Origin of the sequence: Acetobacterium paludosum (assembly GCF_008086595.1) — a bacterium.
Lineage (GTDB): Bacteria > Bacillota > Clostridia > Eubacteriales > Eubacteriaceae > Acetobacterium > Acetobacterium paludosum.
In genome coordinates this window covers 230,686-320,182 of record NZ_RXYA01000003.1, presented here as the reverse complement: position 1 = coordinate 320,182, position 89,497 = coordinate 230,686, and the positions used below count along the sequence as shown (strand labels likewise).

The window sequence follows — 89,497 nt, the reverse complement described above, 5'->3', positions numbered from 1 at the left end:
CGCGAAGTCCAAGAAAGGAAGACGACATACCGATTGCTCTCTACATTCTAACAGCTTAAGCAACAAGATGGATAAGGTCCTAACTGGTTGTTAGGTACTATAACCATAAATATATTGTAGTAGAAAGAAGGAAAGAAAAGAGCATGATTACTAAAATTAAAAAAAGAGATGGAAGAGAAGCACCTTTTAATATTGAAAAAATTGCAAATGCTATTTTTAAGGCATCAAGTGCCCTGGGGGGCGAAAACTATAATACCGCCATGTCTTTGGCTGAAAGTGTAACTCTCTATATTGAAGAGGAATTGGACAATAAGAAGCCGACCGTTGAGGAAATTCAGGATGCCGTGGAAATGATTCTCATTGAAACCGGCCATGCCCGGACAGCTAAGGAATATATTCTTTATCGGGCTGAACGGACGCGGATTCGCGAAATGGATACCCGGCTGATGAAAATATATGAAGGGCTCACTTTTAAAGAGGCAAAAGACAATGATATAAAACGTGAAAATGCCAATATTGATGGTGATACCGCGATGGGAACGATGTTGAGATACGGTTCCGAGGGAGCGAAGCAGTTTAATGAAATGTTTGTGTTGCAACCAGAACATTCAAAAGCCCATAAGGATGGTGATATTCACATCCATGATATGGATTTTCTGACGCTGACAACTACCTGCTGTCAAATTGATTTGGAAAAATTATTCAGAAATGGATTCAGTACGGGACACGGGCATTTGAGGGAACCGAATGATATTCAGAGTTATGCCTCGCTCGCTTGTATTGCCATCCAATCCAATCAGAATGATCAGCACGGCGGACAGAGCATTCCCAACTTTGAATATGCAATGGCTCATGGGGTAAAAAAAACCTATGCCCGTCTTTATCGGGAAAACTTAGCTAAGGCATTAAGTCTGCTGACAGAAATGGAAGACGTTTCGGCCAGAGTCAAAAATATTTGTGGTGAGATTAAAGAAGAAACTGGGTTGATTCCGGCCTTGGATGATTCAAAAAACTATCAGAAATATGAAGCTAAAAAGTTATCACAGTGGATTGATGACGCGGATGTTATGATAAAGGTCCAGGATTTTGCAGTTAAAAATGCTGAAAAAGAAATTGACCGAAGTGTTTACCAGGCGATGGAGGCTTTTGTGCATAACCTCAATACTATGCACAGCCGGGCAGGGGCTCAAATCCCCTTTAGTTCGATCAACTATGGAATGGATACATCCACAGAAGGCAGACTGGTGATTAAAAATATTTTATTAGCCACCGAAGAAGGACTGGGAAATGGAGAAACCCCAATTTTTCCCATTCATATTTTCAAGGTGAAAGAAGGCGTGAATTATAATCCCGGGGATAGAAACTATGATTTGTTTAAACTGGCATGCAGAGTCAGTGCCAAAAGACTGTTTCCCAATTTCTCCTTTCAGGATGCCCCCTACAACTTACAGTATTATCGAGAAGGCCATCCAGAAACCGAAATTGCCTATATGGGATGTCGAACCCGGGTGATCGGAAATATTCATGATAAATCCAGGGAGATCACCTATGGAAGAGGAAACTTAAGTTTTACGACAATTAATTTGCCAAGAATCGCCATCGAAAGCAATCATGATATCGCATTATTTTTTGAAAAGCTGGCAGGCAAAGTCGATCTGGTCATTGACCAGCTGATGGAACGGTTTGAAATTCAGGCACGAAAGAAAGTAAAAAACTATCCATTTTTAATGGGCCAAGGGATATGGATAGACTCGGATGAGCTTACTGAAGAGATGGAAGTACGGGAAGTCCTGAAGCACGGCACATTGAGCGTGGGATTCATTGGTTTGGCAGAATGTTTGAAGGCGCTAACCGGAAAACATCATGGCGAGTCGCAAACAGCCCAATTGCTGGGCCTTAAAATAATTGGCTACATGAGAAAAAGAATGGATGAAGAAAGCGAGCAGCGCCAACTGAACTTCAGCCTGCTGGGAACCCCGGCGGAAGGAACCGCAGGGCGATTTGTTAAAATGGACCAAACCAGATACGGCAGCATCCCGGGGGTGACCGACAGAGAATATTACACCAACAGTTTTCATCTGCCGGTTTATTATCAGACCAGCGCATACGAAAAAATCAGGCTGGAAGCGCCTTATCACGAATTAACCAATGCCGGGCATATTACCTACATTGAAATGGATGGAGACCCCCTTCATAATCTGGAAGCTTTTGAAAAAATTGTTCGGGCCATGAAAGAGGCCGGAATTGGCTATGGATCGATCAATCATCCAGTGGACAGAGATCCGGTTTGCGGCTACACCGGCATTATCGGAGATGAATGCCCGCAATGTGGCCGACCGGAAGACGACATAAGATTTGAACGAATCAGAAGAATTACCGGATATCTGGTCGGAACCCTGGATCGCTTCAATGACGCGAAAAAAGCAGAAGAGAAGGATCGGATCAAACATTTCAATTGTGAAGGTCGCACCGAAAATTTCATCGAACAGCTATGAATAAACAAATAAAAATTGCCGGCGTTGTCAAAGAATCGATCGTCGACGGTCCGGGTATCCGGCTTGTCGTCTTTGCCCAGGGTTGCCCTCATCATTGTTCTGGTTGTCATAACCCGGGAACCCATGATTTTAAAGACGGACAATGGGTGGCTATTGATGCCATCATCAATGAAATGAAAAAGAATCCTCTTCTGGATGGGATAACCTTAAGTGGGGGAGAACCGTTTGAACAGGCCGAGGCTTTTGGCGAACTGGCTGAAAGAGCCGGGGTTTTGGGCTATCATGTGATGACATACACCGGCTATACATACGAAACACTTTTGGAAAACAGCGATAAAGCCTGGCATGATCTATTAGAAAGAACTGAGCTATTGGTCGATGGAAAATTTCAGATAGAGAAAAAGAGCATGATGTTAAAATTCAGAGGATCGAAAAATCAAAGAATTATTGATGTAAAAAAATCACTTTTATTAAAAGAAACCGTGTTGAGTGAGATATAAGAGCGGAAAATTGGGTAATTAGTAATATAGGATAAAATGAGAGATGGAATCAGATTGACACGATTTCACCGAAATCGTACCAAGTATAATGTGATAAAAAGATAAAATAATTATCATTGAAAAAGAGATGAAAAATCATGAAACAAGCATTTTGTTATGAAACAGAGCTCGGAAAAGTTGTCATTGTTGAAAACGGGATGGCTGTTACCCAATTGTATTTTGGAGAAGAAATTTCAGAAGGAGTGACAATAAACGAAACACCGCTGCTGAAAAAAGCGTATCAGGAGCTTGAAGAGTATTTAGAAGGCAAACGAAAAAGTTTTGATTTGCCGCTTTCACCGGAAGGGACGGTCTTTCAGAAAAAGGTTTGGCAAGCCCTGCAAAGTATTCCTTATGGGGCGGTTTGCTGTTACAAAGATATTGCCATTGCCATTGGTAATGAAAAAGCATCCCGGGCGGTTGGCGGCGCAAATCATCATAATCCCATTGCCATCGTTATTCCCTGTCATCGCGTGATTGGTTCAAATGGGGCCATGGTTGGCTATGCCGGCGGAGTGGATTTAAAAGAAAAGCTGCTCGAGTTGGAAAAAAATGCAATTAGAAATGATTAATCAAAAGAAGGAGGGGAACGGGTTAACCGTTGATCGGTATAACAGTTGGTTGACAGCCTAAATTAATTTGAATTGATTTAGGCTTAAAAGATGCTATAATATTGATGCGTAGATAAAAACACAGTTCTGGCCGGTAGTCCAGACGCAGAAAGTTTCTGTCAGTAACCTGCCTCCTATGGTTGTCCCTTCTTCGCTAGTAGTTTTTAGGAGGAAGAATATGGATAAAATTGTTGGTTCTTTGACGGTGTTTTTTGAGGAACCCTTTTGGGTGGGCGTTTTTGAACAAATTGATCAGGGCGAACTCAGTGTTGCCAAGGTAGTTTTTGGCGCTGAGCCAAAGGATTATGAAATTTATGATTTCTTGTTGAAAAAATATGATACCCTTACTTTTAGTACGTCAAAAATTCAAGTTGAAGCTCAAAAGGCAAATGTCAATCCCAAAAGAATGCAAAGGGAAATCAGTCGCCAGATGGAAAAAAAGGGAATTGGAACGAAAGCACAGCAGGCTCTGAAATTAGAGCATGAGCAGAATATAATCGGCAGAAAAAAAATGAATCGCTTGAGGACGGAAGAAGAAAAACTGCGACAATTCGATTTAAGACAAGAAAAGAAAAAGCAAAAGCACAAAGGACGATAAAATTATAAAAAATAGTTATGTGATTAAGTTACGGTTTAAATTAAACAATATGGTTATAATTGGCTCATAAAACAAATTCAAGAGATGAAGGAGATAAATAAAATGAGTGTAGTAACGATTACAAAAGATAATTATGAAATGGAAGTCGTACAGTCAGACAAACCGGTATTGCTGGATTTTTGGGCACCATGGTGCGGACCCTGTAAAATGGTTTCTCCGATTGTAGATGAAATAGCAGAAGAGGTGGGTCTGGTAATAAAGGTTGGTAAGATCAATGTGGATGAACAACCAGAATTGGCAGCAGAGTTCAAGGTAATGAGCATTCCAACGCTAGCTGTGGTCAGAGGCGGTGTGGTGGTTAAAAAATCAGTCGGAGCAAAGCCCAAAAAAGATATTTTAGAAATGCTGGAAGCATAAAGCAAAATAAGCAATATTGAAAATTGACAATTTTAAAGCCAATTATTTATCACTCTGATAAAATAATTGGCTTTAGTTATTATTAAATTATTTCTTTTAACAGAACCGCGTCGATGACTTCGATTTTACCTCGTGTAAGTTTTACCAAGCCTTCTCTTTCAAAATATTTTAACATCCGGGAGACAACTTCACGGGCAGAACCAATATATTTGGCAATTTGTTCATGAGTCATGATGATGGTGTTTGATCCGGTTCGGGATATTTCATCCAGCAAAAAAATTGTCAGTCGTTTATCAAAGCTCAGAAAGAGAATTTGCTGTATTGCCCACATCACATCTGAAAAGCGATCAATGGTGGATTTATAAGAAAAATTCTCGGCATAGATATTTTCATTGCAAAGCTGTTGGAAAACAGCGGAGTTGATTGAAATCAACTCACTGTCTTTTTCAGCATCAATATGGACATCGAAAGTAATATTCTTTAAAATGCAGGATGCTCCCGACAGGATACAGACATCGCCAGCCCCTAATCGGTACAGGGTAATATCCCGGCCATCTTCGGATAATATATAGGTACGCAGTTCACCACTTTTAATCAGCAATACACCAACACAGTCGTTATCGCCGCGATGAATATTTTCACCGCGTTTATAGTTCGCATTTATTGAATTTCCCAGAATCAGCGATGCTTGCTGGGGAGTTAGCTTATCCCAAAAGCTGAAAATTGATTCAACCAATCCGATATCTTTTTCATTTATCATTTTTACTGACCTCACTTAAATATTATTTTTTAGTATATCATATTTATAACCCTAATGATGCGGGTATCAATAACAAAAGCTCGATGGAATTGTGCTTTTAAATGTAATAGGAAAGAAAGATTAGCAGATTGTAGTTAATAAAGGGGGATTTCAGATGCGCAAGGATATAAAAACAGATCTTGAATTAAGAAAATTGGCGTCAAAAGATTTAACGCAATTCAACGATATTTTAAGATATGCATTTCAGGTTACAGATGAACAATTATTAAAAATAGGATGGAAACAGGATGAAATTAAGCGTTCGAAATTTCCCATATTAGAAAAGGCAGCGGTCGTCGGCTGGTTTGAAGGAGAAAAGTTGGCGGCTCAAATTGCAGTATATCCACTCGAAGTGAACATCAGAGGGAATATTTACGATATGGGTTACATCACCGGTGTTGCCACCTATCCTGAATATATGGGCTTGGGTTTAATGTCAAGATTAATGAAAGAAAGTCTTGAAACCATGCGAAAACAAAAGCAAAGTATTTCTTTTCTATATCCTTATTCAATTCCGTTATATCGGCACAAGGGTTGGGAGGTTGTATCGGACAAGATGACCTATCGCATCCGGGATAATCAGTTGCCCAGAGATATTGATGTCCCCGGCAGGGTAAGACGGGTATTGCTAGACAGTGAAGATCTTATCGATTTACATGATACCTATGCAAGACAAACCCATGGATGCCTGATCAGATCGGATCTGGTTTGGGAAGAATACTGGCGTTGGGATGTCGAAGATGTAACGGTTGCTATCTATTATAACGAGAATAACAAACCATTTGGTTATTTAGTTTACCTTATCGAAAATGATGCTTTTCATGTCAAGGAAATGGTTTACTTAAACGAAGAGGCAAGGAAAGGTCTGTGGGGCTATATCGCGGCTCATGAATCCATGATTAATGAAGTGGTTGGCAATAATTATAATAATCATACCGTGTCTTTTCTATTTGGGGACAGTGATATGAAAGAGAATATCAGACCCTATATTATGGCACGAATTGTAGATTTTGAGGAGTTTATTAAACAGTACAATTTTGTTAATGTTGACATTGATGATACGATCACCTTTAATATTAGAGATTCGGTGCTGGATTGGAATAATCAAAGCTTTACACTCCGGTTTAATAAGGGCTCAAAACCGGTATTGATTGACGGCCGATCTGAAAACTGTGTGGAATTGAATATCGGAATTCTAACAACGATGTTGTTGGGCTATAAGCGACCAACCTATTTAAGAAAAATAGAACGATTAGCTGCTAACGATAAAACAATCACATTGCTTGAAAATATTATTCCAAATGATAAGATTTACTTTTCTGATTACATATAACATCTGAAATTTTATATAAAATTAAGTGGAAAGGGGCTTTGGCTATAGCCTCTTTTTTTAGTGCTTTATTTTTTCAGACAGGCAACTTAAAAAAAGAATAACTCAAATAAAATCAATGGTTATAAATGTGAACCGATATTCTGTTGTTTATAGCAGATATATTATACGTGCTTCGTGTATTCTTTTAAAGATTAACGTTTTAAGTTAACCGGGTAACAATAGAAGCGAAACGCGAGTATAGGAAAAAATTACCCTCTGGAATTAATCTCGCAATTTTGATAGGAAAATAAGTAAAATTTAGTAAAAGAACAGTCTGTTAAAAAAGATACAATCACAAGTGATAAAAATTGATTTAAAGAATGATAGAATTAAAAAAAAGTATATTAAAAGCTTGTTCTGTGCTTCAAAAACCGCTGATTTGATAGAATTTCATAAAAAGACGAGCTAAATAGAGAAGATGGAGGGAGAAAAATCGTAAAAAAAAATAGTTCCTTAAATAGCGAGAAAAACAGGCTAATTTTTACTTAAAAGAGTTCTAAATTCAAGCGATGGTAATTTCAAAAAAACTGTTGCAAATAAATTTTTTACATATATAATTAGAAACAGACGATGTATATACAAGTTTCAAACATGTAATTTTTTGTACTTGATGCAGCGATTAATAATATAGGCGTTTTATAATTCCGGAAAAATTGTTTGAGTATACAATTTTCCCGGAATTAAGTATGGGCTAATTAGTAGTTAAACGATAAGCAACGCAACTTATGATCGCGATTTTTTTAAGGAGGTTAATAGTTTGAAACAAGAAGAAATTGGTATTGTTGTTGGAGTAGAGGGTGAACTGGCAAAAGTAAGCGCCGCCAGACATGCAGATTGTAAAGACTGTGGAGCATGTCCAGGTGAGGATGCCATCATAATGGATGTTCGAAATCCAATCGGAGCTAAACCGGGACAAAAGGTTGCATTTGAAATACAGGAAGCTAATATGATTATTGCTGCATTTATGGTTTATGTTATGCCTCTTTTAGCAGCAGCAGTTGGAGCAGTTATGGGATGGTTTGTTGCAAATAAATTGGGACAACCATTGGTTCCGTTTCAAATAGGTGGCGGAATAATAGTGTTTTGTCTATCATTAATTTTTGTGAAATTATATGATAAGGCCGTAAAAAAAGACGTAAAATCATTACCGGTGATTACAAAAATATTGAGTTAAATAAGTTCCGATTTGACTTTGTATTTTTGCTTATCTATAGAGATTCATTATAATATACTAAAAAGGGAGGTTTTAAATATGATGAAGAGTTTTCGCGGTGGAGTGCATCCAAACGATCGCAAGAGTTATACAGCAAATAAGCCGATAGAAACAGCACCTTTGCCAAACAAAGCAATCATTCCCGTGAGACAGCATATCGGTGCACCTTGTTCACCTATAGTAGCCAAAGGCGACTTAGTGAAAAAAGGGCAATTAATTGCGACAACCGATGCATTTGTTTCAGGAAATGTACATGCATCAATTTCGGGAAAAGTGATCGATGTAGGAGAATATCCTCATCCAGGGTTGGGAACATGTCTGGCAATTGTTATTGAAAACGATGGCCAGGACGAATGGGCTGAAGGTATCCCGCTAAAACGGGACTGGCAGAGTCTGGATGCTGATAGCATCAACAAGATAATAAGAGAAGCTGGTATTGTTGGTATGGGTGGTGCAACTTTTCCAACACATGTAAAAATGACTGTACCTAAAGAAAAAACAGCTGAGGCATTTATTTTGAATGCTGCTGAATGTGAACCATATTTAACCGCTGACCATCGGCTTATGCTTGAAGAATCAGCGCGAATAGTAACCGGTGTAAAAATAGCGATGAAAGCACTTGGCGTTACAAAAGGGTATGTTGGAATAGAAGATAATAAACCAGATGCTATTGAAGTAATGAAGAAAGCTTTTGAAGGAACTGGAGTAGAAGTTATGGGGCTCCCAACAAAATATCCTCAAGGTGCTGAAAAAATGCTGATTAAGGTAATTACTGGCAAAGAGGTTCCATCTGGCGGACTTCCTCTGGATGTTGGCGTTGTTGTTCAAAACGTCGGTACGGCAGTTGCAATATCGGATGCTGTAACTCAGGGAATCCCACTCATTCAGAGAGTGACAACAATCAGCGGCAAGGCGATAAAAGAGCCTAAAAATATTTTAGTTCGAGTAGGAACAACATTTAGAGAAGCAATCGATTTTTGTGGGGGATTTGCAAGTACACCCGAAAAAATCCTTAGTGGTGGACCAATGATGGGAATGGCAGAACCACATATAGATCTCCCAATCATAAAAGGTGTATCTGGAATACTTGCTTTGGCCGAAGGGGAAGCAAACACTGGGAAACAATCACCATGCATCAGATGCGGAAGATGTATTAACGCATGTCCGATGGGATTAAATCCTAGTATGTTTAGTCTTTTAGGAGAGAAAAATCTTTTCGAAGAAGCAGTTGAGGATTTTAGTCTTCTTGATTGTGTTGAGTGCGGAAGCTGCGTTTACGCATGCCCGGCAAAACGAAATATCGTTCAATATGTTAAATACAGTAAAGCACAGAATGCTGCTAAAAAAGCTGCAAAGAAATAGGGGGGTGAGTTTTTCATGGCGGAAGTAAAATCAAACAAGGAATTATTTAATGTATCTGTATCTCCACATATTCGCTCAGAAGAGTCAGTTTCAAAAATAATGTGGACAGTGAACCTAACATTAGCTCCAGCGGCATTGTTCGGAGTATATCATTTCGGTTTAAATGCGCTTATGATTATATTATTAGGTATTGTATCAGCTGTGTTTTTTGAATGGGCAGTCGAAATAATAAGAAAAAAACCGATTACCGTAAAAGACGGAAGTGCTTTTTTAACCGGCCTGTTGCTGGCAATGTGTTTACCACCAACGCTTCCAGCGTGGATGGCCATCGTTGGTTCGTTTATCGCCATCGTCGTGGCAAAACATGCCATGGGCGGAATTGGTTCAAACATTTTCAATCCAGCACATATTGGTAGAGCGGCATTAATGGTATCATGGCCAGTTGCGATGACAACCTGGAGTAAAATGACAACAAGTGTTCCAGATGTTGTAAGTTCTGCAACACCACTTAACATCTTAAAACAACAAGGTTACGATGCATTAATTAGTACCTTTGGCAGTGCATCAAATATGTATCAGGCAATGTTTTTAGGAAACCGCAGTGGTAGTATCGGTGAAACATGTACGGTACTATTAGTTCTCGGCGGATTGTTTTTAATCTATAAAAAATATATAAACTGGCAAGTTCCTGTTGTTATGATCGGTACTGTCGGAATTTTAACTTGGATATTTGGACCAGCCGGCTTCCTTACTGGAGACCCACTTTTTCATATGATGGCTGGTGGTTTAATCATTGGAGCATTCTTCATGGCTACCGATATGGTTACCATTCCAATAACGATAAAAGGTCAAATAATTTTTGCCTTTGGTGCAGGGGTATTGACAACCTTAATCAGACTTAAAGGCGGCTATCCTGAAGGCGTTTGTTATGCAATATTATTAATGAACTGTCTGACACCTCTAATTGACCGCTTTTGTCAACCAAAAAAATTCGGAGTAAGGGGGTAAATGAATATGTCGACTGAACATACTACAAAAGAATATTCTATTTTTCAGATTGCGATAAACTTAATGATCGCTTGTTTTGTAGCTGGATTAATTATTGGTGTTACTAATTTTGTAACGTCACCGATTGCGATAAAGAATGCAGCGGATAAAGAGATGAAAACAATGCAAGCCTTAGTTCCAGATGCAGATACCTTTACGCCTATTGAAGGCAAAACCGATTGGTATGCTGCAACAAAGGGGGGCGAAAAAATTGCCTATGTTGTTCCCGGTGAGACAAAAGGTTATGGCGGAGCGATAACAATGCTGGTTGCTGTTAAAACGACTGGCGAGGTTATTAATTTTTCAATATTGAAGGCAAATGAAACCCCTGGTCTTGGGGACAATGCTGGAAAAGAACCGTTTAAATCCCAGTTTGCAGGAAAAACATCTGAAAACTTGGTAGTGACAAAAGATCCTTCAAACAAAGAAAATATTCAAGCAATGACTGGAGCTACAATTTCTTCTAAAGCCGTAACAAAAGGCGTTAAAGAAGCAGTAGATGAAGTCGTAGCGTTTGCAGGAGGTAATAAATAATTATGAAAAATTATTGGCAAATATTTAAAAAAGGTATTATCGCAGAAAATCCTATATTTGTTTTGGCGCTTAGCCTTTGTCCAGCTTTGGCGGTAACGTCTTCAGCAACGACGGCGTTAACAATGGGTCTTTCGGTTATGTTTGTTATTTCGATGAACAACATGGTGGTCTCACTTACCAGAAAAGTCGTTAACCCTAAGGTTCGGGTACCGGTTTATATTACATCCATTGCAACGATTGTTACCGTGGTGCAATTAGTTCTTCAGGCATATGCCCCGGATCTTTATGATGCATTAGGAATATATCTGGCCTTGATTGTTGTTTTTGCAATCATATTGGCAAGAGCAGAGTCATTTGCATCAAAAAATAAGGTTATCCCATCTTTCTTCGATGGTTTTGGGATGGGCTCAGGTTTTTGTGTGGCGTTGGTAATTATTGGAATTATTCGCGAACTGCTTGGAGCGGGTTCGATTTTCGGAGTAAAAATTCTTGGTGACTGGTATAATGCTCCATTGATTATGATCTTACCAGCAGGGGGATTCATTTTAATTGGATACCTGGTTGCTGCATGGAAAATCTTAACCAATCATATGGAAAAAAAGCAAGCGGAAAGGGGTGAAGCATAATGGAATATTTAACCCTGTTTTTAGGCGCAGTAGTAGTAAACAACTTCGTACTGACAAAATTTTTAGGTCTGTGTATTTTCTTTGGTGTTTCAAAAAACCTGAGCGCTTCCGTTGGTATGGGTATGGCTGTTACGGCTGTAATGGTCATGAGTTCGGCGTTGGCATGGCTTGTCTATCATTTTATCTTATTCCCATTCGGACTAACATTCATGACGACAGCAGTATTTGTTTTATTGATAGCAAGTTTTGTTCAATTGCTGGAAATGGTTATAAAAAAACATGCCCCGGCACTTTATAATATGTGGGGAATTTATCTACTGTTAATCGCTACAAACTGTATCGTTTTATCAGTACCACTTTTAAATATCGAATCTAATTATGGATTCTTATTAAGTTTGGTAAATGCAGTAGGTTCTGGTTTGGGATTTGCACTGGCAATAATCCTGATGGCTAGTTGTCGAGAAAAACTGAGATTGGCGGATGTACCCAAATCATTAGAAGGTATTGGGATTGCATTTATACTGGCAGGTATGTTGGCGTTGGCGTTCCTTGGCTTTTCAGGAATGATTTAATAATCGAAAGGAGATAAGGAATCATGAATACTGCAATAATGGTTGTACTGGTAATGACAGGCATTGGTTTGGTTTTTGGCTTGATCTTAGCATTTGCTAACAAAGCCTTTGCCATCGAAACAAATCCACTTATTGAGATAGTCGAAGACGTACTTCCTAAGGGACAGTGCGGAGCTTGCGGCTACGCTGGTTGCGCAGCTTATGCTGAAGCAGTTGTTTTGGAGCCGGACGTAGCGCCTAATTTATGTGTGCCTGGTAAAAAGATTGTAGCAGATCAGGTAGCAGAAATAACTGGAAAAGTTTCAGCTGAAATTGAACCAAGAGTTGCTCAAATAAAATGCAACAATCCGATATCAGATGCAATTAAAAAATATAATTATGTTGGACTGGAAGATTGTATTGCTGCAAGTCTCGTTCAGGGTGGACCCAAAGGATGTCAGTATGGATGTATGGGCTTTGGTACCTGTGCAGCTAATTGCCCATTTGATGCACTTACAATGGGAGAAAATGGTTTGCCAATTGTTGATGAGAAAAAATGTACAGGATGTGGAAAATGTAGTTTGATCTGTCCTAAACATGTAATCACGATGGCGCCAATTGGTGCACCGGTAGCAGTTCTTTGTAATTCAAAAGATAAAGGTGCTGCAGCTAAAAAAGTTTGTTCGGTCGCTTGTATCGGTTGTGGAGCTTGTAAAAAAAGCTGTCCGTACGATGCAATAACAGTTGAAAACAATTTAGCTACCGTAAATGGAACGATTTGCTTAGAAAAATGCAACAATCCAATTTGTCTGGAAAAATGCCCAACAGGAGCGATTGTTCCTTTGACTGAAGATGCCAAAAAAGCATCAGTAATTTTGAAGGAAGCTGTTGCAAAAGCAAAGGCAGAAAAAGCTGCTCAAGCAGCGCAAGCAAAAAAAGAAGAAAAATAAAGTTATTAGAATAATCAACAGAAATTTAAGTCTGCAAAAGATGATCAATCATTATCTTTTGCAGACTTTTATCTTTGTTCGTTGATTGTAAAAATAAGGATAAACAAAAAAACAGCAGGTCCGGATGACCTGCTGTTTTTATATTAGGAATGAAAAGAAAAAGGGGAGATGTTTATCTCTTGAAACCATAATAAGGCGCGAACCTTTATTAAATCTTGAAATAGGTTCTAATTAAGCTAAATTAAGAAATGTCTTATCCATGAAGATGATGAGCGCCTCACTGTCTTCATGGATAAGACAATAATTAAAGAATGAGAAAGTCGGAATAAGCGAGTTAAGAAATTGAATGATAAAAGGTAATTTTTCAATATTGACAAAAAAGAAGGGGTATGATAATCTTTTAAACAATATAATAGTTGGGGAGCTTGAGCATTTAGGCTGAGAGGAAGTAGCGTGTTACTTCGACCCATACACCTGATACGGATAATGCCGACGTAGGGAAAGTGTGAAAATTTGCTGTGCATTGATGCGCGGCTTTTTTTATTTATACGAAAGGAAAAATGCAAGTTAAGTCGGAAAGGAATTATATGCAAAATGAAAACAAACTTTCAAATCGAAGTCTGACCCTTTTGTGGTTAGGCGCGGCCATCTCCATTGCAGAAGTGATGACTGGGACGCTGATTGCGCCGCTGGGATTAAAAAACGGAGTGATTGCCATTATAATTGGTCATGTCATCGGAATATCCGTTTTGTTTCTGGCTGGCGTTATTGGTTCCCAAAGCAAATTACCGGCCATTGAATCATCACGGATATCCTTTGGCAAATACGGATCATATATTTTTTCAATACTGAACATCCTGCAATTGATCGGGTGGACAGCGGTGATGGTGATTACCGCGGCAAAAGCAATTGATGGTGTCACCGCCAGTACTTTTAATTATCAAAACACGACACTGGGGTGTATAATAATTGGGGTCTTTATTTTTTTATGGGTGCTCGTGGGTTTTAAAAATATGGAGAAGCTAAACTATATTGCTGTAGGGCTGCTATTTATCGGTTCTGTTATTTTAAGCTTGCAGATCTTCAGCGGATCATCTGTAAACTCAGCCGTTGAAGGTACGATGACCTTTGGCGGAGCTGTGGAATTGAGTGCGATCATGCCAATTTCATGGCTTCCACTCATTGCGGATTACACGCGGTTTTCGGAAAAGAAAAAATCAGGGTCATTGGTCAGTTCGATCAGTTATTTTATGGGAAGCTGCTGGATGTACATCATTGGATTAGGTGCCGCTCTTTATGCGGGTACCTCGGATATTTTTGTGATACTGACCAGTGTGGGCCTGGGGATGGTGGCATTGATCATTATCCTTTTTTCCACCGTTACAACGGCATTCTTAGATGTTTATTCGGCAGGAGTGAGTTTTGTTAATATCGATACAAAGGTTAAAGAAAGAACTGCTGTACTGATAACCGGTGTGATCGGTGTTTTGTTGGCCATCGTTGCACCCATTGATGCATATCAGGATTTTCTTTATTTAATCGGATCAGTCTTTGCTCCGCTTTTTGCGATATTAATTACCGATTATTTCGTTTTCAAGAATACCCAGATAGAAGAGAAAAAATTGCTTGATATCAAAAACATGATGATTTGGGTAGTTGGCGTGGTGATTTATCGGCAATTGATGACTTTAGATTTTCCTGTTGGGGTCACTCTGCCGGCAATGATAATAATTAGCCTAATATGTATATTAGTAAATGGAGGAATTAAATTATGTTTGAAAAGATCTTAGCAAACGTCAATAGAAAACACCCTTTGGTGCATGCAATCACAAATTATGTTACCGTCAATGACTGCGCAAATATGGCGTTGGCATGTGGAAGTTCGCCGATTATGGCGGACGATATCAATGAAGTTGAAGATATAGTTTCAATATGCAATGCATTAGTTATTAATATTGGCACCCTGAATGAACGAACCATCGCTGCCATGATCAAAGCAGGAAGAAAAGCCAATCAGTTGGGGCTGCCGGTGATACTGGATCCGGTTGGGGCGGGCGCTTCAACGTTTCGAACCGACACCGCGTTGGAACTGTTAAAGCAAGTGCGAATCAGCGTAATCAGAGGTAATATCTCGGAGATTAAAACGATTGATCAAGGCAGTGGAACCACAAAAGGTGTGGATGCCGATATTAATGATACGGTTGATGAAGACAATCTCGATCAGATGATTCAGTTTGCACAAGCTTTAAGTGAAAAAACCGGAGCAATGATTGCAATAACGGGAGCAATCGATATTGTTGCCGATAAAGAAAAGGCCTTTGTGATTAAAAACGGCCATCCAATGATGTCCCGAATAACGGGAACCGGATGTATGCTCACAACTCTCATTGGCGCTTATTGTGGGGCCAATCCGGAGGATTTGCTTCTGGCCACGGCAGCAGCTGTAAGTTGTATGGGATTATGCGGAGAATTGGCATTTGAAAAGGTTTGGGCTCAAAAAGAGGGAACGTCTTCCTTTAGAACCTATATCATCGACTTTATGAGCAATATGGATGCCGAGATTTTAGAAAGGGGAATGAAGGTTGAAATTCGATAAATCAGCAATGCTTTTATATGCCGTGACCGATCGAACCTGGTTGGGAAACCGAAGCTTATCTGAACAGGTTGAAGAGACCATTAAAGGCGGAGCGACTTTTATTCAGCTGCGGGAAAAAGAGCTGTCCTTTGAAGGTTTTGTCAAAGAGGCGGAAGAAATAAAAAAATTGACGGATCACTATCAAATTCCCTTTGTGATTAATGACAATCATGAAGTGGCGATGGCAGTCAATGCCGATGGTGTGCATGTTGGACAGGGAGATATGGATGCCAGGGAGCTGCGAAAGCGTATAGGAGATAAAATCCTTGGCGTATCGGCCCAGACGGTCGAACAGGCCATTAAGGCTGAAGAAGACGGAGCTGATTATATTGGAGTAGGGGCCGTGTACGCCACTTCAACAAAAACCGATGCCAATCTTGTTGCTCTTGAAACATTACAGAAAATTTGCAGTACTATTTCTATACCAGTTGTCGCCATCGGGGGATTAAATGAGAATAATATTCTTGGTTTAAAGGGGACTGGTGTTGATGGTGTGGCTTTGGTATCGGCAATCTTCTCAAAGCTGGATATTGCCAAAGCAACCAGAGAATTACACAGTCTTTCCTGGGAAATGATAACATCATGAATCAAAAAGGAATCATTTTTGATATGGATGGAACGCTCATTGATTCAATGCCGGTATGGAAGAACTTAGGCGGAAATTTTTTAAAAAATCATGGGATAAATCCTCCGGATAATTTAAATGAGATCACGACAACCATGAGCTTTGCGGAGTCTTCCCGTTATTTTGTTAATCAATTTGGGCTCGCCTTAACGGCAGCAGAGGTGAATGCTGAAATCAACGAAATGATACGAGACAGTTATGGGACTCACTTACCCTTAAAGCCTTTTGTAAAGGAAGTCCTGGATCAATATGTCAGGCAGGGAATAAAAATGAGTATTCTAACCGCAACTGATCGCTCACTGGTTGAAACGGCAGTTAAAAGACTGGGTATTTTAGATTATTTTGAATTTATTTTGACATCAGATATGACCGGGCTTTCGAAAAGTGAGCCAGAAATATATTTCCAGGCGGTTGAGACATTTGGTATTCCAGAAAAAGAAATTGCCATCGTCGAGGATTCTTTATATTGTATTAAGGCGGCAAAAAATACAGAGTGCTATATTGTCGGGGTTTATGATGAATTTTCGAAAAATGATTGGGAAGAAATAAAAAGAGTATCTGATCGAACGATTAATAGTTTTGAGGAGTTGAGAAAATGAAAAAAGTTTTATCAATTGCCGGATCGGATTCAAGCGGCGGAGCAGGGATTCAGGCCGATATGAAAACCATCATGGCTCATAAAATGTATGCCATGACAGTGATCGTCGTATTAACGGCTCAAAACACAACTGGGGTTTATGGAATTTATGAGGTTGACAGCGGTTTTGTGGAAAATCAAATGGATTGCGTGTTTACCGATATTTTTCCGGATGCGGTAAAAATCGGGATGGTATATAGTGCTGACATTATCAATAGTGTTGCCAAAAAACTGATTGAGCACCAGGCCAGAAATATCGTCGTCGATCCGGTAATGGTCGCAACCAGTGGGGGAAAATTATGCAGTGACGACAGCGTCGAAGCATTAAGAAAAAAGCTGTTTCCAATTGCTGACATTATCACGCCGAATATACCGGAAGCAGAATGTTTATGTGGTTTTGAGATTCAGTCCAAAGCTGATATGGTAAAAGCGGCCAAGATCATTGCTCAGGAGTGTAAAGGAAGCGTCCTGATTAAAGGCGGACATTTTGAAGAAGGTGCCGATGATCTTCTATTAATTGAAGCTGAAGAAATCTGGCTTACCGGAAAAAAAATTGATAATCCGAATACCCACGGCACCGGCTGTACCCTTTCATCAGCAATTGCCTGCAATCTCGCAGCTGGACAGGATATGAAGCAGGCGGTAAAAAATGCAAAGGACTATATCACTGGGGCATTGGCGGCACAGCTTGATTTGGGAAAAGGTAGCGGACCACTGGATCACGGTTATAAAATATAGGCAGCTTTAAACAGCATAATGTGGATAAGTTATCAGACTGTGGATAAAATGCAAATGTAAATTCAGGCGGCCATTGTAAAAGCAGTTGTCTGCATCATAGCGAACTGGCGATAGCCGGTACGAAATGGCAGCAGACAACGATTTATGATGGCCGCCTGGACAAGTTTATCAACACCCCCGCTGTCTTTGGGGGATAAATTTTACCATTCTTTTTTTAATACTTTTTCAATAAAGATCTTCGCGATATCACTGTCAAACTGAGTGCCGGAGCATTTCTTGATTTCATCGATAGCTTCTTCCTGGCTTAAAGCTTTGTGAAAAAGTCTATCAGAAGTCATTGCACTGTAAGCATCGGCAATCGCAATAATTCTTCCTTGAACGGAGATTTCTTCACCTTTCAGACCTTTTGGATAACCGGTCCCATCCCATCGTTCATGATGCTCAAGAACATATTTGGCAGCTTCAGCTGTTTCAGTGACGGAGTGCAGGATATGATAACCAATTTCAGGGTGCCTTTTTATTTCAGACCATTCATTGACATTTAGGTTTTCAGCTTTATGACGGATTGAATCACCAATAGCAATTTCACCAATGTCATGCCTTAACCCGGCAATTTTAATATGGTTAATGGCATCCGGACTAAAGTTCATTTCTCTTGCAATCGCGGCACAGAGTCCACCGACAAATTCGGATTCAAGCATCTCTTGTTTATCTCTTTTGTATAATAAATTAACAATTGAATCAATGGTTGCTTTTTTTATGTTTGGGCTTACTGAAAGCTTGTGTGCATACATCGCATCTTCTGCTTTTTTATAGATTTCTGTCATTTTTTCTGAAACATCGCATTTCACAGAAAGGCCCATGGAAACAGATAAAATAGTATTTTGAATATTTGTATTTGAAATTGAATCGTATAAACGTTCAATTATTAGTTTTGCATCTTCTTTATTTGTTCTGGGGAGCAAAACGACAAATTCATCACCGCCAGTCCGGGAGACAATTTCGTCGTTTCGACACTCTTCTTTTAAGATGTTTGCAAAGCTTTTTAGAATCATATCGCCGGCTTGATGCCCATAGGCATCATTGATTAGTTTTAAACCGTTGACATCGGCCATGATCAAAGCGATCGGGAGGTTTCGTTCGGTATCCAATCGTTGCAATTCTTCCTCATAGAACCGGCGGTTGTAGAGTCCGGTGAGTTGATCATGATAACTTAAATAAAGAACTTCTTTTTCAGCACGCTTTCTTTTTTCAATATCACGGCTGACACCAACAATTTCAATATCTCCATCTGAATTATATCGATATTTTGTTGACAGTTCAACCCAAATAATATTACCATTTCTACATGGTTGCTGAATTTCAATCAGGGCTGGATTAGAATTTTCAGGGTTGGCGATAAAATTCTCCAAATCGTTTTTCAGGCATTCCCGCATAGTAATTGAGGACTCTGGAGTGACGAAGCTTTCTAAGCTTGTCTTTATAGCTTCTTCAGAGGTGATTCCTATTAATTGGAGTATAGAGGGGCTTATATAAGTAAATTTATTTTTGGTAATGTTAAAGAGCCAAGTGACATCAGATGCAAATTCAGTCAAGAGTCGATATTTTTCTTCACTAAGTTTTAGTTCCTTTTCGGCATTTTCACGATCAGTCATATCATGAATAATACCGATAATATGCGGAGTATCGTTCAGCATAATCATTTCACCTGAAAAAGTACAAATAACAATGTTGTTGTTTTTGCGTCGAAAATTTAATCCATAGTTTCTGATAGATTTGTTTTCAGAAAGAGCTTTTATTATTTTTCGCGAGTCGGAAAGATCATTATAGATATTGAGATCAAGGATGCTTTTATTAAGAAGTTCTTCTTTGCTGTAACCGGAAAGTTTCATAAAACCAAGATTGCAATTAATGATTATTCTATCAGAAAAGCGGGTAAGGATACTGGCGTCAGGACCGAGGCTGAAAATTTGTTCGAAATGTTCCTTAGCTTCGAGAATTTCCGAATTTAAGCGCTTATTGATCATAAAAATGAGAATAAAGGCAGTGATGAAATTCAAGATAAAGAGACCAGAAAATGAAAGTAATTGTAACATGTCGGGATAAAGCGCATAGGTTAAAGGCTTAGAAAATAACGCGAAAAAAGCACGCAGAACTGAAAAAGCTCCGACAAGAAAGAACGTTCCAGCGAGAAGCTTTGTTGAGGCAACGAGTGATGTTATTTTATTTTTCAGAATGCTTGAAGCAATTAAAAATGAGATTAATGAAACAGAAATGCTTACGGAAAAAATTCGATAAGTAATATTGTTATTGATATAGTTAAAGTAAGTCAGTAAAAAAAAGGTGATCATAAACACAGACAGTGCTATCCATTTTGCTACTTTTATTTTTAAAAAACGCATCAAGCCAGCATATTGAAATATTAATGCCAGGATGAGTAAAGAATTTCCCAGGATAATCGTAATAAAAGAGTTGGAGATGATCGTTTGGAGGATAATAAAAAGAAACCCCAAAGCACACAAATAATAACCAATACCAAAAATATTAATACCCTGATATTTTCGATTCACTGAAGCTTGAAAAATGATAATAATTCCTTGAAAAACACTGGAAATGACCAAGATCAGTGCAATTGTACGCATATCAATATTCATGGTCGACCTCTCGTTATATTTAAAAAAATTGGATTAAGATTGAAAACGAAGCAATTAAAAACCATCTTTCTGTTATTATTTTATATATCCACATTGGCAAGAAACAAACTTTATTTGAAAATTTTTCACTTGCTAAATGGATCGTTTCTATGTTAGAATCAACTCATAAAAAAATAAAAGACAGTTCGTTCGTAACCATCCTGTCTATAAACAAAACTAGGGCTAGCTATTTTAGTTTATTTAAGGGCGCCCAGGCGCTCTTTTTATTTTGTAAAATCAAAAAATCAAGCGAACCAAAGAAAATTGGATCGCCTGTTTCTTTGGTGTTACAAATGCGTTTTGTTTTGTTGGATTGGCGTTGCTCTTTTTATTTTTTTAAGAAAGAAAGGAGCATTATTATGCAAAATAAAGAATCCATCGCAGTAAAAAAACAGCCATTATTCTACACTAAAAAAATAACGATTTCAGGAGTTGTCATCGCCATATACATCGTCATCATGCTGCTGACCCAGAGTTTTGCCTTTGGACAGTATCAGGTGCGAGTTGCAACAAGTCTGTATGCATTGGCAGCCATCCAGCCCTTTTTAATTATTCCTTTGGGCGTTGCCAATCTTTTAAGCAATACCATTATGGGAGGTCTTGGACCGTTGGATATGATTGGGGGCTGTGTTGCAGGTCTGCTGACCGCGACTGCCTGTTATTATATAAAGAAAATCAATGTTATCCTGGTGGGATTGCCGATTTTTGTCATTCCAACGCTTTTGGTTCCAATATGGCTTTCCTATATTCTCGGTGTGCCATATCTGGTTTTGCTGGTGAGTGTTGGAATCGGTCAGATTTTACCGAGTATCCTGGGTGTTTTAATTGTAAAATATTTAGAGAAACCGCTCTTGAAAATATAAGGAGGATCAATGTCAAACAGAGAAAAGAAAATTGAAGGAATTTCGCTTCTTGGAAATCAAAAAGTGCCCTACCGTTTTGACTATAATCCTGAAATTCTCGAAACATTTGTAAACAAACATCAGGGAAATGACTATTTTGTCAAATTTAACTGTCCCGAATTTACGAGTTTATGCCCGATAACAGGTCAACCGGATTTTGCAACAATCTATATTTCATATGTGCCAAGTGTAGAGATGGTTGAAAGCAAGTCGCTTAAGCTTTATTTATTCAGCTTTAGAAACCATGGCGATTTTCATGAAGACTGCATGAATATCATCATGAAAGATCTTGTTAAGCTGATGGCCCCCAAGTATATAGAAGTCTGGGGAAAGTTTACTCCGAGAGGCGGGATATCCATTGATCCCTACTGCAACTATGGAAAAGAAGGGACAGAATGGTTCGAAGTGGCAAAAAATCGCCTGCACAATCATGATTTATATCCTGAAAAAATAGATAATCGATAAAACCTGAGCCGCAGAATTTTAAGCGGCTCAGGTTTTTTTAATAAAATCAGATTAGATTTAAGAAATATTGATGAACCGTAAGATCAGCGGTCAGTTCAGGATGAAATGAAGTGACGATCATGTTAGCCTGTTTCGCGGCCACGATATGGTTGTCAACACGGGCTAAAATATCAACTTTTTCGCCAACACTTTCAATATAGGGGGCCCGAATGAAGACCATGGGAATTTTCCCCAAGGCATTGAATTCTTCATCCGTCTGAAAACTTCCCAACTGCCGGCCATAGGCATTTCGCCTGGCCACAATGTCCATGGCGGCAAAATAGAGGGTTTCATCATCTGCTATTTTGCCGGCTAACAGGATGAGTCCGGCACAGGTTCCCAAAACCGGGATGTCTTGTTCAATTAAGTGTTTTATAGGATCAAACAGGTCAAGTTCGCGAAGGAGTTTTCCCATCACCGTGCTTTCTCCACCGGGCAAGACCAGACCGTCAATGGAATGCTTCGTCAGATCGGTCTTTTTTCTTAGCTCAATGCAGTTCACGTCCAATTGCTTTAGAATTTTGATGTGTTCTTCAAAAGCCCCCTGGACGGATAATACGCCGATTGTTTTTTTCATTAGATCCCTCGTTGAGCCATTAATAATTCAATTTCCTGTTCATTAATTCCAACCATTGCTTCACCCAGATCTTCAGACAGTTCAGCAAGCAGTTTAGGATCATTAAAATTGGTGACGGCTTTAACAATCGCTTGGGCTCTTTTGGCAGGATTCCCTGATTTAAAAATACCAGATCCCACAAAGACACCTTCAGCGCCAAGCTGCATCATTAAAGCAGCATCAGCAGGTGTGGCAATACCGCCAGCGGCAAAATTGACCACCGGAAGCTTACCGGTTTCATGAATAATTTTCACTAGATCATAGGGGACCTGCAAATCCTTGGCAACCTGAAAAAGTTCATCTTCTCTGGTGTTTTGAATCGTTCGAAGCTGTTGATTTATCAGTCGCATATGGCGAACCGCTTGAACGACATCTCCGGTTCCCGGTTCCCCTTTGGTACGAATCATCGAAGCCCCTTCGCTAATTCTTCTTAAGGCCTCACCCAGGTCTTTTGCGCCGCAGACAAAGGGCACATCAAACTTAGTTTTGTCGATATGGTAAGTATCATCCGCTGGGGAAAGAACTTCGCTTTCATCAATGTAATCAATTTCGATGGCTTGAAGGATCTGAGCCTCCCCAAAATGACCGATGCGTACTTTGGCCATAACTGGAATGGAAACCGCCTTTTGAATGCTTTTTATCATTTTTGGATCGCTCATTCTTGATACACCGCCGGCGGACCGAATGTCGGCGGGAATCCGTTCTAAGGCCATAACAGCGCAGGCGCCGGCATCTTCGGCAATACGCGCTTGTTCAGCAGTGGTGACATCCATAATAACCCCGCCTTTTAACATTTGGGCCAAATTCTTGTTTAACTCATAACGATTACTCATTTTATTTTCTCCTTTTATTTTGAAATTGATTTTACTGATTTGTTCAATGTGCAGTATTGTAATACATTACTGGCATCATTAAAAGTATCAAAAACGACAAATGTGATAGCACCAGATGAAAAACTCAAGAAAATGAGTAACATTCTTTAAATAAAAAATCTTCTTGATTTTAATCTGTTTCTATAGTACAATTTGAGTCGTATGATTAGAGGTAGATTTTAATCTATTTAGCGTATTCTAAAACGAAATTTTCTGAATGCGTCAAAGAATTTTGACCATTTCTTTATCCGATTTACTTAAGAACGATAAAGAAATTGAATGCCATACGGACAGCTAGGTCGAATGCCGGTTGGCAACTTTCGTTGCCTTATTGATTGAGCGAATGCTCAAATTTTATAAGTTGGTTACTTAAAACCGTGTGCGTTTTTGCACATCACACTTGTGAAACAATCAATAAGAGTAGTAAAAGTAAGTTCTTGCTATATAGACTCTGACTTCTACATTTTGAATAAATAAACCTGAAAATGCGATTAAGCATTTAATTCGAAATAAAACAAAATTAGTAGAAAAGAAACTCAAGTGGATGGACAGCAGATGCTGGAAGATCACTTGGGTTTTTTGCTTTACCGGGAAAAATTGAAATGGGGTGGAATATGGAAAATAAATTAAAGTTAAATGGTTTCAATAATTTAACCAAATCCCTTAGCTTTAACATTTATGATGTCTGTTATGCTAAAAGCGAACGCGAACAGCGGGATTATATTGCCTATATCGATGAACAATACAATTCTGAGCGTTTGACTAAGATTTTGTATCGTGTTACGGAGATGATCGGGGCTCGGGTACTGAATGTATCTAAACAGGATTATGATCCCCAGGGTGCCAGTGTGACATTTTTAATTGCCGAAGAAACTTTTCTTAGAGGTTGTCAGGGCGAAAATGCTCCTAAAACTGATTTAAATGGAGAGACGGTCGTCGCCCATTTGGATAAAAGTCATGTGACCGTTCATACCTATCCGGAATATCACCCGGATAATTCCATTGCAACCTTTCGGGTGGATATTGATGTCGCCACCTGTGGAGAAATCACACCGTTAAGTACGCTGGATTTTCTCATTGGAAGCTTTGATTCAGATATTATCACGATGGACTATCGGGTGCGAGGCTTTACTCGGGATGTGAGTGGAAAAAAATTATTTATTGATCATAAGATTACATCAATTCAGGATTATATCAATGACGAAACATTGAAGGAATATGATGCGATTGATATCAATGTTTATCAGTCCAACATCTTTCATACAAAAATGATGTTAAAAGAAATATGTTTGCAAAATTATCTTTTTAATACGGACGCTTATGAATTGCCGCCAAGAACGCGATTGCAAATAACGGAAAGCCTTCGTCGGGAGATGATTGAAATTTTCAGCGGCAGTAATGTGTATTAAAAAGGGAGGAAATAAAGAAAAGTGTCAAAATTACAACAAGAACGAATGCCTATATTGGAAGCCCTGAATAAGTTAAAGAAAAGCCGGGTTGTTCCCTTTGATGTCCCCGGACATAAACGGGGAAGAGGAAATTCAGAGTTAACTGATTTTTTAGGTGAAAGCTGTATGTCAGTGGATGTTAATTCCATGAAACCACTTGACAATCTTTGCCATCCGGTTTCAGTCATTAAAGAAGCCGAGGAGCTGGCGGCAGATGCCTTTGGCGCTAAGCAGGCGTTTTTTATGGTAAATGGCACCACGTCTGCAGTTCAGAGTATGGTTTTATCTGCCTGTAAAAAAGGTGAAAAAATCATTCTGCCCCGGAACGTTCACCGCAGTGTCATCAATGCACTTATTCTTGGGGGGGCTATTCCCGTTTATGTGAATCCCGAAATGAATCATGAACTGGGTATATCGTTGGGAATGACCTTGGCAGCAGTGGCAAAAGCGATTGGAGAAAATCCCGAGGCAAAAGCGGTATTAGTCAACAATCCCACTTATTATGGAATCTGCTCCAATTTAAGAGCCATAACGGAGCTGGCCCACCAGCATGGAATGCTGGTGCTGGCGGATGAGGCTCATGGAACCCATTTTTATTTTGGCGAGAACATGCCATTAAGTGGCATGGCGGCAGGAGTCGATATGGCTTCGGTGAGTATGCATAAATCCGGCGGTTCGCTGACGCAAAGCTCATTTCTTTTAGTTGGTGGGGCGGCTGTCAACCCAGGTTATGTAAGGCAAATTATCAACCTTACGCAGACCACCAGCGGCTCTTATTTACTCCTTTCCAGTTTGGATATTTCACGAAAAAATCTGGCCTGCAAGGGAAAAGAAATTTTTAGGAAAGTATCTCAGATGGCTCAATATGCAAGAGATGAAATCAATCAGATCGGCGATTACTATGCTTATTCTAAGGAATTGATTAACGGGGATACAATTTTTGATTTCGATGCGACAAAATTATCAATTAATACTTTGAATGTGGGTCTTGCCGGTATTGAGGTGTATAATATTTTAAGAGATGAGTATGATATTCAGGTAGAATTCGGAGATGTGGGAAACATTTTAGCCTACATTTCAGTCGGTGACACGCATCGAAATTTAGAACGTCTGGTGAGTGCCCTGGCCGAAATTCGCCGCATTTATAAAAAAGATAAAACCGGAATGCTGCAATATGAATACATTAATCCAGAGGTGCTGGTAGCCCCGCAAGAGGCATTTTATGCAGAAAAGGAAGCACTTCCACTGGAACAAAGCGGAGGGCGTATTTGCAGTGAATTTGTGATGTGTTATCCTCCGGGGATTCCCATTCTGGCACCAGGAGAAAAAATCACAGCGGAAATTCTTGATTCAATTGAGTACATGAAAGAAAAGGGTTGCTTTATGACCGGTCCGGAAGATATGGACATTAAGAATCTCAATGTACTGAGAGAGGGATAGCAATGGAACTATGGTTTACAGAAAAACATACCCCTACCGTCAAATTTTCAATCCAGGTGGACCGTCAGCTTTATTGCGGTCATAGTGAGTTTCAGCGAATTGATGTCTTTGATTCCAAAGAGTTTGGACGGTTTTTAACGTTAGATGGATACATGATGCTGACCGAAAAAGATGAGTTTATCTATCACGAGATGATTGTACATGTTCCCATGGCGGTTCATCCGGCACCGAAGAAAGTATTGATCATTGGGGGCGGTGATGGCGGTGCGGTCAGGGAGTTAACGCGTTATCAATCAATCGAACAGATTGATTTGGTGGAGATTGATGAGCTCGTGGTGGAGGTTTGTAAGAAGCATTTGCCTCACACTGCCTGCTGTTTTGGTGATGAACGCGTATCGGTGTATTATCAGGACGGATTAAAGTTTGTTCGCCGATGTGAACAAGAGTATGATCTCATCATTGTGGATTCCACCGATCCTTTTGGTCCGGGTGAAGGACTGTTTACCAAGGAATTTTACGGCAATTGTTTTAAAGCGCTTAAGGAAGACGGGATTATGGTTAATCAGCATGAAAGTGCATTTTATCAGGATGACGCGGTGGCGATGCAACGAGCCCATAAACGGATTGTCGATTCGTTCCCCATCAGTAGGGTTTATCAGGCGCATATTCCGACCTATCCTTCTGGTCACTGGCTGTTTGGATTTGCTTCGAAGAAGTATTATCCCATTGAGGATTTAAAAGCGGTGAAATGGAATGCGTTAGGTTTCAAAACCCGTTATTATAACACCAAATTGCACGTCGGTGCTTTTGCCCTGCCAAATTATGTGGAGGAGCTGCTGAGAGATGTTGAATAAAAATATCGAAACATTTTTGGGATGTGATAGCAACTACCAGGAAGCAAAGGCGGTTGTTTTTGGAGCGCCTTTTGATTCCACGACCTCTTTTCGGCCGGGAACCCGTTTTGCCAGTAAAACGATGCGGGGAGATTCCGATGGACTGGAAACCTACAGTCCTTATCAGGATAAGGATTTAGCGGATATCAATGTATTTGATGGCGGGGATCTGGAACTTTGTTTTGGCGATACTAAAAAAGCATTGGGCCAAATTGAAGCGTTCACGGCGCAGATTCTTGGTGACAATAAGTTGCCGGTGATGATCGGCGGAGAGCATTTGGTGACGCTGGGGGCGGTGCGGGCAGTATTTAGAAAACACCCGGATCTTCATGTGGTTCATTTTGATGCCCATGCGGATTTGCGAGATGATTATCTTGGAGCAACACTGTCTCATGCGACGGTCCTTCATCGGGTGTGGGATTTAGTTGGCGATGATCGAATTTTTCAGTTCGGTATTCGTTCAGGAGACCGGAGCGAATTTCGGTGGGGAAAAGAACACGTCGTAACTCGAAAATTTGATTTCCAGGGACTGGAAGAGGTGGTGGAAAAATTAAAAGGCAAACCAGTTTATTTCACGCTGGACCTTGATGTGCTGGACCCATCGGTCTTTCCGGGAACGGGAACACCGGAACCTGGTGGAGTCAGTTTTATGCAGCTGCTCGACGCTATTCGATCCGTCAGCAGGCTTTCAATTGTGGGCTGCGATATCAACGAGTTATCTCCGGTTTATGATCACAGCGGCGTTTCCACAGCGGTGGCCTGCAAAGTCCTGCGTGAGCTGTTGCTGGCAGTGGTTAAATAATACAATCAAACTAAACTATCAACAGGAATTGCAAAATTCTAAAGACTCAAACAACACTTGCTTCGCGGTCAGTTTTCACAAACAATTTTGTAACGTGTAGGCGAACAGTTCGAAAATTGTAACGTGTAAAACTGGCAGCGAAGCCTACGGCAGTTTTGTAAAAATCTAACAATAAAGGAGGATAAAATTATGGGAAAAGCGTTAATTATTGGTTGCGGTGGGGTTGCCAGCGTCGCCATTCATAAATGTTGTCAGAACAGCGAGGTATTCAGTGAAATATGCATTGCCAGCCGGACAAAGAGTAAATGCGATGCGTTGAAAGCTAAGCTTGATGGCGGTGATACGAAAATCACCACGGCGCAAGTAAACGCTGACCATGTGGATGAATTGATTGCCATCATTGAAGCATTCAAGCCGGATGTGGTACTAAATTTGGCCCTGCCTTATCAGGATTTAACGATTATGGATGCCTGCCTGGCGACGAAAACGAATTATGTGGATACGGCCAATTATGAGCCGGTGGACACCGCAAAATTCGAATACAAATGGCAGTGGGATTATCGGGAACGTTTTGAAAAAGCTGGAATCACGGCTCTATTGGGGAGTGGTTTTGATCCGGGGGTAACCGGAGTCTTTGCTGCATATGCCCAAAAGCATTACTTTGACGAAATCAACACGATTGATATCCTTGATGCCAACGCGGGAGATCATGGTTATCCCTTTGCAACAAACTTCAATCCGGAGATCAATATCCGCGAGGTGAGTGCCAACGGCAGCTATTGGGAAGCTGGAAAGTGGATTGAAACCAAGCCCATGGAGATCAAACGGGTTTATGATTTTCCGGAGATTGGACCAAAAGATATGTACCTGCTTCACCATGAAGAACTGGAATCATTGGGATTAAATATCAAAGGGATAAAACGAATCCGTTTTTTCATGACCTTCGGAGAGAGTTATCTTACCCATTTGAAATGCCTGGAAAACGTCGGAATGACTTCCATCAAACCGATTGAATTCGAAGGCCGGCAAATCGTGCCGCTGCAGTTTTTAGCAGCCGTTTTGCCTGACCCATCGACATTGGGGCCAAGAACGAAGGGTAAAACAAATATCGGCTGCATTTTCCAGGGAAAAAAGGACGGAAAGGATAAGACCTACTATCTCTACAATGTTTGTGATCATGAGGCATGTTATAAAGAAGTCGGTTCCCAGGCAATTTCTTATACCACTGGTGTTCCGGCCATGATCGGAACGATGATGGTGATGACCGGACAGTGGAACCGGCCGGGAGTATACAACGTTGAAGAATTTGATCCCGATCCGTTTATGGCAGCATTGAACAAATGGGGACTGCCCTGGCAGGAGAGCTTCACCCCGGACCTCGTTGATTAGATGATGCGAATTAACGATGCTTTTTTTGAGCTGCCAACCCCTTGTTATATCGTGGATGAAGAACGGCTCATTAAAAATTTGGAGATTTTAGATGCTGTTCAAAGACGGACCGGTTGTCACATATTGCTGGCGCAAAAGGCTTTTTCGATGTTTTCTTTATACCCTCTCATCGGGAAGTATCTATCGGGTACAACTGCCAGCGGTTTGTTTGAAGCCCGTCTGGGTTATGAGGAAATGGGAAAAGAAAACCATGTTTTTTCAACCGCCTATTTGGAGAATGAATTTGATCAGATGCTATCATTATGCGACCATATCATTTTTAATTCATTTAACCAATGGGTGAAATATAAAGACCAGGCCTTAGCAGCCGGACGAAGCTGCGGGATGCGAATCAATCCTGAGTGTTCAACTCAGGAGCATGCTATTTATGATCCCTGTGCACCGGGTTCCCGGATGGGGGTTACATTAAAACAGTTTAAGCCGGAACTGCTTAAAGGCCTGGAGGGACTTCATTTTCACACGCTTTGCGAGCAAAATGCCGATGCTTTGGAAGAAACCTTGAAGGCGGTGGAAGATCAGTTTGGCTGTTATCTCCACCAAATGAAGTGGCTTAATTTTGGCGGGGGACACCATATTACCCGAAAAGATTACGATGTTGAAAAACTGATTGCCTGCATCAAGCATATTCAGGGCAAATACAAGGTGAAAGTTTACCTTGAACCGGGTGAGGCGGTGGCCTTAGACACCGGTTTTTTGGTATCGACGGTACTGGATATTGTTGATAATGGAATTAAGAATGCGATTTTAGATGCCTCTGCTGCCTGTCATATGCCGGATGTGTTGGAAATGCCCTATCGCCCGGAAATCATCGGAGCAGGGTTAGCCGGAGAAAAGCCGTTTACCTATCGTCTGGGTGGAGCAACCTGTCTGGCGGGAGATATTATGGGCGATTATTCTTTCGATCGCCAGCTTAAAATTGGAGACAAACTTGTGTTTTGCGATATGGCCATCTATTCCATGGTAAAAAACAATACCTTCAACGGCATGAATTTACCATCGATTGCCATTTTTACAGAAGCAAAAAACATCCGAATGGTTAAGCAATTCGGATATGAAGATTTTAAAAACCGGCTGTCCTGATGGATAATCGGTGGGCTTATTTAGTAAGCGAAAAAGGAGCTGTTGTATGGATAAAGATATGATTAAGACAATAGAAAATGATCGTTTTGCCAATTCGCTGGGAATAAAACTGGTAAAAGTTGATCATGGATATGCAGAAGTGAAAATGGAAATCAAAGAAGTACATCTTAACGGCGTAAATATTGTTCAGGGTGGGGTGATTTTCACACTGGCAGATTATGCATTTGCAGCAGCCTCAAATACAAAAGGACTGGTTACCGTGGGAATCAATGCAAGCATATCATATTTTAAATCGCCGCAAGGCAAGTGGCTGTTTGCAAAAGCCAAAGAGATCTCTTCGACCAGAAGCATTTGTAATTATACCGTGGATATTTTTGATGAAACGGATGAAATCATTGCCCGATTTAACGGAATGGGATATATTAAAAGGCCTCGATAGGGCTCACTGCCTGCTGATGAACGACGGATGTCGATTAAACAAGGGCAAGAGAAATTAAACCAAGCGAAGCCAGAGTAAAAGGATTTACTCTGGCTTCGCTTTTGTTCGAAACAATGACCCTAATGACCCTATAGTAATTGACGTTCGGCTTTGGTAGCTTTAGATCACTTCAATGGTGGACATCGTTTTATGAATATTAGCGAGTCGCTCGGTTGGCATGTTTTCTAAATACAGCTTTAAATTTTTCTGCATCAAAACTTCTGCTTCTGAATATTCAACGACATTTACTTCCTGATTGATGGGATTGTGCTTAATTAAAGCCGCTACCTCAATATCGTCTAGCAAATCAAACACTGTGGATGCTTCAGCTGCGGAAAATTGACCAGCTATGATAATATCTTCCATATCGGCAAGTGTTTTAATATACTCGTTTATGATCTGCAGTTTATCTTCAAAATATCGGCAGGAAAGTAATTCACTGACAATATCCCGATAGCTTTTATCATCCATCTTAACGCCCATGTAGTATTTGACAATGGTTTTCGAATGAGGATTGAAACGCGGAACAAAAACTTTCTTGATGGAATTTGTTTCAAGTGCGGTGCAAATCTTTAATGCTATTTTAGGTAAGTTTGAAAGAAGATAGTGCTCCACCGAGGTGTTTGAGATCTCCAAGTCTTCAAACATTTCATTTGTTGCTGCCAGTAATTGATCAAAAATAAACGGCTGTTTTTTCCCCTGCAGCTCATTTTCTATTTTTTGAATATCCAAAAGATTTAAGTCTAGAGATTGAACCGGTTTCTTTAGGAATATACATCCTAAAGCATTTTGAAGAACCTGTTCGCAAAGATTATCAAGTAAGTCTTTGTAATTTTCATCATAACCGCACATAACTTCGTGAATGATGTCGGCATCAAATTTTTGGCAAAATAAATTTTCATAGTATAAATTTTCCAAATATTGAATGATGTATTCCACACCGGCTAAGTCAGTGACGGGATGGATGAGCTGATAGTCAATGTCGCAGCAAATTTCATGGGCATGAAAATTGATTTCATAGGTTCCAAAAAAAGGTTTAAAACCTTCATCAATAGTGATGTTGTAGGCATGATTTTGAGTTTTGAGTTTTGTTTTATCAACCAGGTGAAAAAAATAATGAGCAACGTTTATTTTTCGCTTTAGGATCGCATAGCCATATTCGTAGAGCTTTTCAATGGGTTCATGAATAATGTGATAAATAGCTGTTGAAACATTAGGCAATGACTTTAGATAAATACTGATGGTGTATAAGTTGGAAGCCATAATATTTTGGGCAGTTTCCACCCTTACGGAGCTGCTTTGGCCTTTTGTATACCGTTCAGTGCTTTCGGATAAGAGTTTAAGACATTCTCCCTGGATGCGTTCAGATTCTAATTGGCTCAGTTCACCCTGGATATAAGCCTCTTGTAAAAGTGATTGAAAAAAAAATTCCTTACTAAGCTTCTGTTCATCAATTTTTGAGTGTTTATCGATACTATTCATTGTTTTCTTCTTTCTCCTCCGCTTCCATTTCTTTTTTGATTGCTTCTTCCAGCTCATTATAATCTGGGTTGTAGCCAAACCTGACATTTCGTGCCATTCTGTCAAGCTCGGTAAATTTAAGTTGGTCCAGAGAGCCGTGACAAACACCATCAAAATACATTTTCATATAGTTGATTAGGTCATCGTCACTCATTAAATCAAGAGTTTCATTTTTATAGTAATAAAATATTTCAATAAGTTCGTGCAGAATTCCTTCAAAATTATCTTGCGAAAGATAGGGAGAGTCGCAAAATACGATAATTATTTTTCCGATGATTCCGCCACCAAATTCGATCCTTCCCAAATTTTCGAGGGAATAGGAACGCGTTTCAACAAGTTCAAGAGCGGATGCTTCGGTTAGTGCCAGCGAATATTGATCGATTATTTCGTTACACAGCATTATTTCTGAAACGGCTTGCTTTTGGACAAGCGCATTATCAAAAAGCATTAGATTAAATGACATGTTGGTTACCTCATTTGTAAAATATTTGATAGACATAAAAGACGTATTTGGTATTGACAATGCATTTTTTATGTGATATGATACGCTTGTAATTTATCAGAATATATTATTTGTGCGTATGAATTTAATGATATCACAAGTGTTAAGCTAAATCAATAAATTTAAAAAGAAAAACAGGTGCCGTTTTAATAGCGGCGCCTGTTTTTCTTTTTTGTACCATTTGATTGCTTTTGAGGAATAAGGGTAATACAACTATAAAGTGCATGCTAAAATGGACTGGAGGTATTTAGATCAATGGAAAATAAAAAAATCGACCACAAAGAAAGTTTTTCCAAAGAAAAAAATATAACTTTCTCAGATGAGTTATTAAAAATGGCAACAGCAGAAAACGATGATGTCTTAAGGCAACTTGATACGCAATTAAAAGGCCTTCAAGAGGATGAAGCCAATTTGAGAATAAAACAATACGGATTTAATGAGATTGCTCGAAAAAAAAAGAAATCGGTTCTGAGGCATTTTTTCAATAATTTAAAAAATCCCTTAGTTATCCTACTTTCTGTTTTGGCTGTGATTTCATATCTGACCGGAGATGTACGGGCGACTTTAGTTATTTTTGCAATGGTAATTTTAGGCGTTGTTCTTCGCTTTTTTCAGGAAATGCGTGCTGACAATACCGCGGAAAAACTTAAAGAAATGGTCAGCAGCGAAGCAACTGTGATCCGGGATGGAGAAGAAAAAGAAATACCGCTGAAGATGTTGGTTCCCGGAGATATCATTCGTTTATCGGCGGGGGATATGACCCCCGGTGATATTCGCATTCTATCAGCTAAGGACTTGTTTCTCAATCAGTCAGCACTTACGGGAGAAGCTTTACCAATAGAGAAAAATTCAAAACCAGTGTCAAAAGATCAGCGCAATCCTCTAGAAGTCGAGAATTTATGCTTCTTAGGTTCAAATGTTGTGAGCGGAACGGCTTTGGCAGTGGTGATTCATACCGGCGATAAAACATACTTTGGCTCTTTGGCCGCCAGTATTACAGAGGAACAGGAGTTAACGAGTTTTGATAAAGGGATCAATGGATTCACCTGGCTGATGATCCGTTTCATCGGGGTTATGGTACCCGTGGTATTTCTGATTAATGGCATCAGCAAGCAGAACTGGCTGGAAGCCTTTCTTTTTGCAATGGCAGTCGCAGTCGGATTAACCCCTGAGATGATGCCGATGATTGTATCGGTCAATCTTTCAAAGGGAGCAATGATGATGTCCCGCAAAAAGGTGATTGTCAAGCGCTTGAATTCAATTCAAAATTTTGGTGCCATGGACTTGTTATGCACCGATAAAACCGGAACCATCACAGAGGGGAAAATAATTCTTGAAAAGCACGTCAATGTACAGGGAGAACCAAGCTCCAGAGTTTTGCATTATGGGTATCTGAATAGCTATCATCATACCGGATTGAAAAATCTCCTGGATGAAGCGATTCTCGATCATGGTGAATTGGAAGAGTTTTTACAAGCCGATGAAAAGTATAACAAGATTGATGAGATCCCTTTTGATTTTACCCGAAAACGGATGTCGGTTATTGTGAAAGACGAAACTGGTTTGAATATATTGATCTGCAAAGGTTCGGTGGACAAAATTATTGATTGTTGCAACCGTGTGGAAATCCATGGAAACATTTTTCCGATGCTTCCCGAATATGAAGAAAACGCAGAGAAAATCGTTGGCGAGTTAAATGAGCAGGGATTTCTTGCTATTGCGCTGGCATACAAGGAAATTCCGAATGCTTCGGACCAGCCGGTTTATGAAATTAAAGATGAATCGGAGCTTGTGCTGCTGGGATTCTTATCTTTCCTTGATCCGCCAAAAAACTCTGTGCCAGACGCATTGAAACGTTTAAAGGATTTGAATGTGGGAGTTAAGATTCTAACCGGGGACAATGAGGTTACGACTGCCTATATCTGCAGGGAAGTAGGGCTTGCCACTGATAAGATTTTGATCGGTTCTCAAATTGAAAAAATGAATGAAGCGGAACTTGCTGAAGCAGTCAATGAAACCGTCATCTTTGCAAAACTCTCGCCAAATCATAAAGAGGAGATTATCCATGCTTTGCAGAAAAATGGCCATGTTGTCGGATTTATGGGAGATGGAATCAACGATGCTCCAGCTTTAAAGGCGGCCGATGTTGGAATTTCTGTGGATGATGCGGTCGATATTGCCAAGGAATCCTCAGACATCATTTTGTTGGATAATAATCTTTTAGTGCTGGAACAAGGGGTTAAAGAAGGCCGACGGGTATTCGGAAACATCGTTAAATATATCCGAATGGCTGCCAGTTCCAATTTTGGTAATATGTTCAGCGTAGTCGGAGCCAGTGCATTTTTACCATTCCTGCCGATGCTGCCGATACAGGTACTGACTAATAATTTGTTATATGACTTTTCCCAGACAACCATCCCCACCGATCAGGTTGATCCGGAATGGATGAAGAAACCCCGTCAATGGCGAATCGGAGAAATCCAAAAATTTATTTTATGTATTGGACCGATCAGTTCAGTTTTCGATTATCTGACCTTTTTCATGATGATTAATGTGTTTAACTGCTGGGATAATCCGGCTTTGTTTCATACCGGTTGGTTTGTTGAATCTGTTTTTACTCAGACGCTGATTATTCATGTCATTCGGACCAATAAAATACCATTTATTCAAAGCCGCGCCAGCTGGCCTCTGATTATTTCTTCAATTCTCATTGCTTTAGCGGCGGCCTGGCTGACGGTTTCGCCACTAGCTCAAACACTGGGGTTTGTGTCATTACCGCCGCTTTACTGGCTGTTGCTGTTATTTATTTTAATGGGATATATCGTCTTGACCCAACTAGTTAAAACATGGTTTTTTCACAAATTTGGGGAGTGAATAATATTATAGTATGAATTGTGTACAATTTTAAGCAAAATGTTTATAATATAATAAATATTGCGAATTAATAATGGGCTAGTTAATGACAGAGTCAGATAAAATATAAATTTGAAGCTAATGATTGGAGAAAGTATAATCAATGAAGATATCAATATTGCAAATCATCATTATCATTAGCAGTGTGTTTCTATTAGGCATTTTTATTTTTTTTGGTATAAAAAAAAGAACAAAAATAAAAAAAGGCCGAGAGATCCGACGATTTAATGAGTTGGTTCAAACCTTCATTGAATCAGAAGAAATCCCAGTTTGCTTAAAAGATGAAGAATTAAGTTATATTTTCATAAATGGTGCGATGGAAAAATTTTATGGAATCAGTTCGGGAAAAATTATTGGCTTGGATGATTTTGAGATACTTGATGAGAAGACGGCCATAAAAGAACGAAAAACTGATCGGAAAGTACTGGAGTCGAAAACATTTGTGACAGCTGAAATGCTATGGCAGGGAAATGTATATAAATCGACTAAATTTCCAGTCGATTTATTGAATGGAAACTTTGGAGTTGGTACATATATCCGAAGTGTTTCGGAAAGAAATAGAGAAAAATATTTAAAAACCTTGCTTTCAATTGGCGATGGGGTAATGGTGGTCGATCGAAAGGGAATCATTGAAATGTTAAACAGCACCGCCGAGAAAATGACGGGATGGAGTGCAGAAGAGGCAGTAGGTAAGCATTATAAAGAGGTTTTTGTTTTAATTCACGAAAAAAAAGAGGGGATTATTATTGATCCGATTAAGGCCGTTTTTAATACTAATTCGATGAAAGAATTAGATAGTCATGTTATGTTGGTTGCTAGAAATGGCGAAAAATACCATTTGGAAGACAGTGTAGCGCCAATAAGCGATGACGAAGGAAATGTTGGCGGTGCGGTGGTGGTATTCAGAGATGTAACTGAAAAAACAGAAAAAAGAGAAGAACTGGAATTCAATAGTTTTCATGATTCACTGACAGGTTTATATAATCGTAGATTTTTTGAGGAAGAACTGATCCGATTGGATACCGAAAGGAATCTTCCGATTTCAGTGATTATTGGCGATGTTGATGGATTAAAATTAACAAATGATATTTTTGGACATGAAGCTGGTGATGAATTATTGAGAAAAGTTTCAGAAATATTTACAAAAGTGTGCCGGGCCGATGATATTATTGCACGCTGGGGAGGCGATGAGTTTGCCATTTTACTTCCTCAAACTCAAAAGAAAGATGCTGAAAGAATTTCAAAGCGGATTAAAGATGATTTTAGCAAGGAAAGAATAAAAGCCGTTCAAGGAAATGTATCGATGGGATATGCAACAAAGTATCAGGCGGAGGAGAATATTGCCAATATTCTAGAAAAAGCAGAAGAAAATATGTATATGAAAAAAACTTTGGATCGGGGCCAAAACAAAGAAGATTCTTTCAATATGATTTTAGAAACACTTTATGAAGAATTTCCATCTGAGGCCAGACATGCTAGAAAAACAAGCGAAATATGCCAAAAAATTGCCAGAAAAATGAATCTTTCCGATGAAGAGGTTATCAAGGTTTCAAAAGCGGCATATCTACATGATATTGGTAAAGTTGCCCTTGATAAAGAGATTGCTTCTAAGAATGAATATGTGGTAGATAATACCTGGAAAGAAATGCAATTACACCCGGTTGTGGGTTATCGGATTTTGAATGCCTTTGATCACACGGTTGATTTGGCAAATATCGTCTTAGGGCATCATGAAAGATGGGATGGAAGCGGCTATCCACAAGGATTAAAAGGAAGAGAGACACCAAAATTGTCGCGAATTATTGCAGTCGGGGAACGGTTTGATGATATGACGAGCAATCGATCATATCGAAAAGCAATTAGCCAAAAAGAAGCAATAGAAGAAATAAAAAGAAATGTTGGCACCCACTATGATCCGGAGATCGTGGAGGCATTGGAAAGAGAATTTGTGGAAGAAGGATGATAATATCTGCTTTTGCATCAAGCTCGGATCAGATTAAAGAATGAGCTGATTTAACTACAGTCTCAATAAAACTGAGCCTTTATTGAGACTGTATATATTTGTCGAACACCTTAATGAATATTTCAACTAAATTCGGATCATATTGGGTTCCGGAACAATTAATAATTTCATTAATTGCAGTATCAATGGATAGCGCCGGACGGTAAGGCCGATCATTTGTCATGGCATCAAAAGAGTCAACAATTGCCAGAATACGGCATTCAATAGGAATTTTATCTCCGGAAAGGCCTAGCGGATAGCCAGATCCATCCCATCTCTCATGATGTTTGAGGATTAAATGGGAGATCTCTTTTAAATCTGAGGATTCATTGGCAATCCGCTCTCCGATGATAGAATGGCTTCTCATTACTTTCCATTCATCAGGTGTTAAACCGGATGGCTTTTTAAGAATACTATCTGGAATACCAACTTTTCCGATATCATGAAATTTTGTTAATAACTGGATGCGGTCCATAATATTTTGATGTAAATGAAGGTGCTGACCAATAATGGTTGATAAAGCATGCATCCGATTGGTATGACCCTCGGTGATGTAATCCTTGGCTGCCAAAGCTTTCATGAGTGTTTTTACTAAACTGTTGCGAATACTGGACTCTTTAAGCAATTTGTTTTGGTACATGTTATTGTCAGCTTCTTGAAAAAGAAAATCAGGATGGAGACAACCGGAGGCATGGTAAGCGTATCCATAAGAAAGAGATATCTTAAATGCCGCATCACTGGATTCGTTAAAGTCATTTAATGCGATTTTCAAATTTTCTAAAGCCATCTCTATGGTTTCAGGCAATTGATTTCGCACAATAACACCAAATTCATCGCCGCCGACTCGTGAGACAATGCCAAATCGTTGAAAATACTGATTGATAAATTGGCTTGTTGTAATAATTACCTGATCCCCTGCTAAGTGCCCAAGAGTATCGTTGACAAATTTTAAACCATCAATATCGAGGAGAATAATGATCAGATTTTTAATCTCCTGATGGTCTATTTCTTCAAGTGCTGCTTCAAAAAAATGTCGGTTGGCAATGCGCGTTAAAGCATCCTTTTCGGCTAAATCTCTCAATCTATTTTCCAGCGTTACACGTTCAGTCATGTCACGAATCATGATCAACACTTCATCAAATTCTGAAATTTGAATTCGAACCTCAAAGTAGTGAAGCTGCTCATTTAAAGGCATCGTAAAATAATAGGCGCTTAGAACTTTGCTAGCCACAACCGATTGGATCACCTGTTTCAAATCATCCATAATGGTTTGGTTTCGCATGATTTCTAAAGTAACATTGGAGGCGCAATTTAAAGAAGAACCAAATGGAGCAATGTGACCGTTTTCATCACCGATTAATAAAATATCCGGAATGGTGGCAATTAATGCCCTACTGCGGCTGTTAACCCGTTCCAGATCCAACAATTTAGTTTGAAGTTCAGAATAATAATTCTTTTTAAATGAGTTTTCGCCAAGACCAATAATGGACTCTCGGGTGATCTCTTTTTTATTTTTGGGTATATAATACTCGTTCATAAATGCTTTTCACCTCATCCTTTGTTAAAACTTTTGGATTGGTTACCATGCAGGGATCATTGAGTGCATTCTCGACTAAATAATCCAGCATCGCCCCATCAAGTGTTTCCACGGCAATGGTGGATTTGATGTGCAGATTGTTTCGCATGGAAACAATTTTGTCGATGATTCTTTCAAGAAGAACATCATTTGTAAGATTATCGACTGGAATGCCCAATTGTTTAGCAATATTTCTAAATCGATCAGGCACACTGTCAAAATTAATACGAATAACATGCTCGAGTAAAATGCTGTTGCATTCACCATGGGGCAGGTCTAAAAGCCCCCCCATGGAGTGGGCCATGGCGTGGACAGCACCAAGGCTGGCATTTGAAAAAGCCAGGCCGGCTTGAAGGGAACCATGCATGACTTGAAACATCGTATCGAGGGTTCTTTCGGGTAATATTGATTTTTCAATTTCCTGACTGATTAGTTTGAGTGATTCCAAGGCGTGAACATCGGTTAATGCCGAATGGGTATTGGATACATAAGCTTCAATTGCGTGTGTTAAGGCATCCATTCCGGTACAGGCTGTTAAATAGGGGTCCATGGTCATAAGGGGCACCGGGTCAATCAGCGCCAAATCTGGGACGATCTTTTTACTGATGATGGCACGTTTTATATTGGTAGAACTATCCTTGATAATTGCAAATTGAGATACGTCGGCAGAAGAACCAGCGGTCGTTGGAATACAAATTAGGGGAGGACCGGGCATTTTCACTTCATCGACGCCTTCATAATCCAAGATATAGCCACCGTTTGCAGCGACAATACTGATGCATTTTGCGCAATCAATGGAACTGCCCCCGCCGATGGCAATAATCAGGTCACAACCAAAAGATAGAAACAGCTCCGCGCCGAGCATGGCTTCAAAGTCATCGGGATTTGGAGTGATTTTATCAAAAAGATAAAACCCATTGGAATATGATCGGACGAGATCAATAATTTCCTGAAACCATTCGAATTTTTGTATCGTTTTGTCAGTTACAATCATTGGCTTTTTTGCATTAAAATGAGAAATATAGCGTCCGATCAGCAATCGCGCATCCACGCCAATGATTATTTCTGGAACAACAAATTTTCTTAATTCCAATAATGATTCCGTCAAGTTATGATACCCCCGTATAGTTTAAATAATTCAATAATTTCAGTATAACAGGTCGGTTTTTAAATGTAAACCCTATTACTTAATGAAAAATTAACACATTATTTTTCAAATGTTGTATTTTATGATATCATCAGTATATAGAGGTAGAAAATGAATATTTTTGAGTTATCGGAACTTTCGCTAACAAATGAAATGACAACTATTTTAATAGAAAATGAAAAAGTCCGAATCGAAAGAATTATCAGCACCGGGCAAATATCAGACTGGTATGATCAGAAAGAAACTGAATTTGTGGTACTATGCGATGGAAATGCTGAGCTGGAATTTGAGCATAATCGGGTCGCATTAGCAAAAGGCGACAGCCTTTTGATCCCTCCCCACCAAAAGCATCGGGTAGCTTATACATCAAGTGAACCACCCTGTATTTGGTTATGTGTTTTTTACTAAGTCGTTTAAAAAGGAGCTAAGAGGACGGAAATTATGAAAAATAATGAAACCAGTGAAAAAATAAAGATATTAAAAAACGGGCCTTATGTTGTATCAGGTCATGTTAAACTTTCTGAGAAAATTATAACAGCGGCGGGAAGAGGTTATGTGTACACTGAGGGGCGCGAGCTTCCCCAGGCTGAAACCTATACGTTATGTCGCTGCGGTCAATCGAAAAATCCACCATTTTGCGACGGGGCTCATATAAAAAGTGATTTTAATGGCGAAGAAACCGCATCAAAAGCCAGCTTTGAAGACCGGGCGGAGTATATGGAAGGACCGGAGCTTGATTTGTTGGATGATCACCGGTGTGCATTTGCCCGCTTTTGTCACAGAAATGATGGCGATGCCTGGGGATTAACTGAAGAGTCTGATAATCCTAGATTAAGAGAAGAGGCGATTAAGGCCGCCAGCGATTGCCCGGCAGGACGGTTGGTTGCCGTTGATAAAGCTGGAAATGCTTTTGAACCTGAATACGAACCAGGTATTGATATCATTCAGGATCCGGAAAGAGGCGTAAGCGGCGGAATTTTTGTAAAGGGAAATATCCCAATCGAATCTTCCGATGGAACACGGTATGAAAAAAGAAATCGGGTTGTACTTTGTCGGTGTGGAAAGTCAAGCGATAAACCGTTTTGTGACGCCACACATGTGCCCATTAAATTTAGGGACAAAAAATAAACTGGCCGGAGAATGATGAGGAATTGAAATGGATATTCAACAGGTGTTGCTAAATTTAATCGTGTTTACGCTGCCAATCATTTCGGTTGCCTATACTGTTGTTGGAATCAGGTTGTTTAAACAAAAAGTGGAGGGGCGGTTTAATTCTTTTTCGCTTTTCATGTTTGCCGCTGCAATTTATGCATTTGGTTATTTTCTGGCACTCAATTCTTTAGATAATGATTTATTTTTGATTTTTCGAAGCTTCGAATATTTGGGGGTGGTATTTATTCCAACCTTTGGGATGCTGTTTGTTTCGGGATTGACAAAGAACAAACTGCCTTCTTATACTAAGGCTGCTGTGGCTGCAATTTCTAGTCTGCTGTGGCTTGTTTATATAACAAATCCTATTCATCATTGGACCTACAACAGCATAGAATTAATAAGAATTCAAGGATTTTCAGTAGCACATACTTCAAAAAACCTTGGATACTATTTAATATTGATTTACTATGCCGTTTTTTTGCTGTTTTCAACAATTGCATTATTTAAAGCTTTTAGCAAAACAAATACGGTCAGCTTGAAAAGAAATTACAAAATATTGGCTTTATTGATGCAGGTCTCCTGGATTGCCGTGCTTGTCATCATATTGGGTTTTGACAAATATCTTGATCCGACTCCGATTGTCATTTTGTTCATAGCTACTTTGATTGGATTCATTGAAGTTAAAAATGATATTTTTGAATTGGAAATAAATCGCTGGAAAAACAACTTCTCTAATATTGGAGAAGTTGCATTTCTGATGAATAATGATCAGGAAATTGTCTGCGCTAATTCAAAGGCAAAGGAATTTTTGAAGGGAAAAGATATTAAAGATACAATAAATAGCCTGGATCAGGAAATTTTTATACGAACCCCGGTTAAGGTTACAATAAATAATGATATCAGATGGTTTTATATTAATAAAAATGATTTTGATTTAAAAAGAAAATTGACCAGTTATATCCTGGTAGATGTTTCAAAACGTAGCCAGATTGAGGACGCTTTAAAAGAAAGTGAAGAGCGGCATCGGTTGCTGATTACCCAAATGTCTCAGGGACTGGCTGTTCATAAAGTCGTAATAGATAAGTCAGGGAAAGTTGTTGATTATATATTTCTGGATGTCAATGAAAGCTATGAGCGGTTGACTGGGCTTAAACGGGAAAATATTATTGGAAAATCGGTATTGTCGGTATTGCCGAGAACAGAAACTTACTGGATTGAAAAATATGGTCAGGTGGCAATGACTGGTGAGCCAGTTCATTTTGAAAATTATTCAATAGAATTGGATAAATGTTTTGAAGTGATTGCTTATTCGCCGCGATTTAAAGAATTTGCAATAATAATATCTGATATTTCAGAAAGAAAACGAGCGGAAGAAGAAATTAGCTACTTGAGTTATCATGATTACTTAACCGGTTTGTATAACCGCCGGTTTTATGAAGCAGAACTGGCTCGATTGGATACCCCATTTAATTTGCCGATTACCCTGATTATGGCGGATGTTAATGGGTTAAAACTCATTAACGATTCATTTGGGCATACCATGGGGGATGAATTGCTTAAAAAGGCGGCTGAACTTATTTCATCGGCGTGTCCGAAACGAAATGTTGTTGCCAGGCTTGGCGGGGATGAATTTATTGTCATTTTACCTCAAACGGATATTTTTCAAGCGGTTGAAGTGATGAATCATCTTAAGACAACGATTTCGAACGAAAAGATTGGCGCATTTGCTGTTTCCATATCCTTTGGTTGTGAAACCAAAGAATATGCGGAACAGGATATTCAAGAAATTTATAAACGAGCGGAAGACGATATGTATCGGCATAAATTGTTTGAAAGTGCAAGTATTAAAAGCAAAACGATTGATCTTATTATGAATACACTTTATGAAAAGAGTAGCCGAGAGGTGCTCCACTCAAAAAGAGTTGGTGAATTATGTATATTGATTGCCAAAGAAATGAACTTTGAAAAAGATGACATCAATCAAATTGGCATCGCAGGCCTTATGCATGATATTGGAAAAATGGGAATCGATGAAAAGATTCTAAATAAAGAGGGCGAATTGAACGACGATGAATGGATAGAAATTCAACGGCATCCTGAAATTGGCTATCGTATTTTAAGTGCATCGAATGAATTTTCAGAAATGTCCAAACATGTATTAGAGCATCATGAAAGATGGGATGGAACAGGGTATCCCAAAAAACTTATCGGAGCGGAAGCTTCCATTCAGGCAAGAATAATTGGGGTTGCAGATGCTTATGATGCAATGACCTGTGATCGTTCTTATCGACAAGGATTAAGCGAAGAAGAAGCCATCAATGAAATCAGGCGATGTTCAGGGAAACAGTTTGATCCGGAGATTGCCAGGGTATTGACCGAAAAAGTTTTAAAAAAAAATACCAAGTAAGCTGTCAAACAGAAAAAATTCTTCCTGTTTGGCAGCTTTTTATTTGTACTGGGGTAAAAAGGCAAATGAGTGCGAACGTCAGTGAAAAAAAGCGAAAATTGAAAAGCGCTTTCTTGATATTGTTTTTGCAAACGATATGTTATAATAAATAAAAAACAAGCATCATAAAGGAATTCATTGAGTATTAATTTAAAGAAAGAAGGGGTTTGATGAAGATAGGATATGCATGTTTAACGGTAGGTGTGCCAAATACAGATTTAAAAACTTGCTTGCTAAAAAATGCTTCCGATGAAAAATTGATTGAATTGATTGAGCATAATTTGAATGTGCTTGAAAATATGATTGATTACAATTTAAAAAATGATATCAACCTTTTTAGAATAAGTTCTTCGTTAATTCCCTTTGGCTCCAGCCCGGTGAATCATTTTAATTGGTGGGAACTATTTGATAAGAAGCTGGCCCATATTGGTAAAAAAATCAGGCAAAGTGGAATGCGTGTTTCACTACATCCTGGTCAGTATACGGTATTAAATGCTATAGATGATGATATAGTGAAAAGAGCCATAGAAGACTTGAATTATCATACCTGCTTGTTAGATAGTCTTGGCGTCGGAACTGAACATAAAATCGTTCTGCACATCGGAGGAGTATACAATAACAAAAATAAGGGGAAACAGAGATTCATAAAAAATTATCAAGGATTAGATAAAAGGATTAAGAACCGATTGGTTATTGAAAACGATGGCAAGTGTTACACAATCTGTGATGTGTTGGAAATAGGAAATTATTTGGATATTCCGGTTATTTTTGATGTTCTTCATCATAAGGTTAACCCTTGCAAAGAGGAAAAAACGGATGCCTTCTGGATTAAAGAAAGCAAAAAAACATGGAAAAAAAAGGATGGCAATCAAAAAATCCATTACTCGCAGCAGAACCCTGAAAAAAAGCAGGGTTCACATTCCAAGAACATAAGGATTGATGAGTTTATGGCCTTTTACGACAGATTGGATGACGATAATCTTGATATCATGCTTGAAGTTAAAGATAAAAACCTTTCCGCAATAAAATGCATAAACTGCACATCTGAAGATAGAAAAATTAATGTGCTTGAACGAGAATGGAGTCGGTATAAATATGCAATTTTAGAAAGGTCACCCTTGGACTATCTGGAAATCCGAAAGCTATTACACAATAAAAACAATTATCCCGCCATTGAATTTTATCATTTGATTGAAAATGCTTTGCAAAAAGAAACAACTATTGGAAATTCGATTAATGTTGCACAACATATATGGGGCTATTTTAGAAGTAATGCGTTGCCCAGTGAAAAAAAATATTTTTTAAAGCTGCTGGATCGGTACGAAAAGGGGGAAGTATCGATTAAAAAGGTAAAGAAAAATTTATGGAAAATGGCAGTTAAATACGAACAGGCATATCTATTAGAATCTTATTATTATGAAATGGTGTAAAAATCACAAAAAATGAAATAATAAAATTTGGGGGATAAAATCATGAACTGTAAAGGTGCTTTTAAATTGATTAAGGACAATTCTCTGAGTGGCGAAAGCGTTTATAGGAATGACCATGTTAAATAAAGATACAAAAGAACTGATTGATTATATTAAGACCCTGGTTATTCCTGGAAAGTTAAGTGGAATTATTCCGGAACAGTTTATCCAAAATCCGGATTTCCTGGAACTTGATGCAGCGATCAAGTCGATTCAAAATTCAGTCAAAGAACTAAAACTGGCGCAAGAGAATTTTGAACTGGGATTTCAAATGATGAATGAGGCAGCAATTATTATAACCATGGAAGAAGGACAACTGGTTGCATATAATAAAGCCTTTGCAGATGTTATCAAGATCAGAGAAGAAGAGATTTTAGACGAAAATGCGCGGGTACCTGATTTGTATTTCGAACTTGATAAAAGAGTGATTGAAGAATTAAAAGAAAGTGGTTTTTGTAATGGACTGGAAATGGAAATTGCTGTAAATAATGAAAATGAAGCCGCGATTATTGGACTCGTTTCATCTCGAGTTATTAATATGAAAGGAAAACCGCATGTTTTAATTATAATCAAGGATATATCTGAAAGAAGAAGGCTGGAAGAAGAAATTAAGCTGCTTTCGATTACAGATAAACTCACTCAAGTTTATAACCGAATAAAAATTGATGAAATTCTGGAAAGGGAGCTTGAACGTTCAGAAAGAACAGAGCGGCCATTTGCAATAATACTAGTGGATATTGACTCTTTAAAAATGGTGAATGAGACATATGGAAATCAGATTGGCGACACAGTGATTGTGGAGTATGCAAAGATAATTAAAGAAAATGTAAGGTCAATCGATATAGTGGGAAGATGGAATGGTGAAGAATTCCTGATCCTTCTGCCAGATACAGATAAAGATGGTGCAATTGTATTGGCAGAAAAGTTAAGAGTGATAATTGATGATTTTAATTTTACAAAAGTTGGCAAGCTGACGGCCAGTTTTGGAATAGCTGAATATAAAAAAGACCTTTTGCCAGCCAATATTGTTTCCAGAGCCGATCTGGCCCTGAATAAGGCTAAAGATAAAGGGAGAAATCAGATAGAAATTTTTTAGAGGTGATTTGTGAAAAATAGACAGTTGAAGTTGTTGGTGATCGATGACAATCAAGATAATATAGTGATGTTGAAAGCGATGATCAATAATGCTTTTCCAGATGCTAAAGTATTGATGGCCCTTGATGGACAAAAAGGTTTGGAAATTGCAGCGATAGAGGATCCGGATATTGTTTTTTTAGATATCATTATGCCGGAGATGGATGGCTTTGAAGTATGCCGGAAACTGAAATCGAAAACAGATCTTTCAGATATACCAGTAGTTTTTGTTACCACATCCAGAGGTGATAAAGAAAATCGTATATTGGCATTAGAATGTGGAGCGGAAGGTTTCCTTTATAAGCCAATTGATGAGTATGAACTTATTTCACAAATGCGTGCAATGACGAAAATAAAAAATGCAAACGTTCAAAAACGAAATGAGAAGATTAGCCTTAGTGCGTTAGTGAGGGAAAAAACCCGGGAATTGGAAGTCGCGCATGAAAAGACGATCAGATTGCTGAGTGATCTGGAAAAGGAAAATGAGGCTAGAAAAAAAAGCGAAAAAGCTTTGATGGAAGCTCAAAATTTAGCACATCTTTGTAATTATGAACATAATATAGCCGATGATAAAATGACTTATTCTGATGAAGCACTAAATATTTTTGGCGTTTCCTCTGAAATATTGATTGATCATAAAGAAAAATTAGTCAAATATGTACATCCCGATGATTTGTCGTATGTGCTTGAGAATATGCAAAAGGTATTAAATAAAGGATTACCGGCAGATTTTATTTTCCGAGCCATCAGGCCGGATTTGGAAGAGCGAATCGTGAATGTGCGGGTTATTCCAAAATTAGATGATCATGAAAATCATATAGGCAATTTTGGAACAATTCAAGATATCACACGGATAAAAAAGACAGAAGAGAAAATTCGCTATTTAAGCTACCATGATTATTTAACGGGGTTATTTAATCGGCGATTTTACGAAGAAGTACTGTCAAAATTAGATAAAGAAGAAAATCTTCCGCTTACTTTGGTGATGGCAGATGTTAACGGTTTGAAGATCATCAATGATTCTTTTGGACATGCCATTGGCGATGAACTTCTAAAAAAGGCTTCAGAAGTGATTAAAAATGGTTGCAGAAAAAGTGATGTTGTCGCTAGACTTGGCGGAGATGAGTTTGTTATTATTCTACCTAAAACTGCCCAGAATACGGCCGCTGATATAATAAAAGACATAGAAGCTCTGGCAGTGAAAGAAAAGGTTAAAGGATTAAAACTTTCGATTGCGTTTGGCAATCATACAAAAGAGAGAAAAGAAGAAAACATCCAAAAGATACTTAAAAATGCAGAAGATAATATGTATCAGCATAAGCTGTACGAAAGTACAAGTAAAAGAAGTAAAACCATTGAAATAATTATGAACACACTTTATGAAAAAAGCGACCGAGAGATGATGCATTCAACAAGAGTGAGCCGAATTTGTGAAAAGATAGGAATAGAAATGAAATTTGACCAGGATGAGATTAATCGGATTAAAACCGCGGGATTAATTCATGATATCGGAAAAATGGGAATTGATGAAAATATTTTAAATAAACGGGGGAAGCTAAATATGGATGAATGGAAAGAAATTAAAAAACATCCTGAAATTGGCTATCGAATATTAAGCTCGGTCAATGAATTTTCAGAAATGGCTGATTATATTCTTGAGCATCATGAAAGATGGGATGGTAAAGGCTATCCCAAAGGTTTAAAGGGGGAGGAGATTTCGCTGCAGGGCAGGATTGTTGCCGTGGCGGATTCTTTTGACGCAATGACCAGCGACCGAACATATCGAAAAGGATTGAGAAAAGATGAGGCAATTGCTGAGATCAAAAGGTGTGCAGGAAATCAGTTTGACCCTAATATTGCAAGGCTGTTTGTTGAAGTGGTATATTCGGATAAAATGGTACAGTGAGTAAAAATACAGAGAAAACTTGGGCGTTAAGCATAGAAAAAAATGATGTCTGAAATTTAAATCCCAATGAATTTTAACAAGTGTTTATAACAGCGAACTAAATTTGAAAGAGGTTAGCGAGTGGATACAATGGGAATAAAGGGAATTGAAACAGTAATTGAAACACTGAAAAAAGGCAATGAAAATTTTACAGAACTAGAGAAGAACCATGGCGATATTTCTAATTTTGTCAGGACAACAACTTCCCGGGATGGACAAAAACCGGATGCAGTGATTGTTACCTGCTCGGATTCCCGGGTGCCCCCAGAGCATGTTTTTTCGGCCGGTATCGGTGAACTTTTTGTGATCAGAACAGCAGGGAACGTCATTGGTGATTTTGAATTAGGAAGCATTGAATATGCCGTCGGACATTTAGGGGTACGTGTCGTTATCGTATTGGGGCATAATCATTGCGGAGCTGTTTCAGCCGCTATGTCCGGACATGGAGAAGGCCATATCCAATCGATAATTGATGAAATAAAACCAGCCCTTAAAGAGGAAGCAGATGTTAGCATCTGTGAGCGGCTTAATATTGAAAACAGCATGAACCGAATTTTAAGTAGTAAGTTGGTTAATGAACTGGTGGAGGCGGAAAGTGTTAAGGTGTTTGGGGCGAAATATGATATAAGTACCGGAAAGGTCGACTTTTTTTAATTACCCGGTTAGATGAATTTTAAAATTCTGCAGTTCAGGAAAGCAATAATATTGACAGGTAATTCGGTAGAATCGTGAGAAAGGAGATTATATGGAAATGAAAAAATCAGTTATAGCTGGGCTGATAACAGCCAGTTTACTCCTGTCAGGTTGTGAGAATCAGACGTCTACAGTACCTAAACCTAGTGACAGTATTCTCAATTCTTTTCAAAAAACCATAGCGGCTAAAAACAACGATTTTGGTTTTAATCTCTATCGAGAACTCTCCAGTGACGGTGAAAACATCATGATTTCGCCGACCAGTGTCGCCATGGATTTAACGATGGCATATAATGGCGCTCAGGGAGATACAAAAGAAGCGATGGCTGAGGTATTAAAAGTAAAAGGTTATGAGATTGAAGAACTGAATAAGAACAACCAGGCCCTTCTTTATCTGTTAAGCACGGCAGATCCAAAGGTTACACTGAGTATTGCCAATTCCGTCTGGCTGAATCAGGATTTTGAATTCGCTTCTGAATTTACAAATAATGTTGAAGCTTTTTATCATGCCGCTAGTCAGAAGTTGGACTTTAACGATTCCAATGCAGCCAATATCATCAACAAATGGGTTAAAAAGAACACCCAGGGGTTGATTACAGAAATTGTGGAACCGCCGGTTGATTCGTCAAGTGTTCTGTTTCTTATCAATGCTGTTTATTTTAAAGGCGAATGGACCCACCAGTTTGATAAAAATTTGACATCTGACCAAATATTTCTTACCCAAGCTGATCAGTCGGTGACGGTGCCCATGATGTATCAGAGCGGCTCTTTCAGCTATTTTAAAGGCCAGAACTTTCAAGCGCTGCGTTTGCCTTATGGGGAAGAAAATCGAATGGCGATGGTTCTTTTCCTGCCGGATGAAGACTCAAGTCTGGAGCAATTCCAGAGCCAGCTTAACAGCGAAAACTGGGCCGGTTGGCTTTCCTCCTTTGAGGAAAAGCAGGGGACGTTAATGCTGCCAAGATTCACAATAGCATACGAAAAATCTTTAAATGAAGCGTTGACAAGTTTAGGATTGGGTATCGCTTTTAAAAGTGGTAAGGCAGATTTCTCTGGTATGGTGACCGGTGATTTCGGCCAAAATATTTTCATTAGTGAAGTCAAACATAAAACCTTTCTTCAAGTGGATGAGTCAGGGACAGAAGCAGCAGCGGTAACCTCGACGGGAATGACGGCTACCAGCATGCCGGAGTATGATTTTGAGCTGAAATTCAACCGTCCTTTCTTTTATGCCATTCAGGACAGTCAGACCGGGGCGATTGTTTTTATGGGTGCAGTCCAGAATCCCAGCAACTAATAGTTTGTTGTCAGAAAAAAAGCGGTGCCGTCTCGATTGAGTCGGCACCATTCTTTTTTTGAGATATTAGCTTAAATATATTAAAAAAAGTTGTAATTTTTTGCATTAAAAAGTAATATTAATGTTAGCAGTTTATTATCTCAACAGTTAAATAGAAAAATATCTGACTAAAGAGATTAAGGACTTATAAATAAGGACAAAAGAGAGGGAAACATGGGATTTATAGAGATTTTAAAAGCCATCATTCTGGGCATCGTAGAAGGGATAACCGAGTGGTTGCCGATTAGCAGTACCGGACATATGATTTTAGTGGACGAGTTTATAAAACTGAACATGTCGGATTCGTTCATAAAGATGTTCCTATATGTGATTCAATTAGGGGCGATTTTAGCAGTTGTGTATATTTACTGGCACAAATTGGTGCCATTTACATACAAAGACAAAAAGCTGGTGGTAAGGAAAAACATTGCAATACTGTGGTCGAAAATTCTGGTGGCCTGTCTACCGGGAATCGTGATATATGTATTGCTTAACAAGATCATTGATGAACTGTTCATGAATCCAATAACCGTTTCAGCAATGTTGATTTTTTATGGGATTCTCTTTATTGTGGTTGAGAATTACAACAAAAAACGAAAACCGGAAATCGTCAAATTACCCGAGATTACTTATAAAACAGCATTGCTGATTGGTTTGTTTCAGGCATTATCGATTATACCAGGGACTTCCCGTTCCGGAGTGACAATTATCGGCGGTATGATTCTGGGAACATCCCGAACGATTGCGGCAGAATTTACTTTCTTCATGGCCATTCCGGTTATGTTTGGGATAAGCTTTTTAAAACTCGTTCAGTTCGGATTTGCTTTTACCGGTTGGGAAGTGGTTATTCTGCTGGTCGGAATGGTTACCGCTTTTCTAACGTCAATACTGGCGATTAAGTTCTTAATGAACTATATTAAAAAGAATAACTTCAAGATTTTTGGATGGTACAGAATCGTATTAGGGGTGATTGTGTTAGCCTATTTCTTAATCTCCGGTCAATTATAAACCAGGATTTTCAATTCGCCGCAGGCACTGAAAAATATTAATATATTAAGGGAGGCAAAAATGATTGAGATTAATCAGGAAAAATGTATTGGCTGTGAAAAATGTGTCGAGGACTGCTTTCCACAGGATATTGTTGTCAAGAATGATAAGGCCGAACCTAAAAATGTCAATTGTATAAAATGTGGGCATTGTATTGCCATTTGTCCGGTTAATGCCGTGAGCATAACGGATTACGACATGACAGAGGTGAAAGAATATGATGCCGAGAGTTTTGCGATAGGCTCAGAAAAGCTGCTCAATTTTATTAAATTCAGACGGGCGGTTCGTCAATTTAAAGATAAACCGGTGGAGAAAAACAAGCTCGAACAGATTATTGAAGCCGGCCGTTTTACGCCGACGGGAAGCAATCGCCAGCCGGTATCTTATATTGTCGTTCAAGAGGGGCTTCCTGAGCTGACAAAGTTGGCCCTGGAAAGCCTGGATGATCTCGGAAAAAGCTATTTAAAAAATGATCAGAATGAAACATCATTGTCTTCATATTACGCGAAGCGGTGGTCGAAAATGTATGAAGACTATTTGAAAAATCCAGAATTGCCCACGAGTTTATTTTTTAAAGCGCCTAATGTTATATTGGTTGTTTCTGATTCTCCGATTGATGGCGGTCTGGCAGCATCATCAATGGAATTAATGACTCAGGCCCAGGGCTTGGGAATGTTTTACAGCGGTTTTTTTGTTCGCGCCGCCAACAACAGTGAAAAGATCAGGGCCTTTTTAGGTCTTGAAGACGATGCAAAAAAGATCATCGCCTGTTTGGTTATCGGTTATCCGGGAGTTGAATATCAACGAACCGTGCCACGTAAAAAACCGGAAATTTCATGGCGATAAAAATGCCGCTGGTTGAATATCGAAATATTGATTTGAAATTTGATGAAAGGACGATTATTTCAGGATTCAATCTTGAAATAAATAAGAATGAAAAAGTCCTTTTATCAGCACCGTCGGGAAGCGGAAAAACGTCCCTGGTTAAAATGCTGTTAGGTTTTGTTATTCCGAATAACGGCGAAATTTTTGTTGATGAAATGAAATTATCCGGGGATACGGTCAATCTTATCCGAAAGAAAATAGCCTATGTAAGTCAAGATGCCGACATCCCAAAAGGAATTGTCGGCGAAGTATTCGACGAAGTATTTAAATTTCAGGCTAATCGTCATTTGAAATACACAAAAGAGCATTTAATAAAGTGGCTTGATGATTTTTTACTGCCATCGGATACAATTGAAAAAGATGTGAATTCCCTTTCCGGTGGTGAACGTCAGCGATTGGCAATCATCATGGGAATTCTATTGGATCGTGATATTTTGATATTGGATGAAATAACAACGGGGTTGGACTTAGAACTTAAGAAAAAGATTGTGGATATCTTATTATGCTATGATAAGACGATACTGATTGTAACACACGATGATATCTATCATGGCCGAGGGCTAACGGAGGTGTCTTGGTAATGGGCGTTCAGGAAATATCATTTTACACACCATTCTATTTACTTGTTTTTATGATTCCACTCGTAATAATTAATTACAAGATGCGAATCAATATAAATAAACGCTTTATTTATGCCGTATTTCGGATGACGATTCAATTAGTTTTAGTCGGATTTTTTCTTCAATATATTTTTCTTTTTAATAACCCCTGGGTAAATTCGGCCTACATTCTTTTTATGATTTCAGCAGCTGCTTTATCAACGGTAAAAACCTGCGGATTAACCTTAAGGAGCCAACTAATCCCTATTTTACTGGGCTTTGGAATTCCCAATATGATCATGATTCTTTTTATTAATCAATTTGTTATTGGACTCAATAACATTTTTGATGCCCAATATTATATTCCCTTAATGGGAATGTTATTGGGTAATAGTTTAAGCGGGAATATCATTGGGATCAATACCTTCTATAATGGATTGAAAAAAAATGAACGAGAATATCATTACCGGTTAGCTTTGTCTGCCAATCAATGGGAAGCGACCCTGCCCTGGTACAAAGAAGCGGTTATAGCCTGCTTAAATCCCACCATTGCAACAACGGAAACGATCGGTTTGGTTTCGCTTCCCGGAATGATGACGGGTCAAATTTTAGGTGGTTCCATGCCGATGACGGCGATTGTTTACCAAATTGTCATTATGGCGGCGATCTTAATCTCTCGATACTTTGGCATTCATTTATCAATTCTTTTAACCCGGAAAAAGGCGTTTGATTCATATGATCGTTTAAAAATCTAGATTTTAAGGTGATTATGCAAAAAAATCGCATTATTGAAATAAATAGTTCATTTCTTTAGACTCATGATCATGATAGAATGAATAAAAATGGTTAGCAAGTAAGATGATGCGAGGTAAGATATGTCCTACAGCGATTTAAATCCGGAAATAGTCATTGAATATATAAAAGCATATACGAATATTTTTCCCGCAGAGGCAATCCTTGATGTCTATGAAATCGGCGGCGAAGAAGAAGACGGGGACGGTTTTGTCAATCACATTTATCGGGTTTGGGATAAAACCGGAAAATCAGTTATTGTAAAGCAGGCTAAGCCCTATATGCGCATTTTTGGAAAAGCGGCAAAACTGACGACAAAACGAAATCAGACCGAAGCGGCAATTATTAAGCTGAGGGCGGCAATCACCCCGGAATATTTGCCGGAAATGTATCATGTTGATCCGGAAAATAATTTATTTGTTTATGAAGATTGCAGTCGCCTGAAAATTATGCGTTTTGAATTAATTAAGGGAAAATCGTTCCCTGAATTCCCCAAAAAAATTGGGGAATATATGGCAAAATCAAATTTTTATACGTCTGAAATTTATTTAGATCAGATCGCACACAAAGCGCTGGAATGTAAGTTTATGAATCCGGAAATGCGACAAATCATGGAAACCGGCCAATTTTTAAAAAGATATCTATCAGACAATGAAAAGCTTGAGAAGCTTTCGAAAGTTGACCCCAATCATTTAGCGATGGCTGAATTGTTTTGGGATAAACGGGAAGTTCGGGTGGAATTGTTAAAGCTTCGGGCCATTTATATGAAAAGAAGCGAGTGTTTAGTCCATGGCGACTTGCATACTTCAAATATCATGATTGGCGAAAATGAGATGAAAGTCATCGATATGGAGTATCCTTTTATGGGACCGTTGTCATCGGATACAGGGTATCTTATCGGAAATTTGATTTATGAATATATTGCCTGGTTCCATCATACTGAAGGGACCCGGGAATCTCGAAAAGCCTATCGAAAAGAAATTATTGGTTACATAAGCGCTGTGGTCAATGAATATATCAGAGTCTATTCTGAATGCTGGGATAAAGATGCAAAACCCATTTATCGGGAGTATCCCGAATATCGGGAGGTTGTTCTTAAGAATTACATTAAAGAAGTATGCGGATTCGCAGGTTGTCAAATTGTCAGTCGGGTCGCAGGTTTACTTCCTCTGCCGGATTTTGATGCGTTGAAAAACCCCGTTAGCCGTAATTGCGCAAGAAGACTTTCCCTGCTTATTGCGGATGCATTAATTATGAGACGTGAAGAAGTGGATGCGGTTGAGGACATAATCAAAATAATCGAAACAATTACCTATCGTTATTTTGATGTGATGAAGGCCTTAAAAGGTCAGGATTTATCCGGAATTCGTGTAAAATGACAGACTGATCGGGAGGAATAATCATCAAATAAGATTGAATAATTTATAAAAAACAACTTTAAATTACTTTTTTGCAGAAAAAGTATTTAAGGTTGTTTTTTAGTTTGCTTTAGAAATAATTGAACAATTCTGTTTTTATTTAAGATAATAGGGTAAAACAATCACATAAAGATAGGAATAAAATTAAGGAGGAAATAATCATGAAAAAGAGCAAATTCACAGGATATTTATTGGCAATCACCGTTCTTGTGGTTTCGATGCTGTTTATGGGAGCGAGCTGCAGTGCTACTACCGCGAAGGTAAGCAACGCGGTAATGACAACAGGTATTGATGATAGTTATGCCCCCATTGATAATGTGACAGAATTTCCTGTTAATAGCGATGTTTATGTAGCTGCAGAGTTGAAAAATGCACCGAACGATACAAATATTACCTTTATATGGTATTGCGAAGGGCAGAAAGTAGATTCCATAACCATTACAAATGGAGATGTTAGCGATGCACCTCTGGCCGGTTATTTGCCAGCAGCACTTGTCACCCAGCCGGGTAACTATTCAGTAGAGATCTATATTGATGAACGTGATACGCCGGACACGGTCAATGAATTTGTGGTTAAATAAGAATTTAATGTGAAGAAGGTGATAAAATGGAAAAAAAAGAAATGATTGATAGTATTGCTAAACAGTATGAGGCTATTGGAATCATCCCTGAAATTGGTGGTTCATCAGATATTGCGGTTGATCAGGAATTGTTAGATGTAAAATATCCAACTGGGAAAATAAAAATTCATTATGAAAATGCTGTTTTATTCAATGAAAAAGAAGAAACCATCAATTTTTGGGAATTGACCAAAGAAATTAAGAGTGGCTTTTCATTTGGATTCACTAAGGATAGTTATTCACAAAACGGGTCGACATTAGCACGGAAGGTCAAGGCTGTGCAGTATAGTACCGATGGAAAAGCTTACGAATATGACTTTGATATAGGAAAGCTCAATCAAATTGTAAAATCTGCAGCCAAAGAAAATGGCTGGAAATTTAAAGTCGTTTTATCAAAAAAGAAAGCTTCATATTAGAAAAGTCTGAAAATACAAATTGGCAAGAGAATAGTCTTTTTTAAGAGTCGGAACGCAGCATGTAATCGCTGCGTTTTTTTAATTTTATATAATTAAGATTCGATAATAAATTTCTAGTGAAAATATTTTCGCTATTGTTAATAAATAGCACGGGAAGTATAATCACAATTATAAGCAGGTTTTGAATAACTCAAAAGAAAAAGGATAATAATTTGTAAATTTGTTATTCAGAATTGCTTTTATATTTAAAAAAACAAGCTAAATAATGCTTATTTGAGCAGATGAAAAAAGAAGGGTGATTATGGAACCTGAAGTATATAATCAATCAAATTTTGCAATTTCAAAAGCGGCCTATTTGTACTATATAAAAAATGAGCCCCAGACTGAAATCGCTAAAAAGATGAATATATCAATAACAACTGTTTCTCGGCTTATCAAAAAAGCCAGAGAAGAAAAAATTGTGGAATTCGTCATCAGAGATCCCTATATTGAATGCATGCACCTGGAAGAAGAACTACTGAATACATTTGGATTAAAGGACGTGATCATTGCACCGAATGATTTTTTAAATCATGTCGATGATGCGCAAAATACCGCCGAGTCGGTTAAGAAGCTGGTAGCCCTTGAAGGCGCCAGGTATTTGCAGAGAATTATTAGAAAAAATGACGTGTTGGGCATCACATGGGGCACCACGATGTATTATTTGATCCATTATCTAAATCCCTGCCAAAAAGTGGATGCTGCCTTTGTTACGCTTCATGGGAGCATCGCATTCTGTGATTCTGAATTAGATGTAAGAACACTGGTATCAAGAATGGCCATGGCATTCGGCGGGAGGCAATATTATCTTCTGACAGAAGCATTATTGAGCAGTAAAGCGACCGCTGATTCAATCAGAAATGAAAAAAACACGAAAGTTGTTTTTGATATGTTTGATAAAGTAACGATTTCAATCAATGGGATTGGATCGATGTATCCGGACTTGAGTTCCGTATTAGCAGGCAGAGATTATTTGACCGAAGCAGAATTGAAAGTTCTTCAAAGTGAAAACGTGTACGGTGACATTGCCTTGCGATTTATTAATGATCGTGGAGAGGAATGCGGCGGAGATTTAAGGGACCGAACCATAGCGATTGATTTAGAGAAGTTTAAGAAAATAAACACAAAAATTACCATTGCCTCCGGAGAACACAAGGCTCATACAATTCTTTCAGTATTAAAAGGCAATCTCGTGAATGTTCTGATTATCGACTACGCACTTGGCCGGGAAATTATGAGACTGTATGCAAAAGAAAAAGAACAGTAAAGAATTTTAAAATAGAAAAAATGCTAACCATTGCATTTTTAATAAAAAAAAAGGTGGTAAGAAACGGATGAAGGAGTATATTTTAAGTATTGACCAGGGTACTACCAGCATTAGAGCGATTTTCTTTAATCATGACGGAGATATTGTAAGCGTATTTGCAAAAGAATTTAATCAGTTTTATCCGGCTTCAGGATGGGTAGAACAGGATCCGATGGAGATGTGGGCGGTTACCGGTGAAGTTATTGAGAAAGCAATGAAAAAATCAAACATCAAAGAAGAAGAAATCATTGCGATCGGCATCACAAACCAGCGCGAAACAGCAATTGTATGGGATAAAAATACCGGAGAACCTGTTTACAATGCCATCGTGTGGCAGGATCGAAGAACGGCAGAATATTGCGATCAGCTAAAAGCGGATGATCCGAAAATTGAAGCAGTCGTTAGAGAAAAAACGGGATTAATGATTGATTCCTATTTTTCCGGTACAAAAGTTAAATGGATACTTGATAATGTTGAAGGGGCAAGGGAAAGAGCAGAAAAAGGTGATTTAATCTTTGGAAATGTCGATGCCTGGATTATGTGGAATCTGACCGGTGGGAAGACCCATGCAACAGATTACAGCAATGCTTCCCGAACCTTAATGTTTAATATTCATGACCTGAAGTGGGATGAAGATTTATTGAAGCTCTTGAACGTGCCGGCCAGTATGTTGCCAAAAGTTCAGGAAAGCAGCGGTCATTTTGGCGTAACTGCAAAAATATTTAAACGTGAAATTCCGATTACCGGAGATGCCGGTGATCAGCAGGCGGCAACATTCGGTCAATGCTGTTTTAAAAAGGGTATGGCAAAATTCACCTACGGAACCGCCGGGGTTATGACCGTGAATATTGGTGAAAAACCCTTCTTGTCAAACAACGGATTGACGACAACAATCGGTTGGGGGATCAATGGGAAGGTGGAATATCTTCTGGAAGCGGTTGCCTTCTCGGCCGGATCGGCCATTCAGTGGCTCCGTGATGAGATGGATATGCTTGATGAATCGCCAGATTCTGAATATTTTGCGTTAAAAGCGAAAATAAGCAATTGCGGCGTCTATTTTATTCCGGCTTTTACCGGTTTATGTGCTCCATATTGGAATTCCTATGCCAGAGCGACGATATTTGGAATCGAAAGAGGAACAACCAAGAATAATATTATCAGAGCAGTTCTGGAATCCTTAGGGTATCAAACAAGAGACATGTTTGATGCGTTCTCGGAAGACTTAGGCGAACGATTGTCGATATTGAAGGTTGATGGTGGTGCCTGTAATAACAACTTATTAATGCAATTCACTTCTGATATTGTCAATGTTGATATTGAAAGACCTGATAACACTGAAACGACGGCTGCAGGCGCAGCATATTTAGCCGGCTTGGCAGTTGGATTCTGGAAAGACCAGGACGAAATCGTTCGCAAGAGAACAGTAGACACGGTGTTTAAACCAAAAATGGAAGAATCATCCCGGGATGATCTTTATAAGGGTTGGAAACGGGCAATAAGAGCAACCCTTGAATGGTCAAATGACAGATAGAGCAGATTAATATATTATTTACTTTGGCAGCGCTTACAAACTTCGGGTAAGTGCTGCCGAAGACTATGAACATTTTTTACAAATAGAATATGGAGGTGACACCTTGAAAACAGACGTTTTAATAATTGGTGGTGGTGTAATTGGTGCTTCCATTGCACATCAACTGGCAAAATATAATATGGATATTATCCTGGTTGAAAAAGCGAGTGATGTGTGTATGGGAACCAGTAAAGCAAATTCCGCTATGATTCATAGTGGCTTTAATATTAAAGGCGATACGTTAAAAGGTAAATTAGCTTTAGAAGCAAACAAAGTGATCAAGCAATTATGTGACGATTTAAGTGTTGGCTATATAAAACCACTGGGCTCAATAACGGTTGGATTTGAAGAATCTGATCTTGAAAGAATGAAGGGAACCTTTGAAAACGGCACGAAAAATGGCATCAAGGGAATGAAACTCTTAAATCAGAAAGAGCTCCATGAAATGGAACCCAATCTGAATCCGGAGGCAAAATATGGCTTGTATGAACCTGAAACAGGAATTATCAATCCTTTCGAATTCACGGTAGCATTAGCCGAAAATGCAGTGATTAATGGGGCAAAAGTTTTATTGGAAACAGAAGTTTTAGACGTTATGGTTGAAAATAAAAAAGTTAAAGGGGTTAAAACAAACAAAGGTGATATTGAAACAAAAGTTATTATCAATGCGGCGGGGTTGTATGCTGATAAAATAGCAAATATGGTAGAAGATATTGATTTTGAGATTAAACCCAGAAAAGGTGAGTATTTTTTGTATGATAAAAAATGGCGAGGGATATTAAATCATCCGATCTATTCAGCACCAACCAAGGTTTCCAAGGGAATGATTATTGTTCCGACGGTTGATGGTAACCTGCTGGCCGGTTCAAACGCCGAGACGATTGATGATACGACTGATTTGGCAACATCATCAAAAGCGTTAAATGGGATTTATGGAAATACGATTTCACATTTATTCCCACAACTTCCAAGAATGGGGGATGTCATTACGACTTTTGCAGGATTGAGAGCAGCCAGCACGAATGAAGACTTTATCATTGAACCGGCCAAAACAGTAGCAGGATTCATTAATGTTGCCGGGATTCAGTCGCCGGGATTAACGTCAGCACCGGCAATCGCCATGATGGTTGAAGGACTGGTGAGAGAAGCAGACCATGACTTGGATTTCGCGTCGCGACCAAACTATGAGAAAGGCAGACAGGCACCAGTGGTTCTGGCGGACCTACCCTATGAAGAAAGAACGGCTTTGATCGAAAAGAATCCTGATTTCGGGGAAATAGTTTGCCGATGTGAATCGATCAGCAAGGGTGAGATAAAAAAGGCAATCCACCGACCAATTCCAGCAACGAATATTGATGCAGTCAAACGTAGGGTCAGAGCGGGCATGGGACGTTGCCAGGGTGGCTTCTGTGGTCCTAAAGTACTGGATATTTTAAGTGAAGAGCTGAAGATCTCTCCGCTTGAAGTGACGCAAAAGGGAGATAAGTCTTTTGTATTGGCTTCTAGGAATAAGGAATTATCTTTAGAAGAAGGAGACCGAAATTATGAAAAAATTAGCATATGATTTAGTCGTCATTGGCGGCGGTCCGGCCGGGCTGGCATCGGCACTGGAAGCCAAAAGAAACGGCGTTAAAAAAATACTGATCTGTGAGCGAGCGCCATATCTGGGTGGTATTTTAAATCAGTGTATCCATAACGGATTTGGTTTATCATACTTCAAGGAGGAATTGACCGGACCGGAATATGCCGAACGTTTTATTACAGAAGTGGAAAAAACGGATATCGACGTAAAACTGGGAACGATGGTATTGGAAATACTGGAAGATAAACAGATTATTGCGGTCAACCGAAAAGACGGAATGTTTATCGTCGAAACAAAGGCAACAATACTCGCAATGGGTTGCCGAGAAAGAACCCGTGGAGCCCTGACCATACCTGGTGAGCGACCGGCTGGCGTGATGACAGCCGGAGCGGCCCAAAACTATGTTAATCTGGAAGGATACATTCCCGGAAAAGAAGTCGTGATTTTAGGCTCTGGCGATATCGGATTAATTATGGCAAGACGACTAACATTAGAAGGGGTCAATGTCAAAGGGGTTCTTGAGGTTATGCCTTATTCAACCGGATTAGTCCGAAACAAAGTGCAGTGTCTTGATGATTTTGGTATTCCCCTCCTCTTAAGTCACACCATCACCGAGATTCATGGGAAAGACCGAGTTGAAGGGGTTACAATTGCAGCGGTTGATGAGAAACTTCAGCCGATCGAAGGAACAGAGCAGTATATAAGCTGCGATACCCTCTTGCTTTCCGTCGGATTAATACCGGAAAATGAATTGACCAACAAATTAGGCTGTGAAATGGATCGGGTCACCAAAGGGCCGATTGTTAACGAAAAACGGATCACAAATATTCCCTGGGTATTTGCCTGTGGGAATGTCCTTCATGTGCATGATCTGGTTGACAATGTTACCCAGGAGGCTGAAATTGCCGGTAAAGCCGCCGCGGCTTTGATCACCGGTAAAATGAATGACGAAGAAAAGATCGTGGAAGTTACCCATGATAAGAATATTGGTTATGTTTTGCCACAGCATTTTGATGCCTTAAATAATCAGGATAAAGTCGTTAAGTTTTTCCTGCGGGTAAAAAATCCGGATGAAGATATAAAACTGGTCGTAAAAGACAATTCTGAAAAAGTATTAATGAACGTTAAAAAATCAATCGTGGAACCGGGGACAATGATAACTTTCAATCTGCCAAGACAGTTTGTTACCAAAGACACGTCTTCAATTGATATTTCAATTGCCAGGGAACAAGCAGAATAAGGATGGAGGTGAAAAAGCCATGGAAGAAAAAAAGTTGATTTGCATTGGTTGCCCTAAAGGCTGCGGTATAACCATAAAACACACCGGTAAAACAATTAATGAGATTACTGGCTATACTTGTGATAATGGACTTAAATATGCAAAAACAGAGTTTACTGAACCAAAACGAATAATAACAACAACAGTCAAACTGAATAACGGAGCTTTGCCGTTCGTGCCGGTAAAGACAAAAGAAGCGGTTAATAAAGAAAAAATATTTGAAGTGATGAAAGCCATCACTCAATTAGCGCTGGATTCACCGGTTAAGGTCGGGGATATTGTTATGCCGAACATTGCCGGGACAGGTGTGGATTTAGTTTGCTGCAGAAGTATCAAAAAGGTTTCTTGATTAAGAAAGGAGTCCTGATATGAAGTACTATGTACGTTTGAGAGATGTTGAAGAAACGCAAAGACCGGATTATACGAGTCGCTATTTAGTCGATGAGAAAAATGGTTGTGTAGCTGGATGCAAAACAGGGATAAGCTGTCATATAAAAACAGCATACCCCAATTCACAGGCGCATGCAGATCAGGAAGGTTTTCTGGTTTTGGAAGGAACCGGATGGGCAAAAGTCGGAGATCAGGAATTTAAGCTTGAACCGGAAACATCCTTTATTGTTCCAGCCGGGGTGCAACATGCGCTAAAGAGAGACGAAAATTCAGTTTCCTTAAAGGTTTTTTGGTTTCATGCGGCAATCTAAAAAAGATTGAATGAAAATATTTTCCATATTGATAATAATTCCAATGCTGATTAGAATGTAGTTAAGGATCCTATTTACGCAATAACCAGTCAGTATTACCAGCAGAAATAGAATAATACAAACCAAATTTAAACACTCAAAAAGTGATGGAGGAAAAAATGAACAGACTGTATAGTAATGTATTGAACAAGCTTTATGAAGGTGCAGATGTTGAAAACTTAATCGTTGCAACTTATTTAGTTGGAGCTGAAAAGGATGAAGACCCAATTTTAAAAGCAGCCAGTATTGCCATTGAACAAACAACCGGCTCATGGGTAGATGTTCCCGGCGAAACCGATGAAATTAGAGAAAGATATGCCGGCAAAACAATCGGCGTATACGAAGTACCTGATTTTGAATTAAAAATGGATCTTGACCAAACGGTGCCTGATGGTGGAATGCGATTCTATATCATGAGAATCGGTTTCCCGGTCGATAACGTTGATGATAATTTACCATTATTCTTTGCGACAGTAACCGGAAATATCACCGCGATGCCTTATCTAAAACTTTTAGATGTTGATTTCCCTAAGAATTTTGTAAAAAAATTCAAAGGACCAAAATTCGGCATTAAGGGAGTCCGAGATCTTTTAGGTGTTTATGACCGACCATTGTTAAATAACATGATTAAGCCATGTACCGGATACACCCCGGAAGTCGGAGCAAAATTATTCTTTGAAGCGGCAGTCGGCGGGGTTGATATCATCAAAGATGATGAATTAATCGGTGGCGACCGAGTCTTCAACAAACTTGAAGACCGCGTAAAAATGAATATGGCAGCAGCTGCAAAGGCAGATGCGATTAAAGGCGAAAAAACACTTTATACGGTTAACATCACCGATGAGGTTTCAAGACTAAAAGATAATGCCTTAAGAGCAATCGCCGCCGGTGCCAATGGAATTATGGTTGATGTTTTCGGAATTGGGTTATCGGCACTGAGAGATTTGGCCGAAGATCCCAGAATCAATGTTCCGATTTTAGCACATTGCTGCTTTGGCGGAGCTCAATCAGTAGCCAAATATCAGGGCGTAAGCTCAGTTGTATTGACAAAATTAACCAGAATGTGTGGTGCGGACATCATCTTAATTGAAGCACCATGGGGAAAATTCGACAATGTTGAAAACAAATATATTTCAAGAGTCATTGCCTGCTCAGGTAAATTATACGATATGAACACGTCAGTACCATTTATGGGCGGCGGCGTTATTGAAGGTTTAATCCCGATCATTCTTGATAAAACCGGAAATGACTGTTTACTGGGTGTCGGAGCCGCTATCCACGGTCATCCGCAAGGACCAAGAAAAGGTGCGGTGGCATTTAGACAAGCTATCGATGCCTATATGAACGGACAGGATTTAGAAGAAGCCGGCAGAGAACATGAAGAATTAGGCATTGCCTTAGCTAAATGGGGCGTTTACGGAAAAGGAAACGTTAAGGAAAACTATCTGATCTAACGATGGCTTTTACCCCTTATTTAGGCCATAATAGACTTACAGATACAATTTGAAGAGAACCAGCAAACTTTATATCATAAAGTTTGCTGGTTCTCTTTTTCAGGTGGTGTTTTTGGGATGATTTAAAGTTCAGCGATTGACATGTTGTCATAAGGCGTTTCCTGATAAACGTAGTAGTTTAACCAGTTGCTGAACAGCAGGTTGGCATGTCCCCGCCACCGCACAACCGGAGGTTGGGTAGGGTCATCACTGGGGTAATAATTATTGGGAATATTAATCGGTTTTCCTTGGGAAATATCGCGATCGTATTCACCTTTTAGCGTTTCAGGATCATATTCACTATGGCCGGTTACAAAAATCTGGCGTCCTTTATGGGCGATTACAATATAAACCCCTGCTTCATCAGAAGACGCCATGACTTCTAAATCGGGATGAGCGTCAATTGGCTCGCGATCGATACCGGTGTGACGGGAATGCGGGGCAAAAAAAGTGTCATCAAAACCACGGAATAGTTTCACGAATTCTTTTTCCAGGTGATGCTCAAATACGCCAAAGACTTTATGCGGCAGTAAGTGTTTGGGAATACCGTAATGGTGATAAAGTCCAGCCTGGGCCCCCCAACAGATGTGCAGGGTGGAAAAGACATTTGTTTTACTCCAGTCCATTATTTCCGTCAGCTCGTCCCAGTAGTCGACATCTTCAAACGCCAACGTTTCAATGGGCGCGCCGGTGATGATGAGCCCATCAAAGTGTTGATCTTTTACATCCTCAAAATAAGAATAGAAGGAGCCCAAATGTTTGGAAGAGGTGTGGGTACTCTCATGGGTTTTTGTTTGCAGGAGCGTGACCTCAATTTGAAGGGGGGTATTTCCCAATAACCTGAGCAGCTGGGTTTCGGTTGATATTTTGGTGGGCATAAGGTTTAATATGGCGATTTTTAAAGGACGTATATCTTGCTGACTGGCCCGGTTTACATCCATGACAAAAATATTTTCATTTGTCAGAATTTGATTGGCAGGTAAGTTATTGGGAATTCTTATGGGCATAATTTCCTCCTTGAAGCGTAAGTTTAAAAAAGTTAATTGGCTTTTGTCAAAGCCTGATCTAAATCGGCGATGATATCATCGATGTGTTCAAGTCCGATTGATAAACGAATCATATCTTCGGTAATGCCGGCAGCAATTAGTTCGTCACCGGAAAGCTGCTGATGGGTCGTGGTGGCGGGGTGAATAACCAGTGATTTAGCATCCGCAACATTGGCTAAATGAGTAAAAAGTTCCAGACTGTCAATAAATTTACGCGCGGCTTTAATGCCGCCCTTAATACCGAAAGTAAAAATAGAACCCGGACCTTTTTTAAAGTATTCATCGGATAAGGCTTTATAGGGATTGTCCGGTAAAAATGGATAGTTAACCCAGGTAACTTGCGGATGCTCGAATAAAAAGGCAACAACTTTTTGAGTGTTTTCCAAATGTCGGTCTAAACGCAGGGATAGGGTTTCCAATCCTTGTAAAAGAAGGAAGGCATTAAAGGGACTGAGACAGGCACCGGTATCCCGAAGCAGCTGAACTCGAGCCTTTGTAATAAATCCAGCGGCGCCAGCATCCTTAGCATAAATCATGCCGTGATAGCTTTCATCAGGGGTGGTAAATACCGGAAATTTACCACTGGCGGCCCAGTCAAATGTGCCGCCGTCAACGATAATTCCACCGATTGTCGTGCCGTGTCCGCCAATAAATTTAGTCGCGGAATAAACCACAATATCGGCCCCAAAATCCAGCGGCCTGAATAAATAGGGGGTTGCAAAGGTATTATCCACAATCAGGGGAATACCGTTATCGTGAGCAATTTTTGCAACCGCTTTTACATCCACAATATTGATGGCGGGATTTCCTAGTGATTCAATATAAATTGCCTTGGTTTTGTCATTAATGGCTGATCTGAAATTTTCGGGATCATCGGGGTTAACAAAGGTGGTTTTAATGCCAAGACGAGGAAGTGTTGAATTTAAAAGGTTGTAGGTGCCGCCGTAAAGCGTTGATGCCGCCACGAACTCATCGCCGGTACCGGCGATATTGAGAATCGTTGCGGTAATGGCAGCAGAACCCGAGGCAAATGCTAAAGCGCCGACCCCACCTTCTAAAAGGGCCATGCGTTCTTCAAGAACAGTGTTGGTCGGATTCATAATCCGAGTATAAATATTTCCGGGTTCCTGCAAGCCAAATAGGCGTTCGGCGTGTTCACTGCTGTCAAAAACATAGGAAGTTGTTTGATAGATGGGAACGGCGACGGAATGAGTCGTGGGATCAGGGGTTTGACCGCCATGGAGTTGAAGGGTCTCGAATTTTCTGGTTTCTTTCATTGCTGTATCTCCTTGGATAATTATTTTTTCAAGTGCTTTTGCGGTGTAAAACTAACTGGAATTTTGCGATTTAGGTAAGCAGAAAATTACAAAAAAATATTGCATATCATTCCAGTAGGAATTAAGTGCAATATAACACAAAAAACAACGCGCTGTCAACCCTTTCCGTCGGTTCAAAGCGACATAAACAAAAGGGTATTTCAACCGAAAAGGAAAATCGATATTCAATAAAATTAATAAACATGAAAAATATTCATTTGACATTCATATAAAACAAGTCTATAATGAATCAAAATACAGAATTGCGATAGCAAGATTCGGGGGAAACCCTAGTTTAATCTTGAAAGGAATATCATGGAAGATTTAAGAAGAAACTTAAATGAATATTATTATATCAACAGCCAAAGCTATTGGTTTTTTAGCTTTGGTTATTTTACATGTAATAAATTAAGTTCCTTCGAGAGTCCAAACCCATAAGATATTTTTAAGAAATACATTTTGTGTTTTATAAAAGTTGATTTTTAGGAGACTTCCAAAGGAAGTCTCCTTTTTTTATTCCCCGGTGCACAGGAAATAAAAATAGATTGATTAGAATTTGGCCATAGATTAAAAAAATAATGGAGGAAAAAATGATAGTCGTTGTTAAACCAAATACTAAAGAAGAAGATATTCAAAGGTTAATAAAAATGATTGAAACACAAGGAGTGAAAATTCATTATTCAAAAGGGATTGATCACACTATCTTGGGAATCGTAGGGGATACAACATTGGTGGATGTCGCAAAAATTCGTTCGAATCAAATTGTCGAAAATGTATTACGAGTACAGGAACCTTATAAGAAGGCAAATCGTCTCTTCCATCCAGATGATACCATTATCGAAGTGAACGGCCGAAAAGTTGGAGAAGGGACCATTAGTATTATAGCGGGTCCATGTTCAGTGGAAAGTGAAGAACAGATCGTGTCCATAGCAAAGAGCGTCAAACAGTCAGGGGCGACCTTCCTTCGTGGTGGGGCCTTCAAACCGCGCTCATCCCCATATGCCTTTCAAGGGATGGGCTATGAAGGGCTGGAGCTTTTAAAAATTGCTCGAAAAGCGACGGGTCTTCCCATTGTGAGCGAACTAATGTCTTTGGAACAGTTGCCGGCTTTTGAAGATGTCGACATCATTCAGGTTGGCGCAAGAAATATGCAGAACTTTATTCTTTTAAGAGAATTGGGAAAAATAGACAAGCCTATTTTATTAAAAAGAGGCTTATGTGCAACCATGCAGGAATTTCTGATGTCAGCGGAATATATCATGAAAGAAGGCAATGATAAGGTTATTTTGTGTGAACGCGGGATCCGTACATTTGAAACAGCCACCAGAAATACCCTGGATTTAAGCTGCGTTCCCGTTTTAAAGAAAAAAAGTCATTTGCCGATCATTATCGATCCAAGTCACGGGACCGGTCTTTCCTGGACCGTAGAAGCGTTATCCAAGGCTGCCATTGCGGTCGGCGCCGATGGGGTAATGATCGAAGTTCATAATAACCCGGAAGAGGCTCTTTGCGATGGCGCGCAGTCCATAACACCGACACAATTCGATAGCATCATGAAAACTTTGAAAAAATATGCAGAAATTGAAAACAAGGTGATGTAATGAAAAAACGAGAAGATTCCATCGTCGGCTTTATTGGCCTGGGTCTCATGGGCGGTGCGCTGGCCATGGGACTCAGGAAACAAGGCCCTCGGAAAATATGGGGTTATGATATCGATCCAACGGTTATAAAAATGGCGATAGATCGGAAAGTCATTGATGAAGGGGCGTTTGATTCTGAGGGACTAAAAAAAATGCTGCCGCAATGTGATTTGCTTTTTATTTGTCTGAGTCCGAAGGATGCACTGGTGTTTTTGACCACATATATGGAACACTTCAAAACAGGAGCAGTCATCACTGATATCACCGGAGTAAAAGAAGTGATTATTAATAATCTTGGAAATCGCTTGAGAAATGACATTGATTATATTCCCGGTCACCCGATGGCCGGGAGTGAAAAAGAAGGATTTGGCAATGCTGATGACAGCATCTTCAAAAACCGCAATTATATTTTGACCCCGTTGCCAACAAATCAACCGGAAAATATCGAACTGATAAAAGAGATTGTCACCGATTTGGGATTTAATCATATTACGGAAACAACCTGTGAAATTCATGATGAAAAGATAGCCTTCACGTCGCAGCTCTGCCATGTCATTGCAGCAGCCTTGGTGGATTGTGAAGATGACCTTTCCATTACGGATTTTGAAGGGGGAAGTTTTGGAGATCTGACCCGAATTGCCATGATTAATGCAGCCATGTGGACCGAACTCTTTATGTGCAACCGAAAAAATCTGCTTAATAACATTGAAAAATTTGAATCAAGTTTGGAAGAAATGAAGAGAATGATAGAAGCTGAAGAAAGTGCGGAATTAATCCAGCGGTTAACAGCGGTTCGAGAAAAACGAATCATCATGGGGGAGATTCGAGAGGCGAAAAACTTAAAAAAAGAGTGAGTTTATTTAAGAATAACGGTTTGAAAACAGTTTCATCAACCTGTAAAAGATTACGCTATTGACTTAATTATTTTTGAGCGTATACTCAAGTTAATAAATCTTATGGTTCCCGTTTCAAATGGAATCATGAGCGGCAAGGGAGCAGCTAAATAAAAAATTGGAACCAAAAAATAATGAAATCATGTAATCTGCCATCAATTGGAATGAGAAACTTAAAAACAGCATTGGCAGTGTTTATCTGTGTGGTCGTATTTGCTTTGATGGGTCCGAATTTCAATCCCCTGTTCGCTGCAGTCGCCGCTGTAATTACGATGGAATCGAATATTGAAGAAACGGTAGAGAGTGGTTGGAATCGAATTTTAGGAACGATTATTGGCGGAGCAACCGGAATATTCGGCATTTTTCTTGCTAATTTAATCCCCTTCAGATATGGCTATGTTGCTGTTATTCCTTTGGGTGTAATGGGCCTGATTTACCTGTGCAGTAATTTAAAAAAACATGGCGCCATTACGATTGCCTGTGTGATGTTTATTAGCGTTATGACTACCTATTCCCAGGATTTGGGAAACTACATGTTGGCTGCAATGAGGCTTTTAGAGACTGCTTTTGGGATCATCGTTGCTTATTTAGTGAATCGCTTTATTAAGCTTCCCGAATGTGACACTAAAAAAAATCAGGAAAATCCCAACAAAGCAAAAGCAGAAAAGCGGTTAAGTGCAGATCAGGAAAAAAGCAATGAACGCCCAAAAATGAATGTCGCAAGTATCATATATATGATCCTTAAACCTTAGGTTTTACGTTGCTTCTAGATTTTTGTGACATCTAGAATAACTAAAATATATAATTACCCCTCCCCTTTAAAAAGAGACCACTTAGAATACAAGGTGGTCTTTTTTTAATATAAAGGTAATGCGTTCATACTCACTAGATGTATTTAGCGAAACACGAAAAAATTCAGGCCGTATGTTCTAGCGGTTTATCATTTTATTATTTATAGTCAACAGGGTTAATTCAGATGACCGATTATACTCATCTTATTACCGAAAAGCGATAAAAGCTCGGGATAAACGGATGGATGAATGCTCGCAATAACGGTTGTTGCCGGTCCGGTAGAATCATCAATATTCAAGTTGGTGTGGGCAGGATTAAGTTTGAGATCATAAATCGAAGCAAGATTATTGGCTTCCCAGAGAATACCCTTTGAACCGCAGGGAATAATTTCTTTAACACCGTCGGATTGAAGCAGAATTCGGAGATCGCTATAGTTTGCTATTTCAGCATCACTCTCAACAATCACAGCAGCGCCGTATTTAGGCTTGCCGATACAGATGATCATATCGTCTGCAGAAGAAGGAATGATCCGCAGCGCATCAGCGGTGCCGATGACAAAAATGCCCAAGGCGGTCATACTTGTTTTGAAATTTTCTTCGGTGGAGCCATTGATCGGGATATCCTCAATTCCAGCCCGGTGGAGTTCTTCCTGGATACCTTGGATGATGAGCTCTCCGGTGGGATGCATTTCACAAGAAACGGTATTGGAAAGTGCGACTACTTTTGCACCGCAGGATAATATTTCAAAGAGGCAGACCCGGGTGGCAAAGATAGAAACATATTTTGTGGGGATACTTAATACATCACCACTCTTTTCTCCAATGCTGCCGCTGCTGTCACATGCCGTGACAATCAGCGAATCGGGAAGTTCAATTACAGATAAGTCACGATATTGATAAGCTTTCATGAAGGCTCACCTTAAAATTGATTTTTAATAGAATCAGGCAAAGCTTTATAAATAACGGCAGCGATTAAGGCGTTAAGACCCCCAACCAATGCTAACGGCAGCATCAGCGCAATAACGCCGGCCCAAGTTAGGATCGGAACCAAAAGGGGCGAGCACAGCAGCAGCAGAATAGGACCATTAAATATCGTGGCGGCAATGACGCTGATGAGCAGTCCTAAAGTTTCATTTGCGATTTTTTTAACAAAAAGATAAGTATACCAGGTTCCAACCATGGTTAGGCCCATGCCTAAAGCGATGACGCAGTGAACGGGTAAAGTCATCGGAAATCCAGAAGTGGCAGCGGTTAAAAGATGACCGATGATGCCAATAATCGCTCCGAAAATTGGACCCATCAGAAATGTGCCCAAATAAGCAGGCAGCGAATCAAAGGCAATCGTACCAAAAATTTTTAATTGGGCGCCAATAAAAGATAGGGCGATTAAAAGTGCTGTAAAGACGAGTTGTTTCGTGGTGATCTTCATGTAATACTCCTTAAGTTTATTATAAAGCATTCTATTCAGCGAAGAAAAGTGGAAAGGAAGAAGCCATTAAATTGAAAGGTTCGCAGACATTGACAAAAAGTGGGCTGCCAATATTTTGCAAATGTCTTTGCGCAAACAAAAAAGTCCACATCTAAAATAGATGTGAACTTTACCGTCGTTCAAATGAAATCATTTTTGGCAGGTCTCCTGAGTTAAATTCATCACAATTTGTCCCTTCCCTTGAGGTGGTTTTGACAATTGCTCCAATATTACAGTGGTGGGTCCCTACAGGATTTTAACCTGTTTCCCTATTCTCCTTTTCCAAGGCACCAAAAAAGCTTTATTAAATTACTAAAATAATAACATGGAAAATGTCATTTTGTCAAATTTCAAGTGAATTTGTGGGCAGTAATAGTTTTTAAGAAGCTAATTTCATCGGTGCGATCAGTAGGGTAAATTATAGTAAGATATTTGAGAAAAACTTAGCTAAAAATCAAAAAATAGACCTTGAAATTCCAGCTGGAATTTCTTGTTAGTCGACAGCCTATTATGATACAATACACCTCAATATAATAAAATATAAGGGGTATGAAAATTGATTTTAATGATAGACAACTATGATTCCTTCACCTACAATTTAGTCCAATATCTGGAAGGTTTAAATGAGAAAGTTATCGTGAAAAGAAATGATAAAATTACCATCGACGAGATCGTTCTAATGAAGCCGGCCATGATTGTTTTGTCACCAGGACCGTGTACGCCCAATGAATCAGGCATTTGTTTAGAGGTCGTCGATTATTTTAAAGGCAAGATCCCGATTTTGGGAATATGCCTGGGTCATCAAATCATCGGGCAAGCCTTTGGGTGCAAGATTGTTAAAGCCCAAGAACCGGTTCATGGAAAAGTCCATGCGATTACGCATAACAATCGAGGTGTGTTTCAAGGTCTCAATAATCCCTTGAAGGTCACCCGGTATCATTCGTTGGTGGTTGAAAACAAGGAGATCCCGGATTTCTTTGAAGTTACAGCCCAAACAAATGAAGGCGAGATCATGGGGTTGAGACACCGGGAATATAAAATCGAAGGGGTGCAATTTCATCCGGAAGCGATTTTAACTGAAATGGGAATGGAATTATTGGACAATTTTTTTCAATCAACAAAGGAAAAGGATGCGCGATGTTAATACAAGAAATTAAGACAAACTTAAATAGTTTTGAAATGTATCTTCAATTTAAAGACCGACCATACAGCTTTTTTCTGGACAGCGGCAGAGATCCAGACAGTTTTGGCCGATACTCTTTTATCGGGTTTGATCCGTTTTTGGTTTTCAGCAGTAAAGCGGATTCAATCACAGTCAAAACAAAGGACGAAGAAAAAAATTACCAGGGTGATCCCTTTGATGAATTACAAAAACTGCTTAAGCACTATAAAATGGACTATCCGTCAAAATTTCCATTTTTAGGCGGAGCGGTGGGCTATTTTTCCTATGACCTCTGCCATCAGTTAGAAAAGCTTCCCCGAAGTGCAGAGGATGATGTTCAGATACCGGATTGTCATATGGGATTTTATGACGGAATCATTATCATCGATCACAAGCAGAATAAAACATACATTGCCGCCCTTGGCATTGAAGAAAAGTCGGAGACGATTATCGATAAGATCAAACAAAGAATCGAGAAAAATGCGAAGGTCTCGATTCGCTCGGATTTTAATATCAATGAAGAAAAACAGTTTACCGGTAATTTCACAAAAGAAGAATATATGAAAGCTCTGGACGCGGTACATGAATATATTCGGGCCGGGGATATTTATCAGACCAACCTGACACAGCGGTTTGAATGTGATCTGCAAATTACGCCATTGGAATTATACGGTGAATTAAGAAGGATTAACCCGGCGCCTTTTGCCAGCTATTTAGATTTTGGAGAAGGCCAAATTGTTTGCAGTTCGCCGGAGCGGTTTATACAGGTGCAAGGAAGAAATATTCAGACCCGACCGATTAAAGGGACAATGCCCCGGGGAGCAACACCGGCGGAAGATCAAGACAATCGGAATACGCTAGTCAACAGTGAAAAGGATAAAGCGGAATTGCTGATGATTGTCGATTTGGAAAGAAATGATTTAGGCAGAATATCCCGGACCGGCACCGTGAAAGTACCGGAATTGTATAAATTGGAAACTTATGAGACGGTATTCCATTTGGTTTCAACCGTTACGGGAGAATTAAAGGATGACGTGGATGCCATTGATGCCATCAAAGCTTCATTTCCCGGGGGATCAATTACCGGAGCGCCTAAGATCAGGGCCATGGAAATTATTGACGAATTGGAGCCGACCCAAAGAAATATCTACACCGGGTCCATCGGATATATTGGATTCAATGGCGATTTGGATTTAAACATTGTGATACGGACAATTCTCTGCAAGAATGAAAAAGCTTATTTCCAGGTTGGCGGAGGGATTGTTTGGGATTCACAAAACCAATCGGAATATGAGGAAACTTTTGATAAGGGAAAAGCGTTAATGGAAGCATTGAAAAGATATTAAACAAGTTCTAAAATTCAGATAGGAGTGAGCATCATTCAGTACGTATGTTATAATGGTGAAATATTAAAAGAATGCATGGTTCCCGCGGAGCAGGGCTTTCTGTATGGTTATGGCATCTTCGAAACCATCAATATCGGCAAAGGAAAACCGATCTTTTTTGAGGAACACATGGCGCGGCTAAAAAGCAGCGCTTTATTGGTGGGGCTTAATTTTGATGAAAACTATTCTCCGCTGTTGGCTGATTGTGAAAAAATGATCAAGAAAAATCAGCTGGACAAAGGCGGGTTACGGGTTACTTTGAGCAAAGGGACTAAAAAAGATTTGATCCTGATCACGGCCAGAGAAAATCATTATGAAGATGAAACCTTTCAGCAGGGGGTAAGTATCTGCATCAGCGACTATGCTAGAAATGAGCAATCCCTGTTGGTCACGGTGAAATCCAATAATTATTTAGAGAATCTGCTTATTTTAAATGATAGCAAAAGCAAAGGCTTTAATGAAGCGATTTTCTTCAATTCTAAAGGCTATCTGGCAGAAGGAAGCATGAGCAACATCTTTTTTATAAAAAATGAAAAGGTCTATACCCCGGCAACGAATAACGGTCTTTTAGCGGGGATTGTTAGAAATAAAGTCATCGAATTATTAAAGCACCATGAAATACCGTTTGAAGAAGGCTATTATCGTAAAGAAGTTCTAATGGAAGCAGATGAGATATTCATCACGAACTCGCTAATGGAAATTATGCCGGTCAGGCAGGTGGATGATTCAGAATACCCGGTAAAGAATGAATCTTTCACAAATCACTTGAAAAAGATGTACAAAAAAGAATATGATATAATCTGAAATATTGATAGAAAACAAAAGGAGCCGATCAAGATGAAGAATCAATTAAATCGTGAAGCAGCATTGCAATTATTAAAAGAATACAATGAGAGCGAATCACTGCTCAATCATGGCTTAGCCGTGTCCGGCGTGATGGCGCATTTTTCCGAATTAGAGGGGGAAGATCCCGAATATTGGGGGATTGTAGGCCTTTTACACGATTTGGATTATGAAAAATACCCGGAAGAGCACTGCGTAAAAGTGGTTGAGATATTAACAAACAATGGTTATGATGATGCATTTATTCACAGCGTAGCAAGCCATGGGTTTGGAATCTGCACAGATGTTGAACCAACTCACCAAATGGAGAAGATTCTGTTTGCAACGGATGAGTTAGTCGGATTGATTACCGCCTGTGCCTATATGCGTCCGTCTAAAAGTGTCAACGATTTAGAAGTGAAGTCGGTGAAGAAGAAATTTAAAGCTCAAAATTTTGCCGCCGGCGTTAGCCGGGATGTTATTACCAAGGGAGCAGCCATGTCGGGATATTCCCTGGAAGATCTTACCAAGGAAACAATCCTGGGGATGCGCACTATTGCCGATGATATTGGTTTGGGAAACAATGAAGCTTGAACTGCCGAATTCGGTCAAAAAAGCATTTGAAATGCTCGATAACTCCGGGTTCTGCGGCTATCTGGTGGGTGGCAGCGTGCGGGATTGTCTGTTAGAAAAAACACCCCTTGATTTTGACATGACCTCGGATGCTACGCCGGCAGAGATCAAAGCCTGCTTTTCCAATTACCGAGTCATTGAAACGGGGATCCGCCATGGCACGGTTACGGTTATCATCGACGGTCATTCCATTGAGATAACGACCCATCGCAGGGAAGGCAATTATTCTGACAAGCGTCATCCCGATGAAGTAATGTTCACTAAAAATCTGGATGAAGACCTGGCGCGAAGAGATTTTACCATGAATGCTCTGGCGTATCATCCTCAAAAAGGCTTTGTTGATCTGTTTGGCGGTATTGAAGACATTCAAGAAAAACGGATACGTTGTGTTGGCGATCCTCGCGAGCGAATGAATGAAGATGCTTTGAGAATTCTGCGGGCATTGCGATTTGCTTCGGTTCTCGGCTTTGCGTTGGAGGAAGAAACACAAAAGGCCGTCAATGAAGCGTGTGAGCAGTTAAAAGAAATTTCCGCCGAACGCATCGCTGCGGAAATGGTTAAGCTTTTATGTGGGAAAAATGTTAAAAGGGTATTGTTGGAAGAGACAACCGTTCTGGGCGCGGTCATTCCTGAACTGCTGCCGGCTAAAGACTTTGATCAGAAAAATCCCCATCATTGTTACGATATATTGACGCATACCGCTGTCGCGCTTGAAAACCTGCCGCCGACGCCGCATTTGCGTTGGACGATGCTTTTCCATGACCTGGGAAAACCGGCAACGTACAGCCGGGATGCCCTGGGGATTGGTCATTTTAATGGCCACAGCAGGCAGTCGGAAAGCCTTGCCAAGCATCGCTTAAATGCTCTGAAACTTGATAAAGAGTCGATAGCCAAAATCTGTAAACTGATTAAATATCATGACACCGTCGTAGAGCCTTCCAAAAAAAGCGTCAAACGCTGGCTTAATCGCTTATCAGAATCATTGTTTCGGGATTTGCTGGAAATAAAACGGGCTGATGTTTTGGCGCAATCCCTGGAATACCGTTTCCGATTAGATGGATTAGCAGAACTTGAAAACATTCTGTCAGAAGTCATCGCAGAGAATGAATGCTTTTCACTAAAAGATTTAGCCATCAACGGCAATGATCTCATTGCAATGGGCATTGCCGATGGACCGGAGATCGGGCGATTATTAAAGCACTTATTGGAAAACGTGATGGATGATGAGGTGGAAAACGCCAAGGAAGTTCTGATTGAAAAAATAAAGGAGATAAAACAATGTTAATTGACAGCCATGCTCACATAGATGATGAAAAGTTCAATGAGGATCGGGAAGCCGTTCTGGAAAACGCACGAGTTGGTGGTGTTGAAATCATTATCAATCCGGGAGCGGATGAAGCATCCAGTCTTCGGGCCATCGCAATGAGCGAAAAATATCCAATGGTTTATGCAACAGTCGGCATTCATCCTCACGATGCCAAGGACTTCGACACCAAAAAAACAGGACAGCTATTGAGAGAATGGGCAAAAAAAGACAAGGTTGTTGCCATTGGTGAAATCGGTCTGGATTATCATTACGATTTGTCGCCCAGGGAGGTGCAGCAGTCGGTTTTTATTGACCAGCTGTCCATTGCCAAAGAAGTAAAACTTCCGATTGTTATCCATAATCGGGAATCGATGGAAGATATGGTGCGTATTTTAAAGGACCATTTTGCACCGGAATACGGTGGAGTTATGCACAGTTACAGCGGATCGGCAGAAATGGCAAAAGTATTTTTAGACATGGGTTTCTATCTGTCTATTTCAGGCTCACTCACCTTTAAAAATGCGCGCAAACTACCGGAAGTAGTGGCGATGATGCCGTTGGACCGTTTGTTGATTGAAACCGACAGCCCTTATTTAACACCAACGCCTCATCGTGGAAAGCGAAACGAGCCGGCCTATGTTCGCTTGGTGGCGGAAGAAATTGCCAGACTGCGGGGGATAAGCCTGGCAGAAATTTCGGAAATTACCGCGGCAAATACAAAGAAAATATTTGGGATAAAGTAGGAAAAGGAAAATTAGTCTGGTCGAAGATTCATTTTCCTTGACAAGAGAAAAAAATTCGGGTAAAATGTTTAGCGTACCTTCGGGTTAGAAAAATTAATATAGGGGTATAGCCAAGCGGTAAGGCAATGGACTCTGACTCCATCATCCGCAGGTTCAAATCCTGCTACCCCTGCCAAAAAGAAAGCAACCTGTTTTTTAAGTAAAATTAAAAAGCGGGTTTTATTTTATAATTAAATTTGATGGAAGCCCTTATTATCCTAAGAAAGAAGGAAATCTTATGGCAGATCAGGAAATCAGCGTATTTGATATTTATGAATATTTGCCTCACAGTAATTGTGGAAACTGTGGCGAAAATAATTGCATCGCTTTTGCTCAAAAGTTATTAGAAAGAAAAAAGACAATCGGCGGGTGTGCGCCATTGAGAGAAGACATCTTCGAAAATAATCGCAAGAAAATTCAGGATTTAATTAAGCAGTTGTAACGGATAATTGCAGCAAGGATTTTATTTGCATCCCAAAAATGACGAAACAATGATTAATTGTTTTGTCATTTTTTTTGTGGGTATAAACAAAAACAAGACTGGAAAAAATAAGAATGCGAAAAATCTAAGAAAAAAGACACGTTTTAGAAAGGAAAAAAGTTAGATGATGAAGTTCATGAGGTATCAAAAAGGTATTTGCATAGGTATCTTCTTGATCATTGCTTTGTTGCTTTCAACAATTGGTTATTTGACTTATTCGGAGATTAAAAATGTTGTGATTCAGGGACTTGGCGAAAGTGCTGAGAAAGTGGCTGTAACAGCAGCCCATTTCATTGAAGAAGATATGGAGCCTTACAAGGCGTTATCGGAAACAAGCGATTATCAGTCGGACAATTATGATCAGGCTTATTATCAAAAAATGAATGAACTTTTTCAGAATATTCGCGAAGAAACTGGTGCCAGCTATATTTTTACAGCTAAAAAATTATCAGATACACAGTCAGCCTATATTCTGGATGGAGAAGATCCAGAGAGCGAGTTCTTTTCCCCCATTGGGTCAACAGATCAGTTGGTAACGATGGAGGGAGATGTTTTTCGAACCGGCATGGCTGGACATACTGATTTTTTTGAAGGGGAAAAGTGGGGCAGTTATATATCAGGGTATGCCCCGATCAGAGATCCTGAAACAGGGGAAGTGTTGAGTGTGGTAGGCGTGGATTTTTCCAGAGATGCCATCACGGTGCTAATGAAAAATATAAAACAGGCTCTTGTTGTTGGGATTTCGGTGTTGATTATGCTAACCTCGTTTATTATATTTAAGCTGATCTGGGATAGATTTGAGGCTGAAAATATTGATTATTTAACGGAACTTCACAGCAAACGATATCATGACAAGCAACTGGCAGATTTTATCGAGAAGGCAAGAAATTCGGAATGTCATTTATTTTTAATGATGATTGATATTGACTTTTTTAAGGAAATAAACGATGAATATGGTCATGACATAGGGGACCAGGTGCTAAAATATGTCGCGTGTACGATAAAAAAGAATGCTCGAAAAACGGATATTTGTTCCCGATTTGGAGGAGATGAGTTCGTTTTAATTCTATCAGATATCAGTAAAGAACAGGCCGGAAGTATTGCCAAGAGAATAATGTCAAAGTTAAGAAAAAGTCCGGTCGTCTTGGAAGATGTTTTTTTAGAAAGTGGAAAAATTACCATCAGTATTGGCATTGCCGAATGGAAAAAGGAAATGGAGAATCAGAATCTAACTCAATATGCCGATGAGGCTTTATATCTTTCCAAGGGGAAGGGGAGAAATCAAATTACTATTTATGATGGATTAAGTGAGTTGATATAGGGGGCAACGCCCCCCCTTTTTTAACCAGCAATTTTCTTAATACTTGTTGTAATGAACAGCTGCGGGATTATACTGATCTTCTTGATTGTTTATATTTTTATAGTATAATCATAGATGAAATTACTTGAAAAACAAGTAAAAATTATACTTGCGGTTTCCTTTGAGGTAATAATAAGTGCTAAATAACTGACTTGGTCAGGGGGATCAATACGAATGGAAGAAATAAAAACCCGGATTTATATTGCCGATGTAAGTCCTTTGTATCAGTTGGATCAATTAAAAAAATACTTGAGATCTCTTTCTCCAGAACGCCAGGAAAAGGCAGATCGATTAAAATCAATTAATTCGAAGGCACTTTCGATAGGTGCAGAAGTGATTTTGCAGAAAGCAGTATTGAAGTCCTTTGGAATCAAAGAGCAATTAAAGTTAATAAAAGGGGAAGGCGTAAAACCAAGATGTTCGGATCATCCTAATATTCATTTTAATCTGTCCCATTCAGGAAGATTTGTGGTTTGTGCGATAAGCAATGAACCCGTTGGAGTGGATATTGAGCAGCGGGATCGCGTGAATTTTCAATTAGCAAAGCGTTTTTTCCACGCAGTGGAAGTGGCCTGGATCCTGTCACTGCCGGTTGAAGATCAACAACAGGGACTTTGTGATTTATGGTCAATTAAAGAAAGCTATATGAAATATACGGGGAAAGGTTTCGGGCTGCCGATGAATGCCTTTGCCGTCAATATAAACGGTCAATTTCCAGAAAAGATTGAAGTCTCTATCTTTGAACAAGCACAAAAAAAGAATGTCAGCTTAAAAAAATATAGATGCCCGGAAAATTATGTATTGTGGTGTTCCAATGGTTCGAATCGATTTGATAATGAAATTGAATGGGTGAAGCTATAGGGCTGTTTATCTTTGCAGTTAATGCAGATACCTTTGTGGGAATGGAAAAAGTTTGCTGTAGAACATGAGTTCTGTGGACAGACTTATTTTTTTACATAATTTTAAAATATAATCATTTTCAACAAAGAATTAGTTATATTTTATAAACATACACAAGTTCTTCATAAAAAGTTCACAAATAGATGCTAATATTAAAAAATGACATAAGGCTGACACAATAATTTACTAAAATTGGAATTAAAAAAGAAAGAGAGAAAAAAATGACACTATTTATTAATGTAGCAGCAGCCTGGATAAGCGTAGCTTTGGTTATTTTATTAGCAATTATCTATTTGCTGCGAATCTTAAACAAAGGAAAGCGAAAAAGCAAGCTGATTGCAAAAATCAACAAGAAATTAAGAAATTCCCATAAATCGATGGGTATTGCCTTTGTAATATTTGCAGGTATTCATGGGTTCTTTTCATCCGGCGCAATGCTATCATTTAATTTTGGCACGCTCTGTATGGCAACTGGAATCCTGCTTGGTTTAACCTATTTGTTTAGAAAGATTTTCCCGAAAAAATATTTATGGATTAAACCCCATCGCTGGCTAACCGTTGTATTGATTGTCTTCCTGGGGCTGCATTTATGGCAAATTGGAGGAATCATGGGACCGGAAGCATTCTTCACCGGGGTAACAAGCGAAATTGAAAACTCTGTGGCGAAACTATATGGAGGCGCAGCTACGACGGCAACGACAACACAAACAGAGACGACTTCAACAGCGAATTCGGGAACCGCTTCAATCTCTTCGCCAGTGACCGATGCAGTTGTTACGAAAGCCAATCTTTTCATGGAAAATGTTGATCTTAAAGATGGCACCTATACCGGGGTTGCCGATGGATACGGTCCGAATCTTACCGTGAGCGTAACCGTGGCGAGTAATGTGATAACCGATGTCCGCGTGGTGTCTCAAAATGAAGTCGGTGTTCAGCATTACGGTAAAGCCATTGATGCGGTTCCAGCAGAAATAATCGCTAAACAAACACCGGTGGTGGATACCATTTCCGGGGCGACCTATACATCAAATGGCATTATGAAGGCGGTTATTAATGCTCTCGAAAAGGCCGTGATATCTGGTACTTTACCAAGTTTATAGAATATAATCGAAAATGATTGAACTGATTTTCAGTCATCAAACGAATGCTGCCAGGACTTGTTGACAGCTCTTAGATGAAAGAATTTTAAATTTGCGAAGTTTGTTTAAAAAAATGGGTATAATGACACTAAGATAGAGGTGCAAATTGCAACTCGAAATTTAAGGAGGTTTAAAATGCCCAAAATATCCAATATTGAAGTTTTAAAACAAAGAGAGCAACCGACACTAACGATTCGAACGAACACAAAAATCGAAGATTTACCTCAGCTGATTGGAGAAAGTTATCGAAAAATTGGTTCTTATCTTCAAGAAATAGGAGTGCTCATGTCAGATGTGCCATTTGTTGCATATCACAATTTAGATATGCAAAACCTTGATGTGGAAATAGGCTTTCCGGTGGCGATGCCATTGCCGGGAAAGGGCGAGATTCAAGCAAGCTCCATACCAGAAGGAAAGGTTGTCTTCTGCATGTACCAGGGGCCATATTCGGGCATGGAATCGGTATACGGGGAAATGGCAAAATGGATTACGGACAATGGCTATACTCCGAAGGATACCGCTTATGAGTGCTATTACAATGATCCCACGTTTCCAGAAAGTCAATGGCTGACGAAAATTTTAATGCCGGTCAAATGAAAAACAAGCCGTTTTCAAAAAAAGATACCAAATGATTAAACCATTTGGTATCTTTTTTGTTTAAATTTATTGAGAAATTTCAGGGCAGAGCATTTTCAAAATATCGCAGCATTCTTGAAAACGCATAATGCGAGGTACGGGGTAAGTCGGATTACCTTCTTTGAGAATGCGTTTTGCCAGTTCGGGAATATCGTTAGCTTTTAGGGCATAAATTGTTTTTGGAATCCCCATGTTGGCATTCATGGATTTTATTTTTTCAATCAGTAACTTCGACAGGGTTTCATCATCGAACATGGCTTCGCCCAGACCAGAATAAAAAGCAAGTTCAGCTAATTTCTTTTCAGATGACTTGCGAGAAAATTCCAAAATATAAGGAAGCACAATGGCATTGGCCAAACCGTGGGGAACGCTATAATAGCCGCCCATGGCATGGGCGATGGCATGAGTATAACCCACATAGGCTCTCGTAAAAGCCAGCCCACTGTCAAAAGCTGCTTGTTGCATTTTTGAACGGAGATGGATATCCTGACCATTGTGAAAGCAGTTTTCCAGATTATTAATGATAATTTCTGTCGCCTGCAAGGCATTGTCTTTTACAAAGGGGGTGTCGTATTTCCCGATATAGGCTTCAATAGCATGGGTGAGAGCATCCATTCCGGTGGTAGCCGTTAATGATGGCGGCAGGCTTAAGATGAGTTCAGGATCGTGAACAGTGGCTAAGGCAATCAGTTTAGGATCAATGATTGCTAACTTTTCATGATTTTGCACATCGGTTATGAACGCATAAATAGTGCCTTCTGAACCGGATCCGGTGGTAGTTGGAACGGCAAAAAAAGGTGGCAGCTTGCTGGTGAGTTTAAAAAGACCACGCATTTTTTCGATGCTTTTTCGATTGGTGACTTTTGCTGCAATGATTTTTCCGCAGTCGATGGGAGAACCGCCGCCGAAGGCGACAACGCCATCACAATTCGTACTATAATATAAGGCCAAACCAGCTTCAACATTTTCAAAGGTTGGATTAGATTGGATATTATCAAAGATTACCGCTTCGATACCGTTTGTTTCCAAGGCACATAAAAAGGAGTCTAATAACCCCATGGAAAGAAGGGGACGGTCAGTAACCACTAGTATTTTTGTGACGCCGGTAAGTTTAATAATTTCAGGAAATCGTCGCGCCATTCCAGGGCCTTTAAGTACTGGTGGAATGGGAAAATTCAGTAGTTTAAAGGTTTGCTTCATTACCAAATGCGAGGTACGGTAGGGAACGTTCTGTAAGGCTTTTATTACTCTTTTCATAGTGTAACCTCCATTTTCTTATTACCTAGTATATCATTACGAATTAAAATTGGATTAAAAGAGCTTAAAAAATTTACATATTTAAGGGATTATGATAGCCAAGGTCAGCATGATGATAACATTTTTGGGTATCCAGCTGAAGACGCAGGGTTTCCAAGTCTTCCTTAACCCGAACTAGGGTAAGCCCGGCATAGGCATCCCCTTTAGTTATTAATTGATAGCATCCCAATTCGGCCTTATGAAGCCACTCCAGGGCGAGAAGCAAATCTTTTGAAGCCCCCTCCCCGGAAAGATGGCAATGGCCAATGCGATAACAAATATTCGGATACTCGGGACTGGCGGCAGTAACCGTCTTTTCAGCCTGATTGTACCAATATAAGGCAGTGACACAGTCTTTGGAAACGAATTGACCATTATAATACATATCACCAAGTTTATACATGCCATTATGGTGACCTAACTGGGCGGCTTTGCAAAAAAAATAAAAAGCAGTTTCAAAATTTTGGGGGATGTCGCGACCATAATAATAGCAGTAGCCTAAATAATTAAGGGCCAGAGAATTGCCCTTTTCCGCTGCCTTTTCATACCAGCTTTTTGCCTGTTTAAAATCTTGGGGAATCATCAACCCTTCATAGTACATGGACCCTAAAGCGGTCATGGCATGGTCATTTCCCCCATTTGCTAAAATGGTATAATAGTTTATAACCAACTGAAAAATTTCAGCTGATAAATCCTGCTTGTTTTCGATAAAATAATAGTAATCAGCAAGTTCCAGCATGGCCTTTTCATCTCCGCTTTTGGCAAGAAAAGTTAATATGATTAATTTATTGTCATCCATTAATAATCCTCATGATCATATATTTTTTAATATTATAACACAATTGAAAACAAAGAAATATCAATCTTAAATAATAAAAAAGCAAAAAACAAATAGTTTGAAATAAGCCCGACAGCTGCGCTGAAAAATCTATTTTAATTAAACTTCGTATGGATTTCACGCATCAAGGGCAATGGTATAGCTAAAACTTAGCCAATGCATCCCTGAGAAAATTCAGGCGAACAAACAATTTCATCATAGTCAAGTTCAGCATTATCTAGCATCCAAAGCCCATGGACATCACAATAAGAATAGACTGCGAGCACATCGTTTTCCTTAACCATAAAATTGGCTTCAGGCAGATCCTCTGGTGTAAGCTGAACATAAAGTCCGCCATTTCTGGTTTGTACAAAAATCCAGAGAATGGAGTGATCAAGAGTCATGGGGTGGGGAACACGGCCGACTTTCACGTGAAGATGCGTTTTCTGAAACTTAAGAACGGGAATATGTTTCTCCTTAGAAGCTTCAATGGTATTTGGCTTAAGGCCTGCCAAATCATGATCGCAGTATTGAGCAACCGTGCCACTCATTTCAAATAAAGTGCTATTACAGTCATTACATTGATAAAATCGAGTTTTGTCCATAATGATAACCTCTTTCCATAAAAATAGTTTTACACCTATATACCCCAATAATTTAAGTTTACCGGAAATGTTTCATTTTGTGGATAAGTCTGTGGATAAGTCTGTGAATATTTTTGTGAATGAATTTGTGGATAAGTCTGTGGACAACTTGCCGAACAACTTATAATCCGTTATCTACGAGCAACGTGTCAGACCCAATATATAAATTGTTGGGATGACTTCATTTTATTGCAAAGTATTTAAAGATAACTTTTAATCAAAGCTTGCACATCTTCCAACTGGACTTGTTTGTCAATTAGGGGTTTGGCGTCAAATAATTCAGGGCGCTTCTCTTTATACGTGAGTAACTGATTCTGATATAAAATACCAATGGGAATGGTATCCCCAAATTCCATGGCTTTTTCCATGGCGGCTAATTTATTGGTTGGATCATAAGTATCATCCAAAGGTTTAACCCGCTTTTTATAATAAGCAAAGGTGTTTTTCTTATTAAAACTCACACAGGGTTGGAGTATGTCCACTAATGCATAACCCTTGTGATTGATGGCGGCATGCATTATTTTTGCCAGATGTTCTTGATCACCTGAAAAAGCTCGGGCGACAAAGGTTGCGCCAGTGGCAATCGCAATCAGCAAAGGGTTAAATGAAGCGCTCATGTTACAGGCGTCGGTTATATGATCCAAATCACAGGGGTCTGAGGTGGGTGAAGGTTGGCCTTTAGTGAGACCATAGATCTGATTATCATGAACAAAGTGTGTAATATCGACATTTCGGCGAATATTATGGATAAAGTGATTGCCGCCTTCACCATAAGAATCGCCATCACCGGTATTTACGATCACAGTAAGATCATCATTGACAATTTTAATGGCGGCGGCTGCGGGTAAGGCGCGGCCGTGAAGTCCGCTGAAGCCATTGGCACTAATATACTGATTTGTTTTTGCAGCTTGACCAATACCACCGACCAGGACAATCTGGCTGGGCGGGGTTTCCATTTCATTTAAAACGCCAGTGAGTGTTTCAAGAATGGAAAAATTACCACAGCCGGGACACCATGCTGTTTCAGAGGTTGTGAATTCTGCTTTTTTCATACTAGAAACCGCCTTTCATATTTTTTATGCCTGATAAAATATCATCCACCGACAATTGCCGACCATCATATTTCAGAATACTGTTGTTACAGCAAATAAGGGCTTCCTGGCGGATCAGAGCGGCCAGCTGCCCGGTGGCATTCTGCTCGACGTTAATTATTTCAACAACCTGTGCCGCATAATATTTTAGTTGGTTTATAGGCAGCGGATAAATATCGCCAAATAAAAGGGCACCATAATTTTCCACATCGGCATTGAGAATATCCACGGCCTCTTTTATGGCGCCGCTTGTTGAACCGAATCCCAGGAGTAAAGACTGACAGTGTTCATACCCATAAAATTCAGGTTCAATGAGTTCATCCTTTAGTAAATCTAATTTATGCATTCGTTTTTCCACCATTTGGTTACGAAGACTGGCAGATTCGGTAATCTGACCAAATTCATCGTGTTCATCGCTATCGACACGCACCAGGGCTTCGGTTTTTCCCGGAATACGGAGTGGGGAGATACCACTGGCAGTAAGCGCATAGCGACGATAGCGTTCTTTTTCTGGCAAGGCATCTGGCTCGGGGGAATAGGTGACAATATCATTGGTATTTAAGATTGGCAGGGTTGTGGTGGAATCAGCCAGATATTGATCGCTTAAAAGGATTACCGGCAGTTGATATTTTTTAGCCAAAGCAAAACTTCGAGCCGTTTGATAGAAACAATCCGCGTGATCTCTTAAAGCAATAACCATCCGGGGAAATTCCCCCTGGGAAGCAGAAATGACAAAATTTAAATCACTTTGTTCGGTCCGAGTTGGAAAGCCGGTAGCCGGTCCGGGGCGCTGAACATCAACAACAACCAGCGGAATTTCGGCGATCCCGGTGAAGCCAAGGGCCTCAACCATTAGAGAAAAGCCTCCGCCAGAGGTTCCCGTCATTGCCGGTGCACCGGCGTAGGAAGCACCAATCGCCATGTTGATCGCGGCAATTTCGTCTTCGGCTTGTTCCACCGCCACATTCATTTTATTGCCATGAGCGTTGAAAAAATCCAGAAGTGTCGTTGAAGGAGACATCGGATAGGCAGAATAAAATTTTAGCCCTGAAGCTAGAGCGCCCAAGCCAATAGCGGTATTGCCCGATAAAAGAATCTGATCTGAAGTTTGAACAGGATCAAGATTAAATCGTGGTTTCACTAAATTATAACCTTTTTCTAAAGCACTTAAATTTACGGCAACTAAATCAGCGCGTAAATTGGTTTTGAAAATATCCGCTGCGGGTGTTAGCGAAAAATCGAAAAGCTTAAGAAGTGATCCAATCGCGACACTGCTGACAACCTTTGGATTGCCAATTTTTTTTGCCGCTTCTTTAAGGGGTAATCTCATCACACGGTCATCATCAATGATTAAAGAATCATCACATAAAATAAAACCATTACTGGAAAGTTGATGGCAGTGTTCTTTATAGGTTGTTTCATCAATGGCAAAGAGGCCGTCTAAGGTATCCCGATGAGCAGCCAGAGGGGTATTGCCAAAGCGTATCTGGGTGAAATTGTGGCCACCTCGCACCCGGGACATAAAATCACGAATCGTAAAGAGATGACAGCCTGATTGTTTCAAAATTTTTTCTAAAAGCGCGGACATAGTTTCAATGCCATCTCCGGCGGCTCCGCCTAATAATAGGTTATACATACAGAACCCTCCAATCAATAAGATAACCAATATAAAAGTTGGCTCTGTTACTGTGTACCCAACTACCTTGATTCTAAAAGGATGATCTGAATTTTCTTAAAGAAATTATTTGGCCTTGTAAATTGAGAATGAATACGTTATAATTATCTATGTCGTGCTAGACGGAGAGTTAGCGGTGCTTTGTAACCTGCAATCCGCTGTAGCAGGGTTGAATTCCCCACCGAGGCTTCAGGTTTTGAGGTCTGCCGGAGGAAAGTGGTGTTGACAGTTGGACCCTTCGCAATAGAAACTTATGAACCCCGTCAGGTCAGGAATGAAGCAGCGGTAAGTAAGATCTTTTATGTGCCGGAGGATACTCTGGCTCGAGCTAACTGCCAAAGTAACGCTTGGAAGCTGTTTGTCGAAGTGGGGTGCACGGCAAAAAAGTATCTTAATGACTCTTTAAATACCAAACCGTGTTTGGTGTTTTTTTTTGTGCGAAAATGCAGATAATTAATGGCCTTCATGGAATAAAATTTAGGGATAATCTATAATTTAACAATTATTCTTGCTATAATGGTAAAAATATAAAAAGTATGTCTGCATCTAAATGATTTGGTGGACGTGTAGAATAAACTTACAGAAAAGAGAGGAAAAGCGATGCGATTTTTTCAAGTAAAGCCGGCCATTTATTATGGAGAGGGTGCCTTAAAAGAAATAGAGAATTATAATTTTAAGAAGGTGTGTATTGTCACCGACCAAGGGATGGTTAAATTTGGTTTATTAAAAATGTTAACTGATCTGTTGGATGAAAAAGGAATCGATTATCACGTCTTTGCAGACGTTGAATCCGATCCCTCTACGGACATTGTGGAAAAGGGATTAATGCATATTATTATGAATAAGCCCGATGCTCTGATTGCCATCGGCGGGGGGTCGGTTATCGATGCAGCAAAAGCGATTATTTATTACTGTGTCAATTTCAAACGGATTATTTTTGAAGATGAATACGTTCATAAACCGACTTTTATTGCCATTCCCACAACAGCGGGAACTGGTTCAGAGGTGACCGAATATGCCGTGATCACAGACAAAAAAAACAATACAAAAATTCCATTAACCGATATATTGATGATGCCGGATGCGGCAATACTGGACTCCAAGCTCCTTGAAAGTGTACCAGCCGGGTCAACAGCGGCTACAGGAATGGATGTCATGACCCATGCCATCGAATCATTTATTTCAACGGGAAACAATCCATTTGCCCGCTGTTATGCCAACAAGGCAGTTGAATTGGTGTTCCGAAGCTTGCATTGCAGTTATGCGGATGGTCATGATCTTGAAGCAAAGTCGAGTATGCAAATTGCATCCTGTATGGCGGGGATTGCTTTTAACAGTGCCGGCTTAGGGATTACGCATAGTATTGCTCATGCAATTGGGGCTTCTTTCCATTTGCCTCACGGGCTGGCCAATGCCATTGCGCTGCCCTATGTCATTAAATTTAATGGGGCGGATGATAAGGTTCAACACCAGTATGCGCGCCTGCTTAGCGGTTCCGGAATATTGAACATATCCGGAGATGCCACCGGCACCCTTTACAATAGCGTGGTATCACTTAATAACTCTTTGAATATTCCCACTTCATATAAAGTATTTGGCATAGCTGAAGAGGATTATCTCAAAGCCCGGGACGAAATGCTGGGTAAAGCCATGGCCGATGTTTGTA

General features: G+C 39.5%; 83 protein-coding genes, 1 tRNA gene, 1 other RNA gene and 2 riboswitches (1 of these 87 cut by a window edge). Of the genes, 68 read left to right on the top strand and 17 right to left on the bottom strand.

The features are described 5' to 3' along the window. Nucleotides 1-143: 143 nt before the first annotated feature. The 5 genes from FZC41_RS05065 to trxA all read left to right on the top strand — a co-directional run bounded on the left by FZC41_RS05065 (nucleotide 144) and on the right by trxA (nucleotide 4,660). On the top strand, nucleotides 144-2,495 hold the full coding sequence (locus tag FZC41_RS05065) for an anaerobic ribonucleoside triphosphate reductase (RefSeq protein WP_148566299.1): 2,352 nt from the start codon (nucleotides 144-146) through the stop codon (nucleotides 2,493-2,495). Continuing rightward, nucleotides 2,492-2,995 carry an anaerobic ribonucleoside-triphosphate reductase activating protein gene (nrdG, locus tag FZC41_RS05060; RefSeq protein WP_148566298.1) on the top strand — a complete coding sequence of 168 codons (504 nt, stop codon included), beginning with the start codon at nucleotides 2,492-2,494 and terminating at the stop codon, nucleotides 2,993-2,995. Before FZC41_RS05065 ends, nrdG begins: the two co-directional genes overlap by 4 nt. Before the next feature lie 137 nt (nucleotides 2,996-3,132). Beyond that, nucleotides 3,133-3,606: a methylated-DNA--[protein]-cysteine S-methyltransferase gene (locus FZC41_RS05055; RefSeq protein WP_148566297.1), complete on the top strand. Its 474-nt coding sequence runs from the start codon at nucleotides 3,133-3,135 to the stop codon at nucleotides 3,604-3,606. Between the two features lie 217 nt (nucleotides 3,607-3,823). Next, nucleotides 3,824-4,243, top strand: coding sequence for a YjdF family protein (locus FZC41_RS05050; protein ID WP_148566296.1), 420 nt, complete (start codon nucleotides 3,824-3,826; stop codon nucleotides 4,241-4,243). A gap of 84 nt (nucleotides 4,244-4,327) precedes the next feature. Next, entirely contained in the window at nucleotides 4,328-4,660 is a 333-nt protein-coding gene (trxA, locus tag FZC41_RS05045) for a thioredoxin (RefSeq protein WP_338000852.1), read from the top strand. 82 nt (nucleotides 4,661-4,742) lie between these two features. On the opposite strand, the gene FZC41_RS05040 is transcribed toward trxA, so the two are convergent. Next, on the bottom strand, nucleotides 4,743-5,420 hold the full coding sequence (locus FZC41_RS05040) for a Crp/Fnr family transcriptional regulator (RefSeq protein ID WP_148566294.1): 678 nt from the start codon (nucleotides 5,418-5,420) through the stop codon (nucleotides 4,743-4,745). Between the two features lie 154 nt (nucleotides 5,421-5,574). On the opposite strand from FZC41_RS05040, the gene FZC41_RS05035 reads away from it, so the two are divergent. The 13 genes from FZC41_RS05035 (at nucleotide 5,575) to thiD (ending at nucleotide 17,749) form a co-directional block, all read left to right on the top strand. After that, nucleotides 5,575-6,792, top strand: a complete 1,218-nt coding sequence (locus tag FZC41_RS05035) for a GNAT family N-acetyltransferase (protein ID WP_148566293.1) — start codon at nucleotides 5,575-5,577, stop codon at nucleotides 6,790-6,792. Between the two features lie 796 nt (nucleotides 6,793-7,588). After that, nucleotides 7,589-8,005, top strand: coding sequence for a SoxR reducing system RseC family protein (locus FZC41_RS05030; RefSeq protein WP_148566292.1), 417 nt, complete (start codon nucleotides 7,589-7,591; stop codon nucleotides 8,003-8,005). A gap of 78 nt (nucleotides 8,006-8,083) precedes the next feature. Beyond that, nucleotides 8,084-9,406, top strand: a complete 1,323-nt coding sequence (rsxC, locus tag FZC41_RS05025) for an electron transport complex subunit RsxC (RefSeq protein ID WP_148566291.1) — start codon at nucleotides 8,084-8,086, stop codon at nucleotides 9,404-9,406. 15 nt (nucleotides 9,407-9,421) lie between these two features. Beyond that, nucleotides 9,422-10,414, top strand: a complete 993-nt coding sequence (locus tag FZC41_RS05020) for an RnfABCDGE type electron transport complex subunit D (protein ID WP_148566290.1) — start codon at nucleotides 9,422-9,424, stop codon at nucleotides 10,412-10,414. A 6-nt stretch (nucleotides 10,415-10,420) separates the two neighbouring features. Then, complete coding sequence (locus FZC41_RS05015) at nucleotides 10,421-10,987, top strand: RnfABCDGE type electron transport complex subunit G (RefSeq protein ID WP_148566289.1); 567 nt, start codon at nucleotides 10,421-10,423, stop codon at nucleotides 10,985-10,987. 2 nt (nucleotides 10,988-10,989) lie between these two features. Then, nucleotides 10,990-11,613 (top strand): electron transport complex subunit RsxE, encoded by a 624-nt coding sequence (rsxE, locus tag FZC41_RS05010; RefSeq protein WP_148566288.1) that lies wholly within the window; start codon nucleotides 10,990-10,992, stop codon nucleotides 11,611-11,613. After that, nucleotides 11,610-12,185: an electron transport complex protein RnfA gene (locus FZC41_RS05005; RefSeq protein ID WP_170253856.1), complete on the top strand. Its 576-nt coding sequence runs from the start codon at nucleotides 11,610-11,612 to the stop codon at nucleotides 12,183-12,185. The genes rsxE and FZC41_RS05005 overlap by 4 nt, the downstream gene beginning before the upstream one ends. Before the next feature lie 23 nt (nucleotides 12,186-12,208). Continuing rightward, nucleotides 12,209-13,114: an RnfABCDGE type electron transport complex subunit B gene (gene rnfB, locus FZC41_RS05000; protein WP_148566286.1), complete on the top strand. Its 906-nt coding sequence runs from the start codon at nucleotides 12,209-12,211 to the stop codon at nucleotides 13,112-13,114. Nucleotides 13,115-13,521: 407 nt separating this feature from the next. Then, a riboswitch (TPP riboswitch) is annotated at nucleotides 13,522-13,633 on the top strand. Between the two features lie 68 nt (nucleotides 13,634-13,701). Further along, nucleotides 13,702-14,904 carry a putative hydroxymethylpyrimidine transporter CytX gene (cytX, locus tag FZC41_RS04995; protein WP_148566285.1) on the top strand — a complete coding sequence of 401 codons (1,203 nt, stop codon included), beginning with the start codon at nucleotides 13,702-13,704 and terminating at the stop codon, nucleotides 14,902-14,904. Then, nucleotides 14,886-15,710, top strand: coding sequence for a hydroxyethylthiazole kinase (gene thiM, locus FZC41_RS04990; protein WP_148566284.1), 825 nt, complete (start codon nucleotides 14,886-14,888; stop codon nucleotides 15,708-15,710). The genes cytX and thiM overlap by 19 nt, the downstream gene beginning before the upstream one ends. Continuing rightward, complete coding sequence (thiE, locus tag FZC41_RS04985; RefSeq protein ID WP_186855149.1) at nucleotides 15,697-16,335, top strand: thiamine phosphate synthase; 639 nt, start codon at nucleotides 15,697-15,699, stop codon at nucleotides 16,333-16,335. Before thiM ends, thiE begins: the two co-directional genes overlap by 14 nt. Continuing rightward, the gene (locus FZC41_RS04980) at nucleotides 16,332-16,973 is read left to right on the top strand and encodes an HAD family hydrolase (protein WP_148566283.1); all 642 of its coding nucleotides are present in this window, start codon (nucleotides 16,332-16,334) and stop codon (nucleotides 16,971-16,973) included. Before thiE ends, FZC41_RS04980 begins: the two co-directional genes overlap by 4 nt. Continuing rightward, the gene (gene thiD, locus FZC41_RS04975; RefSeq protein WP_148566282.1) at nucleotides 16,970-17,749 is read left to right on the top strand and encodes a bifunctional hydroxymethylpyrimidine kinase/phosphomethylpyrimidine kinase; all 780 of its coding nucleotides are present in this window, start codon (nucleotides 16,970-16,972) and stop codon (nucleotides 17,747-17,749) included. The genes FZC41_RS04980 and thiD overlap by 4 nt, the downstream gene beginning before the upstream one ends. 200 nt (nucleotides 17,750-17,949) lie before the next feature. Here the strand turns inward: thiD and FZC41_RS04970 are convergent, their stop codons facing one another. Next, a complete protein-coding gene (locus tag FZC41_RS04970; protein WP_148566281.1) occupies nucleotides 17,950-20,403 on the bottom strand; it encodes a diguanylate cyclase in 2,454 nt (817 codons plus the stop codon). Between the two features lie 398 nt (nucleotides 20,404-20,801). On the opposite strand from FZC41_RS04970, the gene FZC41_RS04965 reads away from it, so the two are divergent. Both FZC41_RS04965 and queF read left to right on the top strand, forming a co-directional pair. Then, nucleotides 20,802-21,305 (top strand): QueT transporter family protein, encoded by a 504-nt coding sequence (locus tag FZC41_RS04965; RefSeq protein WP_148566280.1) that lies wholly within the window; start codon nucleotides 20,802-20,804, stop codon nucleotides 21,303-21,305. Between the two features lie 9 nt (nucleotides 21,306-21,314). Continuing rightward, complete coding sequence (gene queF / locus FZC41_RS04960) at nucleotides 21,315-21,809, top strand: preQ(1) synthase (protein WP_148566279.1); 495 nt, start codon at nucleotides 21,315-21,317, stop codon at nucleotides 21,807-21,809. A gap of 46 nt (nucleotides 21,810-21,855) precedes the next feature. Here the strand turns inward: queF and pdxT are convergent, their stop codons facing one another. Both pdxT and pdxS read right to left on the bottom strand, forming a co-directional pair. Beyond that, nucleotides 21,856-22,425: a pyridoxal 5'-phosphate synthase glutaminase subunit PdxT gene (pdxT, locus tag FZC41_RS04955; protein ID WP_148566278.1), complete on the bottom strand. Its 570-nt coding sequence runs from the start codon at nucleotides 22,423-22,425 to the stop codon at nucleotides 21,856-21,858. Beyond that, a complete protein-coding gene (gene pdxS, locus FZC41_RS04950) occupies nucleotides 22,425-23,297 on the bottom strand; it encodes a pyridoxal 5'-phosphate synthase lyase subunit PdxS (RefSeq protein WP_148566277.1) in 873 nt (290 codons plus the stop codon). The genes pdxT and pdxS overlap by 1 nt, the downstream gene beginning before the upstream one ends. Nucleotides 23,298-23,950: 653 nt before the next feature. Here pdxS and speD point away from each other — a divergent pair. The 7 genes from speD to FZC41_RS04915 all read left to right on the top strand — a co-directional run bounded on the left by speD (nucleotide 23,951) and on the right by FZC41_RS04915 (nucleotide 30,887). Beyond that, nucleotides 23,951-24,745, top strand: coding sequence for an adenosylmethionine decarboxylase (speD, locus tag FZC41_RS04945; RefSeq protein ID WP_148566276.1), 795 nt, complete (start codon nucleotides 23,951-23,953; stop codon nucleotides 24,743-24,745). A gap of 45 nt (nucleotides 24,746-24,790) precedes the next feature. Then, nucleotides 24,791-26,224, top strand: coding sequence for an aminotransferase class I/II-fold pyridoxal phosphate-dependent enzyme (locus FZC41_RS04940; RefSeq protein ID WP_148566317.1), 1,434 nt, complete (start codon nucleotides 24,791-24,793; stop codon nucleotides 26,222-26,224). Between the two features lie 2 nt (nucleotides 26,225-26,226). Beyond that, nucleotides 26,227-27,078 (top strand): polyamine aminopropyltransferase, encoded by an 852-nt coding sequence (gene speE / locus FZC41_RS04935; RefSeq protein WP_148566275.1) that lies wholly within the window; start codon nucleotides 26,227-26,229, stop codon nucleotides 27,076-27,078. Further along, on the top strand, nucleotides 27,068-27,919 hold the full coding sequence (gene speB / locus FZC41_RS04930) for an agmatinase (RefSeq protein ID WP_148566274.1): 852 nt from the start codon (nucleotides 27,068-27,070) through the stop codon (nucleotides 27,917-27,919). The genes speE and speB overlap by 11 nt, the downstream gene beginning before the upstream one ends. Nucleotides 27,920-28,108: 189 nt before the next feature. After that, the gene (locus FZC41_RS04925; RefSeq protein ID WP_148566273.1) at nucleotides 28,109-29,308 is read left to right on the top strand and encodes a saccharopine dehydrogenase family protein; all 1,200 of its coding nucleotides are present in this window, start codon (nucleotides 28,109-28,111) and stop codon (nucleotides 29,306-29,308) included. A 3-nt stretch (nucleotides 29,309-29,311) separates the two neighbouring features. Beyond that, complete coding sequence (gene nspC, locus FZC41_RS04920; RefSeq protein WP_148566316.1) at nucleotides 29,312-30,448, top strand: carboxynorspermidine decarboxylase; 1,137 nt, start codon at nucleotides 29,312-29,314, stop codon at nucleotides 30,446-30,448. 46 nt (nucleotides 30,449-30,494) lie between these two features. Next, nucleotides 30,495-30,887: a PaaI family thioesterase gene (locus tag FZC41_RS04915; RefSeq protein WP_148566272.1), complete on the top strand. Its 393-nt coding sequence runs from the start codon at nucleotides 30,495-30,497 to the stop codon at nucleotides 30,885-30,887. Between the two features lie 159 nt (nucleotides 30,888-31,046). Here FZC41_RS04915 and FZC41_RS04910 read toward each other — a convergent pair whose 3' ends face one another. Then, nucleotides 31,047-32,408, bottom strand: coding sequence for a DUF6179 domain-containing protein (locus FZC41_RS04910; protein WP_148566271.1), 1,362 nt, complete (start codon nucleotides 32,406-32,408; stop codon nucleotides 31,047-31,049). Next, on the bottom strand, nucleotides 32,401-32,910 hold the full coding sequence (locus FZC41_RS04905) for a DUF6323 family protein (protein WP_148566270.1): 510 nt from the start codon (nucleotides 32,908-32,910) through the stop codon (nucleotides 32,401-32,403). The genes FZC41_RS04910 and FZC41_RS04905 overlap by 8 nt, the downstream gene beginning before the upstream one ends. A 294-nt stretch (nucleotides 32,911-33,204) precedes the next feature. Here FZC41_RS04905 and mgtA point away from each other — a divergent pair, with 294 nt between their 5' ends. Both mgtA and FZC41_RS04895 read left to right on the top strand, forming a co-directional pair. Next, nucleotides 33,205-35,823, top strand: coding sequence for a magnesium-translocating P-type ATPase (mgtA, locus tag FZC41_RS04900; RefSeq protein WP_148566269.1), 2,619 nt, complete (start codon nucleotides 33,205-33,207; stop codon nucleotides 35,821-35,823). A gap of 142 nt (nucleotides 35,824-35,965) precedes the next feature. Next, entirely contained in the window at nucleotides 35,966-37,825 is a 1,860-nt protein-coding gene (locus tag FZC41_RS04895; RefSeq protein ID WP_148566268.1) for a diguanylate cyclase, read from the top strand. A gap of 79 nt (nucleotides 37,826-37,904) precedes the next feature. Here FZC41_RS04895 and FZC41_RS04890 read toward each other — a convergent pair whose 3' ends face one another. Together FZC41_RS04890 and FZC41_RS04885 are read right to left on the bottom strand one after the other, a co-directional pair. Beyond that, complete coding sequence (locus FZC41_RS04890) at nucleotides 37,905-39,401, bottom strand: bifunctional diguanylate cyclase/phosphohydrolase (protein ID WP_148566267.1); 1,497 nt, start codon at nucleotides 39,399-39,401, stop codon at nucleotides 37,905-37,907. Beyond that, nucleotides 39,373-40,548 (bottom strand): iron-containing alcohol dehydrogenase, encoded by a 1,176-nt coding sequence (locus FZC41_RS04885; RefSeq protein WP_148566266.1) that lies wholly within the window; start codon nucleotides 40,546-40,548, stop codon nucleotides 39,373-39,375. The genes FZC41_RS04890 and FZC41_RS04885 overlap by 29 nt, the downstream gene beginning before the upstream one ends. A 150-nt stretch (nucleotides 40,549-40,698) precedes the next feature. Here FZC41_RS04885 and FZC41_RS04880 point away from each other — a divergent pair, with 150 nt between their 5' ends. The 22 genes from FZC41_RS04880 to FZC41_RS04775 all read left to right on the top strand — a co-directional run bounded on the left by FZC41_RS04880 (nucleotide 40,699) and on the right by FZC41_RS04775 (nucleotide 64,509). Further along, on the top strand, nucleotides 40,699-40,995 hold the full coding sequence (locus FZC41_RS04880; protein WP_148566265.1) for a cupin domain-containing protein: 297 nt from the start codon (nucleotides 40,699-40,701) through the stop codon (nucleotides 40,993-40,995). 33 nt (nucleotides 40,996-41,028) lie between these two features. Then, nucleotides 41,029-41,715, top strand: a complete 687-nt coding sequence (locus FZC41_RS04875; protein ID WP_148566264.1) for a CDGSH iron-sulfur domain-containing protein — start codon at nucleotides 41,029-41,031, stop codon at nucleotides 41,713-41,715. Between the two features lie 28 nt (nucleotides 41,716-41,743). Further along, nucleotides 41,744-44,146 carry a diguanylate cyclase gene (locus tag FZC41_RS04870; RefSeq protein ID WP_148566263.1) on the top strand — a complete coding sequence of 801 codons (2,403 nt, stop codon included), beginning with the start codon at nucleotides 41,744-41,746 and terminating at the stop codon, nucleotides 44,144-44,146. 209 nt (nucleotides 44,147-44,355) lie between these two features. Then, nucleotides 44,356-45,615, top strand: coding sequence for a UV DNA damage repair endonuclease UvsE (gene uvsE / locus FZC41_RS04865; RefSeq protein WP_148566262.1), 1,260 nt, complete (start codon nucleotides 44,356-44,358; stop codon nucleotides 45,613-45,615). Nucleotides 45,616-45,730: 115 nt separating this feature from the next. Next, complete coding sequence (locus FZC41_RS04860) at nucleotides 45,731-46,750, top strand: sensor domain-containing diguanylate cyclase (protein ID WP_170253854.1); 1,020 nt, start codon at nucleotides 45,731-45,733, stop codon at nucleotides 46,748-46,750. Between the two features lie 9 nt (nucleotides 46,751-46,759). Then, nucleotides 46,760-48,694 carry an HD domain-containing protein gene (locus FZC41_RS04855; protein WP_148566260.1) on the top strand — a complete coding sequence of 645 codons (1,935 nt, stop codon included), beginning with the start codon at nucleotides 46,760-46,762 and terminating at the stop codon, nucleotides 48,692-48,694. 129 nt (nucleotides 48,695-48,823) lie between these two features. Continuing rightward, nucleotides 48,824-49,387, top strand: coding sequence for a carbonic anhydrase (locus FZC41_RS04850; protein ID WP_148566315.1), 564 nt, complete (start codon nucleotides 48,824-48,826; stop codon nucleotides 49,385-49,387). A gap of 97 nt (nucleotides 49,388-49,484) precedes the next feature. Further along, complete coding sequence (locus FZC41_RS04845; RefSeq protein ID WP_170253853.1) at nucleotides 49,485-50,723, top strand: serpin family protein; 1,239 nt, start codon at nucleotides 49,485-49,487, stop codon at nucleotides 50,721-50,723. A 213-nt stretch (nucleotides 50,724-50,936) separates the two neighbouring features. Further along, the gene (locus FZC41_RS04840) at nucleotides 50,937-51,770 is read left to right on the top strand and encodes an undecaprenyl-diphosphate phosphatase (RefSeq protein ID WP_148566258.1); all 834 of its coding nucleotides are present in this window, start codon (nucleotides 50,937-50,939) and stop codon (nucleotides 51,768-51,770) included. 60 nt (nucleotides 51,771-51,830) lie between these two features. Continuing rightward, a complete protein-coding gene (locus FZC41_RS04835; RefSeq protein WP_148566257.1) occupies nucleotides 51,831-52,655 on the top strand; it encodes a nitroreductase family protein in 825 nt (274 codons plus the stop codon). Then, complete coding sequence (locus FZC41_RS04830) at nucleotides 52,646-53,275, top strand: ABC transporter ATP-binding protein (RefSeq protein WP_148566256.1); 630 nt, start codon at nucleotides 52,646-52,648, stop codon at nucleotides 53,273-53,275. Before FZC41_RS04835 ends, FZC41_RS04830 begins: the two co-directional genes overlap by 10 nt. Then, nucleotides 53,275-54,048 (top strand): ABC transporter permease, encoded by a 774-nt coding sequence (locus tag FZC41_RS04825; protein WP_148566255.1) that lies wholly within the window; start codon nucleotides 53,275-53,277, stop codon nucleotides 54,046-54,048. The genes FZC41_RS04830 and FZC41_RS04825 overlap by 1 nt, the downstream gene beginning before the upstream one ends. A 120-nt stretch (nucleotides 54,049-54,168) precedes the next feature. Further along, nucleotides 54,169-55,464, top strand: a complete 1,296-nt coding sequence (gene mtnK / locus FZC41_RS04820) for an S-methyl-5-thioribose kinase (RefSeq protein WP_148566254.1) — start codon at nucleotides 54,169-54,171, stop codon at nucleotides 55,462-55,464. 200 nt (nucleotides 55,465-55,664) lie between these two features. Continuing rightward, on the top strand, nucleotides 55,665-56,084 hold the full coding sequence (locus tag FZC41_RS04815; RefSeq protein WP_148566253.1) for a hypothetical protein: 420 nt from the start codon (nucleotides 55,665-55,667) through the stop codon (nucleotides 56,082-56,084). Nucleotides 56,085-56,110: 26 nt separating this feature from the next. Continuing rightward, complete coding sequence (locus tag FZC41_RS04810) at nucleotides 56,111-56,539, top strand: hypothetical protein (RefSeq protein ID WP_148566252.1); 429 nt, start codon at nucleotides 56,111-56,113, stop codon at nucleotides 56,537-56,539. A gap of 301 nt (nucleotides 56,540-56,840) precedes the next feature. Beyond that, nucleotides 56,841-57,845, top strand: coding sequence for a sugar-binding transcriptional regulator (locus FZC41_RS04805; RefSeq protein ID WP_148566251.1), 1,005 nt, complete (start codon nucleotides 56,841-56,843; stop codon nucleotides 57,843-57,845). 67 nt (nucleotides 57,846-57,912) lie between these two features. After that, nucleotides 57,913-59,415, top strand: coding sequence for a glycerol kinase GlpK (gene glpK / locus FZC41_RS04800; protein ID WP_148566250.1), 1,503 nt, complete (start codon nucleotides 57,913-57,915; stop codon nucleotides 59,413-59,415). A gap of 103 nt (nucleotides 59,416-59,518) precedes the next feature. Continuing rightward, a complete protein-coding gene (locus FZC41_RS04795; RefSeq protein WP_148566249.1) occupies nucleotides 59,519-61,018 on the top strand; it encodes an NAD(P)/FAD-dependent oxidoreductase in 1,500 nt (499 codons plus the stop codon). Then, entirely contained in the window at nucleotides 60,999-62,276 is a 1,278-nt protein-coding gene (locus FZC41_RS04790; protein ID WP_148566248.1) for an NAD(P)/FAD-dependent oxidoreductase, read from the top strand. The genes FZC41_RS04795 and FZC41_RS04790 overlap by 20 nt, the downstream gene beginning before the upstream one ends. A gap of 19 nt (nucleotides 62,277-62,295) precedes the next feature. After that, entirely contained in the window at nucleotides 62,296-62,664 is a 369-nt protein-coding gene (locus FZC41_RS04785) for a DUF1667 domain-containing protein (protein ID WP_148566247.1), read from the top strand. A 19-nt stretch (nucleotides 62,665-62,683) separates the two neighbouring features. Next, a complete protein-coding gene (locus FZC41_RS04780; RefSeq protein ID WP_148566246.1) occupies nucleotides 62,684-63,016 on the top strand; it encodes a cupin domain-containing protein in 333 nt (110 codons plus the stop codon). Between the two features lie 158 nt (nucleotides 63,017-63,174). After that, nucleotides 63,175-64,509: a RuBisCO large subunit C-terminal-like domain-containing protein gene (locus FZC41_RS04775; protein WP_243136652.1), complete on the top strand. Its 1,335-nt coding sequence runs from the start codon at nucleotides 63,175-63,177 to the stop codon at nucleotides 64,507-64,509. A gap of 122 nt (nucleotides 64,510-64,631) precedes the next feature. Here FZC41_RS04775 and metA read toward each other — a convergent pair whose 3' ends face one another. Together metA and FZC41_RS04765 are read right to left on the bottom strand one after the other, a co-directional pair. Next, nucleotides 64,632-65,555, bottom strand: a complete 924-nt coding sequence (gene metA / locus FZC41_RS04770) for a homoserine O-acetyltransferase MetA (RefSeq protein ID WP_148566244.1) — start codon at nucleotides 65,553-65,555, stop codon at nucleotides 64,632-64,634. Nucleotides 65,556-65,587: 32 nt separating this feature from the next. Further along, entirely contained in the window at nucleotides 65,588-66,871 is a 1,284-nt protein-coding gene (locus tag FZC41_RS04765; protein ID WP_148566243.1) for an O-acetylhomoserine aminocarboxypropyltransferase/cysteine synthase family protein, read from the bottom strand. Between the two features lie 629 nt (nucleotides 66,872-67,500). On the opposite strand from FZC41_RS04765, the gene aroF reads away from it, so the two are divergent. From aroF to FZC41_RS04750, 3 genes are all read left to right on the top strand, one after another. Next, nucleotides 67,501-68,511 (top strand): 3-deoxy-7-phosphoheptulonate synthase, encoded by a 1,011-nt coding sequence (aroF, locus tag FZC41_RS04760; RefSeq protein WP_148566242.1) that lies wholly within the window; start codon nucleotides 67,501-67,503, stop codon nucleotides 68,509-68,511. Then, nucleotides 68,511-69,404, top strand: coding sequence for a prephenate dehydrogenase (locus tag FZC41_RS04755; protein ID WP_148566241.1), 894 nt, complete (start codon nucleotides 68,511-68,513; stop codon nucleotides 69,402-69,404). Before aroF ends, FZC41_RS04755 begins: the two co-directional genes overlap by 1 nt. 173 nt (nucleotides 69,405-69,577) lie before the next feature. Next, nucleotides 69,578-70,195, top strand: a complete 618-nt coding sequence (locus FZC41_RS04750; RefSeq protein WP_148566240.1) for an FUSC family protein — start codon at nucleotides 69,578-69,580, stop codon at nucleotides 70,193-70,195. A 215-nt stretch (nucleotides 70,196-70,410) separates the two neighbouring features. Here FZC41_RS04750 and FZC41_RS04745 read toward each other — a convergent pair whose 3' ends face one another. Beyond that, nucleotides 70,411-71,142, bottom strand: coding sequence for an alpha-ribazole-5-phosphate synthase (locus tag FZC41_RS04745; RefSeq protein WP_148566239.1), 732 nt, complete (start codon nucleotides 71,140-71,142; stop codon nucleotides 70,411-70,413). Nucleotides 71,143-71,153: 11 nt separating this feature from the next. After that, entirely contained in the window at nucleotides 71,154-71,663 is a 510-nt protein-coding gene (locus FZC41_RS04740) for an ECF transporter S component (RefSeq protein WP_148566238.1), read from the bottom strand. A 180-nt stretch (nucleotides 71,664-71,843) separates the two neighbouring features. After that, nucleotides 71,844-72,012: riboswitch (cobalamin riboswitch) on the bottom strand. A gap of 246 nt (nucleotides 72,013-72,258) precedes the next feature. Here FZC41_RS04740 and FZC41_RS04735 point away from each other — a divergent pair. The 12 genes from FZC41_RS04735 (at nucleotide 72,259) to FZC41_RS04680 (ending at nucleotide 82,269) form a co-directional block, all read left to right on the top strand. Beyond that, entirely contained in the window at nucleotides 72,259-72,846 is a 588-nt protein-coding gene (locus FZC41_RS04735; RefSeq protein ID WP_170253851.1) for an anthranilate synthase component II, read from the top strand. Further along, nucleotides 72,840-74,210 (top strand): aminodeoxychorismate synthase component I, encoded by a 1,371-nt coding sequence (gene pabB / locus FZC41_RS04730; protein ID WP_148566237.1) that lies wholly within the window; start codon nucleotides 72,840-72,842, stop codon nucleotides 74,208-74,210. The genes FZC41_RS04735 and pabB overlap by 7 nt, the downstream gene beginning before the upstream one ends. A gap of 24 nt (nucleotides 74,211-74,234) precedes the next feature. Next, entirely contained in the window at nucleotides 74,235-75,053 is an 819-nt protein-coding gene (locus FZC41_RS04725; RefSeq protein ID WP_170253850.1) for an aminotransferase class IV, read from the top strand. A 33-nt stretch (nucleotides 75,054-75,086) separates the two neighbouring features. Next, nucleotides 75,087-75,665, top strand: a complete 579-nt coding sequence (locus FZC41_RS04720; RefSeq protein WP_148566235.1) for an HDIG domain-containing metalloprotein — start codon at nucleotides 75,087-75,089, stop codon at nucleotides 75,663-75,665. Continuing rightward, nucleotides 75,634-76,989 (top strand): CCA tRNA nucleotidyltransferase, encoded by a 1,356-nt coding sequence (locus FZC41_RS04715; protein ID WP_243136654.1) that lies wholly within the window; start codon nucleotides 75,634-75,636, stop codon nucleotides 76,987-76,989. Before FZC41_RS04720 ends, FZC41_RS04715 begins: the two co-directional genes overlap by 32 nt. Further along, nucleotides 76,983-77,753, top strand: a complete 771-nt coding sequence (locus FZC41_RS04710) for a TatD family hydrolase (RefSeq protein ID WP_148566233.1) — start codon at nucleotides 76,983-76,985, stop codon at nucleotides 77,751-77,753. The genes FZC41_RS04715 and FZC41_RS04710 overlap by 7 nt, the downstream gene beginning before the upstream one ends. 100 nt (nucleotides 77,754-77,853) lie before the next feature. Then, nucleotides 77,854-77,928 (top strand) — tRNA-Gln (locus FZC41_RS04705). 102 nt (nucleotides 77,929-78,030) lie between these two features. Further along, nucleotides 78,031-78,234 carry a (Fe-S)-binding protein gene (locus FZC41_RS04700; protein WP_148566232.1) on the top strand — a complete coding sequence of 68 codons (204 nt, stop codon included), beginning with the start codon at nucleotides 78,031-78,033 and terminating at the stop codon, nucleotides 78,232-78,234. Between the two features lie 163 nt (nucleotides 78,235-78,397). Continuing rightward, nucleotides 78,398-79,594: a GGDEF domain-containing protein gene (locus tag FZC41_RS04695; RefSeq protein ID WP_148566231.1), complete on the top strand. Its 1,197-nt coding sequence runs from the start codon at nucleotides 78,398-78,400 to the stop codon at nucleotides 79,592-79,594. 213 nt (nucleotides 79,595-79,807) lie between these two features. Continuing rightward, entirely contained in the window at nucleotides 79,808-80,494 is a 687-nt protein-coding gene (locus FZC41_RS04690) for a 4'-phosphopantetheinyl transferase family protein (protein ID WP_148566230.1), read from the top strand. A gap of 260 nt (nucleotides 80,495-80,754) precedes the next feature. Then, entirely contained in the window at nucleotides 80,755-81,633 is an 879-nt protein-coding gene (locus FZC41_RS04685) for an FMN-binding protein (RefSeq protein WP_148566229.1), read from the top strand. Nucleotides 81,634-81,807: 174 nt separating this feature from the next. Further along, the gene (locus FZC41_RS04680; protein ID WP_186855148.1) at nucleotides 81,808-82,269 is read left to right on the top strand and encodes a GyrI-like domain-containing protein; all 462 of its coding nucleotides are present in this window, start codon (nucleotides 81,808-81,810) and stop codon (nucleotides 82,267-82,269) included. Nucleotides 82,270-82,335: 66 nt separating this feature from the next. Here the strand turns inward: FZC41_RS04680 and FZC41_RS04675 are convergent, their stop codons facing one another. The 5 genes from FZC41_RS04675 to FZC41_RS04655 all read right to left on the bottom strand — a co-directional run bounded on the left by FZC41_RS04675 (nucleotide 82,336) and on the right by FZC41_RS04655 (nucleotide 87,792). Continuing rightward, nucleotides 82,336-83,565, bottom strand: a complete 1,230-nt coding sequence (locus FZC41_RS04675) for an iron-containing alcohol dehydrogenase (RefSeq protein WP_148566228.1) — start codon at nucleotides 83,563-83,565, stop codon at nucleotides 82,336-82,338. Between the two features lie 73 nt (nucleotides 83,566-83,638). After that, the gene (locus tag FZC41_RS04670; RefSeq protein ID WP_148566227.1) at nucleotides 83,639-84,403 is read right to left on the bottom strand and encodes a tetratricopeptide repeat protein; all 765 of its coding nucleotides are present in this window, start codon (nucleotides 84,401-84,403) and stop codon (nucleotides 83,639-83,641) included. A gap of 188 nt (nucleotides 84,404-84,591) precedes the next feature. Next, the gene (locus tag FZC41_RS04665; protein ID WP_148566226.1) at nucleotides 84,592-85,026 is read right to left on the bottom strand and encodes a desulfoferrodoxin family protein; all 435 of its coding nucleotides are present in this window, start codon (nucleotides 85,024-85,026) and stop codon (nucleotides 84,592-84,594) included. 239 nt (nucleotides 85,027-85,265) lie between these two features. Next, nucleotides 85,266-86,117: a 2-oxoacid:ferredoxin oxidoreductase subunit beta gene (locus tag FZC41_RS04660; protein ID WP_148566225.1), complete on the bottom strand. Its 852-nt coding sequence runs from the start codon at nucleotides 86,115-86,117 to the stop codon at nucleotides 85,266-85,268. Nucleotide 86,118: 1 nt separating this feature from the next. Further along, complete coding sequence (locus FZC41_RS04655) at nucleotides 86,119-87,792, bottom strand: 2-oxoacid:acceptor oxidoreductase subunit alpha (protein WP_148566224.1); 1,674 nt, start codon at nucleotides 87,790-87,792, stop codon at nucleotides 86,119-86,121. Between the two features lie 152 nt (nucleotides 87,793-87,944). Between FZC41_RS04655 and ffs the strand changes: the two genes are divergently transcribed. Next, an RNA gene (ffs, locus tag FZC41_RS04650) (signal recognition particle sRNA large type) lies at nucleotides 87,945-88,210 on the top strand. A 221-nt stretch (nucleotides 88,211-88,431) separates the two neighbouring features. Then, nucleotides 88,432-89,497, top strand: the 5' portion of a protein-coding gene (locus FZC41_RS04645) for a 1-propanol dehydrogenase PduQ (RefSeq protein WP_148566223.1). Its footprint extends 74 nt past the window's final position; the window shows 1,066 of its 1,140 coding nt (coding positions 1-1,066); its start codon is at nucleotides 88,432-88,434; its stop codon lies beyond the right edge, outside the window.

Coding starts and splice junctions, on each gene's coding strand:
- rnfB (WP_148566286.1), top strand. CDS start 12,209: ATGAATACTGCAATAATGGTTGTACTGGTAATGACAGGCATTGGTTTG.
- rsxE (WP_148566288.1), top strand. CDS start 10,990: ATGAAAAATTATTGGCAAATATTTAAAAAAGGTATTATCGCAGAAAAT.
- FZC41_RS04745 (WP_148566239.1), bottom strand. CDS start 71,142: ATGAAAGCTTATCAATATCGTGACTTATCTGTAATTGAACTTCCCGAT.
- FZC41_RS04695 (WP_148566231.1), top strand. CDS start 78,398: ATGATGAAGTTCATGAGGTATCAAAAAGGTATTTGCATAGGTATCTTC.
- FZC41_RS04810 (WP_148566252.1), top strand. CDS start 56,111: ATGGAAAAAAAAGAAATGATTGATAGTATTGCTAAACAGTATGAGGCT.
- FZC41_RS04870 (WP_148566263.1), top strand. CDS start 41,744: ATGGATATTCAACAGGTGTTGCTAAATTTAATCGTGTTTACGCTGCCA.
- FZC41_RS05035 (WP_148566293.1), top strand. CDS start 5,575: ATGCGCAAGGATATAAAAACAGATCTTGAATTAAGAAAATTGGCGTCA.
- speB (WP_148566274.1), top strand. CDS start 27,068: ATGTTGAATAAAAATATCGAAACATTTTTGGGATGTGATAGCAACTAC.
- FZC41_RS04660 (WP_148566225.1), bottom strand. CDS start 86,117: ATGAAAAAAGCAGAATTCACAACCTCTGAAACAGCATGGTGTCCCGGC.
- FZC41_RS04670 (WP_148566227.1), bottom strand. CDS start 84,403: ATGGATGACAATAAATTAATCATATTAACTTTTCTTGCCAAAAGCGGA.
- rsxC (WP_148566291.1), top strand. CDS start 8,084: ATGATGAAGAGTTTTCGCGGTGGAGTGCATCCAAACGATCGCAAGAGT.
- FZC41_RS04895 (WP_148566268.1), top strand. CDS start 35,966: ATGAAGATATCAATATTGCAAATCATCATTATCATTAGCAGTGTGTTT.
- mtnK (WP_148566254.1), top strand. CDS start 54,169: ATGTCCTACAGCGATTTAAATCCGGAAATAGTCATTGAATATATAAAA.
- FZC41_RS04790 (WP_148566248.1), top strand. CDS start 60,999: ATGAAAAAATTAGCATATGATTTAGTCGTCATTGGCGGCGGTCCGGCC.
- FZC41_RS04785 (WP_148566247.1), top strand. CDS start 62,296: ATGGAAGAAAAAAAGTTGATTTGCATTGGTTGCCCTAAAGGCTGCGGT.
- speE (WP_148566275.1), top strand. CDS start 26,227: ATGGAACTATGGTTTACAGAAAAACATACCCCTACCGTCAAATTTTCA.
- queF (WP_148566279.1), top strand. CDS start 21,315: ATGTCAAACAGAGAAAAGAAAATTGAAGGAATTTCGCTTCTTGGAAAT.
- uvsE (WP_148566262.1), top strand. CDS start 44,356: ATGAAGATAGGATATGCATGTTTAACGGTAGGTGTGCCAAATACAGAT.
- FZC41_RS04680 (WP_186855148.1), top strand. CDS start 81,808: ATGCCCAAAATATCCAATATTGAAGTTTTAAAACAAAGAGAGCAACCG.
- FZC41_RS04690 (WP_148566230.1), top strand. CDS start 79,808: ATGGAAGAAATAAAAACCCGGATTTATATTGCCGATGTAAGTCCTTTG.
- FZC41_RS04830 (WP_148566256.1), top strand. CDS start 52,646: ATGGCGATAAAAATGCCGCTGGTTGAATATCGAAATATTGATTTGAAA.
- nrdG (WP_148566298.1), top strand. CDS start 2,492: ATGAATAAACAAATAAAAATTGCCGGCGTTGTCAAAGAATCGATCGTC.
- FZC41_RS04845 (WP_170253853.1), top strand. CDS start 49,485: ATGAAAAAATCAGTTATAGCTGGGCTGATAACAGCCAGTTTACTCCTG.
- FZC41_RS04710 (WP_148566233.1), top strand. CDS start 76,983: ATGTTAATTGACAGCCATGCTCACATAGATGATGAAAAGTTCAATGAG.
- FZC41_RS04825 (WP_148566255.1), top strand. CDS start 53,275: ATGGGCGTTCAGGAAATATCATTTTACACACCATTCTATTTACTTGTT.
- FZC41_RS05065 (WP_148566299.1), top strand. CDS start 144: ATGATTACTAAAATTAAAAAAAGAGATGGAAGAGAAGCACCTTTTAAT.
- FZC41_RS04700 (WP_148566232.1), top strand. CDS start 78,031: ATGGCAGATCAGGAAATCAGCGTATTTGATATTTATGAATATTTGCCT.
- FZC41_RS05050 (WP_148566296.1), top strand. CDS start 3,824: ATGGATAAAATTGTTGGTTCTTTGACGGTGTTTTTTGAGGAACCCTTT.
- FZC41_RS04715 (WP_243136654.1), top strand. CDS start 75,634: ATGATATTGGTTTGGGAAACAATGAAGCTTGAACTGCCGAATTCGGTC.
- FZC41_RS04915 (WP_148566272.1), top strand. CDS start 30,495: ATGGATAAAGATATGATTAAGACAATAGAAAATGATCGTTTTGCCAAT.
- aroF (WP_148566242.1), top strand. CDS start 67,501: ATGATAGTCGTTGTTAAACCAAATACTAAAGAAGAAGATATTCAAAGG.
- mgtA (WP_148566269.1), top strand. CDS start 33,205: ATGGAAAATAAAAAAATCGACCACAAAGAAAGTTTTTCCAAAGAAAAA.
- FZC41_RS04815 (WP_148566253.1), top strand. CDS start 55,665: ATGAAAAAGAGCAAATTCACAGGATATTTATTGGCAATCACCGTTCTT.
- FZC41_RS04910 (WP_148566271.1), bottom strand. CDS start 32,408: ATGAATAGTATCGATAAACACTCAAAAATTGATGAACAGAAGCTTAGT.
- FZC41_RS05020 (WP_148566290.1), top strand. CDS start 9,422: ATGGCGGAAGTAAAATCAAACAAGGAATTATTTAATGTATCTGTATCT.
- FZC41_RS04740 (WP_148566238.1), bottom strand. CDS start 71,663: ATGAAGATCACCACGAAACAACTCGTCTTTACAGCACTTTTAATCGCC.
- FZC41_RS04940 (WP_148566317.1), top strand. CDS start 24,791: ATGCCTATATTGGAAGCCCTGAATAAGTTAAAGAAAAGCCGGGTTGTT.
- FZC41_RS05040 (WP_148566294.1), bottom strand. CDS start 5,420: ATGATAAATGAAAAAGATATCGGATTGGTTGAATCAATTTTCAGCTTT.
- thiM (WP_148566284.1), top strand. CDS start 14,886: ATGTTTGAAAAGATCTTAGCAAACGTCAATAGAAAACACCCTTTGGTG.
- FZC41_RS04925 (WP_148566273.1), top strand. CDS start 28,109: ATGGGAAAAGCGTTAATTATTGGTTGCGGTGGGGTTGCCAGCGTCGCC.
- FZC41_RS04805 (WP_148566251.1), top strand. CDS start 56,841: ATGGAACCTGAAGTATATAATCAATCAAATTTTGCAATTTCAAAAGCG.
- nspC (WP_148566316.1), top strand. CDS start 29,312: ATGCGAATTAACGATGCTTTTTTTGAGCTGCCAACCCCTTGTTATATC.
- FZC41_RS04905 (WP_148566270.1), bottom strand. CDS start 32,910: ATGTCATTTAATCTAATGCTTTTTGATAATGCGCTTGTCCAAAAGCAA.
- FZC41_RS04965 (WP_148566280.1), top strand. CDS start 20,802: ATGCAAAATAAAGAATCCATCGCAGTAAAAAAACAGCCATTATTCTAC.
- FZC41_RS05015 (WP_148566289.1), top strand. CDS start 10,421: ATGTCGACTGAACATACTACAAAAGAATATTCTATTTTTCAGATTGCG.
- FZC41_RS04780 (WP_148566246.1), top strand. CDS start 62,684: ATGAAGTACTATGTACGTTTGAGAGATGTTGAAGAAACGCAAAGACCG.
- FZC41_RS04755 (WP_148566241.1), top strand. CDS start 68,511: ATGAAAAAACGAGAAGATTCCATCGTCGGCTTTATTGGCCTGGGTCTC.
- FZC41_RS04750 (WP_148566240.1), top strand. CDS start 69,578: ATGAAATCATGTAATCTGCCATCAATTGGAATGAGAAACTTAAAAACA.
- FZC41_RS04860 (WP_170253854.1), top strand. CDS start 45,731: ATGTTAAATAAAGATACAAAAGAACTGATTGATTATATTAAGACCCTG.
- FZC41_RS05055 (WP_148566297.1), top strand. CDS start 3,133: ATGAAACAAGCATTTTGTTATGAAACAGAGCTCGGAAAAGTTGTCATT.
- FZC41_RS04675 (WP_148566228.1), bottom strand. CDS start 83,565: ATGAAAAGAGTAATAAAAGCCTTACAGAACGTTCCCTACCGTACCTCG.
- trxA (WP_338000852.1), top strand. CDS start 4,328: ATGAAGGAGATAAATAAAATGAGTGTAGTAACGATTACAAAAGATAAT.
- FZC41_RS04720 (WP_148566235.1), top strand. CDS start 75,087: ATGAAGAATCAATTAAATCGTGAAGCAGCATTGCAATTATTAAAAGAA.
- FZC41_RS04875 (WP_148566264.1), top strand. CDS start 41,029: ATGAAAAATAATGAAACCAGTGAAAAAATAAAGATATTAAAAAACGGG.
- metA (WP_148566244.1), bottom strand. CDS start 65,555: ATGCCCATAAGAATTCCCAATAACTTACCTGCCAATCAAATTCTGACA.
- cytX (WP_148566285.1), top strand. CDS start 13,702: ATGCAAAATGAAAACAAACTTTCAAATCGAAGTCTGACCCTTTTGTGG.
- FZC41_RS04765 (WP_148566243.1), bottom strand. CDS start 66,871: ATGAAAGAAACCAGAAAATTCGAGACCCTTCAACTCCATGGCGGTCAA.
- FZC41_RS04970 (WP_148566281.1), bottom strand. CDS start 20,403: ATGAATATTGATATGCGTACAATTGCACTGATCTTGGTCATTTCCAGT.
- FZC41_RS04655 (WP_148566224.1), bottom strand. CDS start 87,792: ATGTATAACCTATTATTAGGCGGAGCCGCCGGAGATGGCATTGAAACT.
- FZC41_RS04840 (WP_148566258.1), top strand. CDS start 50,937: ATGGGATTTATAGAGATTTTAAAAGCCATCATTCTGGGCATCGTAGAA.
- FZC41_RS04835 (WP_148566257.1), top strand. CDS start 51,831: ATGATTGAGATTAATCAGGAAAAATGTATTGGCTGTGAAAAATGTGTC.
- FZC41_RS04980 (WP_148566283.1), top strand. CDS start 16,332: ATGAATCAAAAAGGAATCATTTTTGATATGGATGGAACGCTCATTGAT.
- FZC41_RS04880 (WP_148566265.1), top strand. CDS start 40,699: ATGAATATTTTTGAGTTATCGGAACTTTCGCTAACAAATGAAATGACA.
- thiD (WP_148566282.1), top strand. CDS start 16,970: ATGAAAAAAGTTTTATCAATTGCCGGATCGGATTCAAGCGGCGGAGCA.
- glpK (WP_148566250.1), top strand. CDS start 57,913: ATGAAGGAGTATATTTTAAGTATTGACCAGGGTACTACCAGCATTAGA.
- FZC41_RS04775 (WP_243136652.1), top strand. CDS start 63,175: ATGAACAGACTGTATAGTAATGTATTGAACAAGCTTTATGAAGGTGCA.
- FZC41_RS04665 (WP_148566226.1), bottom strand. CDS start 85,026: ATGGACAAAACTCGATTTTATCAATGTAATGACTGTAATAGCACTTTA.
- pdxS (WP_148566277.1), bottom strand. CDS start 23,297: ATGAGTAATCGTTATGAGTTAAACAAGAATTTGGCCCAAATGTTAAAA.
- pdxT (WP_148566278.1), bottom strand. CDS start 22,425: ATGAAAAAAACAATCGGCGTATTATCCGTCCAGGGGGCTTTTGAAGAA.
- FZC41_RS04850 (WP_148566315.1), top strand. CDS start 48,824: ATGGGAATAAAGGGAATTGAAACAGTAATTGAAACACTGAAAAAAGGC.
- FZC41_RS04890 (WP_148566267.1), bottom strand. CDS start 39,401: ATGAACGAGTATTATATACCCAAAAATAAAAAAGAGATCACCCGAGAG.
- pabB (WP_148566237.1), top strand. CDS start 72,840: ATGTTAATACAAGAAATTAAGACAAACTTAAATAGTTTTGAAATGTAT.
- FZC41_RS04685 (WP_148566229.1), top strand. CDS start 80,755: ATGACACTATTTATTAATGTAGCAGCAGCCTGGATAAGCGTAGCTTTG.
- speD (WP_148566276.1), top strand. CDS start 23,951: ATGGAAAATAAATTAAAGTTAAATGGTTTCAATAATTTAACCAAATCC.